The organism is Haemophilus parainfluenzae (genome assembly GCF_014931375.1).
GTDB lineage: Bacteria > Pseudomonadota > Gammaproteobacteria > Enterobacterales > Pasteurellaceae > Haemophilus_D.
Map to the genome: position 1 here is coordinate 1,533,185 of NZ_CP063117.1, position 115,343 is coordinate 1,648,527.

109 protein-coding genes, 2 tRNA genes and 1 pseudogene (1 of these 112 cut by a window edge) are annotated in these 115,343 nt (G+C 39.1%); 46 read left to right on the forward strand and 66 right to left on the reverse strand.

What is annotated here, in order from left to right; genetic code table 11:
• Positions 1-361 precede the first annotated feature (361 nt).
• The 11 genes from ftnA (INP95_RS07430) to metE all read left to right on the forward strand — a co-directional run bounded on the left by ftnA (INP95_RS07430) (position 362) and on the right by metE (position 9,151).
• Positions 362-847 carry a non-heme ferritin gene (gene ftnA / locus INP95_RS07430; protein WP_005699391.1) on the forward strand — a complete coding sequence of 162 codons (486 nt, stop codon included), beginning with the start codon at positions 362-364 and terminating at the stop codon, positions 845-847.
• Positions 848-867: 20 nt separating this feature from the next.
• Complete coding sequence (ftnA, locus tag INP95_RS07435; RefSeq protein ID WP_005698992.1) at positions 868-1,368, forward strand: non-heme ferritin; 501 nt, start codon at positions 868-870, stop codon at positions 1,366-1,368.
• A gap of 183 nt (positions 1,369-1,551) precedes the next feature.
• Positions 1,552-1,637, forward strand: a tRNA-Leu gene (locus tag INP95_RS07440).
• A 58-nt stretch (positions 1,638-1,695) separates the two neighbouring features.
• Entirely contained in the window at positions 1,696-2,625 is a 930-nt protein-coding gene (gene ttcA / locus INP95_RS07445) for a tRNA 2-thiocytidine(32) synthetase TtcA (RefSeq protein WP_197560442.1), read from the forward strand.
• 1 nt (position 2,626) lies between these two features.
• Positions 2,627-2,956 carry a TusE/DsrC/DsvC family sulfur relay protein gene (locus INP95_RS07450; RefSeq protein ID WP_070592098.1) on the forward strand — a complete coding sequence of 110 codons (330 nt, stop codon included), beginning with the start codon at positions 2,627-2,629 and terminating at the stop codon, positions 2,954-2,956.
• A gap of 106 nt (positions 2,957-3,062) precedes the next feature.
• On the forward strand, positions 3,063-4,049 hold the full coding sequence (locus tag INP95_RS07455; protein ID WP_197560443.1) for a FecCD family ABC transporter permease: 987 nt from the start codon (positions 3,063-3,065) through the stop codon (positions 4,047-4,049).
• Positions 4,049-4,837, forward strand: a complete 789-nt coding sequence (locus INP95_RS07460) for an ABC transporter ATP-binding protein (RefSeq protein ID WP_197560444.1) — start codon at positions 4,049-4,051, stop codon at positions 4,835-4,837. The genes INP95_RS07455 and INP95_RS07460 overlap by 1 nt, the downstream gene beginning before the upstream one ends.
• Positions 4,838-4,858: 21 nt before the next feature.
• Complete coding sequence (locus INP95_RS07465) at positions 4,859-5,893, forward strand: ABC transporter substrate-binding protein (protein ID WP_197560445.1); 1,035 nt, start codon at positions 4,859-4,861, stop codon at positions 5,891-5,893.
• A gap of 80 nt (positions 5,894-5,973) precedes the next feature.
• Positions 5,974-6,183 (forward strand): TOBE domain-containing protein, encoded by a 210-nt coding sequence (locus INP95_RS07470; RefSeq protein WP_005696093.1) that lies wholly within the window; start codon positions 5,974-5,976, stop codon positions 6,181-6,183.
• A 246-nt stretch (positions 6,184-6,429) separates the two neighbouring features.
• Entirely contained in the window at positions 6,430-6,690 is a 261-nt protein-coding gene (locus tag INP95_RS07475; protein WP_049365500.1) for a SemiSWEET family transporter, read from the forward strand.
• Positions 6,691-6,877: 187 nt separating this feature from the next.
• Entirely contained in the window at positions 6,878-9,151 is a 2,274-nt protein-coding gene (gene metE, locus INP95_RS07480) for a 5-methyltetrahydropteroyltriglutamate--homocysteine S-methyltransferase (RefSeq protein WP_197555620.1), read from the forward strand.
• A gap of 85 nt (positions 9,152-9,236) precedes the next feature.
• Here metE and cdd read toward each other — a convergent pair whose 3' ends face one another.
• The 7 genes from cdd to INP95_RS07515 all read right to left on the reverse strand — a co-directional run bounded on the left by cdd (position 9,237) and on the right by INP95_RS07515 (position 16,912).
• Entirely contained in the window at positions 9,237-10,112 is an 876-nt protein-coding gene (gene cdd, locus INP95_RS07485) for a cytidine deaminase (protein WP_070582416.1), read from the reverse strand.
• Positions 10,113-10,202: 90 nt separating this feature from the next.
• A complete protein-coding gene (locus tag INP95_RS07490; RefSeq protein ID WP_178411133.1) occupies positions 10,203-10,745 on the reverse strand; it encodes an RNA 2'-phosphotransferase in 543 nt (180 codons plus the stop codon).
• 1 nt (position 10,746) lies between these two features.
• Positions 10,747-11,133 (reverse strand): SMI1/KNR4 family protein, encoded by a 387-nt coding sequence (locus INP95_RS07495; RefSeq protein WP_197560446.1) that lies wholly within the window; start codon positions 11,131-11,133, stop codon positions 10,747-10,749.
• A 139-nt stretch (positions 11,134-11,272) separates the two neighbouring features.
• Positions 11,273-12,085, reverse strand: a complete 813-nt coding sequence (locus INP95_RS07500) for an ABC transporter ATP-binding protein (protein WP_005696082.1) — start codon at positions 12,083-12,085, stop codon at positions 11,273-11,275.
• A gap of 1 nt (position 12,086) precedes the next feature.
• Positions 12,087-14,063 (reverse strand): dipeptide/oligopeptide/nickel ABC transporter permease/ATP-binding protein, encoded by a 1,977-nt coding sequence (locus INP95_RS07505; protein WP_197560447.1) that lies wholly within the window; start codon positions 14,061-14,063, stop codon positions 12,087-12,089.
• A complete protein-coding gene (locus INP95_RS07510) occupies positions 14,063-15,016 on the reverse strand; it encodes an ABC transporter permease (RefSeq protein ID WP_014065363.1) in 954 nt (317 codons plus the stop codon). Before INP95_RS07510 ends, INP95_RS07505 begins: the two co-directional genes overlap by 1 nt.
• A gap of 297 nt (positions 15,017-15,313) precedes the next feature.
• Positions 15,314-16,912 carry an ABC transporter substrate-binding protein gene (locus INP95_RS07515; RefSeq protein WP_197560448.1) on the reverse strand — a complete coding sequence of 533 codons (1,599 nt, stop codon included), beginning with the start codon at positions 16,910-16,912 and terminating at the stop codon, positions 15,314-15,316.
• Positions 16,913-17,267: 355 nt separating this feature from the next.
• On the opposite strand from INP95_RS07515, the gene INP95_RS07520 reads away from it, so the two are divergent.
• Complete coding sequence (locus tag INP95_RS07520; RefSeq protein ID WP_014065361.1) at positions 17,268-17,750, forward strand: Dps family protein; 483 nt, start codon at positions 17,268-17,270, stop codon at positions 17,748-17,750.
• Between the two features lie 50 nt (positions 17,751-17,800).
• On the opposite strand, the gene INP95_RS07525 is transcribed toward INP95_RS07520, so the two are convergent.
• The 5 genes from INP95_RS07525 to recB form a co-directional block, all read right to left on the reverse strand.
• The gene (locus INP95_RS07525) at positions 17,801-18,262 is read right to left on the reverse strand and encodes a threonine/serine exporter family protein (protein WP_049363622.1); all 462 of its coding nucleotides are present in this window, start codon (positions 18,260-18,262) and stop codon (positions 17,801-17,803) included.
• Between the two features lie 3 nt (positions 18,263-18,265).
• On the reverse strand, positions 18,266-19,036 hold the full coding sequence (locus INP95_RS07530) for a threonine/serine exporter family protein (protein WP_193451846.1): 771 nt from the start codon (positions 19,034-19,036) through the stop codon (positions 18,266-18,268).
• A 128-nt stretch (positions 19,037-19,164) separates the two neighbouring features.
• Entirely contained in the window at positions 19,165-19,812 is a 648-nt protein-coding gene (gene grxB / locus INP95_RS07535) for a glutaredoxin 2 (RefSeq protein WP_197560449.1), read from the reverse strand.
• 3 nt (positions 19,813-19,815) lie between these two features.
• Entirely contained in the window at positions 19,816-21,750 is a 1,935-nt protein-coding gene (gene recD / locus INP95_RS07540) for an exodeoxyribonuclease V subunit alpha (RefSeq protein ID WP_197560450.1), read from the reverse strand.
• The gene (recB, locus tag INP95_RS07545; protein ID WP_197560451.1) at positions 21,750-25,403 is read right to left on the reverse strand and encodes an exodeoxyribonuclease V subunit beta; all 3,654 of its coding nucleotides are present in this window, start codon (positions 25,401-25,403) and stop codon (positions 21,750-21,752) included. The genes recD and recB overlap by 1 nt, the downstream gene beginning before the upstream one ends.
• A gap of 138 nt (positions 25,404-25,541) precedes the next feature.
• On the opposite strand from recB, the gene INP95_RS07550 reads away from it, so the two are divergent.
• The 5 genes and pseudogenes from INP95_RS07550 (at position 25,542) to INP95_RS07565 (ending at position 32,874) form a co-directional block, all read left to right on the forward strand.
• On the forward strand, positions 25,542-27,095 hold the full coding sequence (locus INP95_RS07550) for a type I restriction-modification system subunit M (protein WP_197560452.1): 1,554 nt from the start codon (positions 25,542-25,544) through the stop codon (positions 27,093-27,095).
• Positions 27,096-27,102: 7 nt separating this feature from the next.
• On the forward strand, positions 27,103-28,335 hold the full coding sequence (locus INP95_RS07555; RefSeq protein ID WP_197560453.1) for a restriction endonuclease subunit S: 1,233 nt from the start codon (positions 27,103-27,105) through the stop codon (positions 28,333-28,335).
• A 1-nt stretch (position 28,336) separates the two neighbouring features.
• Positions 28,337-29,473, forward strand: coding sequence for an AAA family ATPase (locus tag INP95_RS07560; RefSeq protein WP_197559435.1), 1,137 nt, complete (start codon positions 28,337-28,339; stop codon positions 29,471-29,473).
• A 4-nt stretch (positions 29,474-29,477) separates the two neighbouring features.
• Positions 29,478-29,716, forward strand: a pseudogene (locus INP95_RS09910) (virulence RhuM family protein); the annotation flags it as partial.
• 53 nt (positions 29,717-29,769) lie between these two features.
• A complete protein-coding gene (locus tag INP95_RS07565; protein WP_197560454.1) occupies positions 29,770-32,874 on the forward strand; it encodes a type I restriction endonuclease subunit R in 3,105 nt (1,034 codons plus the stop codon).
• 79 nt (positions 32,875-32,953) lie between these two features.
• Here the strand turns inward: INP95_RS07565 and INP95_RS07570 are convergent, their stop codons facing one another.
• Genes INP95_RS07570 through INP95_RS07580 form a run of 3 tightly spaced genes read right to left on the reverse strand, consistent with a single transcriptional unit; the run spans position 32,954 to position 35,651 of the window.
• On the reverse strand, positions 32,954-33,310 hold the full coding sequence (locus tag INP95_RS07570; RefSeq protein WP_005696059.1) for a DsrE/DsrF/TusD sulfur relay family protein: 357 nt from the start codon (positions 33,308-33,310) through the stop codon (positions 32,954-32,956).
• A gap of 59 nt (positions 33,311-33,369) precedes the next feature.
• A complete protein-coding gene (locus INP95_RS07575; protein WP_197560455.1) occupies positions 33,370-34,677 on the reverse strand; it encodes an NCS2 family permease in 1,308 nt (435 codons plus the stop codon).
• 20 nt (positions 34,678-34,697) lie between these two features.
• Positions 34,698-35,651 carry an oxidoreductase gene (locus INP95_RS07580; protein WP_197560456.1) on the reverse strand — a complete coding sequence of 318 codons (954 nt, stop codon included), beginning with the start codon at positions 35,649-35,651 and terminating at the stop codon, positions 34,698-34,700.
• A gap of 76 nt (positions 35,652-35,727) precedes the next feature.
• Here INP95_RS07580 and ybaK point away from each other — a divergent pair, with 76 nt between their 5' ends.
• Positions 35,728-36,207 (forward strand): Cys-tRNA(Pro) deacylase, encoded by a 480-nt coding sequence (gene ybaK / locus INP95_RS07585; protein WP_005696054.1) that lies wholly within the window; start codon positions 35,728-35,730, stop codon positions 36,205-36,207.
• A 59-nt stretch (positions 36,208-36,266) separates the two neighbouring features.
• Here the strand turns inward: ybaK and fabA are convergent, their stop codons facing one another.
• Together fabA and INP95_RS07595 are read right to left on the reverse strand one after the other, a co-directional pair.
• A complete protein-coding gene (fabA, locus tag INP95_RS07590; RefSeq protein ID WP_005698958.1) occupies positions 36,267-36,800 on the reverse strand; it encodes a bifunctional 3-hydroxydecanoyl-ACP dehydratase/trans-2-decenoyl-ACP isomerase in 534 nt (177 codons plus the stop codon).
• A gap of 168 nt (positions 36,801-36,968) precedes the next feature.
• The gene (locus INP95_RS07595; RefSeq protein WP_160222240.1) at positions 36,969-38,771 is read right to left on the reverse strand and encodes an AAA family ATPase; all 1,803 of its coding nucleotides are present in this window, start codon (positions 38,769-38,771) and stop codon (positions 36,969-36,971) included.
• Between the two features lie 102 nt (positions 38,772-38,873).
• Between INP95_RS07595 and matP the strand changes: the two genes are divergently transcribed.
• Positions 38,874-39,323, forward strand: a complete 450-nt coding sequence (matP, locus tag INP95_RS07600) for a macrodomain Ter protein MatP (RefSeq protein WP_005696051.1) — start codon at positions 38,874-38,876, stop codon at positions 39,321-39,323.
• 79 nt (positions 39,324-39,402) lie between these two features.
• Here the strand turns inward: matP and cspD are convergent, their stop codons facing one another.
• From cspD to INP95_RS07620, 5 genes are all read right to left on the reverse strand, one after another.
• Positions 39,403-39,612, reverse strand: coding sequence for a cold shock domain-containing protein CspD (gene cspD, locus INP95_RS07605; RefSeq protein WP_005696050.1), 210 nt, complete (start codon positions 39,610-39,612; stop codon positions 39,403-39,405).
• 147 nt (positions 39,613-39,759) lie between these two features.
• Complete coding sequence (locus tag INP95_RS07610; RefSeq protein WP_070592133.1) at positions 39,760-39,924, reverse strand: YoaH family protein; 165 nt, start codon at positions 39,922-39,924, stop codon at positions 39,760-39,762.
• 12 nt (positions 39,925-39,936) lie between these two features.
• The gene (truC, locus tag INP95_RS07615; protein ID WP_070592136.1) at positions 39,937-40,653 is read right to left on the reverse strand and encodes a tRNA pseudouridine(65) synthase TruC; all 717 of its coding nucleotides are present in this window, start codon (positions 40,651-40,653) and stop codon (positions 39,937-39,939) included.
• On the reverse strand, positions 40,654-40,974 hold the full coding sequence (locus INP95_RS09870; protein WP_005696046.1) for a YqcC family protein: 321 nt from the start codon (positions 40,972-40,974) through the stop codon (positions 40,654-40,656).
• A 70-nt stretch (positions 40,975-41,044) separates the two neighbouring features.
• Entirely contained in the window at positions 41,045-41,314 is a 270-nt protein-coding gene (locus INP95_RS07620) for an acylphosphatase (RefSeq protein WP_080351264.1), read from the reverse strand.
• 121 nt (positions 41,315-41,435) lie between these two features.
• Between INP95_RS07620 and INP95_RS07625 the strand changes: the two genes are divergently transcribed.
• The 10 genes from INP95_RS07625 (at position 41,436) to INP95_RS07670 (ending at position 52,485) form a co-directional block, all read left to right on the forward strand.
• A complete protein-coding gene (locus tag INP95_RS07625; protein ID WP_160222239.1) occupies positions 41,436-42,092 on the forward strand; it encodes a curli polymerization inhibitor CsgI-related protein in 657 nt (218 codons plus the stop codon).
• A gap of 98 nt (positions 42,093-42,190) precedes the next feature.
• Positions 42,191-44,344 (forward strand): YccS family putative transporter, encoded by a 2,154-nt coding sequence (gene yccS / locus INP95_RS07630; protein WP_070775372.1) that lies wholly within the window; start codon positions 42,191-42,193, stop codon positions 44,342-44,344.
• A 101-nt stretch (positions 44,345-44,445) separates the two neighbouring features.
• Positions 44,446-45,024 (forward strand): electron transport complex subunit RsxA, encoded by a 579-nt coding sequence (gene rsxA / locus INP95_RS07635; protein ID WP_032804147.1) that lies wholly within the window; start codon positions 44,446-44,448, stop codon positions 45,022-45,024.
• Between the two features lie 70 nt (positions 45,025-45,094).
• The gene (rsxB, locus tag INP95_RS07640; protein ID WP_049365523.1) at positions 45,095-45,679 is read left to right on the forward strand and encodes an electron transport complex subunit RsxB; all 585 of its coding nucleotides are present in this window, start codon (positions 45,095-45,097) and stop codon (positions 45,677-45,679) included.
• Position 45,680: 1 nt separating this feature from the next.
• Positions 45,681-47,990: an electron transport complex subunit RsxC gene (rsxC, locus tag INP95_RS07645; RefSeq protein WP_197560457.1), complete on the forward strand. Its 2,310-nt coding sequence runs from the start codon at positions 45,681-45,683 to the stop codon at positions 47,988-47,990.
• A gap of 36 nt (positions 47,991-48,026) precedes the next feature.
• A complete protein-coding gene (rsxD, locus tag INP95_RS07650; protein WP_070592144.1) occupies positions 48,027-49,109 on the forward strand; it encodes an electron transport complex subunit RsxD in 1,083 nt (360 codons plus the stop codon).
• Positions 49,109-49,735: an electron transport complex subunit RsxG gene (gene rsxG, locus INP95_RS07655; RefSeq protein ID WP_070592148.1), complete on the forward strand. Its 627-nt coding sequence runs from the start codon at positions 49,109-49,111 to the stop codon at positions 49,733-49,735. Before rsxD ends, rsxG begins: the two co-directional genes overlap by 1 nt.
• A 10-nt stretch (positions 49,736-49,745) precedes the next feature.
• Positions 49,746-50,456, forward strand: a complete 711-nt coding sequence (gene rsxE / locus INP95_RS07660) for an electron transport complex subunit E (RefSeq protein ID WP_005699035.1) — start codon at positions 49,746-49,748, stop codon at positions 50,454-50,456.
• A complete protein-coding gene (nth, locus tag INP95_RS07665; protein ID WP_005696036.1) occupies positions 50,453-51,088 on the forward strand; it encodes an endonuclease III in 636 nt (211 codons plus the stop codon). Before rsxE ends, nth begins: the two co-directional genes overlap by 4 nt.
• Positions 51,089-51,114: 26 nt before the next feature.
• Positions 51,115-52,485, forward strand: coding sequence for a sodium-dependent transporter (locus tag INP95_RS07670; RefSeq protein WP_197560458.1), 1,371 nt, complete (start codon positions 51,115-51,117; stop codon positions 52,483-52,485).
• A gap of 42 nt (positions 52,486-52,527) precedes the next feature.
• Here the strand turns inward: INP95_RS07670 and INP95_RS07675 are convergent, their stop codons facing one another.
• Genes INP95_RS07675 through INP95_RS07690 form a run of 4 tightly spaced genes read right to left on the reverse strand, consistent with a single transcriptional unit; the run spans position 52,528 to position 56,984 of the window.
• Positions 52,528-54,471, reverse strand: coding sequence for an ABC transporter ATP-binding protein (locus tag INP95_RS07675; protein WP_197560459.1), 1,944 nt, complete (start codon positions 54,469-54,471; stop codon positions 52,528-52,530).
• Between the two features lie 45 nt (positions 54,472-54,516).
• Positions 54,517-55,869, reverse strand: coding sequence for an anti-phage deoxyguanosine triphosphatase (locus tag INP95_RS07680; protein ID WP_197560460.1), 1,353 nt, complete (start codon positions 55,867-55,869; stop codon positions 54,517-54,519).
• Positions 55,866-56,558, reverse strand: a complete 693-nt coding sequence (locus tag INP95_RS07685; RefSeq protein WP_197560461.1) for a CidB/LrgB family autolysis modulator — start codon at positions 56,556-56,558, stop codon at positions 55,866-55,868. The genes INP95_RS07680 and INP95_RS07685 overlap by 4 nt, the downstream gene beginning before the upstream one ends.
• Positions 56,559-56,567: 9 nt before the next feature.
• On the reverse strand, positions 56,568-56,984 hold the full coding sequence (locus INP95_RS07690) for a CidA/LrgA family protein (protein ID WP_065243244.1): 417 nt from the start codon (positions 56,982-56,984) through the stop codon (positions 56,568-56,570).
• 112 nt (positions 56,985-57,096) lie between these two features.
• Between INP95_RS07690 and INP95_RS07695 the strand changes: the two genes are divergently transcribed.
• The 5 genes from INP95_RS07695 to queF are packed head-to-tail and all read left to right on the forward strand — an operon-like array spanning position 57,097 to position 60,824.
• On the forward strand, positions 57,097-57,612 hold the full coding sequence (locus INP95_RS07695) for a thermonuclease family protein (protein WP_005699019.1): 516 nt from the start codon (positions 57,097-57,099) through the stop codon (positions 57,610-57,612).
• Positions 57,602-58,804 carry a cysteine desulfurase gene (locus tag INP95_RS07700; RefSeq protein WP_070592163.1) on the forward strand — a complete coding sequence of 401 codons (1,203 nt, stop codon included), beginning with the start codon at positions 57,602-57,604 and terminating at the stop codon, positions 58,802-58,804. The genes INP95_RS07695 and INP95_RS07700 overlap by 11 nt, the downstream gene beginning before the upstream one ends.
• Positions 58,798-59,172: a SufE family protein gene (locus INP95_RS07705; RefSeq protein WP_070592165.1), complete on the forward strand. Its 375-nt coding sequence runs from the start codon at positions 58,798-58,800 to the stop codon at positions 59,170-59,172. Before INP95_RS07700 ends, INP95_RS07705 begins: the two co-directional genes overlap by 7 nt.
• A 2-nt stretch (positions 59,173-59,174) precedes the next feature.
• Positions 59,175-59,960, forward strand: a complete 786-nt coding sequence (locus INP95_RS07710; protein ID WP_070592168.1) for a Zn-ribbon-containing protein — start codon at positions 59,175-59,177, stop codon at positions 59,958-59,960.
• A 24-nt stretch (positions 59,961-59,984) separates the two neighbouring features.
• Entirely contained in the window at positions 59,985-60,824 is an 840-nt protein-coding gene (gene queF, locus INP95_RS07715; RefSeq protein WP_070592170.1) for an NADPH-dependent 7-cyano-7-deazaguanine reductase QueF, read from the forward strand.
• A 43-nt stretch (positions 60,825-60,867) separates the two neighbouring features.
• Here the strand turns inward: queF and tyrA are convergent, their stop codons facing one another.
• From tyrA to INP95_RS07755, 9 genes are all read right to left on the reverse strand, one after another.
• Entirely contained in the window at positions 60,868-61,992 is a 1,125-nt protein-coding gene (tyrA, locus tag INP95_RS07720) for a bifunctional chorismate mutase/prephenate dehydrogenase (RefSeq protein WP_070592173.1), read from the reverse strand.
• Positions 61,993-62,078: 86 nt separating this feature from the next.
• A complete protein-coding gene (gene truB, locus INP95_RS07725; protein WP_070592175.1) occupies positions 62,079-63,002 on the reverse strand; it encodes a tRNA pseudouridine(55) synthase TruB in 924 nt (307 codons plus the stop codon).
• A complete protein-coding gene (gene rbfA, locus INP95_RS07730; RefSeq protein ID WP_005699364.1) occupies positions 63,002-63,388 on the reverse strand; it encodes a 30S ribosome-binding factor RbfA in 387 nt (128 codons plus the stop codon). Before rbfA ends, truB begins: the two co-directional genes overlap by 1 nt.
• A 62-nt stretch (positions 63,389-63,450) precedes the next feature.
• Positions 63,451-65,970, reverse strand: a complete 2,520-nt coding sequence (gene infB, locus INP95_RS07735; protein ID WP_197560462.1) for a translation initiation factor IF-2 — start codon at positions 65,968-65,970, stop codon at positions 63,451-63,453.
• Between the two features lie 11 nt (positions 65,971-65,981).
• On the reverse strand, positions 65,982-67,469 hold the full coding sequence (nusA, locus tag INP95_RS07740; protein ID WP_197560463.1) for a transcription termination factor NusA: 1,488 nt from the start codon (positions 67,467-67,469) through the stop codon (positions 65,982-65,984).
• A gap of 15 nt (positions 67,470-67,484) precedes the next feature.
• Positions 67,485-67,940, reverse strand: coding sequence for a ribosome maturation factor RimP (rimP, locus tag INP95_RS07745; RefSeq protein WP_005696017.1), 456 nt, complete (start codon positions 67,938-67,940; stop codon positions 67,485-67,487).
• A 129-nt stretch (positions 67,941-68,069) separates the two neighbouring features.
• A tRNA-Met gene (locus tag INP95_RS07750) sits at positions 68,070-68,146 on the reverse strand.
• 114 nt (positions 68,147-68,260) lie between these two features.
• Positions 68,261-68,389: a hypothetical protein gene (locus tag INP95_RS09895; protein ID WP_005696016.1), complete on the reverse strand. Its 129-nt coding sequence runs from the start codon at positions 68,387-68,389 to the stop codon at positions 68,261-68,263.
• Positions 68,386-69,108 (reverse strand): BUD32 family EKC/KEOPS complex subunit, encoded by a 723-nt coding sequence (locus tag INP95_RS07755; protein ID WP_197560464.1) that lies wholly within the window; start codon positions 69,106-69,108, stop codon positions 68,386-68,388. Before INP95_RS07755 ends, INP95_RS09895 begins: the two co-directional genes overlap by 4 nt.
• Positions 69,109-69,196: 88 nt before the next feature.
• On the opposite strand from INP95_RS07755, the gene INP95_RS07760 reads away from it, so the two are divergent.
• Positions 69,197-69,757 carry a YceB family lipoprotein gene (locus tag INP95_RS07760; protein ID WP_197560465.1) on the forward strand — a complete coding sequence of 187 codons (561 nt, stop codon included), beginning with the start codon at positions 69,197-69,199 and terminating at the stop codon, positions 69,755-69,757.
• Positions 69,758-69,785: 28 nt separating this feature from the next.
• On the opposite strand, the gene qseC is transcribed toward INP95_RS07760, so the two are convergent.
• The 4 genes from qseC to INP95_RS07780 all read right to left on the reverse strand — a co-directional run bounded on the left by qseC (position 69,786) and on the right by INP95_RS07780 (position 73,072).
• A complete protein-coding gene (qseC, locus tag INP95_RS07765; protein WP_197560466.1) occupies positions 69,786-71,141 on the reverse strand; it encodes a quorum sensing histidine kinase QseC in 1,356 nt (451 codons plus the stop codon).
• The gene (locus INP95_RS07770; protein WP_014065314.1) at positions 71,131-71,799 is read right to left on the reverse strand and encodes a response regulator; all 669 of its coding nucleotides are present in this window, start codon (positions 71,797-71,799) and stop codon (positions 71,131-71,133) included. Before INP95_RS07770 ends, qseC begins: the two co-directional genes overlap by 11 nt.
• 70 nt (positions 71,800-71,869) lie before the next feature.
• Positions 71,870-72,238 carry a YgiW/YdeI family stress tolerance OB fold protein gene (locus INP95_RS07775; RefSeq protein WP_197561038.1) on the reverse strand — a complete coding sequence of 123 codons (369 nt, stop codon included), beginning with the start codon at positions 72,236-72,238 and terminating at the stop codon, positions 71,870-71,872.
• 147 nt (positions 72,239-72,385) lie between these two features.
• A complete protein-coding gene (locus tag INP95_RS07780; RefSeq protein WP_197560467.1) occupies positions 72,386-73,072 on the reverse strand; it encodes a hypothetical protein in 687 nt (228 codons plus the stop codon).
• A 106-nt stretch (positions 73,073-73,178) separates the two neighbouring features.
• On the opposite strand from INP95_RS07780, the gene yfaE reads away from it, so the two are divergent.
• Positions 73,179-73,427: a class I ribonucleotide reductase maintenance protein YfaE gene (gene yfaE / locus INP95_RS07785; RefSeq protein WP_049365833.1), complete on the forward strand. Its 249-nt coding sequence runs from the start codon at positions 73,179-73,181 to the stop codon at positions 73,425-73,427.
• Here the strand turns inward: yfaE and dapB are convergent.
• From dapB to glnS, 14 genes are all read right to left on the reverse strand, one after another.
• Entirely contained in the window at positions 73,422-74,234 is an 813-nt protein-coding gene (dapB, locus tag INP95_RS07790; protein ID WP_197560468.1) for a 4-hydroxy-tetrahydrodipicolinate reductase, read from the reverse strand. The genes yfaE and dapB overlap by 6 nt on opposite strands.
• A gap of 17 nt (positions 74,235-74,251) precedes the next feature.
• On the reverse strand, positions 74,252-74,878 hold the full coding sequence (locus tag INP95_RS07795) for a LysE family transporter (RefSeq protein ID WP_197560469.1): 627 nt from the start codon (positions 74,876-74,878) through the stop codon (positions 74,252-74,254).
• On the reverse strand, positions 74,872-75,366 hold the full coding sequence (locus tag INP95_RS07800; protein ID WP_420026388.1) for a phosphatidylglycerophosphatase A family protein: 495 nt from the start codon (positions 75,364-75,366) through the stop codon (positions 74,872-74,874). The genes INP95_RS07795 and INP95_RS07800 overlap by 7 nt, the downstream gene beginning before the upstream one ends.
• Complete coding sequence (gene thiL / locus INP95_RS07805; RefSeq protein ID WP_197560470.1) at positions 75,366-76,346, reverse strand: thiamine-phosphate kinase; 981 nt, start codon at positions 76,344-76,346, stop codon at positions 75,366-75,368. Before thiL ends, INP95_RS07800 begins: the two co-directional genes overlap by 1 nt.
• A gap of 57 nt (positions 76,347-76,403) precedes the next feature.
• Entirely contained in the window at positions 76,404-76,841 is a 438-nt protein-coding gene (gene nusB, locus INP95_RS07810) for a transcription antitermination factor NusB (RefSeq protein ID WP_049364133.1), read from the reverse strand.
• Positions 76,842-76,846: 5 nt separating this feature from the next.
• Positions 76,847-77,320, reverse strand: coding sequence for a 6,7-dimethyl-8-ribityllumazine synthase (ribH, locus tag INP95_RS07815; RefSeq protein WP_005695997.1), 474 nt, complete (start codon positions 77,318-77,320; stop codon positions 76,847-76,849).
• 105 nt (positions 77,321-77,425) lie between these two features.
• Positions 77,426-79,891: a glycogen/starch/alpha-glucan phosphorylase gene (locus INP95_RS07820; protein ID WP_197560471.1), complete on the reverse strand. Its 2,466-nt coding sequence runs from the start codon at positions 79,889-79,891 to the stop codon at positions 77,426-77,428.
• 114 nt (positions 79,892-80,005) lie between these two features.
• On the reverse strand, positions 80,006-81,445 hold the full coding sequence (gene glgA / locus INP95_RS07825) for a glycogen synthase GlgA (protein ID WP_197560472.1): 1,440 nt from the start codon (positions 81,443-81,445) through the stop codon (positions 80,006-80,008).
• 90 nt (positions 81,446-81,535) lie between these two features.
• Positions 81,536-82,834 (reverse strand): glucose-1-phosphate adenylyltransferase, encoded by a 1,299-nt coding sequence (gene glgC, locus INP95_RS07830; RefSeq protein ID WP_197555659.1) that lies wholly within the window; start codon positions 82,832-82,834, stop codon positions 81,536-81,538.
• Positions 82,824-84,842 (reverse strand): glycogen debranching protein GlgX, encoded by a 2,019-nt coding sequence (gene glgX, locus INP95_RS07835; RefSeq protein WP_197560473.1) that lies wholly within the window; start codon positions 84,840-84,842, stop codon positions 82,824-82,826. Before glgX ends, glgC begins: the two co-directional genes overlap by 11 nt.
• 17 nt (positions 84,843-84,859) lie before the next feature.
• On the reverse strand, positions 84,860-87,049 hold the full coding sequence (gene glgB / locus INP95_RS07840) for a 1,4-alpha-glucan branching protein GlgB (protein WP_197560474.1): 2,190 nt from the start codon (positions 87,047-87,049) through the stop codon (positions 84,860-84,862).
• Positions 87,050-87,060: 11 nt separating this feature from the next.
• The gene (locus INP95_RS07845; protein WP_232088513.1) at positions 87,061-87,474 is read right to left on the reverse strand and encodes a 4-alpha-glucanotransferase; all 414 of its coding nucleotides are present in this window, start codon (positions 87,472-87,474) and stop codon (positions 87,061-87,063) included.
• Between the two features lie 144 nt (positions 87,475-87,618).
• Positions 87,619-88,059, reverse strand: coding sequence for a YcgN family cysteine cluster protein (locus INP95_RS07850; protein ID WP_165816473.1), 441 nt, complete (start codon positions 88,057-88,059; stop codon positions 87,619-87,621).
• Between the two features lie 66 nt (positions 88,060-88,125).
• Entirely contained in the window at positions 88,126-89,799 is a 1,674-nt protein-coding gene (gene glnS, locus INP95_RS07855) for a glutamine--tRNA ligase (protein WP_197559471.1), read from the reverse strand.
• A gap of 223 nt (positions 89,800-90,022) precedes the next feature.
• Here glnS and INP95_RS07860 point away from each other — a divergent pair, with 223 nt between their 5' ends.
• The 4 genes from INP95_RS07860 (at position 90,023) to INP95_RS07875 (ending at position 95,288) form a co-directional block, all read left to right on the forward strand.
• A complete protein-coding gene (locus tag INP95_RS07860) occupies positions 90,023-91,204 on the forward strand; it encodes an efflux RND transporter periplasmic adaptor subunit (RefSeq protein ID WP_049372552.1) in 1,182 nt (393 codons plus the stop codon).
• 17 nt (positions 91,205-91,221) lie between these two features.
• Entirely contained in the window at positions 91,222-93,153 is a 1,932-nt protein-coding gene (locus INP95_RS07865; protein WP_049372551.1) for a MacB family efflux pump subunit, read from the forward strand.
• An 84-nt stretch (positions 93,154-93,237) separates the two neighbouring features.
• Positions 93,238-94,605, forward strand: coding sequence for a toxin/drug exporter TdeA (gene tdeA, locus INP95_RS07870; RefSeq protein WP_197560475.1), 1,368 nt, complete (start codon positions 93,238-93,240; stop codon positions 94,603-94,605).
• A gap of 53 nt (positions 94,606-94,658) precedes the next feature.
• Positions 94,659-95,288, forward strand: a complete 630-nt coding sequence (locus INP95_RS07875) for a histidine phosphatase family protein (protein WP_197560476.1) — start codon at positions 94,659-94,661, stop codon at positions 95,286-95,288.
• Between the two features lie 73 nt (positions 95,289-95,361).
• On the opposite strand, the gene apbC is transcribed toward INP95_RS07875, so the two are convergent.
• Positions 95,362-96,474: an iron-sulfur cluster carrier protein ApbC gene (gene apbC / locus INP95_RS07880; RefSeq protein ID WP_049372548.1), complete on the reverse strand. Its 1,113-nt coding sequence runs from the start codon at positions 96,472-96,474 to the stop codon at positions 95,362-95,364.
• Between the two features lie 161 nt (positions 96,475-96,635).
• Here apbC and metG point away from each other — a divergent pair, with 161 nt between their 5' ends.
• Together metG and tehB are read left to right on the forward strand one after the other, a co-directional pair.
• Positions 96,636-98,684, forward strand: a complete 2,049-nt coding sequence (metG, locus tag INP95_RS07885; protein WP_197560477.1) for a methionine--tRNA ligase — start codon at positions 96,636-96,638, stop codon at positions 98,682-98,684.
• Between the two features lie 104 nt (positions 98,685-98,788).
• Positions 98,789-99,649 carry an SAM-dependent methyltransferase TehB gene (tehB, locus tag INP95_RS07890; protein ID WP_197560478.1) on the forward strand — a complete coding sequence of 287 codons (861 nt, stop codon included), beginning with the start codon at positions 98,789-98,791 and terminating at the stop codon, positions 99,647-99,649.
• A gap of 70 nt (positions 99,650-99,719) precedes the next feature.
• On the opposite strand, the gene dapD is transcribed toward tehB, so the two are convergent.
• The 4 genes from dapD to INP95_RS07910 form a co-directional block, all read right to left on the reverse strand.
• Complete coding sequence (dapD, locus tag INP95_RS07895; protein ID WP_005695977.1) at positions 99,720-100,547, reverse strand: 2,3,4,5-tetrahydropyridine-2,6-dicarboxylate N-succinyltransferase; 828 nt, start codon at positions 100,545-100,547, stop codon at positions 99,720-99,722.
• A 151-nt stretch (positions 100,548-100,698) separates the two neighbouring features.
• Positions 100,699-101,163, reverse strand: a complete 465-nt coding sequence (locus INP95_RS07900) for an outer membrane lipoprotein (protein WP_049365852.1) — start codon at positions 101,161-101,163, stop codon at positions 100,699-100,701.
• A 23-nt stretch (positions 101,164-101,186) separates the two neighbouring features.
• Positions 101,187-101,486 (reverse strand): hypothetical protein, encoded by a 300-nt coding sequence (locus INP95_RS07905; protein ID WP_005695975.1) that lies wholly within the window; start codon positions 101,484-101,486, stop codon positions 101,187-101,189.
• 4 nt (positions 101,487-101,490) lie between these two features.
• Entirely contained in the window at positions 101,491-102,060 is a 570-nt protein-coding gene (locus INP95_RS07910; protein ID WP_197560479.1) for a VOC family protein, read from the reverse strand.
• An 88-nt stretch (positions 102,061-102,148) separates the two neighbouring features.
• On the opposite strand from INP95_RS07910, the gene argS reads away from it, so the two are divergent.
• Positions 102,149-103,882 (forward strand): arginine--tRNA ligase, encoded by a 1,734-nt coding sequence (argS, locus tag INP95_RS07915; RefSeq protein ID WP_197560480.1) that lies wholly within the window; start codon positions 102,149-102,151, stop codon positions 103,880-103,882.
• Between the two features lie 34 nt (positions 103,883-103,916).
• On the opposite strand, the gene smrB is transcribed toward argS, so the two are convergent.
• Positions 103,917-104,426 carry an endonuclease SmrB gene (smrB, locus tag INP95_RS07920; protein ID WP_005695969.1) on the reverse strand — a complete coding sequence of 170 codons (510 nt, stop codon included), beginning with the start codon at positions 104,424-104,426 and terminating at the stop codon, positions 103,917-103,919.
• Positions 104,427-104,510: 84 nt separating this feature from the next.
• Between smrB and prmB the strand changes: the two genes are divergently transcribed.
• Both prmB and INP95_RS07930 read left to right on the forward strand, forming a co-directional pair.
• Positions 104,511-105,455, forward strand: a complete 945-nt coding sequence (gene prmB, locus INP95_RS07925; RefSeq protein WP_102704076.1) for a 50S ribosomal protein L3 N(5)-glutamine methyltransferase — start codon at positions 104,511-104,513, stop codon at positions 105,453-105,455.
• A 97-nt stretch (positions 105,456-105,552) separates the two neighbouring features.
• Entirely contained in the window at positions 105,553-106,617 is a 1,065-nt protein-coding gene (locus INP95_RS07930) for an MFS transporter (protein WP_197560481.1), read from the forward strand.
• A gap of 55 nt (positions 106,618-106,672) precedes the next feature.
• Here INP95_RS07930 and cysB read toward each other — a convergent pair whose 3' ends face one another.
• From cysB to sucC, 5 genes are all read right to left on the reverse strand, one after another.
• A complete protein-coding gene (gene cysB, locus INP95_RS07935; protein WP_049364108.1) occupies positions 106,673-107,644 on the reverse strand; it encodes an HTH-type transcriptional regulator CysB in 972 nt (323 codons plus the stop codon).
• Positions 107,645-107,656: 12 nt separating this feature from the next.
• A complete protein-coding gene (gene rluB, locus INP95_RS07940; RefSeq protein ID WP_080970263.1) occupies positions 107,657-108,667 on the reverse strand; it encodes a 23S rRNA pseudouridine(2605) synthase RluB in 1,011 nt (336 codons plus the stop codon).
• Positions 108,668-108,706: 39 nt separating this feature from the next.
• The gene (locus INP95_RS07945; RefSeq protein WP_070592197.1) at positions 108,707-109,330 is read right to left on the reverse strand and encodes an L-threonylcarbamoyladenylate synthase; all 624 of its coding nucleotides are present in this window, start codon (positions 109,328-109,330) and stop codon (positions 108,707-108,709) included.
• A gap of 122 nt (positions 109,331-109,452) precedes the next feature.
• Positions 109,453-110,322, reverse strand: a complete 870-nt coding sequence (gene sucD / locus INP95_RS07950) for a succinate--CoA ligase subunit alpha (protein WP_197543410.1) — start codon at positions 110,320-110,322, stop codon at positions 109,453-109,455.
• A gap of 2 nt (positions 110,323-110,324) precedes the next feature.
• Positions 110,325-111,491, reverse strand: coding sequence for an ADP-forming succinate--CoA ligase subunit beta (sucC, locus tag INP95_RS07955; protein WP_111386224.1), 1,167 nt, complete (start codon positions 111,489-111,491; stop codon positions 110,325-110,327).
• A gap of 145 nt (positions 111,492-111,636) precedes the next feature.
• Between sucC and cytX the strand changes: the two genes are divergently transcribed.
• Positions 111,637-112,815 (forward strand): putative hydroxymethylpyrimidine transporter CytX, encoded by a 1,179-nt coding sequence (gene cytX, locus INP95_RS07960; RefSeq protein ID WP_197560482.1) that lies wholly within the window; start codon positions 111,637-111,639, stop codon positions 112,813-112,815.
• A 102-nt stretch (positions 112,816-112,917) separates the two neighbouring features.
• Here cytX and odhB read toward each other — a convergent pair whose 3' ends face one another.
• Together odhB and sucA are read right to left on the reverse strand one after the other, a co-directional pair.
• Positions 112,918-114,144, reverse strand: coding sequence for a 2-oxoglutarate dehydrogenase complex dihydrolipoyllysine-residue succinyltransferase (odhB, locus tag INP95_RS07965; protein ID WP_197560483.1), 1,227 nt, complete (start codon positions 114,142-114,144; stop codon positions 112,918-112,920).
• A 57-nt stretch (positions 114,145-114,201) separates the two neighbouring features.
• On the reverse strand, positions 114,202-115,343 hold the end of the coding sequence (sucA, locus tag INP95_RS07970; RefSeq protein WP_197560484.1) for a 2-oxoglutarate dehydrogenase E1 component. The gene runs 1,666 nt beyond the window's last position; only the last 1,142 of its 2,808 coding nucleotides appear in the window; its start codon lies beyond the right edge, outside the window; its stop codon occupies positions 114,202-114,204.

The following is a 115,343-nucleotide window of genomic DNA, read 5'->3' on the forward strand; positions in this document are numbered from 1 at the left end:
CTCAAAATAAGGTGATTTTAGGTTGTGGATATAAAAGAAATAAATGGATGTCTTTGCAATGGAATAATTAGAATTAGTATGAAATTTGTAGATAACGCTATGTGAATTCTGAATACAATTGCGTACATCAAATTCTGCAGATTTCATTATTCTTGATCTGATAATGAGAATTTATTTTACACATATCACCTAAATGAGAATAATTAACATTGATTTCTCTTTTGTTATTAGTGACTTATAGAAATAATTTTAAAAAAACACTTGACTATTCTCATTTGTGAGATTAGAATGCACACCGATGACAAGTTAAGCAGTCTTGTTTTTATTTTTAATCTCTACTTAATAAGGAAAGGAGTTGGTTATGCTTAATAAAGCAATCGCAGATAAGTTAAATGAACAAATCAATTTAGAGTTCTACTCTTCTAATGTTTATTTACAAATGAGTTCTTGGTGTAGCAAGCACGGTTATGAAGGTGCTGCCGCATTTTTACTTCGTCATGCTGATGAAGAATTAGAACACATGCAAAAATTATTCAAATATGTGAGTGAAACAAGTGGTATGCCACTTTTAGGTAAAATTGACGCACCTAAAAATGACTATAAATCACTTAAAGAAGTATTTGAAACTACACTTGAACATGAAAAACTCGTTACTTCTAAAATTAATGAATTAGTTGAAGTGACTTTTGCAAACAAAGACTATTCTACTTTTAACTTCTTACAATGGTACGTTGCAGAGCAACACGAAGAAGAAAAATTATTCAATAGCATTATTGATAAATTTAACTTGGTGGGTGAAGACGGTCGTTCGCTTTACTTTATCGATCGTGACTTAGCAACATTATAATTTTAAAAGGAGAATACAAAATGTTATCATCAAACGTAATCAAATTATTAAATGATCAAATGAACCTTGAGTTCTACTCTTCAAACCTTTACTTACAAATGAGCGCATGGTGCGAACAAAATGGTTTTGAAGGTGCAGCTAAATTCTTATCAGCTCACGCTGCAGAAGAAATGCAACACATGCGTAAATTATTCACTTATTTAAATGAAACTGGTGCATTAGCGGTAATCACTGCAATTGAAGCGCCTGCGCATGAATACAAATCATTAAAAGAAATCATTGAATTAACTTACAAACACGAAAAATTGATCACAAGTAAAATCAATGAATTAGTGGGTAAAACTTTTGAAGAAAAAGACTACTCTGCATTCAATTTCTTACAATGGTATGTTGCAGAACAACATGAAGAAGAAAAATTATTCAGCGGCATTTTAGACAAATTAAATCTTCTTGGCGAAGATGGCAAAGGCTTATTCTTAATCGATAAAGATTTAGGTAACCTTGCTGGTCAAACCGCTTAATTAGATAATCATAAAGCTTAGTAGAAATACTAAGCTTTTATTTTACTCATAAATTGTGACAACGTATCAAATTATTTTAAATCTTTGAATACAAGTTGATGAAATTTAAAACAACCACACGTTTTTAATGAAATTTTACTTGCAACGAAGTAAGATAAACGTATAATTCAGAACAACCCAAATGCCTGGGTGGCGAAATTGGTAGACGCAGCGGATTCAAAATCCGCCGGTGAATAACCGTGTCGGTTCGAGTCCGACCCTAGGCACCACAGAATTTATAAGCTCTGAAGTTATTCAGGGCTTTTTTATTAGCTAAAGTTAATCAATATGACAGAACAAAACCAAGATAAAAAACAGACTTATAATTTCAATAAACTACAAAAACGTCTTCGCCGTAATGTAGGCAATGCAATTACTGATTTTGGCATGATTGAAGAGGGTGATAAAGTGATGGTTTGTCTTTCTGGTGGTAAAGACAGCTATACACTGCTTGATATTTTGTTGAATTTACAACAAAGCGCTCCGATTAAATTCGATATCGTTGCTGTCAATTTAGACCAAAAGCAACCAGGTTTTCCCGAGCATGTTTTACCTGAATATCTGCAAAGTATTGGTGTGAATTATAAAATCGTTGAAGAAAATACTTATGGCATCGTAAAAGAGAAAATTCCAGAAGGCAAAACAACGTGCTCTCTCTGCTCTCGTCTACGTCGTGGTATTTTATACCGTACGGCAACTGAACTTGGCGCAACAAAAATTGCACTTGGACACCATCGTGATGATATGCTGGCTACCCTGTTTCTGAATATGTTCTACGGTGGAAAACTAAAATCGATGCCACCGAAATTAATTTCAGATGACGGTAAGCAAATCGTGATTCGTCCATTGGCTTATTGTAAAGAAAAAGATATTGAAAAATATGCAGTAGCCAAAGAATTCCCAATTATCCCTTGTAATTTATGTGGTTCTCAACCTAATTTACAACGTCAAGTCGTGAAAGAAATGCTGAATACTTGGGACCGTCAATATCCTGGACGTTTGGAAACCATGTTTAGTGCGATGCAAAACATTACGTTGTCACACTTATGTGACCCAAAACTCTTCGATTTCAAAGGCATTAAACATGGTCAATCACTTGATGGCATTGAAGGGGATACCGCATTTGATGAAGAACGTATCGAACCAATGAAATTTGATGATGAAGATGCGTCTGACTACGCCGATAACGAAATGATCAGCTTTAAAGAAGTGAATTAATATGATTACCGTACAAGGAAAACAAATCGAAACCGACGCCTTTGGCTATTTACTTAATATTGCTGATTGGAATGAGGATGTAGCAAAACACATTGCTCAGCTAGAAGATGTAGAACTGACTGAAGCTCACTGGGAAGTGATTTATTTTGTGCGTGATTTTTACCAAGAATATAACACCTCCCCTGCGATTAGAATGCTGGTAAAAGCAATGTCAGAAAAATTAGGTGCTGATAAAGGCAATAGCCGCTATTTACAACGACTTTTCCCTGACGGACCAGCTAAACAAGCAACCAAACTGGCGGGGCTGCCAAAACCAGCTAAATGCTTATAAAAAACGTAACCGCGCGATAAAGTGCGGTTATTTTTTTACCCAAATTTCGCTATATACAAAAAAATACAATCGCTATATACTTATAAAAACAACGGATTTTGAGTGTATGAACAAATTATCCCTTACCTTTCCCCTTTTACTTTGCTTGCTTATTGGGCTGATTTTATGCTCACTCTCTTGGGGGCGTTTTGCGATTCCAATTGAGAATGTTATACAAAGTCTTATTGGCAATAATGTCAATGATATGCAAAACAACATTATTTTTAATCTTCGATTACCCCGTGTGATTGCCTCTATTCTGGTCGGTGCATCCTTGGCGATTGCTGGTCTAGTATATCAAGGAATTTTCCGTAATCCGTTGGTTTCACCTGATATTTTAGGTGTGTCTAATGGCGCTTGTGTGGGGGCAGCATTAGCAATTTTAATCGGTTCGGGAATGCTGGGTATTCAAGCCTTTGCCTTTGTCGGTGGTTTGATTGCCGTCTTGCTTACCATGAATTTACCGCGTTTAATTCAACGCGACTCCACCATTGTTTTAGTCCTTTCTGGCATTATCGTTTCGGGCTTTATGATGGCGACACTAGGCTTGCTAAAGTATCTCGCCGATCCCGAAACCCAGCTGGCTGACATTGTGTATTGGCAACTCGGTAGCCTAACTAAATCCAACTACGACAACTTGCTCATTCTTTCTCCTATTATTTTGCTTACTACCCTTGGCTTATTTTTAATGCGTTGGCGTATAAATGTGCTTTCATTGGGGGATCGTGAGGCAAAATTAATTGGGGCAAATATTCGATTAGAACGAGGTTTAATGGTGGTTTGTGCCACATTGCTGACGGCATCATCGGTTTGTTTAAGTGGGACAATTGGTTGGCTTGGTTTAGTGATTCCGCATTTAGCGCGACTTTTTATCGGTGATAACAATGTCAAAAGCCTGCCGCTTGCTGGACTTATTGGGGCAATTTTCTTGCTCGTTATCGATACCCTCGCCCGTAATTTATACATTCAAGAAATTCCACTTGGCATTCTCACCGGCTTTATCGGTGCGCCATTCTTTGCTTGGGTTCTAATTAAACAAAAGGTGGTGGACTAATGCTGAAAATTGACAATCTCTATTATTGGCACAACGTCGAACATTCGCTACTCAATGGTATTGATCTAACCTTACAAAAAGGCGAATTGCTGACTATTCTTGGGGCAAATGGGCGTGGTAAATCCACGTTATTAAACTGTATCGCGGGGCTTTTGAAACCAAAGAGCGGTCAGATTTTGCTGGATAATTGCAAATTAAGCGAAATGAGCAGTAAGCAAATTGCTCAGAAAATTGCTTATGTCTCGCAACACAGCCCACAAACCTATCAATATCGCGTGCGTGATTATGTGGTACTCGGTCGTGCTGCGCATTTAGGTGTTTTTGATAAGCCAAGTGAAGCTGATTTTGCATTAGTTGATGAAGCCTTAAAGAAACTCGGCATCAGTCATTTTGCTGACAGAATTTATATGCAAATGAGTGGCGGTGAAAAGCAATTAGTCAATCTTGCACGTATTTTGGTGCAACAACCTCAACTGATTTTGTTTGATGAACCTACTTCGGCATTAGATTACGGTAATGTCTTTAAGACCTTAAGCCTAATCAAAGAGCTCTCATTGCAAGGCTTTACCATAATCATGACAACACATAATCCCGATCATCCCATGTTGTTACACAGTGCACTGCGCCACAGCCGCGTAAGTATCTTAAATGAGCATGGCAAGTTACAAACAGGTTTGGCACCGGAAATCATTACCGAAGCCAACTTGAAAGCACTTTATCAAACAGATTTGCGCCTGGTCGATGTACCTGCTCTGCAACGACAAATCTGTGCGATTACCCATTTATAACCCCACTAGAAGGACATTCATATGTTGAAAGACTCTCTGAAAAAAGGCTTAATTACGCTTTCCCTTGCAGCCTGCTTTGCCCTGCCGTTGCAAGCAAAAATCGTGACGGATGTTGAAGGTAATAAAATTGAATTACCAGATAACGTACAACGTGTTGCCGATCTTTGGCATGCGAATAACCAAATCGTATTGTTATTAGGCGGTGCGAATAAATTAGTTGGTACTACTACGACCATCGCCGCGAACCCTTGGTATAGCGCAGTATATCCAAATATTAAAAATGTACCGGTATTAACCAACGGTGAAACCATTCAAACGGAAGAACTGTTAAGTCATAAACCAGATGCGGTATTGCTCTCGAAAAAATCGATGTTAACTGAAGTGGAGCAAGCCGGCTTGAAAGGCGTGCGTGTAAGTTTCCAAGATTTTGATGGTTTGAAAAAAACCGTACGCATCACGGCTGAAGTGTTAGGTGATAAAGCCCCTGAAATCGCAGAAAACTATATCAAAGAATTAGAAGGCAATATTCAATTTGTGGAAAGTCGTCTTAAAGGCATCAAAGATGAACAACGCCCTACGGTGTTACATATCACTAAAGGTTCTGACTTATTGATGATTGACGGCGGAAAATCGATGATTGGTGAATGGATTAAATTAGCCGGCGGTAAAAGCGTGTTACCTGATGAAGCCAATATGGTGACCGTGACGGTAGAAAGTATTATTCAAGCGAATCCTGATGTCATTATTATCGGCAGCAGCGGTAATAAAGCACAAGCGGCTATTGAAAAAATCAAAGCTGACCCAGCATGGCAATCAATAAGTGCGGTCAAAAATAATCGTATTTATGCCAACCCAACCGGCACGTTCCCATGGGATCGCTATAGCGCAGAAGAAGCGTTACAAATTCTTTGGGCGGCTCAACTTTTTCATCCTGAGCAATTTAAAGATTTAAACATGGTGGAAAAAACACAAGCCTTCTATAAAAAGTATTATGGTTATGAGCTAAGTAAAGAAAATGCTGAGCAAATCTTAAAAGGTCTATCACCTCTTAAGTAGTATTTGCATTTCTAAAAATTGTCGTTATAATATGCGTTCTTTTTTGATCTTAACTTTAACTTAACATAAGGAAATGCTTTATGAAAATTAGCGCAAGAAATCAACTTAAAGGTACTGTAAAATCAATCGAAACCGGTTCTGTGAATGCAATCGTACACATTGATATCGGTAACGGTAACATCATTTCTTCTACCATCTCTATCGATGCAGTAAAAGAATTAGGTTTAGCAGTTGGTAAAGAAGCATATGCGATTATCAAAGCAACTTCTGTAATGGTTGGTGTTGAATAATCTCAACTAAACTGTTCAGAATTCTCTATAACCGCGCTTTAAAGTGCGGTTATTTTTTTGTCTTTTTTCTCCCAATTCTCTTCATACTCTCCTCAAAATTCATTTTATCCTTAACTAAAGAAATAACCTTTATGCAATTTCTTCATTTGTTGACTTTTGATTAAATACATTATAAAATATACATTTATTATCAATTTTTAGTTAATAATCTAATTTAGAATTATTTTGTTAAACTTAGGAGAGCAAATGACAAACCAACGTTTTATTACCATTTTAGGCTATGTCGCAACATTTACTTCAGTTTGTATGTATGTTTCTTACTTGCAACAAATTGGTCTAAATTTATCTGGTCAAAAAGGTGGCTGGTTACAGCCTTTTGCTACGACAATCAACTGTAGTTTATGGGTAGCTTATGGCTTGTTGAAAGAAAAACGCGATCTGCCTATTTCATTAGCAAATGCGCCTGGTGTCGTACTTGGCTTGATTACTTTCGTTACCGCCTTATAACACTATAAAACCTCATACAAAAAAGACCGCACTTTTTAGAAATTTTAAAGTGCGGTCTTTTTATTTATTAATTTAATTCATTTAAAAGCTGAAAATTATGAAGTTGTGTAATCTTATTTTCTGTTGCATTCTATAAACGAACAGACGTTTAGACGTCTAAACCCATAAAACAATAGAAGGATTAATTATGACAACATTTCATTTGGCTGGATTTCCGCGTGTAGGCGCAAAGCGTGAACTTAAATTTGCTCAAGAGCGTTACTGGCGTGGCGAAATTGCGGAAGCGGATTTATTAGATATTGCAAAAAGATTACGTAAACTTAACTGGCAACACCAAGCCAAGGCAAATGCCGATTTTGTTGCAGTGGCTGATTTCACGCTTTATGATCATATTTTAGATTTACAAGTGGCAACAGGTGCGATTCCTGCTCGCTTTGGTTTCGATAGCCAAAATTTAACACTCGATCAATATTTCCAATTAGCGCGTGGTAATAAAACCCAATTTGCGATTGAAATGACAAAATGGTTCGATACCAACTACCATTATCTCGTACCAGAATTCCATAAAGAGACACAATTTAAAGCAAACCCAGCACATTATGTAACACAAATTCGTGAAGCTAAAGCGCTTGGGTATCAAGTTAAACCAACAATCGTTGGACCACTCACCTTCCTTTGGTTAGGCAAAGAAAAAGGCACTGCATTTAATCGATTTGATTTATTAGCAAAACTCGTGCCGGTTTATGTTGAAATCTTAAATACGTTAGCTGCGGAAGGCGTAGAATACATTCAAATTGATGAACCCGCTCTCACCTTAGATTTACCGGCAGAATGGATTGCTGCTTATAAAGCGGTTTATGCCACTTTTGCAGAACAAGTGAAAGCGAAATTATTGCTTGCGACTTATTTCGGTTCTGTGGCAGAACACGCTGATTTGTTAAAAGCCTTACCTGTAGCAGGTTTACATATCGACTTAGTACGCGCACCAGAACAACTTGCTGCCTTTGTGGATTATGACAAAATCTTATCTGTAGGCATCATTGATGGCCGTAATATTTGGCGGGCAAACTTGAATCAAGTGTTAGATGTGGTTGAACCATTAAAAGCGAAATTAGGTGATCGTTTGTGGATTGCGCCAAGCTGCTCTCTCCTTCATACACCTTATGATTTAGAAGTTGAAACGCAACTCCAAGCAAATAAACCTGAACTCTATCAATGGTTGGCTTTCACGTTACAAAAAATTCAAGAATTACGTATTATTAAGACCGCACTAGAACAAGGTCGTGAAGCCGTTCAAGCCGAATTAGCTGCATCTCAAGCCGCTGCGGATGCACGTAAAAACTCGCGTGAAATTCACCGCACTTGCGTGGCAGAACGCTTAGCAAATCTACCGAAAAATGCCGACCAACGTAAATCGCCATTTGCGGAACGCATTAAATTACAAAATGCATGGTTAAATTTACCACTTCTGCCAACCACGAATATTGGTTCTTTCCCACAAACGACAGCCATTCGTCATGCTCGTGCAGCCTTCAAAAAAGGTGAACTCAGCTTATCTGATTATGAAGCTGCTATGAAAAAAGAAATTGAATTTGTTGTACGTGAGCAAGAAAAATTAGACTTAGATGTATTGGTACATGGCGAAGCAGAACGTAACGACATGGTGGAATATTTCGGCGAACTACTTGATGGTTTTGCTTTCACCAAATTCGGTTGGGTACAAAGTTATGGTTCACGTTGTGTAAAACCACCAGTGATTTATGGTGATGTCACTCGCCCAGAACCCATGACGGTACGTTGGTCACAATATGCTCAAAGCCTAACAAATAAAGTAATGAAAGGCATGCTGACAGGTCCGGTGACGATCTTACAATGGTCTTTCGTGCGTAACGATATTTCTCGTGAAATAGTCTGCAAACAAATTGCGGTAGCGCTTTCTGATGAAGTATTAGATTTAGAAAAAGCAGGTATCAAAGTGATTCAAATTGATGAGCCGGCTATTCGTGAAGGTTTACCGTTAAAACGTGCAGATTGGGATGCGTATTTGAAATGGGCAGGCGAAGCCTTCCGTTTAAGTTCAATGGGTTGCCAAGATGATACCCAAATTCATACGCACATGTGTTATTCCGAATTTAACGACATTCTACCGGCTATTGCAGCCTTAGATGCCGATGTCATTACTATCGAAACCTCGCGTTCTGACATGGAATTACTCACCGCATTTGGTGATTTCAAATACCCGAATGATATTGGTCCTGGCGTATATGACATTCATAGTCCACGCGTGCCTGCAGCAGAAGAAATTGAACATCTTCTTCGCAAAGCATTACAAGTGGTGCCGAAAGAACGTTTATGGGTAAACCCAGACTGTGGTTTGAAAACGCGCGGTTGGCCAGAAACGATTGCTGCACTAAAAGTGATGGTTGATGTCACGAAAAAATTACGTGCTGAATTAGCGTAAAATCAGTAAAAAGAAAGGCGAACATGAGAGATTATCTCTATTCGCCTTTTCTTTTAGTGCAAAAATAATTAATTTTTGACCGCACTTACAGGCTAATATATTCCATTTTCACCTTACAGAGGCTCTTCAATAACTGCTCTGCCATTTTGCGGTGACTTAAACGCAACGGTTTCTCTGCAAATACCACTCGCTCAATTTTGGATACATCCAATTGATTTAAGTAAGCAAAATTAATCGCTGTTTGCATCGCTGGTAAGCTTGGGTTAAATGCCGCATTTTCTGCATATCGACCACAAATCATTTCCCCATTTTTAAATAAAATGCCTACACCGTGAGGGCTTTTAGAATAAGGTGAATGTGCTCGGTTTGCGCCTAAAATTGCTTTATTTGCCACTTCATCTTCCGTCGTCAAAGTAAAACCTTGTTCTTCTTTGTTTAATAGAAGCAAATCAACGCCTAAATCTTTCGGGCCAAAGCTATCGGGTAAATATTGAGGAAGTGGATTATTTTGGCTGTGTGGCAAATGGATCTTCAAATCTTGCGCTTGATAAAGCTCATTCATAAATTGACGGCAGTGACCGCAAGGCGTGTAATTCACCACGATATCCGTGATGCGAGGTTCATTACGTAACCATGCATGGCTAATCGCACTTTGTTCAGCATGGATGGTTTGAGCCATGCTACTGCCCTGAAATTCTTGATTCGCCCCAAAGTAAAAATCACCACTTTCACCAATCGCAATCGCTCCAACATGAAATTCTGAAATGGGTGTATGGCTATAACAAGCTGCTACGGGCAAAAGTGCCAAACCTAATTGAACAGGCGTAAGCATAAATTCATTACAAATTGACCGCACTTTTTCTGCCGGTAAAAAACCTTTCCATTCTTGTTCTTCTAACGCAGAAAGAATCATATTTGAAAGCGGCGAATCGGCTAATGCTTGTTTAATTTTTTGTTGCATGTTAAATCTCCTTATTTTTATATGCCCATTTTACGATATTTGGAGAAACTCCACCGTAAAATGATCACATAATGCAAATATGCTTAATCATTAATTATCTTTTATAAACTCAGGCGAAATGTAATCAGATAACCAGACTTTTTCATTACCTATATAAAACTTAATGCCTTTAGATTGAGCTAATTCTGTATCAATTATCAGAAGAATTGTCTCTCCTTTTTTTCTATCCCCAACCAATTTTGCTGTCTCAACATCTTCAGATAAATGTACATATTGACGAGACATCGGCTTCAATCCATTTAATTTAATATTATCTAAATAATTTATACTTGTCCCATGGTATAAATACTTTGGTGGATAACCAATTTCTTTAGAAATTCTCATTGGAATTGAATGCCCGTAGAAAGCTCTTATTTTTCCATTTTTAATCTCATGTCTTTTCTTTTCCGATAAGTCGATCATTTTAACTAAATCGTCTTCGGTTAACATATTCCATTTTTCATCACTATTTCTCAATGATGAAATTAATTGTTCGACAGAAACCCAACCTTCAGAATCCAGTTCTAGTTCATATTCCCATGGGGCATGACGAAGCGCATAGGAAACTTCTTTACTTAAATTTAAATAGTCCATTTTAATACTCTTTTGCACTTTTGATTTCTTCCGCTAACCACTCATCAAAATCCTTACATTCATATTTATTATCTTTATTACCAAGATCATGAACATAAACTCTCGGGTTTCCAGAATAATCCGTCAATTTAAAACAAGCTGCCCAATCGCCATCTCTAGCAAATGCAATTAAATCAGCCACACCTGTAAGCTCTTCAATAGCCTTGCTATAAAGATAAACACTGTCCTCTATCTCTGAATTCTCATAATCAGGATCTTCAAACCACCAAGGAAAATATTCCAATTCATTTATCTTTTCCATATTACTGGATAAATCAATATAAGACTGAGGAAACTTAAAGTTTTCAGGTAATTGTTCTTTAGGATATAAATTAAATTTAGTTTGCATAATTACTCCACAATTACGATTCATCTGTAAAGATAAGTAATCTTTTATCTAAGTTTTCAAGTCTATGCAAGAAAAATCATAAAAAAATAACCGCACTTTGAAAGTGCGGTCATAAATTAAGATGTTTTATTTTATCTGTTTACAACAAGGACGGTGCAACACCAAGTAATTTTCGGGTGTAATCCACTGTTGGGTGGTTGAAAATATCTTCAGTGCTACCGGTCTCCAAAATTTGACCGCCGTACATTACGACAATGCGGTCAGATACTTGGCGTACGGTTTGGATATCGTGAGAGATAAACACCATGGCAAGATTGAGTTCTTTTTTCAAGTCTGCCAATAAGTTTAACACCTGAGCACGAACGGATACGTCTAGCGCAGAAGTCGGCTCATCCGCAACAATCAGTTTTGGATTCAGTGCTAGAGCACGTGCGATCGCCACACGTTGTTTTTGTCCACCCGATAAACGGGTTGGTTCAACTTGTGCCGCAGAACGTGGTAAACCTACGCGAGAAAGTAAGTCATACACACGTTTTTCCCGTTCATGAGGTTGTAATACATTGTGAATATCCATTGGGTCACGCAAAATATCCAACACTTTCATACGAGGATTCAATGCTGTTGCCGGATCTTGGAAAATGACCGACACTTGGCGACCGAATTGTTTTCTCGCTTCTGAGCTGCCATATTGCATTTGTAAACCGTTGAATTTCACTAAACCAGATGTCGGTTTAAGTAGCCCAATAATCACGTTGGCTAAGGTAGATTTTCCGCAGCCAGACTCTCCAACTAAACCAATGGTTTCCCCGGCTTTAATGCCAAGACTCACATTGTTTACTGCTGTGAATTTTTTACGTCCAAACAACGAACCGTCGCGAGAAGGAAATTGCACCACGATATTTTCTAAATCGATGATGTTTTGCTCTTTAATGACTTTAATACTACTGCTCATATTATGCTCCTTTCGCTTCCGTTACAGGCTCAGCTAAATGAGAAGCCCACAAGTGAGATGGCTCGCCTTCCACGGCGGTTAATATCAATTTTTGATCCGGATTTGCATCTGGTCGTAATGAACGACTTGCAAAACGGTCACCTACAGCAAAATCGTAAGGTGATGGGACGCTACCCGGAATTTGATATAAACGTTTCGCACGGACTTCGGTTGAAAGTACAGAACCCAATAAGCCACGAGTATATTCGTGAGTTGGATTAGCAAGTAATAAGGAAGTCGGCGCCATTTCCACCACTTGACCTGCATACATTACGGTAATGTGGTGAGCTAATTGTGCAACTAAGGCTAAATCGTGGCTGACAAATACCATCGCAAAACCCAGTTTTTCACGTAGTTCATTCAATAATTTCACCACTTCAGCTTGAACGGTTACGTCTAATGCGGTTGTTGGTTCATCGGCGATTAATAATTTCGGTTCACGAGTTAATGCCATTGCAATCACCACACGTTGACGTTGACCACCAGAAAGCTCATGCGGATAACGGTTCAACACTTTTTCAGGATCAAGGTGTACCCATTCCAACAGTTTTTCTGCGGTATGGTGGCTGCCACGTTTAATGAGCTGTGCCATTTGGTCTTTAATACGCATTGATGGGTTTAATGCACTTAAAGAGTCTTGGTAAATCATCGCAATTTCAGAACCACGCAATTCACTTAGATTGTTAGAGTTAAGCAAGCTATGTTGTTTACCACTGCGGTCGGTGAAAAGCACTTCTCCAGTGATTTTTGCTGTTTTTGGTAACAAGCCCATGATAGAGAACGCTGTAATAGATTTACCACAACCAGACTCACCTACTAATCCCATGGTTTCGCCTTCATTTACGGTGAAGCTGATGTTATCCACTAATGGAATTTCACCATAACGATTCGGGAAACGGATTGATAAATTTTTCACTTGTAAAATCGGTTTTGCATTTGGATTTAATTGCATACGATTCGTACGGGTGATTTCTTTTTCATGTAATTTGAGTAAGTAACGTTTTAATGCAAGACCTTCAGCAAGTGCTTCTTGTACGTCGGTAGAAAGACGTTCATCTGATTTGCCTTCTGGTTTTTTACCGCCTTTCAAGCGCGGGTTAACCAATGCATCGGTAAGACCTTCTGCCAAGATATTTAAGGCTAATACAGTTAAAAGAATCATGACACCCGCAAAGGTTGTCGCCCACCATGCACCGTTTAACACGATGTTACGACCTTCAGAAAGAATGTTACCCCATGAAGGATGTGGTGGTTGTACACCTGCGCCTAAGAAAGAAAGTGAGGCTTCAAACACAATAGCATCTGCCACCATTACGGTTGCGAAGACTAAAACCGGTGCGGCAGTATTGCGCACAACGTGTTTGAGAAGAATATAAGTACGGCTACCACCAATAACGCGTTCAGCACGCACATAGTCTTCATCCCATTGTGATACCACATTCGCACGAACCACACGAGCGAGTTGCGGAGTATAAACCACAGCAATGGTGATAATAATAACCGGTACAGAGTTACCAAAGGTTGCCAATAACACTGCTGCTAATGCGATACCTGGGAAGGCCATTAAAATATCCATTAAGCGCATGATAATTTCATTGCCCCATTTCTCGGATGTGGCTGCAGTTGCACCTAAAACACTACCGAAAATAATGGCACAAGCTACTGCACCTAAACCGATAAATAAGGACGTTTGGGCACCGTAAACAATACGAGAGAAAATATCACGACCAAGTCGATCAGTCCCAAACCAATATTCCGCACTTGGAGCACGCATACGTGCGATCACTTCTAATGGATCATGTGTTGCTACCCAAGGGGCAAACACTGCCACTAAAGCAACGAAAACTAAGAATAATAATGAAATTTTTGATGCGGTGGAAAGTGCTCGGAATCTCGCACCGCTTGCAGCTAATCGATCTGCTAAACCTTGACGAAACATTATAGACTCCGAATTTTAGGGTTAATTAATACATAGAGAATATCAACGATAATATTCACTAAAACGAAGGTAAAGGCGATAGTCAAAACCACACCTTGTACTAAGTGTAAGTCGTGGTTGACGATACCGTTAAAAATCAATTTACCCATGCCCGGTAAGTCAAAGATTTGTTCGATAACCACTGCACCACCAAGTAAGTAACCTACACGTAAACCTAATACTGTTACAGGCGTGATTAATGCATTGCGTAATACGTTGTGACGAATAACAGTTGCATAAGGAACACCGTTACCAATCGCGGTTCTCACATAGTCTTTATCCATTTCTTCTACCATGGTTGTACGCACCACACGAATTAATGACGCACATACTGGCACGGCAAGCGCAAGAGATGGCAAAATCATGGAATTGATATACCCCATCGGGCTTTCGCTGAATGGCACAAAACCACCAGAAGGCAACCAATCTAATTCCAAAGAGAACCATTGAATAAGTAAGATACCTAACCAGAATGATGGTGTTGCAACCGCTGCAACAGAGATTAAACGAATCACTTGGTCTACCCAGCTATCACGATAAAGCGCGGCAAGCACACCTAATGAGAAAGAGACTACTGCCGCAAACACCACACCAATTAGGGTAAGCTGTAAAGTGATTGGGAAAGATTTCGCTAGCATGCTACTGATTGGTAGTTCTGGTGGCATAGTCACACCAAAATCTAATACAAGTAAATTACCTAAGAAGCGAAAATATTGAACAAAGAGTGGATCATTTAAGCCGTGTGATTCGCGGTAAAGTTGTTTTGCCGCTTCACTAGCACTTTCGCCCAATGCCACCGTTGCAGGATCACCTGGTGTGAATTGAAGCACCACAAAAACGAGTGCTGTTACACCAAGAATCATTACCGGCAAGGCCATCAATCGGCGTAACAATAATCGAAGTATCATTTCCATCTGACTTCTCCTATTCTAGCTTGAGAAATTCGTTAGCTTCAAAAATGAAGCGAAACAATCAAATTCAAAAACAAAATGAATTACAGTAATCATAATGTTCAGCCTAAGCCCTGTCAATCCAAGTACATAGAGCAAAATTCAAATCTGTGATCGGCTTCACAAAGATTTTTTTGAAATGAAATTGAGAGAAAAAATGATTGAAAAATAGAGAGAAAAATGACCGCACTTTGGTATTAAAAAGAAAGAAAAAAGGCTGTTGATTGCTCAACAGCCCAAACATTAAATAAAAAAGTGCTTTTATTTACGGCCCACACCGAGGAAAGATAAACCGGTTGTTGCCAATGGTTGATAGCCTTCAAGGCTACTATCATCCCATGCAGAAGGAAGTTTACGATGAACAATCGGATAAAGTGGTACTTCAGCCGCAATGATATTAATCGCTTCTTCCCATGATTTTTTCGCTTCAGCGTGATCTTTTGCTCTCACAGCTGCATTGAGTAATTCAGTCACTTTCGCAAATTCAGGGGTGTTGCTCCAGCGGAAACGACGTTTCGGCCATACATCACCACGATACCACCAGCTTAAAAGCAAGTCTAAGTCATCACCGAACACTGATGGGTCACCTGGAGCGATTGCCACTTCATACACACCTGGATCCACGTTGTTGCTGTATAACGCACCTGATTGTAAGTGTTGTAAAGTCACTTTCACACCTGGAATCTTGTTCCAAGACTCTAAAATTAACGGTGCAGATTCTTTCACCCAGTCATGGTCGGTTGCGAGCAATTCAAATTTAAGCTCAGTCACACCAGCTTCTTTTAGTAATGCTGCTGCTTTTTCCGGATCATAAGGATATTGAGTTGATGCCTTAATATAATCTGGGTGAGTTGTTTGTAAGTATGATGTTGCAGCTTCTGCATTACCATCAAATACAATATCAACAAGTTTGTCAGTGTTTAAACCATAGTGTAACGCTTGACGTACTTTTGGATTGTTAAACGGAGCTTTCTCACAGTTAAACATTAAGAATAGCAAGCCAAAAGATTGAACGGATTGCACTTGTTGTTTTTTGTTTTTCAAGCGACTAATGTCTAAATAAGGCACACTTTCCATTGCTTGAGTACGTTTAGACTCTTGTGCAGTCACACGAGCTGCGGCATCAGAAAGTAATAACCAAGACATTTTTTCAACTTGTGCTGGATATTTACCATTGTAAGGTTCATACGCTTCAAAGACGATTTTGTCATCTTTCACAGCTGAAACAAATTTGAATGGGCCAGAACCAACTGGGTGTGCATCAAATGCAGATTGCCCTACTTTGTCGATCACGTGTTTCGGTACAATTTTCACGCAAGTTAAGCGGTTAGCAAATAAAGCAAATGGATATTTCAATTTAAATTCCACCACTTTATCATCCACAGCTTTCACACTTTCAATGAAATCAATAAACATCACGAATAAAGATTTATTGGCTGGATCCATAATACGATTGAAAGAATACACAACGTCTTCAGTGCTGACTGGTGCGCCATCATGGAAGGTTGCGCCTTCACGTAAAGTAATACGCCATGTTGTTTCATCAACTTGTTCTGGCTCTTTTCCTGCTAAAGCAAGATAAGGTTCACGAGTTGCAGGATGCAAATCCACCAAACCTTCAAAAATGTGCAAGTTTGCTGCATAAGGTGAAGCACCACTTGATGTCATTGGGTCAAAACCGGTAGAAAGCGGATAAGCAATCCCCGCTTCAATGGTTTTACCTTTAATTTCTGCAGCAAAGGCTTTTGGTGCAAATGTGCCTAATGTGCCACTAAATGCAAGACCTGCCCCCACGCCAGCCATAAGTTTCATAAAATGACGACGAGATTCATTAGTTTCAAAGGAAAAATGCTTTGTCATACTAAACTCCTGATGAGTAATAAAATCATATTTTTGGTTTTTAAACCTAGCCAAACATTTCATTCGAAAATGAAGTAAAGCAATCAAATCTTAGAACAAAATGATTTACATCAATCATAATCATCTTCGATTCATTCTGTCAAAAGGGAAATATTGAATGTGTGATCTACTTCACAGAGTTTTTTTCGTAATTTACGATAAAAGTTTTTAACTATATATAATTTATTATAAATAGATTTTAACTATTGAATCACTAGATAATATGAAATAGCTATCATAAAAAATGATGCTTATAATGACCGCACTTCCCAAGCAAGGGAACAACATTTTAATCAACAATAAAGAGGAAAATACTATGTCAAAAACATCAATCGGTTTAGATAAAAAAGCATCTGAAAAATTAGCAGCAAAATTAAACGAATTATTAGCAACCTATCAAGTCTTCTATACTAACGTGCGTGGTTACCACTGGAACATCAAAGGTGTAAACTTTTTTGAATTACACGCAAAATTTGAAGAAATCTACACAGATTTAGTAGAAAAAGTTGATGAGGTCGCAGAACGTATCTTAACGTTAGGTTACACACCGCATAACGGTTATTCACAATACTTCCAACACTCACGTATTAAAGAAGAGTTAGGGGTAAGTGATGCGCAATCTTGCTTAAAAGGCACATTAGAAGGATTAAAAGTATTACTTGAACAACAACGCGAAATCCTTGAATTAGCGGGTGAGTCTGATGATGAAGGTACAGCTTCTCAAATGAGCGATTACATCAAAGAACAAGAAAAACTTGTTTGGATGTTCCAAGCCGCCTGCCAAACTTGCCATGCTTAATTAAATATAGATTAAATGTGAAAGCCGACTGATGTCGGCTTTTTTATTATCTACACGACCGGTTTTTGTCGATAGAACAATAACCCTGGTAAAGCTAAGCCCAAAACAAGGGCACCCAAAATAAAGCTGGTGTTGATAAAAGAACTGATCATTTGCTCAAATAATTTATCGGAAAATCCATAATGATGAATTTGTACGATAGCAATCATCGCTTTATAAGCATGAACACCCGGAATCATTGGAATAATTGCCGCAACGGTAAAGACTTTTGGATGGGCTAAATAGCGATGAGATAAATGCACACCAATAAAACCAATCACACAAGTGGCAAAAAAAGTGGCAAAAACAATCGGGACTCCAAAGTGTAATAATAAAGTTCTCGTGACATGCCCAAGCGCGCCTAAAATAGCACAATACTTTAAGGCTTTAGGCGGAACATTAAATACTAAAGCAAATCCTACTGCTGGAATGGCGGCAAAAAGCATATCATCGAGTAAATTCAGTAAAAACATCTATTACCCCACCCAAGAAACAATATTTAAAAGATTTAATGCAAAGACGATGCCTAAACAAGCACCAAAAGTGAGAACCGTAGCGATGGTCCATCGTCCTATTCCCATATTGACATACCCTTTTAAAATATCCGCAAGTGAATTAATCAATGGGAATCCTGGAACGAGTAATAAAACGCTAGAAGCTAATGCGATATGAGGATCATTGCCTAAACTATATTTCAAACTCATACCGGAAATCAGTGAAGCGACAAAAGCGGTAATGGCAAAAACGATGAGTGGATTGTAATGACGTTTAGAAATTTCTTGTCGAACAAACATAGCAATGGCAGAGGCAATAAAGGTGATCGCACAAATTGTCATATCTCCGCCAGAAAGGTGAGCAAAAGAGGCACAAGATAAACCAATCATAAACACCACCAAATAACGGTTATATTTTAGTGGTTTTAACTTATCCAATTTCTTTTGTGCCATAGACAAATCATACAAGTGATGCTCTACGGCAACCACAATGTGCTGAACATCCGTAACGATTTGCATATTAATACCTTTATCGACATTCTTCCGCACAGTAGTAATACAATGTTGCTTAGAAAGTGTGGTCAATAAGACGGCATTTGCCGTCAAAGCACATTCCACGCTTTCAATGCCTAAAGCTACACCTAATCGCTGAGCCATTTGTACGACGACAGCACTTTCTGCGCCATGCTGTAACAATAACAAAGCGGTTTCCACACAAATACGGGTAACCGCTCGTTGGTATTCCTGATTCATATCTCTACGCTCTTATTAAAGTAAACGTTAGAGATTATAGATCGATGAATAAAAAATACTGAAAAAATGACCGCACCTATGATCCAAGTCAAAACTTCAGTATTTCAAAGCCTATGGTTCAACAGAAATTAAATGGCTTTATCAAAATATAGCGGCACATTGCTTAACTTAGCCATATTCGTGATATAAGCTAAAACTGCTGGTGGAAATTCGATTCCTTTCACACAAGTCAGATTTCGTAATACAGGGAAAACGATAATATCTTCAAGAGAAAGTTTTCCGTTTAAGGTATTTTCAGATTGAATTAATACCGCTAATTTCTCTAAATCGCCTTTTAAGCGAGTAAGATAGGTTTCAGTCTTCGCAATATTTTCAGCAAAATCCCCAATAAATTCTGTTTTCTTTTTAGTGAAATAATCGACTGCACTTTGGGTTTCAAATTCCGCTAAACCAATTTGTGTAAAGCGTGCAGTCGTAAGATGACCATAATAACTGCCAACTTCTTTTAACCATGCTTCAATTTCAGGACGAACGTGTTCAGATAAAATTTTTTCACCAAAATGTTCATCTACATAATGCACGATATCCAAACTTTCCGGCATCGCGGTACCATCCTCTTTGACAAGAATTGGCACTACTTTTTTGCCCACTAAACCGATTGGCGTTGCTTCATCATCATTCGCGAGCACTACAAGTTCTACCGGCAAATTTTTTAAACCGAAAATCATGCGAGCACGCACACAAAACGGGCAATGATCGTAAACATATAATTTCATTTTTTACTCCTCTTTTTCCTGTAATAATTTTCCTAATCCACTTTGTCGTTTTACGGTATTCCTGACCGCACTTTGCCAGATTTTTTCATTGGCAAATACGGAAAGCTGATTTTTCGCACGGGTGACACCGGTAAATACCAGCTCTCGTGAAAGCACTGGGTTGGGTTCTGTTGGTAACACCATGACGGTATGTTCAAACTCCGAACCTTGGGATTTATGAATCGTCATCATAAACGCAGGCTCGTGAGAGGGAATACGACTGGTTGATACTTCTCGATTGCCAAACCATACTTTGCCTTTAGCTAAACACAAGCCAATATCGCCGTTATACAGTTTAACATTATGATCGTTTTCGGTAATCATAATTGGCTTACCGATATACCAATCGTCTTCTTGACGGAACCAAAGCAATTTCTCAGCTCGTAATGCTAAAGCAATTTCACGATTTAATTCTTCCACACCTAATGCCGAAGCGCGAAGTGCGGTCAAAAATCTCACTGAATTAAAGCGATCTAAAATCGCTTCTGCATAAGTTTTCTCGTTGCCCTTTTCATCTATAAATTTTGCATTGAGATCTTTCTTCTGAGCAAAATAAGTTTGAAGTTGAGTTAAATAAAAACGGTAATTTTCAACCGCACTTTTCACCACTTGTCGAACAGATTCTTTAACGTCTTGCTCTTCATCAAAATGATGAAAATGCAACTCTTGTGGATATTCTGAAAAGGTTGTTACACTGCCCTCACCTTTTCCTTGTTGAATTTGCTCAGCAAGTTGTTTAATGCCCGAATCATCTCGGAAACGACGACTAAAGGTTAAATGACAAATGGCATCGCGTAACGGACTGTGTTCACCCTCAGTTGGGACGGTATAGCCTGTTGTTGCATGAATATAATCGGCTTGAGCAGGGCTATAATCTTGCGTTAAAAATTGTGCAATTTCCCCTAATACTGCCCCCGCTTCTACTGAAGCTAATTGAGCTTGGTCACCCAATAAAATCAAACGTGTTTCGGGTTTCAATGCTTGCACAAGTTTCGCCATCATCGGCAAATCAATCATTGAGGTTTCATCCACCACTAACACATCAATTTGCAGTGGATTATGTGCATGATATTTTACGCTATCGGTAAAAGGTCGAACATCTAGTAAACGATGCAACGTTTCTGCGGCTTTAGGAATGGATGCACGTAATTCATCTGAAATCGGCATTTGTGCTAAAGCGTTTTCGATGGATTCCGTTAAACGAGCCGCCGCTTTCCCCGTTGGCGCAACCAATTTAATATGAAGTTTGCCACCAAATAATTCCTGTAATACGCATAACAAGCGAGTGACTGTCGTGGTTTTCCCTGTTCCAGGGCCACCTGTAATCACAGAAAATGGACTTTTTACTGCCGTTGCGACGGCTACTTTTTGCCAATCAACTTGTGCTTGTTTTTGAGGAAAATAACGATCTAATAATGCCCGAATTTGTTGCGGTTCTACTGATAAAGTGCGGTCATTTTTCAAGGCATTTTTAATATATTGCGCAACACGAAATTCATCTTGCCAAGCTCGATAGAAATAAATCGCCCCAAATTGAAACGCGAGAGGTGCAATCTGATTTTCAGGATCTTGTGTAAAAGCAATATGCCCCGCTAAGGCTGATTGCCATTTTGATACAGGAAGCAAACCGATCTTTTCATTGATAAGCGACAAAAAATCCGTTTCAGTATTACGATAAGCTAAGCCGAATAAATTACGTTCTAAGAAACGATCTAACACACAACAAGTATTACCTTGCGTATAGCTCCAGTTACAAAGTGCGGCTAACAAAATCGCTAAATTTTGGACGGGCTCAGCATAGCCTTTATCTTTTTGTTTATCAGCAATTAATTGAGCAAAATAATAATCGCCTTGAGTAATCATACCTTGTTCTTGCAAGGATTTTAATAGGCTTAACATTAAAATAATTCCTCTAATTGTTGGATTAATTGCCAATCTGGTTTATCAAAAAAGATGCCTGATTGTGGCGAACAATTCATTCCACGTAAAAATGCATAGACCACACCACCAAAATCTCGGTTGTAATCGTAGTGAGGTAAACGTGTTTTTAAATAACGGTGTAATGCCACCACATACAACAAGTATTGCCAATCATAGTGATGCTCTGACATGGCTTTTTTCAATGCAGCTTGGTCGTAATCCTTTAATACCTCACCCAAGAAATTCGATTTGTAATCAAGCAAATAATATTTATCTTGATGACAGAAAACTAAGTCCATTGTGCCTCGCACCATGCCTTGAATATCCTCAAACTGTAACGGTTCTGATGGCAAATGATGCAAGGTTGCTAACGCTCGATTAAAACCTGCGACATCAAAATGGCTTGAAATATTGAGATAAAACGCCAACTCTTTTAAGCATTGTTTTTCGTTAATCTGAGCAAGGGTAAGATCATTATTTGGCAAAATTGGCGTACTGAGTATTTGTTCAAACCACTGTTGGACTGCAGCAAACTGCTCTTCCGCAAGATTCAAATCCTGACATAATTTTTCAATGTTTTCTTTCTCTGCCAATTGAGCAAAAGGCACCTTTTCAAAATAACGATGCAACACAGTACCGATTTGTGTTCCACGTGGGAAATCTAAAACCATTTCATCGTGATCATGAGCAAGTGCGGTCAGATTTTCAGTGATATTTTCTATTGAAATCGACGCATCATAATCTTTCGCATCATCAAAAATGAGCGATTTTTTTACCGCACTTTCATTCAAATAAACTTTGCGTTGATGGGTTTGTTCAATGCCACTAAAGCTCGTCACTCGCCAATCTTGTTCAATTTCACTTTGGAAAATTTCCGCACTTAAATTTTCTTGAGAAATATTTAAGGTAAGTGGTTCACTGGCTTGTAACACATCGGTTAATTCAATCGATACATCATTGGGTAAAAGCTGCTTAAATTTTTCCAATAATGGCTGCGTGTCCCAATTATTTGGCAAATCGAGTTTTCGACCAATTTCACCTTGCGTTAAAACATACAATAAAGCATTCCATTTTTTATCAAAGGCTTTCGGTAACACAAAGGCCATTTGATATTTTGCTCGGGTTAATGCCACATAAAGCAAACGCAATTCTTCCGCAAAAACTTCTTCTGTTAATTCATCCAAGTGTTGATCTTGCATATCCCACAAGGTTTTCTCTTCATCACTGTCGTAATATAAATTAAACAGTTTCTTCTGCTTGCCTGATTTTGTTGGGTCTTTTGCTTCATTACCTAAAAATGGCAACCAAACCAAATCATATTCCAACCCTTTAGATTTATGGATAGTCACAATCTTCACTAACTGGCGTTCGCTTTCTAAACGAATTTGAGCTTCTTGACGACCATTATCTTGAATTTGCTTTTCAAACCAGCGCAATAATGCCGCTTCACTTTCATTTAATGCGGCTGCTTGCTGTAAAATTTCAGCTAAATGTAATAAATCCGTCAGTTTTCGTTCGCCATCAGGCCGAGATAAGAGTTTTTCTGTGATATTTTCAGCTAAAAGTAAATGGTGCAACATCGGCAAGACGCCTTGGCGTTGCCAAATTTGTTGATACTCTGCAAATTTTTCTGCCCAACGTTGCCACTGAATTTCATCCTGGTGAATTTGGTGAATTTCAGCTGCATTTAAGCCGAAAAGTGCGGTCGCAATTGCATTTAAAATTGGGCGTTCCGTCACACTCAAACAGGCTTGCAAAATCAAGGCTAGTTCTTTTGCTGTGTTACTCTCAAAGACATTTCCCCTATCCGAAAGGTAAACCGAAGCGATACCGAGTGCTTGCAATTCTTTCTTCACGAGATCCGCTTCGGTATAACCACGCACCAAAACGGCAATATTTTCTGCTCGCAATGTTTGATTTTCTGCTTTGCTTTCATTCGGAAAAACAACCGGATTTTCAGCCGCACTTTTTAACCATTGCTGAATTGATGTTGCGCAAGCTTTCGCATAATCTTGCTGGGTGGATTTGTCTTTATCGTTAATGTAAAAACGGAAGGCTGGCTCAGGTTGATTATTCAACTGAAAAACAAGATTCTTCTTGGCTGCGCCGACATTTAAAAATTCAATATTTTTATAAATAAAGGGGGCATTTTTAAAATCAAATAATCGATTTACCCCTTCCACTAAAGGTTGGGATGAACGGTAATTTGTGCCTAAATTAAAACGTTCATTCGCTTCTTTTGCTGCTTTTAGATAAGTGAAAATATCGGCACCACGGAAACGATAAATCGCCTGTTTTGGATCCCCGATCATCATAAAGCCAACATTGCCAGACGCGGTTTCATTACGATAAATTTTAGAGAAAATTTGATACTGCAACGCATCCGTATCTTGGAATTCGTCAATCATGGCAAAAGGATATTGAAAACGAATTAATTCCGCTAACTGTTCTCCGCCCTCACCATGTAATGCCTCTTTCAATAAGCGTAATAAATCATCAAAGGATTTTTCAGGGTGATTTGCTTTGTATTCAAGAAGTTTCTTTTGAATACCTTGACGATAGTGATAAAGAATGATTTTTTTTAATAAATCACTTGGTTGAATTTCTTCAATTAAAGCTTCAATCTCTTCAAAGGCAGGATGTGTTATTCTCACCCCTTTTTTCTTAAAATCTGCTTTGACGGCGTTATCTAAAGCCGATTGCGTAAATTTTTTTACTAATGTTTCATTTAAGGTGATATCTGCTCTATTTTTTGCCCATGAGGTGACTTCATCCACAAAAGATAAAATTGTTTTACTTGAATATGTTTTACCATTTAAACAAGATTTCTCTTTTTTGACGACTTCTTCATCAAAAAGATCTCGGATTTTAACCGCACTTTCTAACCAAGTATATTTAATCTTTTCAATAGTTTCCGCATTTTTAGCGATATTTTTTTGCAAAAACTCTTTTAATGACAGTTCTAATAGTTCTGGTTTATCAAGTTGTACAGAAAAATCATTTCCAATATTTGAGCCTAAATCATTCAATACCTCTTCTGGCGACTTTAATTCTTTTGAGATAAATGCAGCCAAATGGAAAGGCAAATCATAAAAATGCTCTCGCCAAAATTCATTCGCAAATTGTTTGAGTAAATCAGACTGATCTTTGAGAAGTTTTAAATTGAAATGCACACCTGAATTAAAGGCATGTTGCATCAGCATTCGGCGACAAAAACCGTGAATGGTATAAATGGAGGCTAAATCTAAATTTTGTTCGGCTAGCTTTAAGCGACGAAGTGCGGTCGGAATATCCTCTAAATAAGGCAACAATTCCGCTAAAAATTGATGTTCCCCAGTAAAAATCGCCTTATCTTTTGTATCATAATATTCAGAAAAAACCGAAATTGCCGCTGTTAAACGTTCCCGAATTTTACGTTTTAAATCTTCCGTCGCCATTTCAGTAAAGGTTACCACTAAAATTTCTTCCACATTCAACGGACGAGAAAAATAATTCTCACCCGCCTGTAAAAGTAAACGAAGATAGATAGAACCAATGGTATAAGTTTTCCCAGTACCGGCAGAGGCTTCAATTAAATTGACTTGATTTAAGGGTAACGAAATGGCATTAAGTGCGGTTGATTTTTGGCTCATTTTTTATTTTTTTTGGAAACATTAGTATGTTCTTATTGTAGAGGAATTCCCACAGAAATTCATTTAGTTATTATTTATTTCCTGTATAATTTTGAACATTTATAACTTAATAATTACACAAAATATTCTGAGGATTTTATGGCAGCTGCAATTCAACAACGACAACGTGATGAACTTCATCGCCGCATTTGGCAAATCGCTAATGATGTGCGAGGTGCTGTTGACGGTTGGGATTTTAAACAATATGTTTTAGGTACGCTTTTCTATCGTTTTATCAGCGAAAACTTTGCCAACTATATTAAAGGTGGTGATGATAGCGTTGATTATTCTACTTTTAATGATAATGACCCTATTATTGCGGCAATCAAAGAAGACACCATCAAAGCAAAAGGCTATTTTATTTACCCAAGCCAGCTATTTAAAAATGTCGTGGCAACAGCCAATACTAATCCGAATTTAAATACAGATCTAAAAAGCATTTTTACAGATATCGAAAACTCCGCTACTGGTTACCCTTCCGAACAGGATATCAAAGGCTTATTTGCCGATTTTGATACCACCAGCAACCGTCTGGGCAATACCGTTGCCGATAAAAACAGCCGTCTAGCTGCTGTATTAAAAGGCGTTGCCGAGTTAGATTTTGGTGACTTTGAAGATAATCATATTGATTTATTCGGTGATGCTTACGAATTTTTAATTTCCAACTATGCCGCAAATGCCGGTAAATCAGGTGGCGAGTTCTTTACGCCACAATGTGTTTCCAAGCTGATTGCCCGACTGGCTTTATATGGACAAGACAAGGTCAATAAAATTTATGACCCTGCGGCCGGTTCCGGTTCTTTATTGTTGCAAGCGAAAAAACCATTTGATGAACACATCATCGAAGAAGGATTCTTCGGGCAGGAAATTAATCACACCACTTACAACCTCGCTCGTATGAATATGTTTTTACATAACATCAACTATGACAAGTTTGATATCGCCCTTGGCAACACCTTAATGAATCCGCAATTTGGTGAGGATAAACCCTTCGATGCTATCGTTTCTAACCCGCCTTACTCCGTGAAATGGATTGGCTCAGACGATCCGACGCTAATTAACGATGAACGCTTTGCCCCTGCCGGCGTGCTTGCACCAAAATCCAAAGCGGACTTTGCCTTTATTTTGCATGCGTTAAGTTATCTTTCAGCAAAAGGCCGCGCGGCGATTGTCTCCTTCCCCGGCATTTTTTATCGCGGCGGTGCGGAACAAAAAATTCGTCAATATTTGGTAGATAATAACTATGTGGAAACAGTGATCGCCTTAGCGCCAAATCTCTTTTTCGGCACCAGTATTGCGGTGAATATTTTGGTGCTTTCCAAACATAAACCCAATACTCAAACCCAATTTATCGATGCTAGCGGTTTATTTAAATCCGCCACCAATAACAATATTTTGGAAGAGGAACATATTGAGCAAATTCTTAAACTGTTTGCCGATAAAGAAGATGTACCACATTTAGCCAAATCCGTGTTCTTTGAAGACATCGTTAAAAATGACTACAACCTTGCGGTGAGTTCTTATGTAGAACAAAAAGACACCCGAGAAGTGATCGATATCGATAAACTCAACGCTGAAATTAAACAAACTGTTGCTAATATCGACCGCTTGCGTGTAGAAATTGACAAGATTGTGGCGGAGATTGAGGGATAAAAACACCATGAAAAACAACCGCACTTTTTTAGAAAAATTATTGAATGGGGCTGAGGTTGAGTGGAAAACTCTCGATGAAATATCTTCTATTTATGGTGGGCTAACAGGAAAAGGCAAAGCTGACTTTGAAAATGGAAATGCTCTTTATGTACCTTACAAAAATATTTTCAATAACATTGAAGTTGATTTTAATAATCTTGAAGCCGTAAATGTGTCTGATGATGAAAGACAATATACCATAAAATATGGAGATGTCTTGTTTACTGGTTCTTCGGAAACCGCTGAAGAAGCAGGTATGTCTTCTGCTGTTACAACAAAAACAGAACAAAAAATCTATTTAAATAGTTTTTCATTTGGATTGAGATTTAATGATGATGTAGAGTTGTTACCTGAATTTTCTAAATTTCTATTTAGAACACTCTCTATTCGCAAAGAGATTGTGAAATCAGCCAGTGGAGTAACAAGATTCAATATTTCTAAAGCAAGATTTAAGAAAATCAAAATCCCCATCCCCCCACTCTCCGTCCAAACCGAAATCGTTCGAATTTTGGACGCATTAACAGCGCTTACCAGCGAGCTTACCAGCGAGCTTACCAGCGAGCTTACACTACGCCGGAAGCAGTATGAATACTATAGAGAAAAATTACTTTCTCATAATGATTCAGAGAATTCATCACAACAAAAAGTGGATAAAGATAAACTTTTTAGTACTTCTAACATTCAATGGTTACATTTAAATGAAATATATAAGTTTCAATATGGTATTGGAAATAAAATACCAACCATTGGTGGTGAATATCCAGTTTATGGGAGTAATGGAATTGTAGGATCTCACTATGAATATAACAGTGAAGATGCTCCTGTTATTGGACATATTGGAGCTTATGCAGGAATAGTTAATTGGGCTGAAGGCAAACATTTCGTCACTTACAATGGTATCATTTGTAATAAAATTAATGATAATGTTAATTCTCGATATGCGTACTATCTTTTGCTCTCACAAAACTTTATTGATAAAGCAAACAAGGCATCACAACCATTTATTTCCTATGATATTTTAAATAAATGTATTGTTCCAGTCCCTCCAATCGGAGAACAACAACGTATCGTTTCAATTCTAGATAAATTTGAAACCCTCACAAACTCTATCACTGAAGGCTTGCCTTTGGCGATTGAGCAAAACCAAAAGCGGTATGAATATTACAGGGAATTATTATTGAATTTCCCAGGCAGAGAATAATATGACTAAAAGTTTAGACGAAATTGCAAAACAGTTAAGAGATTCTGGGAAAAAGGTTAATCTAATTTACGCCTTTAATGGAACTGGAAAAACCCGTTTATCAAAAGCCTTTAAAAATCTGATTGCCCCCCAAAAAAAGCATGATGGTGAAGATGAGACCACACAAAGAAAAATACTTTATTTCAATGCATTTACCGAAGATTTATTCTATTGGGATAATGATCTACTTAATGACATTGAACCAAAATTAAAGATTCAACCAAATTCTTTCATCAATTGGTTGATTAAAGATCAAGGGGATGAAGGTAAAGTAATTGGAAAATTTCATCATTATTGTGATGAAAAACTTATGCCTAAATTTGATATTGAAAATAATCAAATTACATTCAGTTTTGCGCGTGGAGATGATACGCCTGAAGAAAATATAAAACTATCGAAGGGGGAAGAAAGTAATTTTATTTGGAGTATTTTTCATACGTTAATTGAACAGGTTGTTGCTGAATTAAATATTTCAGAACCTAGTGAACGCACTACTAATGAATTTGATGAGCTTAAATATATTTTTATTGATGATCCAGTAAGTTCATTAGATGAAAATCATCTTATTCAATTAGCTGTTGATTTAGCGGAATTAGTCAAGGAAAGCTCCAATATTAGATTTGTTATCACAACACACAATCCTTTATTTTATAATGTTTTATACAATGAGCTGGGAGTAAAATCTGGGTTTGTTTTAAGAAAAAACGAAGACAACACATTTGAACTTGAAGAGAAAAAAGGAGATTCTAACAAGAGCTTTTCTTACCATCTTTTCTTGAAAAAATTACTTGAAACAGTTAATGCTAAAGATATTCAGAAGTACCATTTTATGCTGTTACGCAATTTATATGAAAAAACAGCCAATTTTCTTGGTTATTCAAGATGGTCAACACTATTGCCCAGTGATGCTAAGAAAAGTTACTACGATCGCATTATTAATTTTACTAGCCATTCTACATTATCAAATGAAATAATCGCTGAACCAACAGATGCCGAAAAGAAAATTGTTAAATATCTGCTTGAACATCTAATTAATAATTATGGTTTCTATATAGAAGAAAATATTAAAGAGCCACAAACTGATAATACAACAGAGTAAAAATATGAACGACTTAATCATCTATAACACCGATGATGTCAAATCTCACGTTGCTTTATTAGTTGTTGAAAATGAGGCTTGACTAGCTCAAAATCAGCTTGCCGAACTTTTTGACACCGCTGTACAAAATATCGCCTTACATATAAAAATATATTAGAAGACAATGAATTAGATGAAAATTCAGTTATCAAGGATTACTTGATAACTGCCAAATATAGTAAACAATGTCAAGTAAAAGATTTCAGATAGATACTGAAGATTTAGAAAATGCAAAAAATCATAATTAAGGAACATTCATGACTCAATACAAAAGCATCGCCGAATCCAACCATTTTATCGTTTTAGATCAATATAATAAGTTTGTGGAGGAACCCAATGCTGGTTATCAAACAGAAGCTAGCCTTGAGCGTGAGTTGATTCGTGATTTACGGGCACAAGGCTATGGGTATTTACAAGGTCTCAATAATCATGATGCATTGGTTAAAAATTTACGGGCACAATTACAACGCTTGAATAACGTAGTTTTCTCCGATGCGGAATGGCAACGTTTTTTAGAGGAATATTTAGATAAACCGAGCGATAGTCTGATTGAGAAAACCCGTAAAATTCATGATGATTATATTTATGATTTTGTGTTTGATAATGGACGCATTCAGAATATTTATCTTCTAGATAAGAAAAATCTTGCCAATAACACCCTGCAAGTCATCAATCAATTTGAACAAACCGGTAAATATGATAATCGTTATGATGTGACCATTTTGGTGAATGGCTTACCGCTTGTACATATTGAATTAAAAAAACGTGGCGTGGCTATTCGTGAAGCCTTTAATCAAATTCATCGTTACAGCAAAGAAAGCTTCAATAAAGAAAATTCTCTCTTCAAATATATTCAGATTTTTGTCATTTCTAATGGCACGGATACTCGCTATTTTGCCAACACTACCAAACGCGATAAGAACAGCTACGACTTCACAATGAATTGGGCAACGGCAAAAAATACTCTAATTAAAGATTTAAAGGATTTTACGAAGACATTCTTGGAAAAAACTACTCTGCTCAATGTGTTGGTAAATTACTGCGTGTTTGATGTTTCTGATACCCTATTGATTATGCGCCCATATCAAATAGCCGCCACCGAGCGTATTTTATGGAAAATAAAAAGTTTATATCTAGCTAACAATCAGAAAAATAAAGAAAATAAAGAAAATGGCGGCTACATTTGGCACACCACCGGATCCGGCAAAACGCTCACAAGCTTTAAAGCGGCACGCCTTGCAACAGAATTAGACTTTATTGAAAAAGTATTTTTCGTGGTAGATAGAAAGGATTTGGACTATCAAACCATGAAAGAATACCAGCGTTTTTCACCTGATAGTGTAAATGGTTCGGAAAGTACGGCTGGATTAAAACGCAATATCGAAAAAGACGACAATAAGATCATTGTCACCACCATCCAAAAACTCAATAATCTGATGAAATCGGAAAATGGATTAGCGATTTACGATAAACAGGTCGTGTTTATCTTTGATGAATGCCATCGTTCTCAATTTGGTGAAGTGCAAAAAAATCTAAAGAAAACATTTAAAAAATACTATCAATTTGGTTTTACCGGCACACCAATTTTTCTAACTAACGCGTTAGGTGCAGAAACAACAGAGAGTGTTTTTGGCGTTAAACTTCATTCTTACATTATTACCGATGCGATTCGTGATGAAAAAGTGCTGAAATTTAAAGTGGATTACAATGATGTTCGTCCACAATTTAAGAGTATTGAAACTGAAAAAAATCTTGAAAAACTGACCGCGCTTGAGAAAAAACAAGCCTTTTTACAACCTAAACGTATTGAGCAAATTGCCCAATATGTTTTAGATAATTTCAAGCAAAAGACCCATCGCTTTAATGCGGGTAACAATGGTTTTAATGCGATGTTTGCGGTAAGTAGCGTGGATGCAGCCAAAGCTTATTATCAAACGTTTAAACAGTTACAAAGTGCGGTCAAAAATCCACTTAAAATTGCAACAATCTTTTCGTTTGCCGCGAATGAAGAGCAAGATGCGATTGGCGATATTGTCGATGAAAGTTTTGAAGTGGAGGCGATGAATTCCTCTGCTAAGGAATTTTTAAAATCGGCTATTGATGATTACAACGGCTATTTTAAAACTAATTATGATGTAGACACTAAATCGTTCCAAAACTACTATCGAGATCTCGCCAAACGCGTCAAAAACAAAGAAGTGGATTTACTGATTGTCGTTGGAATGTTTTTAACCGGTTTTGATGCCCCAACCTTAAATACGTTATTTGTAGATAAAAACTTACGTTATCATGGTTTGATTCAAGCTTATTCTCGTACAAACCGTATTTACAACAGCACCAAAAGTTTTGGCAATATCGTCACTTTCCGTGATTTGGAACAAGATACCATTGATGCGATTACCCTTTTCGGTAAATCCAATACACGTAATATTGTATTAGAAAAAAGTTACCAAGAATATATGGAAGGCTTTACCGATGCAGGTGAAGCCCGTCGTGGGTATCTAGAGATTATTGCTGAGTTGCAAGAACGCTTCCCTGATCCAGATGTAATTCAAACGGACAAAGATAAGAAAGACTTTGTAAAATTATTTGGTGAATATTTGCGGGTTGAAAATATTCTGCAAAACTATGATGAGTTCGCTGCTTTACAAGCATTTCAATCACTCGATACCAGTGATGCAAAAGCCGTTGAAGCCTTTAAAGAAAAATATTATTTAACGGATGAAGCTTTTGCTGAAATGCAACCTATTGATATGCCAAGCGAACGTAGCATTCAGAATTACCGTTCAACTTACAACGATATTCGGGATTGGCTCCGTCGTCAAAAAGATGGCGAGGAAAAAGCAAAATCGACTATTGATTGGGACGATGTGGTGTTTGAAGTGGATTTATTAAAATCCCAAGAAATCAACCTAGATTACATCTTAGAATTGATTTTTGAACACAACAAAAAAATGAAAAATAAAACTGAGCTGATTGATGAAATTCGAACCACAATCCGAGCGAGCCTAGGTAATCGCGCCAAAGAAAGTTTAATCGTAGATTTTATCAATCAAACTGACTTAGATAGCATTGTCGATAAAGCCGGTATTATTGAGTCCTTCTTCCAATTTGCTCAAAAAGAGCAACAGAAAGAAGCTGACGAATTAATTAGCAGTGAAGGGCTGAATATTGATGCCGCGAAGCGTTATATTAACGTATCCTTAAAACGCGGATATGCTAGTGAACAAGGTACGGATTTAAATGATGCCCTACCGAAAATGAGTCCGCTTAATCCGCAATATCTCACGAAAAAACAAAGCATTTTTCAAAAGATCGTTGCCTTTGTTGAGAAGTTTGTTGGGATTGGTGGCGAGGTTTAAAAACTTAAACCGACCATATAGAATTAAAAAGGTGCAATCTATTGATTACACCTTTTTATTTTGTCAGTTTTATCAGAAATTAGAACGTTAAAACTTTATCCGCCCATAATGTCCATTCAGAAACATCATCTAAAGTACCAAGGGTCACGCCGTCAATTAATTTAGCATCTAATAAACCACGTGCTTTTACGCAGCTGGTACATAATTTAATTTCAGCACCTTGTGCCGCTAAAATATCGATAAGTTGTTGGATATTGAAACCTTCATTTGGGTTTTGCCCAGCAATACCGCATAAAATCGCATCAGAAAAGCAGAATAATTTAATATTCACATCCTTGCTGTGTTCTTCCTTCATATTGATGGCGAAACGAACAGCGTTGAACGTTTTTTCTCCGCTATATGTGGAATCATTGACAATAAAAAGAATATTTTGCATAAGCACTCCTTGTTACAATACTATAAAAATGAAGGCGTAATAATTATGCCTTTATGAAATCAGCCAACCCAAACGAACTTGGCTACAAACAGTAAAGACACTACCCACACAGGGGCATTGGCCTCGCGTATTCTACCTGTACATGCCTTCATAACGCAATAGCTAATAAAACCAAATGCGATACCTTCAGTTATAGAATAGGTAAATGGCATCATCGCAGCGGTGATAAAAGCAGGTGTTGCTTCAGTTAAATCATCCCAGTGTACACGAATAAGACTGGATGCCATTAAAATCCCCACATAAACTAAAGCTCCAGCTGTTGCATAAGCTGGTACGACACTAGCTAGTGGCGAGAAGAAAATAGTAAGTAAGAATAAAACACCAACTGTTACTGCTGTTAAACCTGTTCTACCACCGACTGAAACCCCTGCACCACTTTCGATATAAGTACTGATTGCGGATGTGCCAATATAAGAACCGACTACCGCACTCACGCTGTCCACATAAAGAGCTTGTTTCATTTTCGGGAAACGACCTTTTTCATCGCTGAAACCCGCTTTATCGGTTACACCTAATAAGGTGCCTGATGAGTCAAATAAGTTGACTAAAAGGAAGGAGAAAATAATGCCGAGTAATGCTGTATCTAAAGCTCCAGCAATATCGACTTTACCCACAACCGCGCCTAAACTTGGTGGCATAGAAACAATGCCGTGGAAAGTGACTTGATCATCAACTAAAAGCGCTAAACCAGTCACTACCGCGATAGAAATTAAAACACCAGAGAAAATATTACGTGCAGCTAAAACTACGATAATAAAGAAACCTAATACACCCAGCAGAATTTTCGGGTCATGCAAATTGCCTAATGCCACTAAGGTTGCAGGATTCGCTACAACCAATCCCATATTTTTAAAGCCAATTAAGGCAATAAAAAAGCCGATACCTGCACCAATTCCCACGCGCAATGAAAGCGGAATCGAAGCCATTAACCAATAACGGATTTGGAATAAGGTGAGAACAAATAAACCAATCGAGCCCCAGAAAATGGTGCCCATGCCCACTTCCCAAGAATAACCAAGCTTGCCAACTACCACATAGGCAAAAAACGCATTTAACCCCATAGCAGGTGCAAGAGCGATAGGTAAATTACTGAATAATCCCATCGCAATGGTGCCGAGTGCGGCAATTAAACAAGTGGTCACAAAAACAACTTGCTTATCCATTCCTGCATCACCTAATACGGATGGGTTTACAAACACGATGTATACCATGGTAAAGAAGGTGGTGATACCAGCGATAATTTCGGTTTTGGTCGTACTACCCTTTTCTTTAATGGAAAAAAGGCGTTCAAGTAAAGATTGTTGCATTGTCTTCCCCTTAACTTAAATTAATAACCTTGGTGATAAATCGACTCAAGTAATTTCACACCTAACAAGGCAATATTGAAACGTTGCTCATCAGCTACCGTCCAAAATTCGATACCATTTTCAACCGCACTTTGTTGGCTGATATGTAATTTCACGCTTTCTTCACCATTTTCGTTTTCACCGTTAATCACAGGTGTAATAAGGCTATCGTGTAATTCAACCAATTCGCTTTGTTGTGGCTGGTAATCAAATTCATAATCTGAAAGTGCGGTCACTTTTTGTGCCATTCCGTAGAAGACAGGCACTTGAATTTGATGGAAAATTACATTGTCTAACTGCGGGAAGATTTTTTGCAATTGCAGATTTAAATTAGCCGCTTGTTGTGGAAACACATCAAAGGCAAAACGAGTTTCACCTTCTTCTAATGGCATACCATTCAGTAAACGAGCGGTTTGTCCAGCAAGTTTATTCACGGTTTCACCATCTGTATAAGAAGCCGGTAAAAGTGACGTTGCAAAGACTTGAGTTAAATTTGTTTGTTGAACGATTGGTAATAGAGATAAAGCTAATTGACTCACTTGTGGATCGGGTAAACTCACAATGTTACGTTGTCTTAACTCAGTCAGATTTTCTTCATTGATTGTTGGGACAACAACAGGAACATCAGATAATGCAGAGCAAATCCCTTTTAAATCAATCACCACACAGCCACTTTCTGCGGCTTGAGCTAATAAGGGGGCTTGGTCAATTTGGCCTGCGAAGAAAAGATAATTAACGCTATCCCACTCAATCTCATCAGTGGCTAATTGAGCAACCGCTTTATTGCGAAAACGTACCGCTTGCTCTTCTTCAAAAGGATAAATTTCTACAATTGAAACCTTGCCTACATCTAGCTCACTTTGTTCAAGGGCTTCGGTAATTTTTTCACATAGATCAAATTCTGCTGCAATAGCAATATTTAGGCTTGCGTCCATTTTTCTCTCCGCTGTAAAATATTCTGAACCGATTCATTCTACAGAAAAAAGACGCATAAATACATAAGGAAATCAGATGACACCGGCAATTGATTTACTAAAGAAAAATAAAATTCCTTTTACTCTCCATACCTATGATCATGACCCTAACAATACGCATTTTGGCGATGAAGCCGCTGAAAAACTTGGGCTTGATCCGCACCAATCCTTTAAAACACTTTTAGTCGCTGAAAATGGTGATCAGAAAAAATTAGCGTGTTTTGTGCTTTCCACGGCAAATATGTTGAGTTTAAAGAAAGCGGCAAAATCCATTGGTGTAAAAAAAGTGGAAATGGCCGATAAAGATGCGGCACAAAAAAGCACGGGATATTTAGTTGGTGGCATTAGTCCATTAGGGCAAAAGAAACGTGTAAAAACAGTGATAAATTCGACCGCACTTGAGTTTGATACGATTTTTGTTTCAGGCGGTAAACGTGGATTAAGCGTCGAATTGGCCCCACAAGATTTGGCTAAATTACTAAATGCCGAATTTGTCGATATTATTGACGAAGAATAGAAAAAGAAAAGCCCGAGTAAATCGGGCTATCTTTTTTTATGATGTTGTGTTTATTTAAATTAGAAACTTGATGTATCTTGGAACAAGCCAACTTTTAAATCGGTTGCAGTGTAGATAACACGACCATCGACTTCCACTTCACCATCAGCCATTCCCATCACTAACTTGCGGTTAATTACGCGTTTCATATTGATGCGATATACCACTTTTTTCGCGGTTGGTAAGATTTGTCCGGTAAATTTCACTTCACCAACGCCTAATGCACGGCCTTTACCTTTACCACCTACCCAGCCAAGGAAGAAACCGACTAATTGCCACATCGCATCTAAGCCTAAGCAGCCAGGCATGACTGGGTCACCAATAAAGTGACAACCAAAAAACGGTAAATCTGGATGAATATCTAATTCCGCTTCAATATACCCTTTACCAAACGCACCGCCGTCTTCGGTCATTTTTACAATGCGATCCATCATCAACATCGTTGGTGCTGGAAGTTGCGGGCCTTCTTTACCAAATAATTCACCACGACCAGAAGCTAATAAATCTTCATAGGTGTAGCTACTTTTAATGTTTGGTGTACAGGTGTTTTCCATTTTTTATTTCCTTGTATATATAGTTTTGCTTGGTTACAACCAATAAGTAAGGATTCTATGAGGATTTATAAGAAATGTAAACAGCGAACACTTGTTAGCTCAACTTGTCGGATCAGTCAGTGAAATTAAGATAAAAGAAAAGCGAACACAAGGTTCGCTTTTAAGAAATTAAGATTTAAAGAAATCTAACCAGCTTTTTTTCGGCGTTTCCGAACGGAAAGCAATCCGATTTTGAATTAGACGCGCAATAGGCTCTTTACCCTTCGCATATTCTTCTTTCTCTTCCAATAAATCGCGGTCAAATAAGATTTTGGCTGTTTGATAAATATCCTCGACTTGATAAATAAAGAATTGCTCATTTTTCACCGCCTCAACCACTTCGTCAGATAAACTTAATTGCTGAATTGTTGTTGCAGGAATAATCACCCCTTGTTTACCCGTTAAACCACGACGTTGGCAAATAGTGAAAAAGCCTTCAATTTTATCATTCACTCCACCTACTGCGTGCACTAAACCAAATTGGTCAATGGTACCGGTAATCGCAATATTTTGCGGCAATGGCAAATCGGATAACGCGCTGACTAATACAGAGAAAATAGCTAGAGACGCACTGTCACCATCAATTTCTCCATAGGACTGTTCAAATACTAAAGAAGCAGAAAATGGTAACTGTGATGGCAACTCTAAGATACTCGCCAAGCACGCTTCAGAAATCATCATGCCTTTTCCGTGAAGGTTACCCGCTAATTCGTTTTTACGCTCCACATCCACGACTTCACCATCACCAAACTGCACTAAACAACTGATACGAGAAGGTTCACCAAAACAAACGGGGGTACCCGGATATTCAATCACAGATAAGCCATTAATCTGCCCAACAATTTCGCCGTTGGTTTCCACATAAATTTGCTCATTGAGAATATCCGCATAAGTGCGTTCACGTAAAAAACCGTGCTGTTCATTTTTTTGTTTAAAAGCTTGCTCAAAATCAACCGCACTTAAAGTTTGTTTTTGTGACAACGTCGCAGCGTTGAGTAACATTTCTGTTGTTTTTAACGGTGAAATGTTAATTAAAAAGCGATCTTCACTCTCACGCACCAGTAACTGATAGAGTTTATTTAATGCAGTTAAATCTAAATCGAGCTCATATTTTGAGGCTAATGCCAACACATAATTAGCCCAATTTTCTTGTGCTTTCGGTTGTGCAACAGAATAATAGCTTTCAATTTCCGCGTAATCAGCCAAGCTGTAAAGATCTTCTTCTAACTCACCTAAGGTCGCAATTTCAGTGCGGTTGCCTAAAATCACTACTTTTAAATTAAGTGGATAACTTGGAATATCACAAGGCAAGGTTTTAAATGGATGGGCTGAATACCAATCAAAAGTTTGCGTTTGTAAAATATGTTTTAAGCGTTGCCATAAATCAAATTGGCTTAGCATCGTTGCTGCACTTAAAATCAAAACGCCACCATTGGCTTGATGCACTAAACCTGGTGTAAGCAAAATATCTTGCGAACTAGGATGAACACGCACACTACCAAAAAGGGTAAATTGATCAGCGTGTAATGCCTTCAACACATCACCTTGTGCGGCAAAATTATCCGCAAGTGATTGAGCTGGCTCAGTATAAATACGAGGGAAAGAAAAAGAATCCCCCTGCTCAACTACATAATTCACCCCAAAAACTGACCGCTCTTTTGGCTGTTCTTGGCGAATAAGTTCAGTTAATAAATCGGCATATTCTGCTTGGTCATCGGCTTTTAAAATCAACAAAGAACGACGAGGTTGTTTTAAGAATAACGAAATCGCTTTTGTGGCATGTTTTTGTAATGACCAAAAATCAGCCTTTTCAGCTGAAAGTTCAGTAATCGATAATTCTGGTTGTAAGGCTTGCCAATTTAAGGCTTGTTCCGAAGATGTTGAAGTCACGACATATCTCGCTTTAATTAAATTAGCGGTATTATCGCACACTTCACCCTGAGTGAAAATCCGTTATAAAAATCTACTGGAAAAATTTATTTAAACAGCGTATATTTATGAGGTTACCACGTCACTAAAAAGTATAATAAAACGATGAAATATCAAAAATTAGAAAACCAAGAAGCAAACTGGAAATGGATTTATCTCATTCGCAAACATCGCGAAGGGGAAAAAATTACCCGTTACGAAGAAAAAAGCTTAGAAGAAAGTAAAGTTCAAGAATTAATAGAATGTCAGAATTATCCTGAAAAAATCGAGGAATGGATTAAAAATCACCTTTCTCTTGATTTACCTATTAAGCTTGATCAGGCTATTCGTGCAAGACGTAAACGCTTTTTTAATGCAGAAAAACAATCAACGAAGAAAAAATCTATTGATTTAGAATATGGCGTTTGGCTTCGTTTGTCTAAATATTCAAGAAAAATGAAAATGACACTTTCTGAAACCATCACTTATATGATTGATGAACGTGAAAGCAAAGCATTATATGAAAGCCAAATGACAGCAATGAAAGCCGGTTTGAAAAACTTGCTCAATAAATAAGATGAAAAAAGCCAAGGCCGAAACCTTGGCTTTTGATTATGCTAAATAGAGAAAATTTTGAAACGTTTTAGCGTTTCGCTTATTCCGCAATCGGAATTATTTTTGTGGCGTGAGATCCTTTGTCGCCGTGAATCACTTCAAATTGCACGCGTTGTCCCGCTTTCAATGAACGGTAACCATCCATTTCAATTGCTGAATAATGTGCAAAGATGTCTGTATCCACGCCTTCTGCAGAAATAAATCCAAATCCTTTTGCGTTATTAAACCATTTTACTACACCAATTTCCATAGTAGACCTCTATAGGCTTCGCCCTTAATACTTAAAAACAATAAGACTCATGCCTTATCACCTCAATTGGAAATATATTCAAACATTTTATTTTTTTATGCAACAAGGAAACTTTAAAAATGATACATTGATCACAAAAATTTTTATTTATTTACTGTCAGAAGCTTCTTTCTCACCTTTTTGATGAATTTCACGCAATGCTTTTGCCACAATTTGAATGGCTTCACCGCTGCTAATTCCTTGTGCCATTAATTCCTGAATTTGCTCTACTGCTTTTTGTTGCTCTTCGTGGGTTAAATTAATATCTAACATTATTTCTTCTCGTTAAATAGACCAATTAAATAATTCCATCACTTTCATCCATTGTTCATCTAAATTAGCTTTAATTTCTATTTTTATTGAATAAATAGGATGTTCAAAAATAAGTGTATCTGCGTGTAAAAATAAACGCTGACAGCCTGAATGTTCCGTCAATGCACGATTTTGATGTAAATCCCCATATTGTGTATCCCCTAAAATAGGATGAAAGATATGTTTCATGTGACGTCGTAACTGATGTTTTCTGCCTGTTTGAGGAATGAGCTTCACCAAGGAATATCTAGTGGTTTGATAACGCCCTACCGCATAAGGCATTTCCACAATGTTTAAGCCCTCATAATCTGTTACCGCCTCTTGAGGGGCTTTATCTTCTTGTGCAAACTTATCTGCAATCTTATCTAATTGGATTTTAAGGGGATAATCAATCTGTCCTTTGCCTTGCAAATACCCTCGTACAATCGCCAAATAAGATTTTTGCACCGTTTTCTGTTCAAATTGCTGACACATTAAATTTGCGATTTCACTATTTAAAGCAAACAGCAAAACACCTGAGGTGGGGCGATCTAATCGATGAATAGGAAAAACATGTTGCCCGATTTGATCGCGCAAGGTTTGCATCACAAATTGCGTTTCATGAGTATCAAGCCAGCTGCGATGTACCAACATACCTGCAGGCTTATTAACGGCGACAAGATATTCGTCTTGATATAAGATCTCTAACATTTATTGATTTTGTAATAAGGCTTCTAATTCACGTAACGGCGTTAATAATTCAACTAAAAAATCTTCTTCTGCTTCTTTAAACGCTTCCTCTAAATAAGGCGACACCGCAATTTTTGAAGGTAACTCAGCGCCACTTTCAAGTAAGGCAAACATTCTTGGAATAAAAATCCATTGCAACCATTCTTCTGGTGACATGGTATCAATAGCAAAAGGCTCTTCACTTAAAAAAGCATCTTGTGAAGGTGGAACCGCTTGCCATAAATCAAGTTTTTGCATAGCAAGTTGTAATTGTTGAAGATGAAGTTTTGTTTGATTACGCATGATTTCCCCTATTTATAAACAAGCGGCGTATTCTACGAGCATCAATTCACACTGTAAAGTGCGGTCAGTTTTAGCGATGAATAATCGAAAAGTCAGAATACCGTTTATCTTCAATATAATCGACTAAGACCCGTTCAACAGTTGCAGTTCTTGGCCCGACTTTTAACCAATCATAAAAGTATTGCAGTTGGTCATCATTGCCTTCCGCAATGATTTCGACACTTCCGTCTGTACAATTTCTTACCGTGCCTTTAATACCAATTTTCTCTGCTTCTTTCCACGTAAAATAACGAAACCCGACACCTTGTACTCGCCCATATACGACAAATCGTTTTGCCATAATTTGCTCCTTTGTTACAAAAACTTTTTAAAAATTAACCGCACTTTCCTATTCCCATTTTTTAAAATTTAGCATAGCATTACAACCATCTAATTTCATTCAAAAAATAAAAGGAGTAATTATGAAATTATGTAAGTTTGCTTTAGGTGTTGTTGCCCTTGCAGTCAGTGCGAGCAGCTTAGCCGGCATGGTCACCACCTCATCGAACCTTGAGTTTCTTGCTATCAATGGCCAAAAAGCCAGCAAATCCCTTCTAAAAGAAAAAAAATCATTCAATGCTGAAGCTGACCAAACACAACAGGTTGTGGTACGTTTAGGTGAGATCGTCGGTACCGGTTCTAGCCAAGGACTTTTTGAGTCTAACCCTGTTATTGTGACTTTCAAAGGTACGGCTGATGATGTTGTGGTATCTGCAGAAAAAATTCGTTCTCAAGAAGATGGCGAAAAATTTAATGCACAACCACAAATTACCGTTAAAACTAAATCAGGTAATGTGATTGATGCTAAAGTGGATACCTTAAAACAAGAAGGTTTATTCCCATCAGCGAATATTGTTAACGACCTTGCTGAGTATAATGCATCTAATGCACCAGCAGCGGTTTCAGCTTTAGCGGCACCGGCAGTAGGTATGATGCCTGCAGCATCAGGAAAAGCAACAAAAGGCAAAGTGGTTGTTCAAGGTGAAAACGTTGCAGAACAACAATTACAATACTGGTTCCAACAAGCAGATAAAGAAACTCAAACTCGTTTCTTAAACTGGGCAAAAAAACAAAAATAATCGTTTTTTTAACCGCACTTTGATAAAGAAGTGAGCCTCCCCGCTCACTTTTTTATCATCCATTTTTTAGTCATAAAATAATAAGCAAGGATATCAACATGAATCAATGGCTTAATGCAAAAGTAATCGCTTCAATACCTATTTTTATTGCAGTGAATATCGCAGCGTTTGGCGTCTGGTTTTTTGATATTTCTACGCAATCTATGCCCTTAATTTTAGGGATTATTGCAGGCGGTTTAGTGGATTTAGATAACCGTCTAACTGGGCGATTAAAAAATATTTTTTACACATTAATTGCCTTTTCTATTTCAACCTTTATCGTTCAACTCAATATTGGTAAACCCATTCAATACGTATTGCTGATGACCATCATCACCTTTTTATTTACGATGGTTGGCGCCGTGGGTGAACGTTATCGAACCATTGCGTTTGGTACGCTGGTGGTAGCCATTTATACCACTCTCACTTATACACCAGATAATTCTGCAAGCTGGTTTATTAATCCGGTGATGATTTTATTAGGTACTTTGCTTTACAGTATTGTGACCATCATCGTCTATCTCTTTTTCCCAAACCGTCCAGTACAAGAAAGCGTGGCAAAAGCGTTTTGTGCCTTAGGCAATTATCTAGATGCAAAATCAGAATTTTTTGATCCTGATGAGATTGATGAAATCGAGAAAAAACACCTTAATTTTGCGATGAAAAACACCAATGTGGTGGATGCCTTCAATCAAGCGAGAACAGCTCTTTTCTATCGTATTCGTGGGCAACATCGCCATGCTCGCACACAACGCATGATCCGCTATTATTTTGCTGCGCAAGACATTCATGAGCGTGCAAATTCGACACATTTTGATTATCGACAAATTGCAGAACAACTCAAAAATACAGATTTAATTTTCCGTATTCAGCGCTTGCTCGAATTACAAGCGCAAGCCTGTCACGATATTACGGCTTGCCTGCGTCAAAATACGCCTTATCACTATAATATTCGCGTAGAAAAAGCATTAATGGGGACAATTCAATCCCTTGAGCTTTATAGTAAAGAACATACCAATCAAAACAATGTGTTGCTTGCCCTTCAAACACTTATTGATAACCTGCAAAGCATTAACTGGCAGTTACGTCAGCTTGAGCAAGAAACTACTGAAAATGAGCAAACTGCACAGATCCATACCGAACAAATTACGGGCTTAAAAAATATTCTTTCTGTTATTGGAAGTAACTTCACTTTTGAGTCACCACTTTTCCGTCATGCTGTACGTTTGTCTATCGTGGTATTTTTGTGTTGCGCAATTGTTGAATTTTTCCAATTTAATTTGGGGTACTGGATTTTACTTACTGCAGTCTTTGTGTGTCAGCCAAACTATTCTGCAACCAAAGTACGATTACGCCAGCGTATTATTGGCACGATTTTAGGGGTAATTATTGGCTCCTTATTGCCATATCTCAACCCAACATTAGAGATGAAACTAGGCTTAATGGTGGTGACCAGTACGCTCTTTTTCTTCTTCCGAAGTAATAATTACAGTTTCTCCACGTTCTTTATTACCTTGCAAGTATTGATCAGTTTCGATGTAATGGGATTTGACACACAATCAGCGCTCTTTCCTCGCCTCATTGATACTGTATTAGGTTCAGCCATTGCATGGTTTGCCGTTTCTTATCTATGGCCGGATTGGAAATATCTGCAACTCGATAAAGTGAGCCGTCAAGCGATTCAAAGTGATGCACAATATTTCTTGCACATTATTAGCCAACTGCAATTTGGTAAAAGCGATAATTTAAAATACCGTATTGCACGCCGTAATGCCCATCAATATGCGGCAGCATTAAGTACCACACTTTCCAATATGAACAACGAACCGAAGAAATATCAGGCTTATTTGCAGGAAGGTTTTGACTTGTTAAAAATGAATTATTCCTTATTGAGCTATATTTCTGCTTTAGGGGCCTATCGCAATAAAATGGCGCAATTAGAACAAACTACCGAATTTTTGTCAGATTTTTATCCTGTTGCGAAAAAGGTTTTATATGCACTGGAAAATATTGAAAAGCTTCGTCCAGAAATCTTTGAAAAGCTCCAAAATAGTATTGAACAGAGCCTAAAAAAAATTCAATGGGATGAAACGCAAACTAAAAACAATGCGGTCTTTGCGTTACCATATCAGCAGCTTAATTTGATTTCTCAATTGCTACCGCAGCTATATCGCTATTTCCAACATAGTCAGAAAGAATCGATTACCAAATAAAAAACAAAGGAAAAACTGACCGCACTACCCCAAATTTTTTATTGTTCTCAGTGCGATAAATAGAGATAATACGCCACTTATGTAAAATAAATTTAGACGCAATGACACATTACATTCTACTCATTATCAGCACCGCATTAATCAATAACTTTGTTTTGGTCAAATTCTTAGGACTTTGTCCATTTATGGGCGTATCCAAAAAGATTGAAACGGCGATTGGTATGGGGCTTGCTACGACGTTCGTATTAACCGTAGCTTCATTGTGTTCTTATTTAGTCGATAATTATATTTTAATGCCACTAAATGCCACCTTCTTGCGCACATTAGTGTTCATTTTAGTAATTGCCGTCGTGGTTCAATTTACTGAAATGGTAATCAATAAAACGAGTCCATCACTTTATCGCTTACTAGGGATTTTCTTACCACTGATTACCACAAACTGTGCGGTACTCGGTGTGGCATTATTAAACGTCAATTTGGCACACAATTTAACCGAATCCGTTATTTATGGTTTTGGCGCCTCTTTAGGTTTTGCGCTGGTTTTAGTTTTATTTGCCGCATTGCGTGAACGCCTTGTTGCTGCAGATGTGCCTATTACATTTCGTGGCTCGTCTATCGCATTAATTACGGCCGGTTTGATGTCTCTCGCCTTTATGGGCTTCGCCGGATTAGTAAAATGATTTATCTCTTAATGTTTATTACTGTAACAGTGATTTTTCTCGGATTATTTTGGAATAACACTAAAAAATAATGTTTATCTTAATTTCAGTAACCGTTCTCGCTTTAATTTTTGGTGCGATTTTAGGTTTTGCTTCGATTAAATTAAAAGTCGAAGCAGATCCCATCGTCGAAAAAATTGATGCCATCTTACCGCAAAGCCAATGTGGGCAATGCGGCTATCCTGGCTGTAAGCCTTATGCTGAAGCGATTGCTAATGGTGACGTTATCACAAAATGCGTGCCAGGTGGTCGTCCAACAGTCGTAAAAATTGCCGAAATCATGGGCGTTGATGTACCTGCAATGGATGATGTCGCTGAACCTGAAGAAATGGTAGCCTTTATTGATGAAAATATGTGTATTGGCTGTACCAAATGCATTCAAGCCTGCCCTGTTGATGCCATTATTGGTACAAATAAAGCTATGCATACTATTATTCCTGATCTCTGTACTGGCTGTGAACTTTGCGTTGCACCTTGTCCGACAGATTGTATTTCCATGATTAAAGTGAAAAAAGATATTGATAATTGGAACTGGAAATTTGATCCTAAATTAGTCATTCCGGTTGTAAACACCACAGAAATCGAGAAAAAATTAGTGGTTGGGGAGTCGGAATAATATGGCTGATGTATTAACAAGATTTAAATCCGGCAAAATTTGGGATTTTAAAGGCGGTATTCATCCTCCTGAAATGAAATCTCAATCAAACCAATTCCCTATTAAGCAATCAGAACTTTCTCATGATTTTTATGTGCCGATTAAACAACATGCCGGCACAGCAGGAAATGTATTAGTTAAAGAGGGCGATTATGTGCTTAAAGGCCAACCTTTAACACAAGGTGATGGCTTAAGAACCTTGCCTGTTCACGCGCCAACTTCTGGTACCGTAAAGTTTATCGGAAAACATGTTGCGCCCCATCCTTCTGGTCTAACTGAGGATATGATTCATATTCAAGCGGATGGCTTGGATAAATGGCGTGAGCAATTTCCACTTGAAGAGTTTTTCACACAACCTGTCGAACAACTCATTGATCGTATTTATCAAGCAGGGGTTGCTGGCTTAGGTGGTGCGGTATTCCCGACTGCGGCCAAAATTCAATCGGCTGAAAAGAAAGTTAAACTCTTAATTATTAACGGTGCGGAATGCGAACCTTATATTACCTGTGATGACCGCTTAATGCGTGATTATACAGATGAAATAATCGAAGGGATTCGCATCTTACGTTATATCTTACGTCCTGAAAAAGTGGTGATTGCGGTTGAAGACAATAAACCCGAAGCAATTCAAGCTATTCAGCAATCACTACATGGTGCAAATGATATTGAATTGCGCGTTATTCCGACTAAATATCCATCTGGTGCAGCCAAACAGCTTATTTATTTGCTTACCGGCATGGAAGTGCCAAGTGGCGGACGTTCTTACGATATTGGCGTATTGATGCATAATGTCGGTACAGCTTTTGCGGTAAAAAGAGCGGTCATTAATGACGAGCCTTTAATTGAGCGTGTCGTTACACTGACTGGTGATAAAATTTCAGAGAAAGGTAACTACTGGGTTCGCTTGGGCACACCGGTTGATCACTTATTGGCGCAAGTTGGCTATCAATATGATGAGCGCTTCCCTGTTTTTGCCGGCGGACCAATGATGGGATTACAACTTTCTGATCTCAACGCACCCGTCACAAAATTAATAAACTGTTTATTAGCACCCGATCATTTTGAATATGGTGAACCCGAACCGGAACAATCTTGTATCCGCTGTTCAGCTTGTTCTGATGCTTGCCCTGTCAATTTAATGCCACAGCAACTTTATTGGTATGCTCGCAGTGAGGATCACCAAAAATCAGAAGAATATTGCTTAAAAGATTGTATTGAATGTGGCGTGTGTGCTTATGTTTGTCCAAGCCATATTCCGCTTATTCAATATTTCCGACAAGAAAAAGCCAAGATTTGGGAAATTAAAGAAAAAGCGAAAAAAGCAGAAGAAGCCAAAATCCGTTTTGAAGCAAAACAAGCTCGTATGGAACGTGAGGAGCAAGAACGTAAAGCACGTTCACAACGCGCAGCAGAAGCTCGCCGTGAAGAACTTGCAAAACAAAAAGGTGAAGACCCAGTTAAAGCGGCATTAGAACGCCTGAAAGCAAAACAAGCGGGTTTAGCAGCAAATAAAGAAACAAAAACTATCGTATCTGAGAAAGGCGAAATCTTACCAGATAACCATGAGCTCATGGAGCAACGTAAAGCCCGTCGCCTAGCTAAACAACAAGCGCAAGCAGATACAGGCACTGTGACAAATGCAACAACGTCACAAACCAATGAAAAAGATGCGAAGAAAGCAGCTGTTGCAGCTGCTCTCGCAAGAGCAAAAGCGAAAAAAGCGGCCGCTCAAGGTGAAACAGTTGCGACAAATGCAACTGAAAGCGTGGTAGAAAAAACAGATGAAAATCCAACCGCACTTGATCCGAAAAAAGCGGCAGTAGCTGCGGCCATTGCAAGAGCCAAAGCGAAGAAAGCTGCTACTCAAGGTGAAACAGTTGCAACAAATACAACTGAAAGTGCAGTAGAAAAAACAGATGAAAATCCAACCATACTTGATCCGAAAAAAGCGGCTATAGCTGCAGCCATTGCAAGAGCCAAAGCGAAGAAAGCTGCTGCTCAAGGTGAAACAGTTGCAACAAATACAACTGAAAGTGCAGTAGAAAAAACAGATGAAAATTCAAGCGTACTTGATCCGAAAAAAGCAGCAATAGCTGCAGCCATTGCGAGAGCTAAAGCCAAGAAAGCTGCCGCTCAAGGTGAAGCAGTTACAACAAATGAAACTGAAAGTGCGGTCGAAAAAACGGATGAAAATCCAACCGCACTTGATCCGAAAAAAGCCGCTATCGCAGCAGCCATAGCAAGAGCTAAAGCAAAAAAAAGCGGCGGCTGAAGCTGCCAAAGAAACAGAATAACGCAGGAAAAAATTATGTTTAAGAAAATGGTGAGTTCGCCTCATACCCATTCAGGCAAATTAACCGCCCGTATTATGTTATGGGTGATTGCAGCCATGTTGCCTGCTCTGCTCACACAAATTTATTATTTTGGAATGGGTGTTTTGGTGCAATCCGCCTTGGCTATTTCTTTCGCATTATTACTTGAGTTTATTGTGACCAAATTGCGCAATAAGGCAAATCTTGTCTATATTTCAGATTTTAGCGTGGTGCTTACTGCCTTAATTTTAGCGATGGCGATTCCGCCTTATGCACCTTATTGGGTGATTTTAATCGGTACGCTTTCTGCTGTTATTCTAGGCAAACACGTTTATGGCGGCTTGGGACAAAATCCTTTTAATCCGGCTATGGTGGGTTATGTGGTGCTATTGATTTCTTTCCCTCTACAAATGACAAGTTGGATGCCGCCTATTTCATTATTAAATGAACCCCCAACATTTGCGGATTCGCTTTCTTTAATTTTCACAGGCTTAACCACTGACGGTTTTAGCTTAAGCCAACTCGTCCATTCCATTGATGGAATTACACAAGCGACGCCATTAGACAGCGCAAAAATCTTCTATAACTTACATCAAGGCGATGAAAGCGTATTCCATGATTTTGTAAAATTGCCGATTTTATTACAAAACGGGACTGACTTTGCTGAAGGTTGGTGGCAGGTTAATCTGGCATTTATGCTTGGTGGGATTGTATTAATCTTAAAGAAAAAAATTCACTGGCAAGTTCCTGTTTCAATGCTCGTGACCTTTGTGACCTTAGCAACAATCACTGCGATGTCAGGCCATCATCATTTAAGTATGATAAGCCAACTCTTTAGCGGTGCCATGATGTTCGGCGCATTCTTTATTGCGACTGACCCTGTCACAGCTTCTATTACACCTCGTGGTAAGCTTGTATTTGGTACTTTGGTTGGACTATTGGTTTACCTTATTCGTTACTTTGGAAACTACCCTGACGGCGTGGCATTTGCGATTTTGTTAAGTAATATTTGTGTACCACTTATCGATCACTATACCCGCCCTCGTGTAGCTGGCCACTTTGCAAAAGGGAGAAAATAATGGGTATTTTAAAAGTCACCTCCCGTTTTGGTTTGTTATTAGGTTTTATTGCGCTTACATGTACCGCTGTTTCTGCAGGCATTTATATGCTGACAAAAGATAAAATTGATGAAGCCATGGCTGAACAACAAAAAGCGTTATTACTCCAAGTGATCCCTCAAGATTATTTTAATAATAACTTGCTTGAAAGCGTAGAAACACCTGAGCAAGATAAACTCAAAGGCATTCAAAAACTCTATTTTGCTATTAAAGATCATGTACCCACTGCCTATGCTTATGAAACAACAGCACCAGATGGTTATTCAGGGAATATCCGTTTATTAGTAGGAATCACACCAAAAGGTGAAGTTTTAGGTGTGCGTGTCATCGAACATCATGAAACCCCAGGATTGGGCGATAAAATCGAACTTCGCATATCTAATTGGATTTTAAGTTTTACGAACCAAGTTATCGTACCAGAAAGCCTAAAAGATTGGGCGGTCAAAAAAGATGGCGGTAAATTTGATCAATTTTCTGGCGCAACCATTACGCCACGCGCGATTGTAAATCAAGTAAAACGTTCTGCTCTCGTGATGCTTGAAAATGAGGCATTACTCAACGAGATGGCAAAAAAATACGCGCAATAGGATATTTATTATGACTGATTTAACCGAAAAAACGACCTCACTTGATGAGCAAAGTGCGGTTGAAAATTCAGAAGAAATAACGCAAACGCCTTCTATTTGGAAAGAAATCTTTATTCAAGGCGTATGGAAAAATAACTCAACCCTCGTGCAATTATTGGGGCTTTGTCCGCTCTTAGCTGTATCAAGTACTGCGACGAATGCATTGGGTTTGGGCCTTGCAACTATGTTGGTTTTAACCTGTACAAACACCGTTGTTTCGCTCTTTCGTAAACAAATCCCTCATGAAATCCGTATTCCGATTTATGTGATGATTATTGCCACCACCGTAACCGTGGTGCAATTATTGATGAATGCTTATACCTATACACTCTATCAAGCTCTTGGGATTTTTATTCCTTTAATCGTGACTAACTGTATCGTCATCGGTCGTGCCGAAGCCTTTGCCTCTAAAAATAGCGTAGCACATGCAGCCTGGGATGGTTTTTCGATGGGATTAGGTATGGCATTAAGTATCACCGTATTAGGTGCGCTACGTGAAATCCTAGGCCAAGGTACCCTTTTTGAAGGCATTGAAAACCTATTTGGTCAAGGCGCCAAATTCCTGACATTACATATTTATCACGCTGACAGCAGCTTTTTACTCTTTATTCTTCCGCCAGGTGCGTTTATTGGATTAGGCATTCTACTGGCGATTAAAAACCGAATTGATATGAAAAAATGAACCAAGCTAAACGAATTGAAATCCTCACTCGACTTCGGGAGCAAAACCCGCATCCAACCACGGAATTAGAGTATAATTCGCCTTTCGAATTACTCATCGCTGTGATTTTGTCAGCTCAAGCGACCGATAAAGGCGTGAATAAAGCGACAGCAAAATTATTCCCTGTGGCAAATACCCCACAAGCTATTTTAGATCTCGGCTTAGAGGGGTTAAAAGAATACATTAAAACCATCGGGCTTTATAACAGCAAAGCAGAAAATATCATTAAAACCTGCCGTGATTTAGTTGAAAAACACAACGGTGAAGTACCTGAAAGTCGTGAAGCCTTAGAAGCCCTTGCGGGAGTCGGCAGAAAAACGGCGAATGTAGTGTTAAATACCGCTTTCGGTCATCCAACTATTGCAGTGGATACGCATATTTTTCGCGTATGCAACCGCACAAACTTTGCCCCTGGCAAAGATGTGGTAAAAGTGGAAGAAAAACTACTCAAAGTTGTGCCAAAAGAATTTAAAGTGGATGTACATCACTGGCTGATTTTGCACGGGCGCTATACTTGTACCGCGCGCAAACCTCGATGTGGAGCTTGCATTATTGAAGATCTCTGTGAATACAAAGAAAAAACAGAATATTAAACGAATAAAATCAAACGGAATATATTATGACAACAAACAATCAATCTCGCCAAACATGGTCTAGCCGACTAACTTATGTGCTCACCGTTGCGGGTGCGACAGTTGGCTTTGGGGCAACGTGGCGCTTCCCTTATTTAGTGGGTGAAAATGGCGGCGGTGCCTACGTACTCCTCTTTTGTATCGCGATGATTGTCATTGGTATCCCGATGATTTTAGTAGAAAATGTTATCGGACGCCGTTTGCGTGTGAATTCCATTGATGCCTTTGGCGACAAAATCCAAGATAAAGGTAAAAACATCTCCAAATATTGGAAGATTCTTGGTTACATGGGGCTTCTTGGCTCATTTGGTATCATGGCTTATTACATGGTATTAGGTGGTTGGGTGATGTCTTATATCATCAGCCTGATGAATAATACCCTTGATATCAGTACCCCAATTACAAAAGAAGTGGCCAAAGATTTCTACGATTTACACATCAGCAACAGCCCATGGGAAATCATGCTCTACACCTTCCTGTTTGTGGCAGTGAATTACATTATTTTAGCGAAAGGTATCATCGGCGGGATTGAACGTTCCGTAAAATACTTAATGCCATTACTCTTCATTTTCCTCATCGGCATGGTGATTCGTAACCTTACCTTACCGGGTGCAATGGAGGGTGTGACTTTCTACTTAAAACCAGATTTCAGCAAAATTACACCTAAATTATTCATTTTCGTATTAGGCCAAGTGTTCTTCGCATTAAGCCTTGGTTTCGGTGTATTAATCACCCTCTCCAGCTATTTAAACAAGGAAGAAAACCTTATTCACACAGCCGTTATTACGGGTTTCACCAATACCATTATCGCTGTGTTATGTGGTTTTATGATCTTCCCATCATTATTCACATTCGGCATTGAACCTAACGCTGGCCCAACCTTGGTTTTCCAAAGTTTACCAATTGTATTCTCACATTTATGGGCAGGTAAATTCTTTGCTATCGTATTCTTCGGCTTATTGCTTATTGCCGCATTAACCACATCAATTACCATTTATGAAGTCATCATCACCGCATTGCAAGAAAAACTCAGAATGCGCCGTGGTAAAGCAATTTTTGTGACCTTAATGGGGATTTTCTTATTAGGTAATATACCCTCTATTCTAGGTGATAACCTTTGGAAAGATTTCACCATTTTCGGTAAAAGCATTTTCGATGCCTTCGATTTCGTCAGCGGCAATATTCTCTTTATGTTGACCGCACTTGGTTGTGCGATTTTCGTTGGTTTTGTGTTAAAAGACGATGCAAAAAAAGAACTATCACCAACACCAAATTCACGCTTCACCACAATTTGGTTTAACTATGTTAAGTTTGTGGTTCCAGTGATTATTTTGGTGATTTTTATCAGTAATATGTAATAAAAAAACCGAGCAATTTCGCTCGGTTTTTTTATCTATCCTCTATTTTGCTTCAGCTTGAGTTTTTTTCTCTTCAAGTTCTTCCCAACGGAGGAAAGCTGTTTCAAGTTCAGCTTCGGTGTCCGATAATTCCTTAAGCTTTGCATCTGTTACATCATGGGCTTGTTGGAAAAAGTGAGGGTCACCAATTTCAGCTTGAAGTGCAGTAATTTTCTCTTCCAATTCTTCCAACAATTGTGGTAGCTGTTCTAACTCACGTTGTTCTTTGTAAGAAAGTTTAACGGATTTTGGCTTTTGAGAAACAGCATCATTTTTGACCGCACTTTCCTGTACTTTTGGTGCTTCTCTTTTGGATTTTGGGGTCTCTTGCTCTGCTTTCATCGCAAAGTAATTGGCTTGTTGTCCTTTCGCATCAAAGAAACCGCCCACGTATTTATTCAATACGCCATCGCCTTCAAAGAAATAACACACAGTCGCGACATTATCAATAAACTGACGATCATGACTGACAATCAATAAGGTGCCTTGATAATCCGTGAGGATTTCTTCCAATAATTCTAAGGTTTCTACATCCAAGTCATTGGTTGGTTCATCGAGAATCAGCAAGTTATTCGGTTTCAGTAATAATTTAGCCAATAACAAACGGTTACGTTCACCACCTGAAAGCGCTTTGACGGGTGTCATCGCTCGTTTCGGTGGAAATAAGAAATCCTGCAAATAGCCCAACACATGACGTTTTACACCATTGACCTCAATATCCTGTTTGCCATCGGCAACGTTATCCATCACCGTTTTTTCCAGATCAAGATCAGCACGATATTGATCAAAATAAGCGATATCTAATTTTGTACCACAATGAATACGACCACTGGTTGGCTTGATTTCACCTAATAAAAGTTTAATAAAGGTGGTTTTTCCGCAACCATTTGGGCCAACCAATGCAATTTTATCGCCACGTAAAATGGTCGTACTGAAATCTTTGAGAAGTTGTTTGCCTTCAATTTCATAGCTCACATCTTCCATTTCAAACACGATTTTGCCAGAACGACTTGAGTTATCTAATTGTAACTTAGCAGTACCCATCACCTCACGACGCTGACGACGTTCTTCACGCATGGCTTTTAAAGCGCGCACACGGCCTTCATTACGCGTACGGCGAGCTTTAATACCTTGACGAATCCAAACCTCTTCTTGCGCTAAGCGCTTATCAAAAAGCTCATTCTGCAATGCTTCGACACGTAAGATTTCCTCTTTAGCGGTGAGGTATAAATCATAGTTACCTGGATAAAACACTAATTTCCCGCGGTCTAAATCGACAATACGAGTGGCCATTTTGCGGATAAAAGAACGGTCGTGGGAAATAAACACAATACTTCCGGTAAATTCCAATAAGAAGTTTTCTAACCATTCGATTGCATCCACATCTAAGTGATTGGTCGGTTCATCTAATAACAAGACATCGGGATTACACACCAACGCACGAGCAAGAGCGGCTTTACGCAACCAACCACCCGATAAATCCGCTAATTTAGTATCAGGATTTAACTCAAGCTTTTGTAGAACTTCATTGATTTTATTTTCAAATTGCCAACCATTGGCATGCTCTAATTTTGCTTGCACTTGCGCAAGTTGGTTAAGAATTTGCTCACTGTAATTTTGTGTCAACTCTTGTGAAATATGGTGATATTCCTTTAACAAATCCGCTAAATGCTCAATGCCTTCTGCCACATAATCAAACACATTCCCTTCAGCATGGCGAGGCGGGTCTTGTTCTAAACGTGAAACCACTAAATCTTTTTCATATTGCACTTTGCCGTCATCCATCGTGACTTGCTGTGCAATAATTTTTAATAACGTTGATTTACCTGCCCCGTTACGCCCCACCAAACATACGCGCTCATTGGGTTCAATATGCAGTTCAGCGTGATCAAGTAACGGATGATCACTAAAAGAAAGATAAGCGTTAGTTAAACTAATTAATGCCACAAAATTGTCCTATAAATTCAAAATATCAATAAAAATAACCGCACTTTAGAGCTGATGATAAACCTTTAAAGCATAGGCATCTGACATGCCTGCGATATAGTCACAAATAATACGTTTTTTGCCCTGTTCTGGCGCATTTTTCCAACGAGTAGCCGTATTCGTTGGCAATAAACGTTCTGGGTCAGACTCAAAAATCTGGAACATTTCCGTAAGAATGCGTTGGCCTTTATATTCAATACGTTGCGTTTCCACATGACGAATCACGTATTTCCATACAAACTTTTTGAACACATTTAATGCCGCAATCACATCTTGCGGTAGTTCTGCATTATAACGTAACAAAGGTTCATCAAAATTACCGGTGACTTTCCAACGCACATGAGTAATAAAGAAATTCACTAATGCACCAATGGCATTTTTACGCTCGAAATGATGGTTGGAGAATAATCGTTGGCTGACTTGCTCTATATTTTTTGCCAGCCAATCTGAAGGAATCGCTTTAAGTTCAGCCAATGCTTCTTGCCATTGATGTTGATTTACTACACCAGTCACAATCGCATCTTCTAAATCATGTACGCCATACGCAATATCGTCCGCCAATTCCATAATACTGCAATCTAAAGATTTAAATTGCGTTTTTAAAAACTCGCCAGGATTTGACCGCGCTTTTTGAAATGAGCCAAACAAAGTGCGGTCATTTTCAGAAAGGTTTTGCAATAGCCAGTTAAACATAGTGACGTCATCACGGAATAAGCCTTTTCCTGGTTTCCAATCGCTAATTTTGACATAACGCGGATCTGAGTTTTCAGCATGCGGCAACTGGGCATATTGCGGTGAAGATAAGTCTAAAATATTTGGATATTTCACCACGCCTAAAATAGCACGACGCGTTAAATTCATTCCAGCTGTTTCGGTATAAGGCTCAAGTTTAGTGATAATACGAAATGTCTGTGCATTACCTTCAAAGCCACCATGATTACACATCATATAATTGAGCGCGACCTCCCCTCCATGGCCAAACGGTGGATGGCCAATATCATGCGCAAAGCACAAACTTTCAATTAAATCATTGCTTGGTAATAAAGGTTTGAGTTGTTTCTGTAATTCACTTTTTTCAATATAAAGCTGGTCTGAAATAGCAACATAGCTTTCCGCAAATTTTAATTGGGAAACCAGACTGCTACCGATTTGTGCTACTTCAAGAGAATGAGTTAGGCGCGTACGATAAAAATCATTTTCGCCCACCGCGTGAATTTGTGTTTTTGCTTGTAAACAACGGAAAGCGGCGGAATGTAAAATCCGCCCGCGATCACGACGAAATGGTGGTCGGTGATCTTTTTCGCGAGGCGGATCAGGAAGGAAACGTTCAGTCCAAAAATCAGCTAATTGGGTTCTCATAAAAATAGACAAATAACATGGAATACTAAGGGCGCTAAAATGGAACTCATAATACCGCAAAGTACCAAAGAAATCGAACTATAACTCCCCGCTTTCGGATCAGCTTCCATACAACTTACTGTGCCTAATGCGTGAGAAACCGCACCAACAGATAAGCCAACCGCTTCTTGTTGTTTAATTCCGACTTTTTTCAAGATGAGATAACCAAAAACGGAGCCTTGTAAACCGGCAACAACCACACCTACCGCAGTCACGGCGGGAATACCGCCTAAATGCGAAGACACTTCCATCGCAATAGGGGTAGTAATCGATTTTGGTAATACTGTTGCTACCATTTCAGGACTTGCGCCTAAAATAATAGCAAAAATAGCCCCGGTAAACATTGAGAATATCGAAGCCAATGTGACGACTGAAAGGATAATTTTCCACTGTTTGGCAATTTGACGAAGTTGTTCATACAACGGTAACGCCAGTGCAACAATACTCAATCCTAATAAATTATTAATAGGCGCATTTCCTGCCATATAATTATCATAAGGGATACCTCCTACTTCTAAGATCAAAACGAGAATGGATACAGTAAGTACGAAAGTATTGAAAATCATGGACTTCCAACGTTTACTAATTTGTAATGCGAGCCAAAATCCGAAAATCGTTAAACCAGTATAAAGATAAATTGCATACTGCATAATAAAACCTTAGTCTGCCTGAAAATTACGTTTCTCTAATACTTTCTGACGTTTATGAGCAAAAGATTGCTTGTAAAACAAATAATTACCCCAAAATGCGATAATAAAGAGCGTCAGAAAAGTACTGAGAATATTTGGAATGAGTAAAATTTTCCATTGAGAAACAAGTAAATCATAATATTTGATAATACCTACACTCACTGGCACAAAAAGTACTGCCATATACCGAATTAACAAACTAGAACCCAAATAAATCCATTCTAAACGAATGATACGAGTGGTTAATCCAATAAAAAGTATTAACAATCCCCAGATGCTGCCAGGAATTCCAACAGGCACATACTGCGAAATCAAATTGCCGAGTAGCAATATAATGTATAAAATCACGAGCGAGCGAACAAGTTGAACGCCTTTTTGGAGTAACATATTTCCTCTTTCAACTTATTTAACAATAATTCAAATTTATTTTACGCTTTTTTTGTTAGAATTACCCTCTCTTTTTAGTTAAATATTGCGATATAGATCAAAGAAATTCCAAATGATTAAAAATGCTTTCTTATTTTTAGCCCTAATTTTGACCGCACTTTGGACGCAATTTTCAGTCGCTACTGAACGCCAAATGGCATGTTGGGTTGTAGGGGTCAGCGATGGCGACACCTTAACTTGCCTCTTACCCACTAAAAAACAACTCAAAGTGCGATTACAAGAAATTGATGCACCGGAAAAAGGCCAACCATTTGGAAAGAAAGCCAAACAATATCTTTCACAACTGGTTTTCAAACAAAATGTGACGTTGTCCGTTTCTGGTTACGATCGTTACCAACGTATTTTGGCAACGGTTTACCTGCAAGAACAAAACATCAACTTAGAAATGGTAAAAAACGGCATGGCGTGGGTTTATCCGCAATATGTTAAAAATCCACTCTACTTTCAGGCACAAGATTTTGCCCAACAACAAAAAATTGGCTTATGGCGAGATTCCAACCCTATTGCCCCTTATGAATGGCGAAAACAGAACAAAGCAGGCAAACATGGAGGTCAACATGGCTTTTGATTATCAATCATTTAAAAATGAATTTCCTTATTTTAAATCGTCAAATGCCGTGGTTTATTTGGATAATGCGGCAACAGCATTAAAACCTCAAGCACTAATTGATGCAACAAGTACTTTTTATCAATCGGCAGGCTCCGTGCATCGTAGTCAGTATGAAGCCGCACAAACAGCACAATATGAAAATGCCCGCCACTTAGTTAAAACCTTAATTAATGCAGAAGATGAAAAAGCGGTGATTTGGACTTCAGGAACGACGCATAGCATTAATTTAGTCGCTAACGGTTTACTCCCCTCTTTGCATACGGATGACGAGATTTTAATTAGCCAAGCAGACCATCATGCTAATTATGTTACGTGGCATGAGACAGCGAAAAAATGCGGGGCAAAAATTCAAGTGTTGCCTATTTTGGATAATTGGTTAATTGATGAAAATGCCTTAATTGCAGCCTTAAATGAGAAAACTAAATTAGTGGCGCTCAATTTTGTTTCCAACGTAACGGGAACGGAACAACATATCCAACATTTAATTCGAGTAATCCGTCAACATAGCAATGCGCTCATTTTAGTGGATGCCGCTCAGGCTATTAGCCATATACAAATTGATTTGCAGGCATTAGATGCGGATTTTATTGCCTTTTCGGCACACAAAATTTATGGACCAAACGGCATTGGTATATTAAGCGGAAAATTAAGCTCACTTTCTCTGCTACAACCGCTTTTTTACGGTGGAAAAATGATTGAGCGCGTATCCCATGAATGTATTACTTTTGCCGATTTGCCTTATCGATTAGAGGCGGGCACACCAAATATTGCGGGCGTGATTGGCTTTGGTGCAGTGCTAGATTGGCTCAAAAAATGGGATTTTCAGGCAGCCGAAGCTTATGCCGTTGCTCTTGCTGAGCAAAGTAAAGTGCGGTTAAAAAACTATCCAAATTGTCGTTTATTTAATTCACCGCAACCGAGTTCAGTAGTATGTTTTGTTTTTGATGGGATTGCGGCTTCGGATCTTGCTACCCTATTAAGTGAACAGAAAATTGCGTTGCGTGTGGGTGAACATTGTGCCCAACCTTACTTAGCCCGTCTTGGCGAGCGTACTACATTAAGACTTTCTTTTGCGCCTTATAACAGCCAACAAGATGTGGACGCTTTTTTTGCGGCATTAGATAAATCCTTAGAGTTATTAGCATGCTAGAAAACATTAAACAGGCAAAAAATTGGGAAGATCGCTACCGTTTTATTATTCAAGCGGGTAAGCATCTCCCTCAACCTTCTCCTGATGAATTGGCTCAAATGCAATCGATTCAAGGCTGTGAAGCGGGACTTTGGTTTATGCCCATTCCACAACATGACGATACGTTTCAATTTCAAGCTTACAGCGAAGCGCGCATTATGAATGGCTTGTTATGGTTGTTGTTACAAAACATCAACGGCCAAACCCGAAACCAATTACAACAATTTAATATTCGTCAATTTTTTGATGAGCTTGGTGTTGCCTCCCGCTTAAGTGAAACCCGCTTAAACGGTTTAAAACAAATTGAAGAAATCTTGCACAATCTGTAATTATGTATCTGATCGAACCCTTTTTTAAATTAACTGCCTTAGAAAATGACATCGGCCAACAAAGCCGTTTACTCAATGCAATCATCGACCAATGGCGTTATAACGGGCAAATTATCGGCCGTGAAATCCCGCTTTATTTAACGGAGGAAGACGATCAACAAGGTTTTGCAATGCGCGTTATTTGCCCTGAGCAAGATAGCCTTTTGCCCAAGAACAATAACCAAACTGTGAATCTGGCAATGGAAAATGCTGAAAAGTGCGGTCTAAATTTTCAAGGTTTTCAAATTATTGCCGATGATTTAAATGCTGACAGTACAGCTGAATGTAACCGACCTGCATGGCAGATGCTCTACACCACGCATTTACAATCTTGCTCGCCATTACATAGCGGGGATGATTTCTCCCCAATTCCGCTCTATAAACAGCTAAAAAATCAACCGCACTTAAGCCAAGATTTAATTAAATGGCAGGAAAATTGGCAGGCCTGCGATCAGTTGCAAATGAATGGTTCGGCTTTAGAAAAAGAAGCATTAAATGAAATCTTCGAGGTTAATAGCACGCTCAGCAAACATGGACGCTACCTTGCTGCTGAAATCGAAAAAGAAAACGGCATACCGACCTATTATTATTTATACCGTGTCGGTGGACATTCTTTAGAATCGGAACAACAACGCTGTTGCCCGCAATGTGGTGGCGATTGGACATTAGACGCACCACTATTTGATGTAATTTACTTTAAATGCGACCAATGTCGATTAGTCTCGAATGTGTCGTGGAATTTTTTATAACGCTTTCGTCATTCAGGAAAACAAATGAACTATCAAGATAAAAGCCTTCAATCTTTAAAACTCGGTCAAGCAACAGAATATGCTGCGAATTATGACCGCACTTTGTTACAACCCGTGCCTCGAAAACTCAATCGTGATGGCTTAGGCATAACTGAACAACAGCCATTTTCCGAAGGGGCGGATATTTGGACAGCCTACGAAATTTCTTGGTTAAATCCAAAAGGTTTGCCACAAGTAGCTATTGCCGATGTGGAAATTGATTATCGCAGTGAAAATTTAATTGAATCGAAAAGCTTTAAACTCTACTTAAATAGCTTTAACCAAAGTAAATTTGCTGATTTTGCTAGCGTAGAACACACTATGCGTGAAGATCTAAGTGCTTGTGCTCAAGGCGAGGTCAAAGTACGTTTGCATCCTTTATCCCATTATCAAGGACAAAGTATTGATACTTTACCGGGCGATTGCATTGATGATCAGGATATCGAAATCCACAGCTACGAATTTGATGCAGACATTTTGCAAGATTGTACGTCCAATAACGTGGTGGAAGAAACCTTAGTAAGCCATTTATTGAAATCTAACTGTCTTATCACCAGTCAGCCGGATTGGGGAACCGTGCAAATTCATTATGTGGGTAAGCAAATCGATCGCGAAAAACTTCTCCGCTACATAGTGTCTTTCCGTCAACATAATGAGTTTCACGAGCAGTGTGTCGAGCGTATTTTCTGTGACTTGATGCATTACGCCAAACCAGAAAAACTCACCGTCTATGCGCGTTATACGCGCCGTGGTGGATTGGACATTAATCCATTCCGTTCGAACTTTGAGGAAATTCCACAAAATTTACGTTTGGCAAGACAATAAGTAAAAAGAAAAAGTGCGGTGAAAATCAACCGCACTTTTTACTTTATACGTGACGTAAATCGTGAGCTTGTTGTAATAACTGACGACTTTCTTGCAAGAATTGATCAGAATATTCCCCAAACCATTCTCTCACTTGATGGAAAGCATCAATAAATCCTTGACGATCGCCTTTTTCAAAGAATTGTAACGCTTCTTCATAGGTTTGTTTCAAACTTTCAATCACATCTAAATTTTCTGGCTTATCCATAATAATATCTGCATAAAGTGCCGCATCTTGAGCAAATAGACGACCAATCATAGCTAATTCCAAACGATAAATCGGGGAAGATAGCGCCAATAAATTGCTTAAATTGACGGGCTGTTTAGAAAGATGCAGACCATTCGCAAAGGTAGAAAAGTGACGTAATGCTTGAATATACGTCATATTGTGATCATGCTCAGCTGCATCAATTTGGTAAATTTTTGCACCCCAGATTTGAATTTGCTCCAGTAACCATTCATAACACTCACTAAAGCGCCCATCACAACACACAACCACTTGTTTTGCCATGCTCGCAATATCAGGGCCAAACATTGGATGCAATCCAACTACCGCCCCTTTATGCACCTCTAACATTTTAGCTAATGGAGCACGTTTCACGGAGGTGAGATCCACCAGTAGCATATTTTCCGTTAAATAGGGTTTTAAACGTTCTATGGTTTCTAACGTGTGATCAATTGGCACGGAAACAATGACAACATCTGCATTCGTTAAAATGCGTTCTGCCACATCCCAATCATTCAGATCTAAAATAGAAATAGGATAACCAGAAGCGCGCAAATAGCGGGCAAGTAATTGCCCCATTTTTCCGTAACCGCCGACAATAACAATTTTGTTAATGGCTGGATTCAGGGTTTTAAAACCAAACTGATTTTCATTGGAATACGATTCACGCATGAAACGACGAAGCACATCTTCGATAAGTTGTGGAGAGATTCCCGCTTTCGCCGCCTCTTCTCGGCGCGCTTGTAGCATTGCTAATTCACGTTCTGGCGCATAAATTGGTAAACCTTTTTCATGCTTAACCTCTCCTACCTGGCTTACCAGTTCGAGGCGTTTAGCAAAAAGTTGAATCAGTTCACGATCGAGCGCATCAATTTCCTGACGTAAATGGTTAAGGACATCCATAATTCACCTGTAATATCTTATTTACATTGATTGCAATTAAAAGGTTACAGGTGAGATTACTGGAATTAAAACAGAAAGGCAAATGGTTAGAGAGATTGTGTAATCAAACGTTGCGGACGAATTACATTGTTATCATCGATAAGTGCCACGCCTAAAAAGATATTCTTGTCAGAAAACAACCGCACTTGACCACGCAATTTTGCTTCATTAGTAAATTTAACGCGCTGTCCAAAGCCTATACTTTTACTTTGCTCTGCGTTTAACTTTAATGCAGGTAATTTACTGACTGCTGTATCTGTCGGTAAAAGATGTTGATCAAGTTGTGCAAGATTGCCTTGCTCTGCAAGCGCCTGCAAAGCATCCCATGTCATCATCTTTTCTGTTGGATAATCCGCAACCGCAGTTCTACGTAACACTGTCACATGAGCGCCACAACCTAACACTTCACCTAAATCATCCACTAATGTTCGGATATAGGTTCCTTTCGAACAATGCACTTCTAAAGTTAGAAAAGGCGCTTGATACTCAATAAAGTTAAGCTCAAAAATCGTGATAGGACGTGCTTCACGTTCTACCGTAATGCCTGCGCGAGCATACTCATACAATGGTTTTCCATTGTGTTTTAACGCTGAAAACATGGTCGGCACTTGCAAAATATCACCACGGAATTGTTCAAGCGCGGTCAAAATTTGTGATGTTTCCACATTGACAGGACGCGTTTCGACCACTTGTCCTTCTGCATCTGAGGTATCCGTACGTTCACCTAATTTTGCTGTAACCACATAGCGTTTATCTGCATCTAATAAGAATTGCGAAAACTTTGTCGCTTCGCCTAAGCAAATAGGTAGCATACCGGTTGCTAATGGATCGAGCGCACCGGTATGCCCTGCTTTATTCGCTTGGAATACGCGTTTCACCTTTTGCATAATATCATTAGATGACATGCCTTGTGGCTTATCTAATAAAAATACGCCATCAATATCACGTCCACGCTTACGAGGTCTCGACATTAGTCATTTTCCTCAACGTGTTTTTTCTCGTCTTCACGTATCACGTTTGTCACCAAATTAGACATACGCATCCCTTCGACTAAGGATTGATCATAGAAGAAACGAATTTCCGGCACAATGCGTAAACGCATTGCTTTACCCACTAATGAACGAATGTAAGGTGCCGCTTTTTCTAACCCTTTCATGCCCTGTGCAATCGCTACTTCATCATGATCAAACAAAAATGTGACAAACACTTTTGCATAAGCTAAATCGCTTGATACTTCCACATCAGACACGGTTACCATGCCAATACGGGGATCTTTCACTTCACGTTGCAAAATGATGGCGATTTCTTTTTGTAATTCTTGTGCAACGCGATCGCTGCGTTTAAATTCTCTTGCCATAATATTTCTCTTATTAAAAAGCGGTCAAAAATACGTTGAATTTTGACCGCTCTTTTTATTGATTAGATTGAACGTTTAACTTCAACGACTTCAAACACCTCGATTTGGTCGCCGACTTTTACGTCATTGTAGTTTTTAACGCCGATACCACATTCCATACCATTACGGACTTCAGAAACGTCATCTTTAAAGCGACGGAGAGATTCCAATTCACCTTCAAAGATTACCACGTTATCACGTAATACGCGGATTGGATTGTTACGTTTTACTACACCTTCGGTCACCATACAACCGGCGATTGCACCAAATTTCGGATGTTTGAACACATCACGCACTTCAGCCAAGCCGATGATTTCTTGTTTGAATTCAGGTTGTAGCATACCGCTCATTGCCGCTTTCACATCATTTAATAGTTCATAAATGATGGAGTAATAACGAAGGTCAATATTTTCTGCTTCAATAATACGACGAGCAGAAGCATCTGCACGAACGTTAAAGCCGACCATAATCGCATTAGAAGCCGCTGCTAAGGTTGCATCAGTTTCAGAAATACCACCTACGCCTGAGCCCACTACTTTCACTTTCACTTCATCAGTAGAAAGATCTTGTAATGATTGAATAATCGCCTCCACAGAACCCTGTACGTCCGCTTTCACAATAACGTTAAGCTCTGCCACATCACCTTCCGTCATATTGCTAAACATATTTTCAAGTTTCGCTTTTTGCTGACGAGCGAGTTTCACTTCACGGAACTTACCTTGACGGTGTAATGCCACTTCACGTGCTTTTTTCTCATCACGTACGACTGTTGCTTCATCACCCGCTGCAGGTACACCAGAAAGACCCAACACCTCAACAGGAATAGATGGACCGGCTTCATCGATTTCTTTACCGTTTTCATCACGCATTGCACGAACGCGACCGTATTCAAAACCACAAAGTACGATATCGCCTTTACGTAAGGTACCAGATTGAACAAGAATGGTTGCAACTGGACCACGACCTTTATCAAGGTAAGACTCAATCACTACACCGCTTGCCATGCCGTCTTTTACAGCTGTTAATTCAAGTACTTCTGATTGAAGCAAGATGGCATCTAATAAGTCATCAACACCAGTACCTTTCTTCGCAGAAACAGGAACAAATTGCACATCACCACCAAATTTCTCAGAGATCACTTCGTGTTGAAGTAATTCTTGTTCTACACGATCTGGGTTTGCTTCTGGTTTATCAATTTTGTTCACCGCAACCACTAAAGGCGCACCCGCTGCTTTCGCGTGTTGAATCGCTTCAATGGTTTGAGGCATCACACCATCATCTGCAGCAACAACAAGAACGACGATATCCGTTGCTTTCGCACCACGTGCACGCATTGAGGTAAATGCGGCGTGTCCCGGCGTATCTAAGAAGGTGATCATTTTGCCGTCATCCATTTCTACGTGGTACGCACCGATGTGCTGAGTAATACCACCCGCCTCACCTGCTGCAACTTTCGCTTTACGAATATAGTCAAGCAATGAGGTTTTACCATGGTCAACGTGACCCATAATGGTTACAACTGGTGCACGAGTCACTTTTTCTGCGTTAACATCACGATCGCCTAATACTTCTTCTTCAAGTTCATTTTCATTACGAAGAATCACTTTGTGACCTAATTCTTCAGCCACTAACTGTGCTGTTTCTTGGTCAAGCACTTGGTTAATGGTCACCATTTCGCCCATCTTCATCATTGCTTTGATGATTTCAGTAGCTTTGGTTGCCATTTTGTTTGCTAATTCCGCAACGGTAATTGTTTCACCAATAACAACATCCTGTTTCACAACCTGAACAGGTTTTGTGAAGGCTTGTTGTAATGCTGCACCTTTCTTACCATTTTTACCTTTACCGAATTTACCGTCTTTTTGATTTTTACGGTTAGATTCGCGCTCATTTTTATTGCCGCCTTTCACGTCATCGCGTTCTTTTTTCGCTTTAGCGACTTTATTTTTGCCGCGACCGCGATTTTCATTACGGCGTTCTTCTTCGTCTTCCGCTTCTAAAGCATAACGAGAGCTTAAATTGTAATCAGTATAATCTTCTGATGCGCTTTCATTGCTTGACGTATCCGCTTCAGCATAACGTTTAGCATCTTCAGCAGCTTTACGAGCTTGCTCTTCTGCCTTTTGGCGAGCCAGCTCTTCCGCTTTGCGACGAAGTTCTGCTTCTTCCGCTTTACGTTTTTCTTTTTCTGGATCAACAGATTTAGATTTATTTTCAACCGCACTTTGTGCTGGTTTCGCTGCCTTTTCTGCTTCAAGCTTAGCTTTTTCGGCTTTCGCTTTTTCCTCTGCAGCTTTCTCAGCAGCTAAACGTGCTTTTTCTTCTGCCGCTTTCTTCTCTGCTTCTTGCTGTGCTTTTAATTTTTCTGCCTCAGCGGCTTTTCGCGCAGCATCTGTTGGCACAGTGCGTTTTTTACGAACTTCAACTTGTACCGCTTTTGCTTTACCGCCAGCTGTTGTACTGCTTACGGTTGTTTTTGTTCTGCGTTGAATACTTAGTTTTTTCGGTGCATTCGCATCCGCATTTTTTACATCTTCAGTCATTATTAAACTCCTTACTCTTCGCTAAACCAGCAAATATTACGCGCAGCCATAATAAAGTCAGCGGCTTGCTCTGCGGTTAATTCTTCGATATCAGCTAAATCATCTACACCTTGCTCTGCAAGCTCTTCAAGCGTAGTAATTTGTTTTTCAGCTAATTTAAAGGCAATGTGACGATTCATCCCCTCAAGATTTAATAAACGATCTTCAATATTCGCTTTTTTCAAGGCTTCTTCTTCAGCTGCAGCAGCTGCAGTAATCGCATCTTTTGCACGACCTTGTAACTCTTCGATAAGATCTTCATCTTCTAAACCATCAATTGCAGTCAGTTCGCTCACTGGAACGTAAGCCACTTCTTCTAATGAAGTAAAGCCTTCATCCACTAAGATTTGAGCAAACTCTTCATCAAGACCTAATTTATCCATGAATAAATTTAATACTTTGATATCTTCCGCTTGATGTTTTTCATTTAATTGTTCGGTAGTCATGACATTTAATGTCCAACCGGTTAATTGTGTCGCTAAACGTACATTTTGACCATTACGACCAATTGCTTGTGCTAAGTTGTCAGCATTAACCGCAATATCCATTGAGTGGTTATCTTCATCCACAATGATTGACGTTACATCAGCTGGTGCCATCGCGTTGATTACATATTGTGCTGGATTATCATCCCAAAGTACGATATCCACACGTTCGCCACCTAACTCATTGGTAATTGCTTGAACGCGTGCACCACGCATACCCACACATGCACCAACTGGGTCAATACGTTTATCATTGGATTTCACCGCAATTTTCGCACGAGAACCTGGATCACGAGCTGCACCACGGATTTCAAGCATTTCTTCGCCGATTTCTGGTACTTCAATACGGAATAACTCGATTAACATTTCAGGTTTCGCACGAGTCACAAATAGTTGTGCAGTTTTGCTTTCTGGATTCACTTTATAAAGCACACCACGAACACGATCGCCAGGACGGAAGTTTTCACGTGGAAGCATATCTTCACGCATAATTACGGCTTCAGCTTTATTGCCTAAATCTAAAATAATGCTTTCACGATTTACTTTTTTCACCGTCCCCGTAACAATTTTGCCTTCTTCAGAACGGAATTGCTCAACCACTTTTGCTCGCTCAGCTTCACGAATTTTAGTACTGATTACTTGGCGAGCAGTTTGCATCGCAATACGGTCAAATGCGATAGATTCGATTTGATCTTCGACATAATCACCGATTTGAATATTAGGGTCTTCAAATTGTGCCGCTTCTAATGTCATTTCTTTTGTTGGCACTTTAACTTCATCAACAACTAACCAGCGACGGAATGTATCAAACTCCCCTGTTTTGGTGTTGATAGACACACGAATATCGGTTTCATAGTCATATTTTTTCTTCGTTGAAAGCGCAATCGCACTCTCTAACGCCTCAAAAATCTTTTCACGTGGTAATAACTTCTCGTTAGATACTGCTTCAGCAGCTAACAAAATCTCTTTACTCATTTTCCTTTTTCTCCTTTAAAATTTTGCGATTACATTGGCTTTTTGAATGTTGCCAAAAATAAGAACTTGTTCCTGACCATCAACAATAAGTGTCAACATGTCATTTTCAATTTTTTCCAATTTACCTTGCCATTTACGACGATCTAAAACAGGAATACGTAAATGCACAGCGATATCCTCACCCACATAACGTTGGAATTGTTCAAGTGTAAATAATGGACGATCAAGACCGGGTGATGACACTTCTAGGTTATATTTATCCGCAATCGGATCTTCCACGTCTAAAATCGCGCTCACTTGACGACTTACATCAGCACAATCATCAACGCCTACGCCACCTTCTTTATCAATGAATAAACGCACGGTCATAAAACGACCTGCACGTTGGCATTCAATCCCCCAAAGTTCGCAGCCTAAGTCTTCTACTGCACCTTGAAGCATCTCTTGCAATTTTTGTTCTAATGTTGCCAATTTTTGCTCCTAATCTTAAAATTCAGACATAAAAAAAGGGTTAGGTTCGTCAATGAACCTAAGCCCAGTTTCTAAATTTCTCGTACAAAAAAACCCCAAACTTGGGGTTCTTTTTACTGAACTTGTTATTGGTTGCGGGGGCCGGATTTGAACCGACGGCCTTCGGGTTATGAGCCCGACGAGCTACCAAGCTGCTCCACCCCGCGTCCGAAATATGGGGTGTATTATAGTGATCTAAATCAAAAGATCAAGTAATTTCTGCTAATTTTCTTGAAAACATAAGATTTTTTGACCGCACTTTGCTTTATCTAAAGCGAGAATTAGAATCCAAAGCCAGTGCCTAGACCAACACCAACGCCTACACCGTTGCTACCGCCGCCAGCACCTACACCAACAGAACAAGCACTCACTAAAGCACTTAATACAGCCACTAAAAATAATTTTTTCATAGATTTTCCTTTGTTAAATGTTCAAATAACCGATAAACGGCCAATAGATCCGTTCGTGCAATCGGTTTGAACGGAAGTAAAAGATAATAAAGCCAACGAAATCTTCTCACATAAGACAACATATCAGTCCAATAAGTTGTCGGGCAATGAGATTTATAATAATCAAATAATTCATCAAGCTTTTCATTATCTAAGCCTTTCACACGACATAAACTGTCTAAAAATGCCAGCATATCACGTGTAATCAACCAGTGTTCATTATGGCTTTTTGAATGGGATTCAAAGTCCATAAAACTAATTTTACCATCTTTCCATGCGATATCTCGTATAGCTGGACGACCGTGAATAATGCCTTGTTGATGAAGATTAATCAATATTTCTATCGCTGAATGCAAAATATGTGATTTTTCTGCCCAAGACAATGTTTCATCATTCAGCCAGATGTTTAATGTTGGCCCTGCATCTTCCAATACTAAATAATCATCACCGAAACCGCATAATTTAGGTACTGGTGCACCAATATTATTTAAATGCTGTAGTATTTCACACTCTTCTTTAAAATGTTGTTTTGGATATGGTTTTAATAATAACCATATCCCTTTTAATTGCTCAGGCTGTTTTAACCAATAATGTTTTCCTAAATATTCAAAGCGGAAAACGCGTTCTCCACGATGTTCTTCAAGAAGCTTTTGCACATGGTCTTTAAGTGACAAAGTCATAATCTCTACTTAAATTTTTATTGTGTATTGAAAAGATAAGCGATACATTCTACAAAATTTTTATTCTTTTTCAATCAAGGAGAAAAATATGCATTTTTTGAAAAAATTGCTTACCGTGCTGATATTAGGTTTCTGCACGCTGTCTGTACAAGCTTCCCCTTTTAGCATCAGCGAGCAACAAATTAACCAATATTTAAGTGAAAAAGGCACGATTAATGACAAACTCGGTATTCCACGATTATTTTCAGTGGATTATGCGCTGAAAGATTTAGTAACTCAAATCGGGCAAACTGAAAGTAATCGTGTTGAAATGAGTGGTTTGGCTGATACGCTTATTCGTTTATCCGGTAAAACCTATCCGGCTAAATTGCATTTAACCTTTGATGCCGTTCCAGAATATAACCCACAGGAAGGTGCGCTCTATTTAAAAAATCTGCGAATTTTACGCTGGTCTGGCGAACCTAATAGTGTGATGGAGCAACTCCAAGATGTTATGCCGCTATTAAGTGATGGTGTGGCAGCACTATTAAGTCGGATGCCAGTTTACACCTTGGATGAAAGTGACATGAAACAAATGCTGATTAAGAAATTCGCCAAAGAAATTAAAGTTGAGAAAGGTCGATTGGAATTAATTGGTGGAATGTTTTAACAAAAAGGGCGTATTAAACGCCCTTTTTTTATAACTCAATGATAGCTCGCAAACCTTGAATTTGCCCGTTATCTTCAATATTGTCTAATCGGAAACGATAGTGATGCAATTCTGCTATTCTTGCCACAATAGACAATCCAAGCCCACTTCCCTTTTCATTTTGTCCTGCAGGACGATAAAAACGCTGCCCTAATTTCGCTAATTCTTCTGGCGCAACACCACTGCCATTATCTTCAATAAAAATTTTACGTGGCTGTAAAATCACACGAACCAGAGTGCCTTGAGGACAATATTTTATGGCATTATCTAATAAGTTTCGTAGCATTTGTGCAAGTAATAATGGCTGCCCTTGCTTAACGGCAGGATCTCCCTGATGCTCAAACTGTAATTCGATTTGGCGTTGTTGTGCACTAAAATATAAATCACCAATAAGCGAAGTGATAATTTCCGACCAATGAATATCAGCAAGGTTATCTAATTCTTTGAGATTCTCTAAGCGGGAAAGCGTAAGAAGCTGTTCGATTAATTGAGTTGCCCGATCGATACCTTGGGTTAAATGCGCTAAAGCCGTTTCACGTGTTTGTGCATCATCGCCAGCTAACTGTGCGACTTCTGTTTGAATACGCAATGCCGCTAATGGACTACGTAATTCATGTGCTGCATCAGAAACAAAACGGCGCTCCCGTTCTAGCTGCTCACTGGTACGTGTGAAAAATTGATTTAAGTTTTGGACTAACGGTAGAATCTCTGTTGGTACATTATCGGTTTCTAATAACGATACATCTCCAGGGCGACGAGCTTGTACGTTTCGACTCAATCGATTAATTGGTTTTAATGCACGATAAATCACAATAAACGCAACCAATAATAGTATTGGTAATCCAGCAAACCAAATCCCTGTTTGGCTGAAGACCATTTTATTGACCAACTCTTCGCGGTATTCCAATTCTTGTCCCACCGCAATGACAAGTTCACCTTTACCGACAGGTTGCCAATAAATCAGCCATTCATCGTCATCATCTAAAATATGTTCTTTGCTAAAACCCGTCTTATTTTTAAAAATAAATTTGTCGCCATTATCACCATCGGTTAATACTCTTTCGCCTTTGTTAGAAAATATAGCAAAGGCTAGAGCATCATTATCGTAATGACGTTTCTGTGGTTTAAATCCACCACGTGGAAAATTCGCATTTTCTTCCAACAATACATTTTTTAAATCAGAGGTTGCCAAACGCTCAGCAAAAAGTACTTGTTGTGCATTAAACACGTCTTTAGCTTCTTTTTTTACGACTGTCCATGCAACAGCTGTGGCTATGCACCACACACAAAGTGCGGTCAAACTTAAACCGATTAAGAGGCGAAAACTTAGTCGTTTATTTTTCATTAACTTGTCCTAAAGCATAGCCTACGCCATGTACAGTACGAATAAATTGTTTACCCAGTTTTTGACGTAAATTATAAATATGTACGTCCAATGCACCACTACTTAATTCTTCATCCCAATTTGACAGTTTTTCTTCAATGGTCGCACGAGAAAGTACTCGCTCTTTATTCAGCATAAAAAGCTCGAGTAATTTATACTCACGCCCGGTTAATGTAATTTCATCCTCATTCAACCAAGCCTTACGTTGAGCAGGATCGAGTTTGACATTGCCATGCTCAATCTGCGGTTTGACTTGCCCATAACGACGACGAATTAATGCTTGTAATCGCACCACCACTTCAGCCAAGGCAAAGGGTTTACAAAGATAATCATCCGCACCTTGTTGAATGCCTTTAATCCGTTCATCCAATGTATCACGCGCAGTTAAGATCAACACTGGCACATCTTGATTATTTGAACGCCATTGTTTTAACACATCCAAACCATCTAGTTTAGGCAGGGTTAAATCCAATACCACCGCATCATAAGGCGCGCCGATTAAGGCGTTTAATCCACTTTGCCCATCGGTAAACCAATCTACAATAAAGCCTGATTTTGTTAAACCAATTTGCAGACCATTGCCGATGAGAGGATCGTCTTCTACTAATAAAACTCGCATAATATTGACCGCACTTTTACTTTTCTCAAAACAAAATGGCGGGCTTTGCCCACCACTTCAAATTATATGATTATTGCGCTTTTTCAACGCTAATTACTTCAAGCTCTGGTTTTTCAAACATTTCATTGTCTAGTTTACCGTAAACGCGGATTTTATCCTGAGGTCCCACATTTAATCCATTCCAAACGCGGTTTTTAATTTCCAATTTGATTTGGTCTGTACCATCGGTAAAAAGATATTTATCACCTTTAATTTGTTGAGTGATATTACCGACTAAGGTAATCATAGAATTATCTTTCGCAGATAATGCTTGTTGAACAGTAAGTTGTTGACCTTGGTCACCACCATGGAAGCCACCTTGTGCAGTGTTACCATTAAAACCAGCAAATGCTGCTGAAGTAGATAAAGCTAAAAGGGTTGCTAAAGCAAATTTTTTCATCATGTTCTCCTAAATAGAATTAAGCATAAATTAATCATGTTTCAAAGCGAAGGATTATCCTCATTGCCGCCTTGTTGATGCTTATTAAACACAACAAATCTTAATGAAATCTTAAGTAACCTTAAGATTTTTAAATTTTTTTTAAAATCACCAACAAAATCGCTCATTCACCAAGTTATCTTGGCGTTCTTTTTCCCATTTCGCTTTATTTTCAGGATTAGCAAAATAGCGGTCTTGCTCAACTAAACGTGCATCAAGTTTTGCCTCTGCTTCTTTTAATGCCAGTTTTCTATCTGGATGCTTACTTGGTAATTGAGGTAAAAACACTGCTTGATACGGATGTTTTTTAGCCCAGTCAATCGCATCTTGCGCCGCTTTGTGTTGCTTATTCAAATCACAGAACGCATACGGATTAACATGCTGTCCCACTAATTGCCCAAATCCCGTGTTATTCGATACCGTCAATTTATCTAAATCCAACACATATAACGCGGTGATTAAACGGTTTTGCCCACGATAAAACCATTTTACCGCTTCATCACGCAAGCCAAAATCATAAGCACGAGCAGAAAGTGCAAACATTGTCATTGGGGAAACAAAATCCACTTTTTTCTCAATAATATTGACCGCACTTTCAAAATCTTTTTGTGTATTTTTCAGTAATAACGCATCAATATCTTTGTTCACATTAATCTGTTCAAGTCGTCCATCTCTGGCATCGTAATAAGGCTTTACATACATATCAATATGCTTAACCGGCTCTTTTGAAATTGAGCTACAAGCTGTTAATAAAAGTGCGGTTGAAATTAACGTTAATTTTAGAAAGGTTTGCATGTTCTTTCCTTATGATGAATATTAGCTCGCTATATTACAACAAAAGAGCCGTGAGTTTTACTTCTCTTTCTTCTATAATGAGCAAAATTTTGTTTTATTTTGTTTCATGAAAATCCATCTTATTCAGCGCCAAATCACCTTAGATTTCGATAACCAAACTTCCCTGCTTAATTTTTTAGAACAACATCAAATTCACCATGAATATCAATGTCGTTCAGGTTATTGTGGTTCTTGCCGCGTGAAGATCAAAAAAGGCAAGGTATCTTACGCCGAAGCGCCCCTTGCCTTTATTCAACCCGATGAGATTTTGCTGTGTTGTTGTCGGGTGGAAAGTGATTTAGAAATAGAATTATAAATTATTCAAATCCAACACATCTGTCATATCAAACAATCCGTGAGATTGTTTTTCTAACCATTTACCTGCACGTACTGCACCATTGGCAAAGGTCATACGGCTTGATGCTTTGTGAGCAATTTCAACGCGCTCTCCAATATCCGCAAACCAGACACTATGTTCCCCCACAACATCTGAAGCACGAATGGTAGAGAAACCAATTTCATCACGTTTGCGTTCGCCTGTAATGCCTTCGCGACAAAATACGCCATGTGTTTTCAAATCACGCCCAAGAGTTTTCGCAATGTGTTCCCCCATAGAAAGTGCGGTACCAGATGGTGCATCCACTTTGTGACGATGGTGTGCTTCAATGATTTCGATATCGCAATAATCACCCATCACTTTGGCAGCTTTTTCTAATAGTTTAAACACCAAATTAACGCCTACGCTAAAGTTTGAGGCAAATACAATGGCGATTTTTTCCGATGCAGCTTGAATTGCGGCTTTACCTGCGTCATCAAAACCTGTGGTACCAATTACCATCTTTTTGTTATTAGCGACACAAAATGCGATATGCTCAAGCGTGCCTTCTGGACGCGTGAAATCAATCAGCAAATCAAAGTTGTCTTTTTCTGCATTTAAATCATCTGATACTTTGACACCTAATGCACCAATACCCGCAAGCTCGCCAGCATCTGCACAGACTAAAGAGGAACCTTTACGTTCAAAAGCAGCACCTAACTCTGCCCCTTCTGCATTATGTACGGCTTGAATTAATTGACGCCCCATTCTTCCACCGGCACCGGCGATCGCAATTTTTAATGTCATGTTTTGTCCTTTTTTAATCAAATTAAAGCGTGTTGAACGCCACTATAAATTAAATAGATTCCGAAGAAAATAAAAATCAGCCCTGCTGCGTTATCAATATAGCGACTATATTGGCTATAAAACTGTTTTGCAACAGAACGTGAGAAAAGCACCGAAATGATGTAGAAATATAAAAAAGTTTCTACGGTAATCACGGCTAGCGCAGTCAAAATCTGTGATGTTTCGGTAATATTCACTAAAACCAATGACATCACACTGCTGAAGTAAATCACAACTTTAGCATTAGATAAATTGACCAATAAACCTTTCATAATGCTCATTAAAGTCGATTGATTTGATGTATTTGCATTCTGCTTTTCATCAAAGACTGCATTGGTTCTTACTTTTGCCATTTTAATGCCGAGATAAACTAAATACGATCCACCAAGCATCATCACTATGCCTTGAATAATTGGCATGGTGGCAAAAATAATAGCGAGTCCTAAAACAGCAGCCGTAGCCCAAATTAATACACCAATGGTAATCCCAATCACGCCACCAATAGCTTCTCGACGGGAACTCATGGCAGAAATTCGGCTAACATAGAAAAAATCTGGACCTGGCGAAAGTAAACCAACAAGATGAATAATCATCAAATTTAGCATGGTAAGCCTACAATACGTAATATCACGATCACGATAACCGCATAAACTGCCGCTAAAACGTCATCCACCATAATCCCAAAACCACTTTCCAATTTTTGGTCAAAATAACGGATGGGATAAGGTTTTAAAATATCGAAGAAACGAAACAATACAAAGGCAATCACAATCCAAGGAAACGACAAAGTTGGAATCGCGGCTAACACAATAAATACCCCAACAAATTCATCCCAAACAATGGAGCCATGATCATGAACGCCCATATCATCTGCGGTTTTTTGGCATAAATAACAGCCAAGCGCAAAGCAAAGTGCGGTCAAAATTAGAAAGATTTTTAGTCCAACACAGGCTAATAATGCGGAGCTTAAAATCGTTCCAGCTAAACTTCCCCATGTACCCGGTGCTGGACGAATGAGTCCTGAACCGAAACCTAATGCCAGTAAATGAACTGGATTTTTTAAGCTAACTCTATCAAGTGGTGAACTATTCATTATTTATCCTTAAAATGATCGAAACCAGACGGCGCTTGATAATTCATTACACGTCCATCTTTTAAAAAAGTAAACTGATTGTTATTTTGCGGAACAATTTTTCCGATACAAGTGCAAGGTATATTCAACGATTGGGATAACTTTTCAATCTCGGCCTTTTTGTTTGCAGGAACTGTAAAGCAAAGTTCATAATCTTCCCCGCCACTTAATGCAAACGCTTCTGTTTTTTCTAAGCTATATGTTTTTTTGAGTGATGTGGATAAAGGCAAGAAGGATAAATCAATCTCCGCAGAACATTGGCTTCTCGTTAAAATATGTCCTAAATCAGCGACAAGACCATCTGAAATATCAATACATGAATGCGCTACATCCATTAAGGCTTGACCTAATTCAACGCGTGGCATTGGGTGAAAATGACGTTTTACTAAAAATTCAGTATCAAAATCGACCGCACTTTTACCCTGTAAGATCCAATTTAAACCCGCCGCGCTATCACCTAACGTGCCCGATACATAAATTAAATCTCCAACCTTCGCGTTATGTCGGAATAAAGCCTTTCCTTTTGGTACGAAACCTTGTGCCGTAATGGTTACAGAAAGTGGGCCTTTCGTTGTATCGCCACCAATTAACATCACATCAAATTGATTTAATGTATCAAACAGACTTTGACTAAATTGACTTAGCCAGTTTTCATCAATTTCAGGTAATGTCAGTGCAAGCGAAATCCAAGCAGGTTTCGCTCCCATGGCAGCTAAATCACTTAGATTTGTCGCGATAGCTTTATAGGCTAAATCTTGGGGAGAAATAGAAGATAAAAAATGCGTACCCTCGACCATTGTATCGGTGGTAATCGCAAGCTGATAGCCTTCTGGAATATGAGTGAGCGCACAATCATCCCCGATACTGAAATCGACAAAGTGTTGATTGCCTTTTTGTATTGAGAAATATTGCCCTATAAGATCAAATTCACCTGTACTCATTTTATCTGCACACCAAAAAACAAAGGGCAGACATTTGTCTACCCTACATTTGAATAATTATTTGCGACCTAATGCAGGAGCGACTTTATCCAATACACCGTTAATGTATTTATGGCTTTCATCTGCTCCAAACACTTTCGCCACTTCAATTGCCTCGTTAATCGCCACTTTATACGGTACATCTGGCTCAAATTGAAGTTCATAAACCGCTAAACGTAAAATCGCTTTTTCAATCGGATCTAATTCATCCAACGTGCGATCTAAATAATGACTCATTGAAAAATCAACGGCTTCTACATTCGCAACGGTTTGACGGAAAAGGCGGCTAAAATAAGGTTTATCCACACCTTTTAAATCTTGATCCACAACGAAAGTAAGTTCCACTTGTTCTGGTGCATTACCTGAGAGCGCCCAAGAATATAATGCTTGAACTGCACATTCTCTCGCTCTACGACGTGGCGATACTTTTTTTACAGGTTCTTTTTTCTCTGTCATTGGAATTATGCCGCATCAATTTGTTGTAAAAGATTCACCATTTCAAGTGCAGTTAATGCTGCTTCTGCACCTTTATTACCCGCTTTAGTACCTGCACGCTCGATAGCTTGTTCAATGTTTTCAGTTGTTAAAACACCGAATGCTACTGGGATTTCAGCTTGCATTGCCACTTGACCTAAACCGCTGCTTGCTTCGCCAGCCACATATTCAAAGTGAGCGGTACCACCACGGATTACCGTACCTAATGCTACAATCGCATCAAATTTTTTGCTTTCAGCTAAACGACGTGCTACTAATGGAAGTTCATACGCACCTGGTGCACGAACGATTGTGATATTCTCATCTTTCACTTGGCCGATACGTTTTAATGCATCTACCGCACCTTCTAATAAACTTTCATTAATAAAACTGTTAAAACGGGCAATCACCACTGCGATTTTAGCATTTGGTGCAGCTACCGCACCTTCTAAAACTTTCATACTTTTTCCTAATCTGAATGAACAATAAATTTGACGGTGGATTTTAGCATAAAAAGAAACCCTGTGGAAATAATCCGACAGGGTTTTCTATGAGTGGACAAGAACTTACTTCTCGAGTTTTAACGGTTCAATTTTCCAGATATTTTTCGCATATTCAAGAATCGTACGGTCTGATGAGAAGAAGCCCATATTCACCATATTTTGAATAGTACTTGCTATCCATGCATCACGATCTTGATATTTTTTATCTACCGCTTTTTGCGCTTCCACATAACTGCGGAAATCAGCAAAGGATTGATAATAATCGTGGTATTGTAAACCTTGAATGAGAGAATGATAACGGTTCGGTTCTTCCGGTGAGAAATCACCACGAATGATTTGGTCAATGACTTCACGTAACTGCTCGTCATTTTGATAATAATCAAACGGACGATAACCTTCGCGACGTAATGCTTCAACTTGTTCAACCGTATTACCAAAGATAAAGATATGATCCTTACCAACGTTATCTAAAATCTCAACGTTCGCACCATCAAGCGTACCCAATGTTAACGCACCATTTAAGGCAAACTTCATGTTACTGGTACCTGATGCTTCTGTTCCTGCAAGAGAGATCTGCTCAGAAATATCTGCTGCTGGAATGATTAATTGTGCAAGACTTACGCTGTAGTTCGGAATAAAGACAACTTTTAAACGACCTTTTAAGCGCTCATCGTTATTGATGACATTCGCGACATCGTTAATTAAACGAATGGTTTGTTTTGCCGCATAGTAAGCCGAAGCCGCTTTACCCGCTAAAATAAATACGCGTGGCTGCCAATCTTTTTCTGGTTCTGCCAACATTTCGTTGTAACGAGCAATAATGTGTAACACATTAAGCATTTGACGTTTGTATTCGTGAATACGTTTTACTTGAACATCAAATAATGCGTGTGGATCTAAATCGATATCAAGGGTTTTCTTCACATATTGTGCTAATTTCACTTTGTTATCATATTTGATATCTGCGACAGCACGCTTAAATTCACCTTTATCTGCAAACGCTTTAAGTTTTTCAATTTGGCTTAAATCGCAACGCCACTCAGAACCAATATATTGATCAAATAAAGCCGCTAATTTCGGGTTTGCTACGGCAAGCCAACGACGCGGTGTCACGCCATTCGTCACGTTGGTGAAGCGTTCTGGGTAGATACGAGCAAAATCAGCAAAGGTTGATGTCACCATAAGATCTGAGTGAATCGCCGCAACACCGTTCACTTTATGTGAGCCGACAACAGACAACCAGCCCATGCGCACTTTACGTTGATATCCTTCTTCGATCAGAGAAACGCGACGGATAAAGTCCATATCAGTCGTGACATAAGTTTTCACATACTCTAGGAAATGATCATTAATTTCAAAAATCATTTGTAAATGACGCGGTAAGATTTTCGCCATCATTTCTACCGGCCAGGTTTCTAATGCTTCTGACATTAAAGTATGGCAAGTATAAGAGAAGATACGACGAGTCACATCCCAAGCGTTTTGCCATGAATAACCGTGTAAATCGATTAAAATACGCATTAACTCAGGAATCGCTAATGTTGGGTGGGTATCGTTCAAGTGGATCGCAACTTTATCTGCTAAGTTATCTAACGTGCCATGTGTTCTGAAATGACGACGAAGAATATCTTGTAAAGACGCTGATACCAAGAAGTACTCTTGACGTAAACGCAATTCACGACCATTCCAGGTAGAATCATCTGGATAAAGTACGCGAGAAAGGTTTTGGTTAGCTGAACGGGTTGCTACCGCCGCTAAGTGATCACCACGGTTAAACTCCGCTAAATCAAACACCTCACCACCATGAGCAGACCATAAACGCAACGTTGATGCTGAATCATTTTTATAGCCAGGAATCATTTGGTCGTATGCAAGTGCGGTCACTTTTTCAGCTGGATTCCAAATACATTTTTTGCCTTCAAAATAAATATGACCACCAAAATCAATACTGAAACGTTTTGATGGACGCATAAATTCCCAAGGTGCACCTTTTTCTAACCAATCATCAGGGCGCTCAACCTGTTGGCCATTTTCAATTTTTTGACGGAACATACCGTATTCATAACGAATACCGTAACCCATTGCTGGAATCGCTAACGTTGCAAGTGAGTCCATAAAACAAGCAGCAAGACGACCTAAACCACCATTACCTAAACCAGGATCCACTTCTTTTTCAATAATCTCTTCTAAATCAACATTTAATTCAGCCAAGGCTTTTTGTGCCACATCATAAATGCCTTCTGCAATCATCGCATTAGAAAGTGTACGGCCGATTAAGAATTCCATGGAAAGGTAATAAACACGGCGAGTTTCTTCTGCACGAGATTGACGAGCGGTGGTAATCCAGCCTTCAGTCACTAAATCACGCACTGCATGAAGCGTCGCATTTAGCCAGTCGCGTTGACTCGCCTCTTTTGGTGAACGACCAATTAAGAAAATTAATTTATAAACAATTGCTTTTTTCACGCCTTCAACATCAAGACTTGGTCGATTGTAGAGAAATGGCGAATCAAAATTGTCCATGATCATAGAAAATAAAACCTCAATAAAAAAATCGCGCAAATTTTAAGCTTTTTTACGAAAAAAACAACAAAAATCCCCCTTCAAAGGCGATTATTTTGAAGAGGGAGTCAATCCATTGAATTATTGGTTTAAAATGCTTAAATAAAGCTGCTCATATTGAGCGGCGGCATTTTTCCAACTAAAGTCCTGTGCCATGGCGTTATTACGAACCATTGCCCAAACACGTTGTTTTTGCCACAACGCAAAGGCGTGTTGGATAGCACTTCGTAAATCATCTGCTTCAGCTTTTTGGAATACAAAGCCTGTTGCAGTACGCTCTTTAATGGTTTCGCTTGTACTGTTTGTCACTGTATCCGCTAATCCCCCAGTCGCTCGAACAAGCGGCAATGTGCCATATTGCAAGCCATATAATTGGGTTAATCCACAAGGTTCAAAACGGCTTGGAACTAAAATGACATCACCGCCCGCAACCATTAAATGTGAAAGTGCTTCATCATAGCCAATTTTTACTGCAATATGTTCTGGGTAACGTTGTGCTAATTGGCAAATTCCCTCTTCTAAATGTTTAGCACCGGAACCAAGAATCGCTAATTGACCACCTTGTTTAACAATTTCATCCGCTGTGGCAATCAGTAAATCCACACCTTTTTGTTCTGTTAAGCGAGTTACCATCACAAATAAGAGTGCATCAGGTTGTTGTGGTAAATTAAAATAAGCTTGTAAATCAGCTTTATTTTTCTTCTTGCCTGCGATGGATTTTAATTTGTAGTGATGCTGAATATATGCATCACAGCTTGGATGCCAAATTTCTTGATCCACGCCATTTAAAATCCCCACCAACTTACCGGCTCCACGTAAGCCTGTTAACAAGCCTTGCAAGCCATAAGCAAAGTCTGGTGTAGTAATTTCTTTTGCATAAGTAGGACTCACTGCTGTGACCATATCAGAATAATAGAGACCTGCTTTTAAATACGAAATTTGGCCAAATAATTCTAAACCATCAACATGGAACATGCCTTCTGGCAATCCAATTTCATGTAAATGGCGATGAGCAAATTGTCCTTGATAAGCCAAGTTATGAATTGTAAATACTGATTTTGCAGGGCGACCTTTATTAAAGAGATAAGCAGCGGCTAAGCCCGCATGCCAATCATGAGCATGAACCACTTCTGCTCGCCACCAACTGTCTAAGCCTGTCGCAAGTTCTGCGCCCACCCAGCCTAATAAAGCAAAACGCTTATAGTTATCAGCATAATCATTGTAATCGGTATCATGATAAGGATTTCCTTCTCGCCAATAGAGATGTGGCGCATCAATCAGATAAATCCCCACGCCATTGTATTCGCCATAACGTAACACAACATGACCTGCAAAATTATCAAATTCTGTGACGACATGCGTGTTCTCAATGCCCGCAGAGATTTTTGGATAAGCCGGCAACAAAATACGTGTATCAATACCAATTTCTTTTTGTGCAAAAGGTAACGCCCCTAAAACATCGGCAAGTCCACCGGTTTTGAGCAAGGGATATAGCTCCGAGCAAACATGTAAAACTCTCATAATTTTCCTTTTATACTTAAAATTGTGCTGTCATTGATAACAGCACAATCTTTTTAGTTCATTAAAAATACTGTCAAAATTGACCGCACTTTAATCCAAATGTTCTTCATTAGTGACTTCTTCGCCTTGCAATTTTTTCAACATTGCTGATGTAACAAGTACAACCTTGCCGGTAGAACTTACACGGAAACGTTTACTATCTAGGGCTTTATCCACACCAATTTCCATACCATCTGGAATAATACAATGGCGATCAATAATACAGTCTTTCAATGTACAATTTTTACCAATTTGTACTTGTGGTAACACCACACAGTGATCAACAGAAGATCCTTCATCAATTTTGATTCTATCAAACAACACAGAATTACTAATAGATGCATCGGTAATCACACAGCCACCACCGATAAGCGAGTTATCTACCGGTTTGACATTCGCTTTTTTATAGAAGAATTTAGACGGATAAGCCTGTACTGGATTACCACGAATTGGCCAGCTTTGATCGTAAATATCTAATTGTGGATTTTCTGAAACCAAATCGATATTAGATTGCCAGAAGCTATCAAGCGTACCCACATCACGCCAGTAAATCTCACCTTCAGTATTTCTGCCCATGCAAGAACGGCTGAATGGATGTGCATAAAGCACGCCTTCTTCCAAGCATTTTGGCAAGACATCTTTACCAAAGTCATGAGATGTGCAAGGTGTATTCACTTCTCTATCAAGCATTTTATAGAGATACTCTGCATCAAAGACATAAATCCCCATTGATGCTAATGAAATGTCTGGTTTACCAACCATCGCTGGTGGATCTTTTGGTTTCTCAACGAAGGCTTTAACTTTAAGATTTTCGTTTACTGCCATCACACCAAATTCACTCGCTTCAGAACGTGGTACTTCAATACAACCTACTGTACATTTTGCTCCACTTCTCACGTGATCCATCAACATGACACTGTAATCTTGTTTATAAATATGGTCACCTGCAAGAATCAAAATGTATTTTGGACGATAGTGATTACGGATAATCGCCATATTTTGATATACCGCATCCGCTGTACCACGGTACCATGTAGAATCATCAATTTGTTGACGAGCAGGTAACATATCAACGAATTCACCACGCTCTTGTGGTAAGAATGACCAACCTGTCTGTAAGTGGCGTAATAAAGAGTGAGCGGCATACTGGGTTACGACGCCAATACGATTCAAGCCTGAGTTTATACAGTTGGAAAGCGCAAAATCAATAATGCGACGATTACCGCCAAAATATAACGCAGGCTTAGCACGTTTATCGGTTAATTCATGTAAACGGGAACCACGACCACCAGCCAAAATAAGCACTAAAGTATCTTTAACTAATTCATATTTATTAAGATCACTTTTCATAACAAACTCCATAGTTTTCATCATCCATATGTTCCAACACTTCAAATGCTATACCGCTCACATCACATTGTTGAATCATGCTATTTTCAGTTTCGGCAATCTTTTTCCATTTCCCCTTTGGCAAATAAAAAGATTGCGGTTCAGTTTTTGCATTAATTAAGAAAAGATATTTGCCGTCCAACATGACTTGTAGGGCTTTGCTTTCCCGATTATGCCAATCGTCTAGGGTCATAGGGTTTCCCCCTGTATTCAACCACTCGACATTTTCATCCGACCACCAAGCATCCTGTTGCAAACTTTGAATTTTTTTTCGTAATGCAATGGTTTGCTTGGTGAAGTCAAATAAGGTTTGGTTAAAATCATTCCACTTTAACCACGTAATTTCGTTATCTTGGCAATAGGCATTGTTATTGCCATATTGGCTGTTACCAAACTCATCTCCAGCAAGTAGCATCGGCACACCATTTGATAATAATAGCGAGCCTAATAGACCTTTTTCCGATAAAACACGGCGTTTTTCGACCGCACTTTGCCATTCATCAGTTAAATCGAGTTGAGAACCTTCTATACCATGATTGTAGCTATAATTTTCATTTCGTCCGTCACGGTTCTCTTCGCCGTTAGCGTCATTGTGTTTATGGTTATAGCTCACTAAATCTCGTAATGTAAAACCATCATGGGCAGTAATAAAATTCAAGCTACCATGTGGTAATCGTCCTTCTCGTTTAAAAATATCGCTCGAGCCAGCAAAACGTTCTGCAAAAGCACCCACTTCACCACTTTGCCATAACCAAAAACGACACATATCATCGCGGAAACGATCATTCCATTGAGAAAAATAGGCTGGGAAATAACCAACTTGGTAACCGTAATGCCCTATATCCCAAGGCTCTGCGATTAATTTAATTTGTTGTAGAACGTTATCCTGTTCCATTTCTGCAAACAATTGTGCATCCGGATTGAAATCAGGTGTTTCACGACCAAGCACAGTGGCCAAATCAAAACGGAAACCATCCACATGACATTCTGTTACCCAGTAACGTAAACAATCTAATACCCATTTGCGAATGACGTCGTTAGCAAGATTGAGCATATTGCCGCACCCCGTCCAGTTGAGGTAATCACCATGCTCGTTTTGCCAGTAATAGGTTTTATCATCAATACCTCGCTGACAAAATGTTGGGAATGTTTTTTCGGATTCAGCCGTGTGGTTAAACACCACATCCAAAATCACTTCTATGCCTGCTTGATGCAAGGCTTTGACCATGCTCTTAAACTCATTTAAAGGCTGTTTTTGATCAGCGGCATAACTTGGTTCTAAAGCAAACATGGCTAATGGGTTATAGCCCCAATAATTACGTAATCCTTTTTCTTGCAAATGTGGTTCATCAATGAAGAAATTCACTGGAAGCAATTCAAGGCTGGTAATACCCAATGATTTAAAATACGCAATATTTTCAGGATGTGCTAACGCCGCATAAGTACCCCGAATATTTTCTGGAATACGGGAATTTAATTGGCTAAATCCTTTAACATTCAGTTCATACACAATGGTTTGAGCCCAAGGGATAGACGGCTTACAATCCCCTGACCAATCAAAACTCTCATCCACAATGCGACCTTTAGGTGCAACCGCTGCATTATCCCGTCCGTCATTTAACAAGAAAATGGAACGGGCTTCTGATGAACTTAAATCTGGTTTATGGCTTACTGCTTTCGCATAAGGATCAAGCATTAACTTTTGCGGATTAGCTAAAGTGCGGTCATTTTTACCAGTGATTCTGAACGCATACTCATCATTCAGCTCGACGCCCTCGATTGCCACATACCAAATATCATCGGTTCTGCTCATGGCAAAACGGCTTTCTTTGCCATCACGGAACAAACAAAGTTCAACAGCATCCGCCGCACTAGAAAACAGCGCAAAATTCGAAATTTTCAGGCCGTTTTCCAGCGTTTGTGAATATCCCATTGGGGAAGGTTTGCCATTGTTATAAATACTAAACATTGTGTTTTTCGCTATTGTTATGCTTTATATTTTAAATAGATCGTTGCGAGTGGCGGAATGGTCACGCTAATCGAATTATCACGTCCGTGACTTGCAATTTCTTCGCTTTCTACCAAGCCGAAATTACCTACGTTTGAACCTTGATAATACATTGAGTCAGTATTCAAAATTTCTTCGTATTCACCCGCTACATTTACACCGATACGGTAGCCTTCGCGTGGCACCGGAGTGAAGTTACTGATCACGATAATGCGTTCACCATCACTGCTTTTACGTTCAAAAGCAAAGACTGAATTCTCCGCATCATCTACCACTAACCAATCAAAGCCTTCCGGTTCACCATCTAACTCAAAGAGCGGTGCATTTTTTTGATAAATTCCATTCAAATCTTTGACTAATTGCAATACACCTTTATGCCATAGGCCACCATGGTTTTCGTCAAGCAAGAACCAATCCAAACTTTCTTCATAATTCCATTCGCGACCTTGAGCAAATTCATTGCCCATGAATAATAATTTCTTGCCTGGATAGCCCCACATATAACCGTAGTAAGCACGCAAGTTAGCGAATTTTTGCCATGCATCGCCCGGCATTTTGCCAAGTAACGAACATTTGCCATGTACAACTTCATCGTGAGAAAGTGGCAATACAAAGTTTTCGCTGTATTGATAAATCATCCCGAAGGTCATTTTGTCGTGATGATAACGACGATAAACTGGATCGAGTTTCATATAACTTAGGGTGTCATTCATCCAGCCCATGTTCCATTTAAAATTAAATCCAAGACCACCGTTTTCTGTTGGATGGGTTACGCCACCAAAAGAAGTGGACTCTTCCGCAATCGAAATAGCACCGGACACCTCAGAATGGATTTTCCAGTTGGTATGTTTTAAGAATTCAATGGCTTCTAAGTTTTCACGACCGCCATATTGATTCGGAATCCATTCGCCTTCAGCACGGCTGTAATCGCGGTAAATCATTGATGCGACCGCATCTACACGGATACCATCTACACCAAATCGTTCAAGCCAATACAATGCATTACTGGATAAGAAGTTTCTCACTTCATTACGACCATAGTTATAAATTAAGGTATTCCAGTCTTGATGATAGCCTTCACGTGGGTCAGCATGTTCATATAAGGCTGTACCATCAAATGCCACTAAACCGTGTGTATCACTAGGGAAATGCCCCGGTACCCAGTCTAAAATCACATTAATACCTGCTTTGTGCGCTTTTTCGACTAAGCGTTTAAAGCCTTCTGGTGTACCAAAACGGCTAGTTGGTGAATACAGCCCTATCGGTTGGTAGCCCCAAGAACCATCAAATGGAAATTCGGAGAGCGGTAAAAACTCAATATGGGTAAAGCCCATATGTTTTACATAAGGAATAAGCTCATCGGCAATTTGGTCGTAATCTAGCCAGAAATTATTTTCTAAATTACGGCGCCATGATCCCAAATGTACTTCATAAATCGAAATAGGTTGATTACGTTGGTTCGCTTTACGACGTTGCTCCGTCATTTCGACTACATCCGGCAACATACTGATTTCTGATGCAGTATCTGGGCGCAATTCCGATCTGAAAGCATAAGGGTCAGCTTTTAAACGAAGGTTGCCGTTGCAATCAATCAATTCAAATTTATAGCGTTGCCCAAGGCTAGCTTTTGGTAAGAATAACTCCCACACACCACTTGCCGGATGGAAACGCATTGGATGACGGCGACCATCCCAATAGTTGAAATCACCAACCAACGAAACACGTTTAGCATTTGGCGCCCATACCCGGAAATTTACGCCCGGTACACTGTCACATTCAGTAAAATGAGCACCTAATACTTCATAAGGACGCAATAACGAACCTTCCGCCAATAGCCATTGATCCAAGTCATTCATCATCGGATGGAAACGGTACGGATCTTCAATAATTTGAGCTTCTACGCCCCAATACACTTTTAATTGGTAGGTAAAGAAATGGTGAATATCCGGCACAATAGTAGCAAAAAATCCGCGGTCATCCTGTTTTTCTAGTTCGACAACCATGGATTGACTTTCTTTGTCAATCACTTCGACTTTATCTGCATCGGGTAATAAAGCACGAATCTCAATACCATTGTGAGTTTCATGCATGCCTAATACAGCAAAAGGATCGGCATGTTTGCCATCAAAAAATGAATTAATTACTGATTGAGCGACTAATTTCGTCATGACATACTCCTTTATGCTTTGCAAGCTTGATTATTTACAACCGATTGTATTTTCTCGTTTGTTGAGCGGCAAAAAGCATTAAACGATAATAGATAAAAGGCAAAGCAGGCAATGGATGAAAGTGCGGTTGAATATGGAATTGTTTTTTCAAACTGAATTTGGTTTTGCTCGTCGAGCAATTGATAACGCAAAGAAGCATCAGGAGGAGAAGAAAACTCGATTAAATCATCATGAATGGGTTCATTTTCAAAGGCACATATGACATGTTGGAACGGCTGATTTTGTCCAATATTCGGCGGAAATTGCAACTGCTCGATAAAATAATCAATACTGGTTGGCGATGCATCAATCAAATGCCCATCAATATCATAATGGGAAAACGAAATGCCAAGTTTTTCAGCAGATTGTTTAAGTGATAAGGACATTTGCATACAATGAATGATACATCTATATAATACTTAATAAGTATTATAAGTAAGCACAATTGAAATACAATTGCCAATCTTGCAAATTGTGACCTAAATCAAAAAACAAAGTTTAAAGAGGATAAAAAGACAACAAAATTTGAATTATTCAGTTTCAATGACAAATTCAAACCAATCAATGACATCTTCTTCATGCACGCCATCTGGAATTAAAATGCCTGCATTTTTCACTGAATTAGGATCGCCACTGATTAAGGGATGCCATTCTGGCAAAGGTTTTCCCTCATACAATAAGCGATAAGCACAGGTATTCGGCAACCATCCAAAATCAGGCAAATTATTTTTGGTTAATTTGGTGCAATCACTTTCGATTTTAAAACGCTCAGGATAATTACGACACTTCCCTGTTTCCACATCTAAGAGATTGCAAGCAATGCGTGTGTAATAAAGTTTTTCACGCTTGCCTCGCCCTTGAATGTATTTTCGATAACAGCATTTTCCGCAGCCATCACATAAAGCTTCCCATTCGGGTTCCGTCATTTCAAGGAGCGATTTTTTTTGCCAAAAATGAGATTCAAATTGCATAGTGAAACAAATAAAAAAGTGCGGTCAAAATTTACGTGATTTTTGACCGCACTTTGTTGTTTAGAATTAGAAGCCTTCTTTTAGGCTTACCGTTAAGTTAAACACTAAGTGCTCTGGACGGCTGTCTTTGTTATCCGCACAGAAATAACCTTCGCGTTCAAATTGGTAACCTTTTTCTGGTTCTGCATTTGCAAGGCTTTGTTCTACAAAACCGTGTTTCACCACTAAAGAGGTTGGATTTAACACGCTTTCGATTTCTTCTGCTGCACCTGGGTTTGGTACGGTGAAAAGACGATCGTATAAACGGAACTCCGCTGGGTGATTATGCACTGCAGATACCCAGTGAATTACCCCTTTCACTTTGCGACCATCCGCTGGATTTTTACCTAAAGTTTCAGGATCGTAAGTACAGAAGATCGTGGTGATTTCACCATTTGCATCTTTTTCTACACGTTCAGCTTTAATCACATAAGCGTTACGCAAACGCACTTCTTTACCTAATACTAAACGTTTATATTGTTTATTTGCTTCTTCACGGAAGTCTGCGCGATCAATATAAAGCTCTTTCGTAAACGGTAATTGACGCTCACCTAATTCAGGACGATTCGGGTGATTTGGCGCCGTTAAGGTTTCTTCGCCTTCAAAGTTTTCAATCACTACACGAACAGGATCAATCACCGCCATTGCGCGTGGTGCGTTTTCGTTTAAATCTTCACGAATGCAAGCTTCAAGTGCAGAATACTCTACGACGTTATCTTGTTTAGTCACACCGATACGACGGCAGAACTCACGTAATGAAGCCGGTGTATAACCGCGACGACGTAAACCTGAAATCGTTGGCATACGCGGATCGTTCCAACCATCCACAATGCCATCATTCACTAATTTCAATAATTTACGTTTAGATGTTAATGTGCCTTCTAAATTTAAACGAGAGAATTCATATTGATGCGGCAATGGACGTTCAATACTAATATTTTCCAGCACCCAGTCATATAAACGACGGTTGTCTTGGAATTCTAATGTACATAGAGAGTGTGTAATACGCTCAATCGCATCAGAGATACAGTGAGTGAAGTCGTACATTGGGTAAATACACCATTTGTCACCGGTTTGGTGATGGCTCGCAAATTTAATACGATAAAGCACGGGATCACGCATGACCATAAATGGTGAAGCCATGTCGATTTTTGCACGAAGACTTAATGTACCTTCAGCAAATTCGCCATTTTTCATTCTTTCAAATAACGCTAAGTTTTCTTCGACACTACGATCACGATATGGACTGTTTTTACCAGGCTCAGTTAATGTACCGCGATACTCACGCATTTCATCTGGAGAAAGTTCATCCACATACGCTAAACCTTTTTCGATTAACTCAATGGCATAGCCATAAAGTTCATCGAAATAATCAGACGCATAACGCGGTTCGCCTTCCCATTTAAAGCCTAACCATTCTACATCGGCTTTAATGGAATCCACATATTCCACGTCTTCTTTCACCGGATTGGTATCGTCAAAACGTAGGTTACATAAACCGTTATATTCTTTTGCTAACCCAAAGTTTAAGCAAATCGATTTTGCGTGGCCAATATGCAAATAGCCATTTGGCTCAGGCGGGAAACGAGTATGAACACTTTTGTGTTTACCCGAAGCTAAATCTTCATCAATAATTTGAGTAATGAAATTGTGTGTGCGGGTATTTTCCGCATTTTCTAGAGTGTGTTCTGTATTGCTCATAAATTTCTCAATAAATTGAAAATAATTTCTCCATTCTATACGAAAAGTCTGGCGTTGTGAATTTGATCCCAAAACTAACCGCACTTTCATTAAATTAATACTGAATTTTTGAGGATTTTTAGGTCTAACTTGAAGATTTTTCGTGCAAACTGAAAAGTTTGCCTTTAGAATACACCTTCACTGAACAAACGTTCATTTTTTTATTTGGGATGACAAAGTCTTTATGAAAAAACGCTTTTTTATTTTACTTGGATTACTCATTGCTGCTGGCGCAGCTTATTATTTTTTCTCAAGCAATAGCAAGCAAGAAACCACCTATCTGACTGAATCGGTTACACGTGGCAATGTGGAAAAAACAGTTGTTGCCTCTGGTTCGGTTGAAAGCGTAAATGAAGTTGATGTTGGTGCCCAAGCTTCGGGTAAAATTACCAAACTCTATGTCAAATTAGGACAAGAAATCAAAAAAGGCGAAATGATCGCAGATATTGATTCTACAACCCAAATTAATACCTTAAATACCAAAAAGGCGGCATTGGTTAGCTATCAAGCGCAATTAAAAGCGAAGCGAACCGCTTATGATGTAGCCCTTTCAAGCTATAACCGCTTATCAAAACTTTATACACAAAAAGCGACATCTTTAGATAGTCTGAATACAGCTAAAAGCACCCTTGATAATGCGAAAGCGGAAATGGAAGCCATTGAAGCCAATATCAAACAAGCTGAAATTGAAGTGAATACCGCAGAAACCAATGTGGGTTATACAAAAATTACCGCACCAATGGATGGTACCGTCATTTCTGTGCCCGTTTCTGAAGGTCAAACTGTTAATGCCAACCAAACGACGCCAACAATTGTGACCATTGCCGATTTAAGCAAAATGAAAATTAAACCTGAAATTTCAGAAGGCGACATTACCAAAGTTAAAGCAGGCCAAGAAGTCAGCTTTACTATTTTATCTGATAGCCAAACCGTGTATCACTCTGTCATTGATTCTGTTGATCCTGCCAATACCACGACAAGTGATAGCTCTTCAACATCATCTTCGACAAGTTCAAGTAGCAGCTCCACAACCAGTGCGATTTACTATTATGCCAATGTACTGATTGATAATCCTGATCGAACTTTACGCATCGGAATGACGACAGAAAACAACATCAAAATTGCCAATGCCAAAGACGTGTTATTGGTTTCCAATATGGCTATTCAAAAACGTGATGGCAAAAGCTTTGTCAATGTATTGAATGACAAAAATCAGCCTGAACAGCGTGAAGTTGAAACCGGTGTACAAAATGATTTCCAAAGTGAAATCAAATCCGGCTTAAACGAAGGTGAAAAAGTTATCGTGTCACAAGTGGCTAATGGTGAAAAAGTTGGCTCTATGCCTCGTGGTCCAAGAATGTTCTAAAAGTGCGGTAGAAATTAATGAATATTATTGAAATTAAGGATCTCAACCGTTACTTCGGTGAAGGTGAAAATCGCGTTCATATTTTGAAGAATGTCTCTTTAAATATTGAAAAAGGCGATTTTGTAGCGATTATTGGGCAGTCAGGTTCCGGCAAATCGACCTTGATGAATATCATCGGATGCTTGGATACAGCAACCAGTGGTTCTTACAAAATCAATGGCAAAGAAACTATTGAATTAAGCAAAGATCAGCTGTCAGATTTACGTAGCCAAAAATTCGGCTTTATTTTCCAACGCTATAACTTATTGTCGAGTTTAACTGCCGCTGAAAACGTCGCCTTGCCTGCTATTTATGCAGGAATGTCGCAAGAAAAACGTCTTTCTCGTGCAAAACAACTTTTAGAAAAATTAGGTTTAGGTGATAAATGGCAAAATAAACCAAGCCAGCTTTCCGGTGGTCAGCAACAACGTGTGAGTATTGCACGTGCATTGATGAATGGTGGCGAAATTATTTTAGCCGATGAACCCACTGGCGCATTGGATTCGCAAAGTGGTCAAAATGTAATGGAAATTCTGCGTCAATTACACGCAGAGGGACACACCATTATTATGGTAACCCACGACCGAGAAATTGCGGCCAGTGCGAATCGTGTGATTGAAATTAAAGACGGTGAAATCATTGGCGATACGCAAAAAGAAACAGTAAAAAGTGCGGTCGAAAATCCAACCAAATCTAAACCGCACTTTGGGTTTAGCAAAGATCAATTTGTAGAAGCCTTTCGTATGTCTGTGAGTGCTATTATTGCCCACAAAATGCGTTCTCTTTTAACCATGCTCGGGATTATCATCGGGATTACGTCTGTGGTTTCTGTCGTGGCATTGGGAAATGGTTCACAGCAAAAAATCTTAGAAAATATTCGAGGAATTGGGACGAGCACCATAACGATTTTTAATGGTACAGGCTTTGGTGATCGTCGTGCTGAACAAATGCAGAATCTCACAATTAATGATGCAACTGCCTTAAATCAACAAAGTTATGTACAAAGTGTCACGCCGAATAGCTCATCAAGTGGCACATTAATTTATGGCAACCAAACTTTCTCCTCGACCAGTTTAAAAGGTGTAGGAGAACAATATTTTGATGTAGATGGCTTAAAACTAAAATCCGGTAATTTATTTTCGGCTCAAGATGTCGCTGATAACAACCAAGTAGCCTTAATCGATGAAAGTGCGAAAAAGTCGATTTTCCCAGATGAAAATCCCATCGGCAAAATTGTGATGTTTAATAAACGTCCATTACGTATTATTGGCGTAGTATCTGATAAACAAATGGGCGGGGCAAGTAGTTCACTTAATCTCTATGCGCCTTACACTACTGTGATGAATCGTATTTCGGGCAGCAAAAAAATTGGCTCGATTACCGTTAAAGTAGATGATTCCGTGAATACTACAGTCGCTGAAAAAGGGATTACTGAATTGCTTACCATGCGTCATGGTAAAAAAGATTTCTTCATCATGAATAGCGATACCATCAAACAAACTATTGAAAGCACAACGGGCACGATGAAATTGCTCATTTCCTCTATCGCCTTTATTTCATTAATCGTTGGTGGGATTGGTGTGATGAATATTATGTTGGTTTCCGTGACAGAGCGAACCAAAGAAATTGGTGTGCGAATGGCTATTGGGGCAAGACAATTCAATATTCTGCAACAATTTTTGATTGAAGCAGTGCTAATTTGTTTAATTGGCGGCGTGACGGGTATTCTGCTTTCGGGTTTAATCGGTCTACTATTTAACGTATTTATGACTGACTTTACGATGGCATTCTCTACCGGCTCAATTGTTGCAGCGGTGGTCTTCTCTACCCTTATTGGTGTGATCTTCGGCTATATGCCGGCAAAACGTGCAGCACAATTAGATCCAATTACAGCTCTTGCTCGAGAATAAAGAAATTTTGTAAAACACAAAAGAGCGGTTAAAATTCTTACTAATTTTTGACCGCACTTTAATTAAAAAGAAAGGAAAAAATCCATGTTAAAAATGAAAAAATTAACCTTAGCAATCGCGATGGCAACGGCTCTAGCAGGTTGTGCTAACATCGGCGATTCTTATAAAGCGAGCCAGCAGGATTACCAAAATTATGCGGAAATCACCAAACAATTTAATGTAAAAGAAAACTGGTGGGCGCTTTACAATGATTCACAATTAAATCGTGTGGTAGAACAAGCATTAGTCAACAACAAAGATTTAGCCAAAGCTTCTGTTGCCGTAAACCGTGCTCTATATAATGCAAACCTTGCAGGCGCAAATTTAATTCCGGCATTTAGTGGTTCAACCCAATCTTCCGCAAGTAAAAATATGAAAACCGGTGGCAGCTCAGCAGTAAGCCATCAAGGTGCATTAAATGTGAGTTATACGTTAGACTTATGGCAACGCTTAGCGGATACGGCTGATGCGGCAGAATGGTCACACAAAGCAACGGCTGAAGATTTAGAAGCAACCAAACTTTCACTCATCAACTCTGTTGTGACAACGTATTATCAAATTGCTTATTTAAATGACGCTATCAGCACAACTGAGGAAACCATTAAATACTACAACGACATTAGCAGCATTATGCAACGTCGTTTATCTCAAGGCGTGGCTGACAGCGCAAGTGTAGATCAAGCACAACAAGCGGTATTGAACGCACGTAACAACTTGATCAACTATCAAACACAACGTAAAACAGCGGAACAAACTTTACGTAACTTACTAAACTTAAAACCGGAAGAAGCATTAAATATCAACTTCCCACACATTCTTAATGTGAAAAATGTGGGCGTAAATTTAAATGTGCCTGTTTCTGTCATTGCGAATCGTCCTGATGTGAAAGGCTATCAATATCGCTTAAGCAGTGCATTCAAAAATGCGAAAGCAACCGAAAAAGGTTGGTTCCCAGAAGTGACTTTAGGCGGCAGCTTAACATCAAGTGGTACTAAAGTCGGTAACGCATTGCACAATCCAGTTGGTACAGGGTTAATCGGTATTAGCCTACCATTCCTCAACTGGAATACGGTGAAATGGAACGTGAAAATCTCTGAAGCCGATTATGAAACCGCACGTTTAAACTACGAGCAAAGCATCACTAAAGCCTTAAACGATGTAGATACTAACTACTTCGCCTATACACAAGCGCAAAGTGCCTTTGCTAACTTGCAAAAAACACACAGCTATAATCAACGTATCACCAAATACTATCGTGATCGTTACAATGCTGGTGTATCTGAATTACGTGAATGGCTCGCCGCGGCAAACACAGAGAAAAGCTCTCAACTTTCTATCTTGAATGCGAAATACAACATCATTCAAGCAGAAAATGCCGTATATAGTTCAATGGCAGGTTATTACTCCCGTTAAAATCATGATTAAGGAAGTTTCGGCTTCCTTAATCTTTTTTATGGACATGAAAAATGAAAAAACAACTGACTTTTTATTTCATCCGCCACGGTAAAACTGTTTGGAATACGGAAGGTTTAATGCAAGGTCATGGCGATTCCCCTTTGACTGAAGAAGGCGTTAATGGTGCGAAAAAAACAGGTTTTGCACTTAATAATATTCCTTTTGTCGCAGCCTACTCTAGCGTATTAAAACGTACCATCGCGACAGCCTCTCATATTATTGGTGAACGAGATATTCCCCTTTTCCATCACCAAGGTTTAAACGAACAATATTTTGGTTCTTGGGAAGGTCAACTTGTTGATACCTTAAGAGAACATCCAGAATTCCAGCAACTTATTAAAGATCCTGCCAATTACAAAGCTCAAGTAAATGGTGGAGAAACATTCGAACAGCTGGGCGAGCGAGCCATGAAAGCATTGCACGACATTATTAAGATCCACAATCAAGGCAATATTCTCATTGTGTCGCATGGCCATACTCTACGTTTATTGCTTGCCTTATTAAACGGTGCTACGTGGCAAAATCACCGCGATGAAGATAAATCAGTATCTCTCATTAACACCTCAATTAGTGTTGTGCATTATGACGATGAGAACGGTTTTTGCGTTGAGAAAATAAATGATGCGGATCATTTAAAATAAGCAAATTTACCTAAAAAAATAACCGCACTTTGGATGACCTAAAGTGCGGTTAATTTTTATGATGTTTTTGTGATTATTTCACTTCGCGGAATAAAATCTCGCTTGGAATCACAGACCCTTGCCAGTAAAGCTCAGTTGATACTTTCTCCGCTAAATCTAAGAAAGATTTCGCAATTTCACTGTCTGGTGCGGCAACTACAGTTGGTTTACCCGCATCCAAATCTTGACGAACTTGGATATTCAACGGTAACTGACCTAATACTTTCACATTATATTTTTGTGCCATTTTTTCTGCACCACCGGTACCAAAAATCGCTTCGTGATGACCACAATTACTACAAATATGCATAGACATATTTTCCACAATACCTAACACTGGCACAGATACACGTTCAAACATCGACACGCCTTTCACCGCATCTAATAACGCAATATCTTGTGGCGTCGTCACTACTACAGCCCCCGTTACAGGGATTTGTTGTGAAAGGGTTAATTGGATATCACCTGTACCCGGTGGCATATCGATCACTAAGTAATCTAAGCTATCCCATAAGGTTTCATTTAAAAGTTGGCTTAATGCACTACTTGCCATTGGACCTCGCCAAATGGTTGCATTATCTTCATCCATTAAGAAACCGATTGAGTTGGCAGATAAACCATACGCTTTAATTGGGGTGATATGTTGGTTATCTGGTGAAGTTGGGCGTTGATGCGGCGCACCTAACATATGCGGAATAGATGGGCCGTAAATATCTGCATCTAAGATCCCCACACGAGCACCCTGAGCTTGTAAAGCAAGTGCAAGATTCACCGAAACGGACGATTTCCCTACCCCACCTTTGCCTGAAGTCACCGCGATGATGTTCTTCACACCTTTTACAGCTGGTTGATTATTTGCACGTTTTAACGTTGCGATTTGATAATTCACCACCCATTTGATTTCTTTGCTATCTGTTGCTTTTAATAAAGCATCAGAAAGCTGCTGTTTCACTTGCTCCACGCCAGTGTTCCATGCAAAAGGCAATTGTAATTCAATACGTAATACGTCACCGCCTTTTTCAACTTTCTTCAAAGTCTTTAATTCGATTAAGTCTTTTTGTAAGGTTGGGTGTTGAAATTGTTGGAAAAGTTGCAGAACCTGAGATTGTTGTTCTGCCGTTAAATTTTCAGAAAAAGCAGTTGCCATAATATTCCTTTAATAGTAGTAGGTAGTAGAGTAAATTTGTCAGGGATATTCTACCCCTTTTACACCTCAAATGTTAAGCTAAAAGTATAACTAAACTAGAAAAAATCACACCAATCGGGTAACATACTCACAATTTTTGCAAAAAGAATAAGAGAAAAATAATGACAACTCAACCTCGTAAAATTTTAGTAACTTGTGCATTACCTTATGCAAATGGTGCCATTCATTTAGGCCATATGTTAGAACATATTCAAGCGGATATTTGGGTGCGTTTCCAACGTATGCGTGGCAACAAAATTCATTTTGTCTGTGCTGATGACGCACACGGCACACCAATCATGCTTAATGCTGATAAATTAGGCATTACACCAGAAGAATTAATCGCAAAAGCAAAAGCTGATCACGTACGTGATTTTGCAGGCTTTAATATCAGTTTTGATAACTATCACTCTACTCACAGTGCAGAAAATAAACAAATCACCGCTGATATTTACAATAAATTAAAAGCTAAAGGCTTCATTAAAACGAAAGTGATTTCTCAGTTATTCGATCCTGAAAAGAATATGTTCTTACCGGATCGTTTCGTTAAAGGGACTTGTCCAAAATGTAAAGCTGAAGATCAATATGGTGATAACTGCGAAGTTTGTGCTTCGACTTATAGCCCTATGGATTTAATTAATCCGCGTTCTGCTGTATCAGGTGCAACACCAATCATTAAAGAATCTGAACACTTCTTCTTTGACTTACCTGCTTTTGAAAGGATGTTAAAAGAATGGACTCGCTCTGGCTCACTTCAACCGGAAATTGCAAACAAAATGCAAGAATGGTTTGAAAGTGGTTTGCAACAATGGGATATCTCTCGTGATGCCCCTTATTTTGGTTTTGAAATTCCAGGTGCAAAAGATAAATTCTTCTATGTTTGGCTAGATGCCCCAATCGGCTACATGGCTTCATTCAAAAATCTCTGCGATCGTGAAGGCATTGATTTTAATGAATTCTGGGGAGAAAACAGCGATGCAGAACTTTATCACTTTATTGGTAAAGATATCGTGTATTTCCACAGTCTATTCTGGCCGGCGATGTTAGAAGGTAGCGAATTCCGCAAACCAACCAATGTGTTTGCTCACGGTTATGTCACCGTAGATGGCGCCAAAATGTCAAAATCACGCGGTACATTTATCCAAGCCAGCACCTATTTAAATCACATTGATCCAGAATGTTTGCGTTACTACTACGCAGCGAAATTAAACGATCGTATCGAAGATCTTGATTTCAATTTGGAAGATTTCGTTCAACGTGTAAACACTGATATCGTGAATAAATTAGTCAATTTAGCGTCTCGTAATGCGGGCTTTATCACAAAACGTTTTGAAGGCAAATTAGCAGATAAACTAGAAGATGAAGCGCTTTTCAATGAATTCACTGCACAAGCTGAACAAATCGCTACTTATTATGAAAGCCGCGAATATAACAAAGCAATTCGTGAAATCATGGCATTAACCGATAAAGCCAATAAATATATCGATGAAAAAGCCCCTTGGATCATTGCGAAAGAAGAAGGCAAAGAGGCTGAATTACAAGCAGTTTGCTCAATGGGTATCGAGCTTTTCCGCGTATTAATGTCTTACTTAAAACCGGTTCTTCCAAAACTGGCTGAACGTGCAGAAGCGTTTTTACAAACAGAATTAACTTGGAATAATATTGCACAGCCTTTATTAGGCCATCAACTTACTCCATTTAAAGCCCTTTTCTCGCGTTTAGAGAAAAAACAAATTGATGCTGTTGTAGAAGAAACCAAGGCTCTTTTCGCTGAAGCAAACAAAGCGACAGAAAAAACAGTGGCAAAAGCGACCGCACTTTCAAATGTTGAACCAATAGCTGACACTATTACCATTGATGATTTTGCTAAAATCGATATGCGTGTGGCAAAAGTGTTAAAATGTGAAGCGGTACCTGAATCAAACAAACTCTTACGTTTTGAATTAGATTTAGGTGACCATACTCGCCAAGTGTTCTCAGGCATTAAAGCCGCTTATAACAAACCTGAAGAATTAGAAGGTCGTTTTGTTATTGTGGTTGCAAACCTTGCTCCACGTAAAATGAAATTTGGTGTATCAGAAGGAATGATTCTTTCTGCTGGTACTGGCGGAAGTGATTTATTCTTACTTTCAGCGGATAGCGGTGTTACTGCTGGTATGCAAGTAAAATAATTTAATATTTAGGCGACTTCGGTCGCCTTTTTTATTGCCAAATAGAACCAAATACCCTACCATATCAATCAGCTATTTATCACGCAAATTAAAAGGAATTCATTATGACAAACGAACTTATCTGCTATAAACAAATGCCGGTTTGGACAAAAGATAAACTACCTAAAATGTTCCAAGAAAAACACAATACAAAAGTGGGAACATGGGGCAAACTCACAGTGTTAAAAGGTAAACTTAAGTTTTATGAGCTAACCGAAGATGGTGATGTTATTGCTGAACATATTTTTACCCCAGAAAGCAACATTCCGTTCGTCGAACCACAAGCCTGGCATCGAGTTGAAGCACTTTCTGATGACTTAGAATGTACGCTTGGTTTCTATTGTAAAAAAGAAGACTACTTCAGCAAAAAATATAATATGACTGCAACGCATGGTGATGTGGTTGATGCGGCTAAAATTATCAAGCCTTGTAAAGTGTTAGATTTAGGCTGCGGACAAGGTAGAAACTCCCTTTATTTAAGTTTAAAAGGTTATGATGTGACTTCTTGGGATCACAACGAAAACAGCATTGCCTTCTTAAACGAAACTAAAGACAAAGAAAACTTGAATATTAAGACCGCTGTTTATGATATTAACACCGCCAATATTCAAGAAAACTACGACTTCATTTTATCAACCGTGGTATTTATGTTCTTAAACCGTGAGCGAATTCCTGCCATTATTAAGAATATGCAAGAACACACCAACCCAGGTGGTTATAACTTAATTGTAGCAGCGATGTCTACACCTGAGGTGCCTTGTCCATTAGCGTTCTCATTTACTTTCTCTGAAGGTGAATTAAAAGAATACTACAAAGATTGGGAATTCTTAGAATACAACGAAAATATGGGCGAGTTACACAAAACCGATGAAAACGGCAATCGCATTAAATTAAAATTTGCGACGATGTTAGCAAGAAAAAAATAATTCGCTAATTTAGAAAAGAAAATGACCGCGCTTTGTCTATCAAGTGCGGTCATTTTTTATGGTATTTTAATTACTCTTCAATAGAGCGTAATAATTCGTTGATACCTACTTTACCTAAAGTTTTTGCATCAACTTTTTTCACGATCACTGCACAGTATAAGCTGTATTTACCACATTTTGATGGAAGACTACCAGAAACCACTACAGAACCAGCAGGAACGCGACCATAGAACACTTCACCTGTTTCACGATCATAGATTTTAGTTGATTGACCGATGAATACGCCCATAGAGATCACACAACCATCTTCCACAATCACGCCTTCAACTACTTCAGAACGCGCACCGATAAAACAGTTATCACCGATAATGGTTGGGTTCGCTTGTAATGGCTCTAATACACCACCGATACCCACACCACCAGATAAGTGAACATTTTTACCAATTTGTGCACATGAACCAACAGTTGCCCATGTATCAACCATGGTACCTTCACCCACGTATGCACCGATATTGACATAAGATGGCATTAATACACAGTTTTTAGAAATGTATGCCCCTTTACGTACGGTTGCAGAAGGTACGACACGGAAACCTTCTTGAGCAAAACGCTCTTCGGTATAGTCAGCAAATTTCAATGCCACTTTGTCGTAGTATTTAGTTTCAGCGCCATCAATGATTTGGTTATCATTGATACGGAAAGATAATAATACCGCTTTTTTCAACCATTGATGAGTAACCCATTCGCCATCAATCTTTTCTGCAACACGGTATTTACCGCTATCTAATCCTTCGATCACTTCTTCGATTGCTGCACGAGTTTGTGCATCAACTGTTTTAGGGGTAATTTCCGCACGTTTTTCAAATGCAGCTTCAATAACTTGTTGTAAATTTGACATTTTGCTTCCTATTGTTGATGTGAAATAACGGTTGATAGTTTTATCATATTTTTGACTTTCAAGCAAAAAACAACCGCACTTTCTTTTGATTTAAAACATAAAAAAAAGCGAACCTTATTATGGCTCGCTTCTTTCTATTTTTTCGTTTAAGTTAGTTGATAACAGAAACATTTAATGATGAACCGCCAACGATTCTTACGCGACGACCTGCTTTAAAGCTAGGATCCGCTTTTTGAACCACAACGATCTCTTCTCTATTATCTTTTCTGATAACAAGTTCTGCGCCATTAACTTGGCTCATTTTCTCTTCAGCTTTGCTACCAATAATCGCCCCACCAATTGCACCTACTGCAGTTGCAATTGCTTGTCCAGTACCACCACCAATTGTACTGCCAGCGATACCACCTAAAGCACCACCACCAACTGTACCAATTACACCTGGATTATCCGCTTGGATTTTAACAGGACGAACAGAAACAATAGTACCATAGCTAATTGAACGCGCTTCTTTTGCTTGTCCAGCTTCATACACATCACCGCTAAAAATATCAGTGTTTGCACAACCGGTTAAGCCGATAGACATCATAAGTGCTAATGCTACTGTTACTTTTTTCATAAAACTAACCTTCTAAAAATGAATTAGATTGGGTTTCTTGGAGACCAAGTAGAAACGTTTTTCACGCCTTGACCGTTGTCAGATACTTTCACACAAGCACCAGTTACTAAAGTTGAATCGTATTTGTGAACGATAACTTCTGTTTCACCTTCTTGTTTGTATGAGCAGTCGTTTTTACGAACGGTTAATTTTACATCATCACCTTGGAATTCGGTGAAGATAACTTGACCTTTATAAGCGCTTTCATCTTTTTGTGATTGAGATGAACAAGCTGATAAACCTAAACTTAATAAGACAGTTAATGCTAAGGTAATTTTTTTCATTACACTAAACCTCGAGTATTTTCTTTATTGTATAAGGATGAACCTTTATGCAAACGTGATTTTCTGTTTTATCAACAAAACTCACTGCAATGGATGGATTGGGCAATTGCTCCCCTTCCACCTTAGGTTCGCTCACCTTCATGGTTAATTGAGTTAGTTCCTTCCATAAAAATGTATTGCAAATTCGATTAACCCAATCCTCAACAGATTCATGAGATAAAAACGGCATTACAATTTCAATATGTTCCCAAGTTTCTTGGGGATATTGTTTATTTTTAGGAAACGGTAATTCAATAACATCGACAGGCTGACCAATGAAATCAACTGGCTCATCTAATTCAATCAAATAGATAGGACGCCCATTGACGATATTATCGCTTAAAATTCTACCGCACTTTAATAACTCTGTCAGCCAATTTTTTGCTTTTTCTTCAGTATTTGCTCTTAAAGCTAAATGATCAATTTGATAATCCGCTAAATTCACATTCATGACGGCAGCTAATTGCTGAATTTTTTCCTGAAATAAAGGCAACTTTTGATAAAGTGCGGTCGATTTTTCCATTAAATTTGACATTTTCTCCTGCTCTTACTTTGAGAAATCTATAAACAACGGTATCATAGCCGATTATTTTCATTATTCAATTTCAAGATTAGGAAAAACCGTGAATATTCAATCTATTTTATCCGATAAAATTAAACAAGCGATGATTGCTGCTGGCGCAGATGAACAATGTGATGCGCTTATTCGCCAATCAGGTAAACCACAATTTGGCGACTACCAAGCAAACGGCATCATGGCTGCTGCTAAAAAACTAGGTTTAAATCCACGTGAATTTGCACAAAAAGTATTAGATCATGCTGATCTTTCTGATGTCGCTGAAAAAACTGAAATTGCTGGTCCAGGTTTTATTAATATTTTCTTAAATTCTACTTGGTTAGCGAATAACGTTTCTGCTGCATTAAAAGATCAAAATCTTGGTGTCAGCTCAAATGAAAAACAAACTATCGTGATTGATTATTCTTCACCAAACGTGGCGAAAGAAATGCACGTAGGTCACTTGCGTTCTACCATCATAGGTGATGCTGTTGTTCGTACCCTTGAATTTTTAGGTCACAATGTTATTCGTGCGAATCACGTGGGTGACTGGGGTACACAATTTGGTATGCTCATTGCTTATCTTGAAAAAATGGAAAATGAACACGCAAGCGAAATGGAACTTCAAGATCTTGAAGCATTCTATCGCGAAGCGAAAAAACATTATGATGAAGATGAAGCTTTCGCTAAAAAAGCCCGTAACTATGTAGTGAAATTGCAAGGTGGAGATGAATATTGCCGCACAATGTGGAAAAAATTAGTCGATATCACTATGCAACAAAACCAACGTAACTACGATCGTTTGAATGTCACATTGACTGAAAAAGATGTGATGGGTGAAAGCCTTTATAACCCGATGTTACCTGCTATCGTTGAAGATCTGAAAAAACAAGGTTTAGCGGTTGAAGATGAAGGTGCATTGGTTGTTTATCTTGATGAATTCAAAAACAAAGAAGGCGAACCGATGGGGGTAATCGTTCAGAAGAAAGATGGCGGTTTCCTTTATACCACTACCGATATCGCGGCGGCTAAATATCGTTATGAAACCTTAAAAGCAGATCGTGCATTAGTGTTCTCTGATACACGTCAAAGCCAACACATGCAACAAGCGTGGTTAATTACGCGTAAAGCCGGTTATGTACCAGACAGTTTCTCACTTGAACATAAAAACTTCGGTATGATGTTAGGTAAAGATGGTAAACCATTCAAAACTCGTACTGGCGGTACCGTAAAATTAGCAGATTTATTAGATGAAGCGATTGAACGTGCAACTGTATTAATCAACGAGAAAAACACCAATTTATCTGATGATGAAAAAACAGCGGTTATTGAAGCGGTGGGTATTGGCTCGGTGAAATATGCGGATCTTTCTAAAAACCGCACCACTGACTATGTATTCGATTGGGACAACATGCTCAGTTTTGAAGGTAATACCGCGCCTTATATGCAATATGCTTATACACGTATTCGTTCAATCTTCAATAAAGCAGACGTGAATCCAACCGCTCTTGCAGAAGCTAAGATTCAGCTTTCTGATGAAAAAGAACGTGCATTAGCCATCAAATTGCTTCAATTTGAGGAAGCGGTTCAAACTGTGGGCAAAGAAGGGACACCGCATGTGCTCTGTGCTTATTTATATGAGTTGGCAGGAGTGTTCTCCTCATTCTATGAACACTGCCCAATCTTAAATGCTGAAGACGAAAGCGTAAAATTGAGCCGTTTAAAACTCGCTTCTCTTACAGAGAAAACTTTAAAACAAGGTTTAGCGTTATTAGGCATTAAGACAATCGAAAAAATGTAAAAAAAGTGCGGTCAATTTCGACCGCACTTTTTCTTTATACATCCACTAAAATGAGTATCGCAGCTTCTCCGCCCCATTCTTTGGGAGCTTGGTGTAACGCTCGGACTTTCGGGTGCTGAACTAACCAACGTGGAATTTGTTTTTTCAACGTAAACGTGCCGTAACCGGTCATGATGCTCGCGCAATAAACATGCTCATCCTCACAAGCTAACAACAGCGCGGCCAATTCCATTTTGGCTTGTTCACGGGTTAAACCATGTAAATCCAAAAATAATTCGGGTGAAAAATCACCACGACGAAGTTGTTTCAATAAATGACTATCTTCCCCTTCGCGTAAATATTTGATGACACCATCATGTTCATTTAGCAAGGGTTCATATTCATCGGAAAAATAGAAAAGCGTATCTTCTTTTTCTCGAATATCACGTAAATGGGATTTTTTTTGACCGCTCTTTTGACGAGGTGCCACAAAGGTATCTTGCTTGATGGGTTTAATCCCTTTTGTTTCCGCCCGAAAAAGATCGAAATCATCTGGTTCTGTCATTATTTTTCTCAATTTGTTATTTTGCTTAATGATAGCACATCTATTCTATGGTATAACTAGCCAAATTTTTTATTGAGGCACAAAATGGAAACCTTACACAATCAAGAACTTGTTGCGACAATTTTAGAAGATAATGTGGCAAGTGAATTAACAACTATTCAAGATTTTTTACGCTGGACATACAGCACATTTAACCGTTCTGATATTTACTACGGGCAAGGCCATGACAATGCGTGGGATGAAAGTCTTCAATTAGTCCTTGCGGGGCTTCAATTACCGCTCGATTTACCGCAAGATTTATTTGGTAGCAAACTTACTCATTCTGAAAAAGAGACTTTAGTACAATTAGTTTTAAGTCGTATTGAACAACGTGTGCCAGTAGCTTATTTAACGAATAGTGCGTGGTTCTGCGGATTAGAATTCTATGTGGATGAGCGTACAATTATTCCTCGCTCGCCAATTAGTGCATTAATCCAAGATAAATTTGCTCCGCTTTTAAAATCTGAACCAAAACGTATTTTAGATCTTTGTACTGGTAGTGGTTGTATCGCAATCGCGACTGCTGAAGCCTTTCCTGAAGCGGAAGTAGATGCGGTCGATCTTTCTGTGGATGCATTAAATGTGGCAGAAATCAATATTGCGCGCCATCAGTTAGAACATCGTGTTTTCCCGATTCAATCAGATTTATTTCAAAATCTCTTCGGTCAACAATATGATTTAATCGTCACCAATCCACCTTATGTGGATGAGGAAGACTTGGCAGATATGCCTGAAGAATTCCATTATGAGCCTGAATTAGCCTTAGGTTCCGGTGTTGATGGTTTAGAAATTACAAAACAAATTTTAAAACAAGCGCCAGATTATTTAACACCAAATGGCATGCTCGTTTGTGAAGTGGGTAACAGCATGGTGAGCCTTATCGAGCAATACCCAGATGTGCCATTTGAATGGGTTGAACTAAAAAATGGTGGCCTGGGTGTATTTGCCATTAGCCGCGAAGATTTAGTGAAATATCACGATTCTTTTTAATCGCAAGTGCGGTTAAAAATCGTCGTAAATTTTGACCGCACTTAACAAATTGCTGGCGCGCGTTCTTAACGCGTGCTTTTCTTTTTTAAATAAAACAATGAATTTACAAAAACTTTTACTGACTCGTCGTTTCTTTTCTACCCTTGCATTCTTTTCCATGCAAACGGTATTTTTTATCTATTTACAAGGCAAAGGATTAAGTAACAGTGAAATAGCCTTTTCACTCTCGTTGCTTTTCTTCTGCAACCAAGCATTAGCCATTTTAGCCGGTATTTGGGGTGACCGTTTTGGACTGGCTAAAATGATGTTGCTCGGGTGCTTTTTAGATGTGATTGCCTATATTTTCTTTCTCTCTGCCGACAATTACATTCTACTTTTAATTGCCACTATCTGTTTTGGCTTAGGCAGCTGTTTGTTTGGTACCAATGCGAAAGCCTGCCTATTGGTGCTCGCGGGTGAAGAATACAAAGAGAAAACTCGATTACAGGGAAAATATTTAAAAGTCTCCTCTATGTCGTCTATGTTTGCGCCTTTGTTAGTGATTCCATTTATCAAATATAATCTCATTGAATGGTTGATTTGGGTCTGCTTTGCGATGGAAGCGGTTCTCTTTGCCCTAATGGTTAAACCGTTTTATCAAATCCAAACTTTGCAAACCTTAGTGAAATTTCGCTTTGCCCAAATAAAAGAAATCATCACCAAAGAATTTTTATTGGTGCATTTGATGTTGTTTATTCCTCTTTCCATTTCAACCTCATTCTTTGTAATCTTCCCGTTTCTTTTTGATAACAAATTAGGCATGCCGGAACACTCCCCCATTGCACTTTTTGTGAATGGTTTACTGACCATGTCATTACAAAGTTATTTTTCTCGAAAAATTAATTTAACGATTAAACAAACCCTATGGGTGGCACCAATCTTGACCATTGGCATTATCTTACCTTGGTTTATTACGTTGAAATATATTTCTGTAGTTTCTGCTTATATTTACTTGGTCATCTTCACGGTGATTGAAGTCTATGCCTTAACAGCAATGGCAAATTTATTAGTAAAATTTGATAACGGTACCAATCGCGGCTTTATCTTTGGCTCATCACGATTATTGCTTTCCATTGCAACAGTTATCGTCATGAACTTAGTGCCACATTTATTTTTATTGTAAAAAAAGAGCGGTCAGAATTCGGATTAAATTCTGACCGCCCTTTTATTTTGCTATTTTACTTCACATCTAATTCGACATTATCAAACAATTTCTTCACCGCGCTGTTATCACGCAATTTCTCAGCCTTTTCAACCATTGGTCGGGTTAAGTGTGGAGAGAAAAATTCAATAAAGTCATACATATAGTTGCGTAAGAAAGTGCTGTGTTTAAACGCAATTTGCGTCATACTCGCACGGAACAAATGCCCAGCATCAATCGCCACTAAATCCTTATCTGCTGGTGTATGAGCCATAGAGGCCATAATGCCCACACCTAATCCTAAACGCACATAAGTTTTAATCACGTCAGCATCCGTTGCGGTAAACACAATATTCGGCAGAATCCCCGCGCGGTTAAACGCATAATCCAAATCGGACACACCAGTAAAACCGAAGGTATAAGTGACTAACGGATATTTACCTAACTCCTCAACAGTAAGATTTTTCACTTTTGCTAAAGGATGGTCAGGTTTAACAATCACCGAACGATTCCACAAATAGCAAGGCAGTTGAATCAAATCATCAAAAAGATACGGCGCTTCTGTTGTGATCGCTAAATCTACTTCACCTGAAATCAATGCATCATGGATTTGCGTCGGTGAACCTTGATGAATATGTAAACTCACATCCGGATATTGTTTAGAGAAACGCTCCACCACAGCCGGCAACATATAACGCGCTTGTGTATTAGTTGTCGCAATACGTAACACACCATGATTCGGGCAAGTATATTCATTGGCCACTGATTTAATGCTTTGGGCTTTCACTAAAAGCTCACGAGCAATAGCGACGATCTTTTTACCCGCTGGCGTAATAGATTTAATGTGTTTACCATTACGCTCAAAAATCTCTAAACCTAATTCATCTTCTAACAAGCGAACCTGTTTACTGATACCAGGTTGAGAGGTATAAAGCGCATTCGCGGCTTCAGTCACATTTAAATTTTGGTTTACAATCTCAACAATGTAGCGGAGTTGCTGCATTTTCATCGCGAATACCACCTATTTTTTATAGCGTTTACTTAACTCAGTATAACGTTTTACTGCTTTACGAATTTGACCTGATTTTGGTCGACGACGAGGTTTCGTCACATCTAATTTAGTTTCTGTTTCAGGTGGCAAGCCCACTAATTCACGTAAATAGTTGACGTTTTCCAAATCCATTTCTTCCCAGCCACCTCGCGGTAAACCTTTCATCAGCTTAATGTTACCGTAACGAATACGAATCAAGCGGCTCACTTGAATGCCTTGTGATTCCCACAGACGGCGCACTTCACGGTTACGCCCCTCCATTAAAGTCACATCGTACCATTGGTTAATCCCTACACCACCTGCAAATTTGATTTCTTTGAAATTGGCTGGGCCATCTTCCAACTGCACACCTTTACGTAAACGCGCTAACATGGCGTCGTCCACTTGACCAAATACACGCACAGAATACTCACGTTCAACTTCTCGGCTTGGGTGCATTAAACGATTCGCTAATTCGCCATCTGTCGTGAAAAGTAATAAGCCTGAAGTATTAATATCCAAACGGCCGACAGCAATCCATCTTGCACCATTTAAGCGTGGTAAACGATCGAATACAGTTGGACGACCTTCGGGATCACTACGCGTACAAAGTTCGCCTTCTGGTTTGTAATACATTAATACACGGCATACTTCTTTTTGTGCTTGTTGAAGATTAATGATACGACCATCAATACGCACTTTTACACCGGAATGTACATCGATACGATCGCCAAGGGTCGCCATTTTGCCATCGACACTCACTCGATTTTCAGCAATCATTGCTTCAATTTCACGACGAGAGCCTTGTCCTGCACGTGCAAGCACTTTCTGTAATTTTTCACCTTCTACAGTAGATTGACGAGATGGCTTAGCTACCTTAGCTTTAGGAGTTGATTTGATGTCAGAATTGACCGCACTTTTACGATCTTTACGCTCAAAGTGCGGTTGTTTTCCCGCTTGTTTTTCACGTTCTTGTCTGACTGGTTTTTGAATAGGTTTCATTTGTTTTCCTTTGTCGCTTTCCCAAGCGTCTAAAATAAGTTAAATGAAAGGATCGGTACTACCACTTCCTTCACGTAAAATGACTGGCGATTCTTCCGTTAAATCTACCACCGTTGTTGGCTCTTGACCTAAATAGCCACCATGAATAATTAAATCCACTTGACGTTCTAAGCATTCGCGAATCTCTTCGGGATCGGAATAAGTCATATGTTCATTATCAGGCAACATCAGTGAACAAGATAAAATCGGTTCACCTAATGCCTTCAATAAATCTAAGGCTATTTGATTATCCGGTACACGCAAGCCTATGGTTTTGCGTTTTGACGTCATTAAGCGACGAGGAAGCTCTTTCGTCGCCGTCAAAATAAAGGTATAACGCCCCGGTGTATTGTTTTTAATTAAGCGATAAGCCACATTACTGACCGTTGCATAGGTTGAAAGCTCGGATAAATCGCTACATACTAACGTAAAATTATGCCCGTCTGGCAATTTACGAATCGCTACGATACGATCCATCGCATGTTTATCGCCGATCATACAACCCAAGGCATAGCCCGAATCTGTCGGATACACAATGACGCCACCTTGACGCAAAATTTCTACCGCTTGATTAATCAAACGCGCTTGCGGATTTTCAGGGTGGATATAGAAAAATTGGCTCATAATTTTGTCCTTAAAAAACTGATGAGATTATACACCGATTTAGAGGCAGGTTATAAGAATTTGTTATAAAAAACGACCGCACTTTGAAAACGAATCCAAAGTGCGGTCAATTTTTTAAATTTTTATTTCAACAATTCACGGAGGGCTGAACCGATTTCAGCGAGACTTCTCACTGTCTTCACACCCGCCGCTTCAAGTGCAGCAATTTTATCTGCCGCTGTTCCTTTTCCACCGCTGATAATCGCTCCTGCATGTCCCATACGCTTGCCTTTTGGCGCCGTTACACCAGCGATATAAGCCACCACGGGTTTCGTTACATGAGATTTAATGAACAATGCCGCCTCTTCTTCTGCAGAGCCACCGATTTCACCAATCATCACGATGGCTTCAGTTTCAGGATCTTCTTGGAAGCGTTTAAGAATATCAATGAAGTTAGATCCTGGAATAGGATCGCCGCCGATCCCTACGCAAGTGGATTGACCGAAACCTTCATCTGTTGTTTGTTTTACCGCTTCATAAGTCAAAGTACCTGAACGAGAAACAATGCCTACTCTGCCTTTTTTATGGATATTACCCGGCATAATACCAATCTTACACTCATCCGGTGTAATCACACCTGGACAATTAGGGCCGATCATCACGACACCCGTTTCATTTAATTTTTGTTTTACCAACAGCATATCCAATGTTGGAATGCCTTCTGTAATACAGACTACCAACTGAATACCTGCATCAATAGCTTCTAAAATGGCATCTTTGCAAAATGGTGCGGGCACATAAATCATGGTTGCCGTAGCCCCTGTAGCTTGCACCGCTTCACGCACTGTATTAAATACTGGCAAGCCTAAGTGAGTTGTTCCGCCTTTATTCGGTGAAACACCACCCACTAATTTTGTACCATAAGCCAATGCCTGTTCGCTGTGAAATGTCCCTTGCGCACCAGTGAAACCTTGGCAAATTACTTTTGTCTCTTTATTAATTAAAATCGCCATGATTATTCTCCTTTTGCCGCTTTCACTGCCGCTTGTGCTGCTTCTTGTAAACTATGTGCTGCAATTAAATTTACACCACTTTCGGCTAAAATTGCTCTGCCTTGTGGGGCATTGGTTCCTTCTAATCGAACCACAACAGGCACTTTTACACCGACTTCTTGAATCGCTGCTACGACACCTTCAGCAATAAGATCACAGCGTACAATTCCACCAAAAATATTCACTAATACAGATTTCACATTTTTATCGGTGAGAATAATCTTAAAGGCTTCAGCCACACGTTCTTTCGTTGCACCACCACCAACATCAAGGAAGTTTGCAGGGTTACCACCATATAATTTCACAATATCCATGGTACCCATAGCAAGTCCTGCGCCATTGACCATACAGCCAATATCACCTTCCAAAGCAACATAGTTAAGCTGATATTTTTCTGCTTCTGCTTCACGTGCATCACTTTGACTTAAATCGCGTAAGGCTAATAAATCAGGATGTCGATAAAGTGAGTTATCATCAATGCCCACTTTCGCATCTACGCAAATTAAATTGCCTTCTTTCGTCACCACGAGCGGATTCACTTCAACTAAAGAAAAATCTTTTTCGATAAAAAGCTGAGCGAGTTTTACAAAAATCTCGGCAAATTGTTTATTTTGTTCACCACTTAAACCGAGCTTAAAGGCTAATTCACGACCTTGATATGGCATTCCCCCCACGAGAGGATCAATGGTCACTTTATGAATTAATTCAGGCGTTTCTCTTGCCACATCCTCAATGCTCATCCCCCCTGCTGAAGAAGCCATAAAAACCACTTTCTGCGAAGCACGATCAATCACTGCACCAAGGTAAAGTTCTTTCTCAATCTGGCAGGTTTCTTCAATATAAATGCTATTAACGGGTTGGCCTTTTTTATCAGTTTGGAAGGTGACTAAATGTTGACCAAGCCATTTATCGGCAAAAGCACGCGCTTCTTCTGCATTATGCACGAGCTTCACACCACCAGCCTTTCCACGTCCACCTGCGTGAACTTGACATTTCGCTATCCAAACATCACCATTCAGCTGAAAGAGTGCCATTTCAGCTTCATCTGCCGTTTGGCACACGACACCCTCACTCACTGGCAGAGCATATTGCTTAAAAAGCTGCTTAGCTTGGTACTCATGTAAATTCATATTTCCTTCCTATTTTTGATATTGTTTAGCGAAACAGACAAAAATTTGACCGCACTTTGTTTTAGCTCAAATTCGGGGCTTGCTCTTTCTATATTGAGTTATATACTGAGCCAGAACAGTCACAATCCATGTTAAGGATAACAACATGCAAACGAAAAAATCAAGCAATCTTGCGATTGCGCTCATTTGGTTTACTGCTGCTATTTCAATGGCAGAAATTCTCACCGGTACTTGGTTTGCACCACTAGGATGGCAACAAGGTTTAATCGCCATCGTCGTTGGACACTTTATTGGTGGTTCGATGTTTTTCTGTGCTGGTTACATCGGCGCAAAAACCCAAAAAAGTGCTATGCAAACGGTACAAATTTCATTTGGTGAAAAAGGCTCTGCGCTTTTCTCTTTACTTAATGCCATGCAATTAATGGGATGGACTGCAGTCATGATTTATATGGGCGCTGACGTCATTTCCATCTTAAATCAAACACCTGATGCTTCACTCTTCCCATTTCTTACACTTGGTTTAGGCATACTCATCATACTTTGGCTACTACTCGGCTTTACTAAATTAGGTATCTTTAAAAGCATTTCACTTGTCACCATGTTTTTACTGATGTTGTGGCTTAGTATTCAAGTCGCCAATAAACCATTCATTGCCATGGATGTAGCACAAAATATTAAATTTGGTACGGCAGTTGAAATTGCTGCCGTCATGCCGCTTTCTTGGTTACCGGTAGTATCTGACCATACGAAGAATAGCGAAACACCATTTAAAACGACCGCACTTTCAACGCTGACTTATACCGCGACTAGCTGCTGGATGTATGCTCTTGGTTTAGGTGCAGCATTAGTGACCGGTAAATCTGAAATCTCACAAATTCTTTCGCTTGCTGGTGTCAGTGTTATTGGTGTATTAATTGTCATCGCCTCTACCATGATTAACACTGCTCTTCCCGCCTATTCCACCGGCATGAGTTTAAACAATATTTTCCCTCAATTAAAAGTCACGCCAATCTCCGTACTTACCGTGATTGTGGGCATTATATTAGCCTCAACCTTACCAGTGACAGAATACGAACATTTCTTGTTCTTTATTGGCTCTGTATTCGCGCCAATGATCGCCGTGCTTATCGCTGATTTCTTTGTACTTAAACAGCATGATGTGAGAAAATCAGTTGATGGTGTTGGACTCGGCGTTTGGTTTGTCGGCTTCGTGCTCTATCGTTTTCTTATGGCAAAAGGTTGGGAAAGTGATTTAGGTCTGACTTTCCCTGTTATCATCATTACCTTTATCTTAGCAATCTTAGTACGCAAAATAACTAAATAAAGATTGGATTTTAACTATAGAAAGGCGGGCATTGTTCCCGCCCTTTTAATTACTTCGATATAAAAAAGGCTTTTCCCCTCAGAAGAGAAAAAGCCTATATGCTTAAATTTCTAATAATAAGCGAGTTGGATCTTCTAGTAAGTCTCTAATCGCTACTAAGAAGCCGACGGATTCACGACCATCAATTAAACGGTGGTCATAAGATAGGGCTAAATACATCATTGGGCGAATCACCACTTGACCATCTACCGCAACCGGACGTTCTTTGATGGCATGCATGCCTAAAATTGCACTTTGCGGTGGGTTGATAATTGGTGTAGACATTAAAGAACCAAATACGCCGCCATTAGTAATGGTGAAGTTACCACCAGTTAAATCCTCAACCGTTAATTTACCATCACGGCCTTTTTCTGCGAGTGATTTAATTTGTTTCTCAATATCTGCCATGCTGAGTTTGTCGCAGTTGCGTAATACTGGTGTCACTAAACCACGCGGGGTTGAAACGGCAATGCTAATATCAAAATAGTTGTGATACACAATGTCATCACCATCAATTGAAGCATTCACTTCGGGATAACGTTTTAATGCTTCAACCACAGCCTTAATGTAGAAAGACATAAAGCCTAAACGTACACCATGTTGTTTTTCAAATTTCTCGCCGTATGTTTTACGTAATTTCATAATCGGCTGCATATCCACTTCATTGAATGTCGTGAGCATTGCGGTGGTATTTTTTGCTTCCAATAAACGCTCAGCAATACGTTTACGTAAACGGGTCATTGGTACACGTTTTTCTGAACGAGAGCTATATGCCACAGTGCTAATCGTATTTTGCTCTGTAGCCACATCTTGTTTCGCTTTCTGTGCATCACGTTTTGCCACTTCGCGTGCAATATCTTCACGAGTAATACGACCACCTACACCAGAACCTTGAATTTTCTCGGCATCTAAATCGTGTTCAGCTAATAAACGACGAATAGCTGGACCTTGATCAGCTGAATTATTGTGACTATTTTCAATGGCTGCTCTTTGACGATCAGCAGGCGTTGGTTCATTGTCTTTCACTGTTTCAGTTGAAATATCGCCAGCCTGTTGAGTAGAAAGTTTACCTAAAAGCTGTTTACTTACTACGGTTGCACCTTCTTCTTGAAGAATTTCAGTCACTACGCCATCGCTTAAGGCTGGTACTTCAAGTACCACTTTATCTGTTTCAATTTCTACTAATACTTCGTCACGTTTTACCGTCTCACCAACTTTTTTATGCCATGTTGCAACAGTTGCATCCGCAACGGATTCCGGTAAATCTGGAACAAGAATTTCGATTGTCATTTTATTTTCCTTCAAATTATTCTTTTTTTAAAAATTACTGAAATTTCGACCGCACTTTTACAGTGTCAGCGCGTCTTCTACCAATTGTTTTTGCTGTTTGGTGTGTAAAGACATGTAACCTACCGCAGGTGAAGCTGAGGCAGGACGACCTGCATATTTTAACTTCACATGCTCTGGAAGCGAGCTGTCAAAGTTATGCTTACTACAATACCAAGCACCTTGGTTTAATGGCTCTTCTTGACACCATACATAATCCGTCACATGAGCATAAGGTTCTAATGCTTTCTTCACATCTTCATGTGGATATGGGTAAAGCTGCTCAATACGAATAATCGCCACATCGGTTTGGTTATTCGCACGACGTTGTTCCAAGAGATCGTAATACACTTTACCAGAGCATAGGACTACGCGTTTAACTTGTTTCGGATCGATGTTATCAATTTCACCAATGACTGTTTGGAATGTGCCATTTACTAATTCATCTAAACTTGACACGGCAAGTGGATGACGTAATAAAGATTTTGGTGAAATACCAATTAATGGACGACGCATTTTACGGATCGATTGACGACGTAGCATGTGGTAAACCTGTGCTGGTGTAGATGGAATACACACTTGCATATTCTGTTCTGCACAAAGTTGTAAATAACGTTCTAAACGAGCTGATGAGTGCTCTGGACCTTGGCCTTCATAACCATGTGGTAATAACATCACCAAGCCACACATTCTGCCCCATTTTTGTTCGCCTGAACTGATAAATTGGTCAATCACGATTTGTGCACCGTTTGCAAAGTCACCAAATTGCGCTTCCCAAATGGTTAATGTTTTTGGATCTGTTGTCGCATAACCATATTCAAAAGCTAATACGGCTTCTTCGGATAATACAGAATCCCACACCTCAAAACGACCTTGGTTGGCATGTAAATGTGTTAATGGCACATAACCTGTCCCGTCATTTTGGTTATGCACAACCGCATGACGATGGAAGAACGTACCACGTCCCGCATCTTCACCCGATAAACGAACATTAGCACCTTCATCTAATAAGGTTGCGTATGCCATAGTTTCCGCCATACCCCAATCGAACAATTTCTCGCCTTTTGCCATTTCACGGCGATCAGCATAGATTTTTTCGACACGAGGATGAGCTCGCAAGGTTTCTGGATATTCACTGACACGCTCCGCTAAAGTTTGGAAAC

Bases quoted from the DNA above. Each gene is read 5' to 3' on its own strand.
- ftnA (WP_005699391.1), top strand. From the start codon at position 362: ATGCTTAATAAAGCAATCGCAGATAAGTTAAATGAACAAATCAATTTA.
- ftnA (WP_005698992.1), top strand. From the start codon at position 868: ATGTTATCATCAAACGTAATCAAATTATTAAATGATCAAATGAACCTT.
- ttcA (WP_197560442.1), top strand. From the start codon at position 1,696: ATGACAGAACAAAACCAAGATAAAAAACAGACTTATAATTTCAATAAA.
- INP95_RS07450 (WP_070592098.1), top strand. From the start codon at position 2,627: ATGATTACCGTACAAGGAAAACAAATCGAAACCGACGCCTTTGGCTAT.
- INP95_RS07455 (WP_197560443.1), top strand. From the start codon at position 3,063: ATGAACAAATTATCCCTTACCTTTCCCCTTTTACTTTGCTTGCTTATT.
- INP95_RS07460 (WP_197560444.1), top strand. From the start codon at position 4,049: ATGCTGAAAATTGACAATCTCTATTATTGGCACAACGTCGAACATTCG.
- INP95_RS07465 (WP_197560445.1), top strand. From the start codon at position 4,859: ATGTTGAAAGACTCTCTGAAAAAAGGCTTAATTACGCTTTCCCTTGCA.
- INP95_RS07470 (WP_005696093.1), top strand. From the start codon at position 5,974: ATGAAAATTAGCGCAAGAAATCAACTTAAAGGTACTGTAAAATCAATC.
- INP95_RS07475 (WP_049365500.1), top strand. From the start codon at position 6,430: ATGACAAACCAACGTTTTATTACCATTTTAGGCTATGTCGCAACATTT.
- metE (WP_197555620.1), top strand. From the start codon at position 6,878: ATGACAACATTTCATTTGGCTGGATTTCCGCGTGTAGGCGCAAAGCGT.
- cdd (WP_070582416.1), bottom strand. From the start codon at position 10,112: ATGCAACAAAAAATTAAACAAGCATTAGCCGATTCGCCGCTTTCAAAT.
- INP95_RS07490 (WP_178411133.1), bottom strand. From the start codon at position 10,745: ATGGACTATTTAAATTTAAGTAAAGAAGTTTCCTATGCGCTTCGTCAT.
- INP95_RS07495 (WP_197560446.1), bottom strand. From the start codon at position 11,133: ATGCAAACTAAATTTAATTTATATCCTAAAGAACAATTACCTGAAAAC.
- INP95_RS07500 (WP_005696082.1), bottom strand. From the start codon at position 12,085: ATGAGCAGTAGTATTAAAGTCATTAAAGAGCAAAACATCATCGATTTA.
- INP95_RS07505 (WP_197560447.1), bottom strand. From the start codon at position 14,063: ATGTTTCGTCAAGGTTTAGCAGATCGATTAGCTGCAAGCGGTGCGAGA.
- INP95_RS07510 (WP_014065363.1), bottom strand. From the start codon at position 15,016: ATGGAAATGATACTTCGATTATTGTTACGCCGATTGATGGCCTTGCCG.
- INP95_RS07515 (WP_197560448.1), bottom strand. From the start codon at position 16,912: ATGACAAAGCATTTTTCCTTTGAAACTAATGAATCTCGTCGTCATTTT.
- INP95_RS07520 (WP_014065361.1), top strand. From the start codon at position 17,268: ATGTCAAAAACATCAATCGGTTTAGATAAAAAAGCATCTGAAAAATTA.
- INP95_RS07525 (WP_049363622.1), bottom strand. From the start codon at position 18,262: ATGTTTTTACTGAATTTACTCGATGATATGCTTTTTGCCGCCATTCCA.
- INP95_RS07530 (WP_193451846.1), bottom strand. From the start codon at position 19,036: ATGAATCAGGAATACCAACGAGCGGTTACCCGTATTTGTGTGGAAACC.
- grxB (WP_197560449.1), bottom strand. From the start codon at position 19,812: ATGAAATTATATGTTTACGATCATTGCCCGTTTTGTGTGCGTGCTCGC.
- recD (WP_197560450.1), bottom strand. From the start codon at position 21,750: ATGTTAAGCCTATTAAAATCCTTGCAAGAACAAGGTATGATTACTCAA.
- recB (WP_197560451.1), bottom strand. From the start codon at position 25,403: ATGAGCCAAAAATCAACCGCACTTAATGCCATTTCGTTACCCTTAAAT.
- INP95_RS07550 (WP_197560452.1), top strand. From the start codon at position 25,542: ATGGCAGCTGCAATTCAACAACGACAACGTGATGAACTTCATCGCCGC.
- INP95_RS07555 (WP_197560453.1), top strand. From the start codon at position 27,103: ATGAAAAACAACCGCACTTTTTTAGAAAAATTATTGAATGGGGCTGAG.
- INP95_RS07560 (WP_197559435.1), top strand. From the start codon at position 28,337: ATGACTAAAAGTTTAGACGAAATTGCAAAACAGTTAAGAGATTCTGGG.
- INP95_RS07565 (WP_197560454.1), top strand. From the start codon at position 29,770: ATGACTCAATACAAAAGCATCGCCGAATCCAACCATTTTATCGTTTTA.
- INP95_RS07570 (WP_005696059.1), bottom strand. From the start codon at position 33,310: ATGCAAAATATTCTTTTTATTGTCAATGATTCCACATATAGCGGAGAA.
- INP95_RS07575 (WP_197560455.1), bottom strand. From the start codon at position 34,677: ATGCAACAATCTTTACTTGAACGCCTTTTTTCCATTAAAGAAAAGGGT.
- INP95_RS07580 (WP_197560456.1), bottom strand. From the start codon at position 35,651: ATGGACGCAAGCCTAAATATTGCTATTGCAGCAGAATTTGATCTATGT.
- ybaK (WP_005696054.1), top strand. From the start codon at position 35,728: ATGACACCGGCAATTGATTTACTAAAGAAAAATAAAATTCCTTTTACT.
- fabA (WP_005698958.1), bottom strand. From the start codon at position 36,800: ATGGAAAACACCTGTACACCAAACATTAAAAGTAGCTACACCTATGAA.
- matP (WP_005696051.1), top strand. From the start codon at position 38,874: ATGAAATATCAAAAATTAGAAAACCAAGAAGCAAACTGGAAATGGATT.
- cspD (WP_005696050.1), bottom strand. From the start codon at position 39,612: ATGGAAATTGGTGTAGTAAAATGGTTTAATAACGCAAAAGGATTTGGA.
- INP95_RS07610 (WP_070592133.1), bottom strand. From the start codon at position 39,924: ATGTTAGATATTAATTTAACCCACGAAGAGCAACAAAAAGCAGTAGAG.
- truC (WP_070592136.1), bottom strand. From the start codon at position 40,653: ATGTTAGAGATCTTATATCAAGACGAATATCTTGTCGCCGTTAATAAG.
- INP95_RS09870 (WP_005696046.1), bottom strand. From the start codon at position 40,974: ATGCGTAATCAAACAAAACTTCATCTTCAACAATTACAACTTGCTATG.
- INP95_RS07620 (WP_080351264.1), bottom strand. From the start codon at position 41,314: ATGGCAAAACGATTTGTCGTATATGGGCGAGTACAAGGTGTCGGGTTT.
- INP95_RS07625 (WP_160222239.1), top strand. From the start codon at position 41,436: ATGAAATTATGTAAGTTTGCTTTAGGTGTTGTTGCCCTTGCAGTCAGT.
- yccS (WP_070775372.1), top strand. From the start codon at position 42,191: ATGAATCAATGGCTTAATGCAAAAGTAATCGCTTCAATACCTATTTTT.
- rsxA (WP_032804147.1), top strand. From the start codon at position 44,446: ATGACACATTACATTCTACTCATTATCAGCACCGCATTAATCAATAAC.
- rsxB (WP_049365523.1), top strand. From the start codon at position 45,095: ATGTTTATCTTAATTTCAGTAACCGTTCTCGCTTTAATTTTTGGTGCG.
- rsxC (WP_197560457.1), top strand. From the start codon at position 45,681: ATGGCTGATGTATTAACAAGATTTAAATCCGGCAAAATTTGGGATTTT.
- rsxD (WP_070592144.1), top strand. From the start codon at position 48,027: ATGTTTAAGAAAATGGTGAGTTCGCCTCATACCCATTCAGGCAAATTA.
- rsxG (WP_070592148.1), top strand. From the start codon at position 49,109: ATGGGTATTTTAAAAGTCACCTCCCGTTTTGGTTTGTTATTAGGTTTT.
- rsxE (WP_005699035.1), top strand. From the start codon at position 49,746: ATGACTGATTTAACCGAAAAAACGACCTCACTTGATGAGCAAAGTGCG.
- nth (WP_005696036.1), top strand. From the start codon at position 50,453: ATGAACCAAGCTAAACGAATTGAAATCCTCACTCGACTTCGGGAGCAA.
- INP95_RS07670 (WP_197560458.1), top strand. From the start codon at position 51,115: ATGACAACAAACAATCAATCTCGCCAAACATGGTCTAGCCGACTAACT.
- INP95_RS07680 (WP_197560460.1), bottom strand. From the start codon at position 55,869: ATGAGAACCCAATTAGCTGATTTTTGGACTGAACGTTTCCTTCCTGAT.
- INP95_RS07685 (WP_197560461.1), bottom strand. From the start codon at position 56,558: ATGCAGTATGCAATTTATCTTTATACTGGTTTAACGATTTTCGGATTT.
- INP95_RS07690 (WP_065243244.1), bottom strand. From the start codon at position 56,984: ATGTTACTCCAAAAAGGCGTTCAACTTGTTCGCTCGCTCGTGATTTTA.
- INP95_RS07695 (WP_005699019.1), top strand. From the start codon at position 57,097: ATGATTAAAAATGCTTTCTTATTTTTAGCCCTAATTTTGACCGCACTT.
- INP95_RS07700 (WP_070592163.1), top strand. From the start codon at position 57,602: ATGGCTTTTGATTATCAATCATTTAAAAATGAATTTCCTTATTTTAAA.
- INP95_RS07705 (WP_070592165.1), top strand. From the start codon at position 58,798: ATGCTAGAAAACATTAAACAGGCAAAAAATTGGGAAGATCGCTACCGT.
- INP95_RS07710 (WP_070592168.1), top strand. From the start codon at position 59,175: ATGTATCTGATCGAACCCTTTTTTAAATTAACTGCCTTAGAAAATGAC.
- queF (WP_070592170.1), top strand. From the start codon at position 59,985: ATGAACTATCAAGATAAAAGCCTTCAATCTTTAAAACTCGGTCAAGCA.
- tyrA (WP_070592173.1), bottom strand. From the start codon at position 61,992: ATGGATGTCCTTAACCATTTACGTCAGGAAATTGATGCGCTCGATCGT.
- truB (WP_070592175.1), bottom strand. From the start codon at position 63,002: ATGTCGAGACCTCGTAAGCGTGGACGTGATATTGATGGCGTATTTTTA.
- rbfA (WP_005699364.1), bottom strand. From the start codon at position 63,388: ATGGCAAGAGAATTTAAACGCAGCGATCGCGTTGCACAAGAATTACAA.
- infB (WP_197560462.1), bottom strand. From the start codon at position 65,970: ATGACTGAAGATGTAAAAAATGCGGATGCGAATGCACCGAAAAAACTA.
- nusA (WP_197560463.1), bottom strand. From the start codon at position 67,469: ATGAGTAAAGAGATTTTGTTAGCTGCTGAAGCAGTATCTAACGAGAAG.
- INP95_RS09895 (WP_005696016.1), bottom strand. From the start codon at position 68,389: ATGAAAAAATTATTTTTAGTGGCTGTATTAAGTGCTTTAGTGAGTGCT.
- INP95_RS07755 (WP_197560464.1), bottom strand. From the start codon at position 69,108: ATGACTTTGTCACTTAAAGACCATGTGCAAAAGCTTCTTGAAGAACAT.
- INP95_RS07760 (WP_197560465.1), top strand. From the start codon at position 69,197: ATGCATTTTTTGAAAAAATTGCTTACCGTGCTGATATTAGGTTTCTGC.
- qseC (WP_197560466.1), bottom strand. From the start codon at position 71,141: ATGAAAAATAAACGACTAAGTTTTCGCCTCTTAATCGGTTTAAGTTTG.
- INP95_RS07770 (WP_014065314.1), bottom strand. From the start codon at position 71,799: ATGCGAGTTTTATTAGTAGAAGACGATCCTCTCATCGGCAATGGTCTG.
- INP95_RS07775 (WP_197561038.1), bottom strand. From the start codon at position 72,238: ATGAAAAAATTTGCTTTAGCAACCCTTTTAGCTTTATCTACTTCAGCA.
- INP95_RS07780 (WP_197560467.1), bottom strand. From the start codon at position 73,072: ATGCAAACCTTTCTAAAATTAACGTTAATTTCAACCGCACTTTTATTA.
- yfaE (WP_049365833.1), top strand. From the start codon at position 73,179: ATGAAAATCCATCTTATTCAGCGCCAAATCACCTTAGATTTCGATAAC.
- dapB (WP_197560468.1), bottom strand. From the start codon at position 74,234: ATGACATTAAAAATTGCGATCGCCGGTGCCGGTGGAAGAATGGGGCGT.
- INP95_RS07795 (WP_197560469.1), bottom strand. From the start codon at position 74,878: ATGCTAAATTTGATGATTATTCATCTTGTTGGTTTACTTTCGCCAGGT.
- INP95_RS07800 (WP_420026388.1), bottom strand. From the start codon at position 75,366: ATGAATAGTTCACCACTTGATAGAGTTAGCTTAAAAAATCCAGTTCAT.
- thiL (WP_197560470.1), bottom strand. From the start codon at position 76,346: ATGAGTACAGGTGAATTTGATCTTATAGGGCAATATTTCTCAATACAA.
- nusB (WP_049364133.1), bottom strand. From the start codon at position 76,841: ATGACAGAGAAAAAAGAACCTGTAAAAAAAGTATCGCCACGTCGTAGA.
- ribH (WP_005695997.1), bottom strand. From the start codon at position 77,320: ATGAAAGTTTTAGAAGGTGCGGTAGCTGCACCAAATGCTAAAATCGCA.
- INP95_RS07820 (WP_197560471.1), bottom strand. From the start codon at position 79,891: ATGATCATGGACAATTTTGATTCGCCATTTCTCTACAATCGACCAAGT.
- glgA (WP_197560472.1), bottom strand. From the start codon at position 81,445: ATGAGAGTTTTACATGTTTGCTCGGAGCTATATCCCTTGCTCAAAACC.
- glgC (WP_197555659.1), bottom strand. From the start codon at position 82,834: ATGAAAAGTGATCTTAATAAATATGAATTAGTTAAAGATACTTTAGTG.
- glgX (WP_197560473.1), bottom strand. From the start codon at position 84,842: ATGTTTAGTATTTATAACAATGGCAAACCTTCCCCAATGGGATATTCA.
- glgB (WP_197560474.1), bottom strand. From the start codon at position 87,049: ATGACGAAATTAGTCGCTCAATCAGTAATTAATTCATTTTTTGATGGC.
- INP95_RS07845 (WP_232088513.1), bottom strand. From the start codon at position 87,474: ATGTCCTTATCACTTAAACAATCTGCTGAAAAACTTGGCATTTCGTTT.
- INP95_RS07850 (WP_165816473.1), bottom strand. From the start codon at position 88,059: ATGCAATTTGAATCTCATTTTTGGCAAAAAAAATCGCTCCTTGAAATG.
- glnS (WP_197559471.1), bottom strand. From the start codon at position 89,799: ATGAGCAATACAGAACACACTCTAGAAAATGCGGAAAATACCCGCACA.
- INP95_RS07860 (WP_049372552.1), top strand. From the start codon at position 90,023: ATGAAAAAACGCTTTTTTATTTTACTTGGATTACTCATTGCTGCTGGC.
- INP95_RS07865 (WP_049372551.1), top strand. From the start codon at position 91,222: ATGAATATTATTGAAATTAAGGATCTCAACCGTTACTTCGGTGAAGGT.
- tdeA (WP_197560475.1), top strand. From the start codon at position 93,238: ATGTTAAAAATGAAAAAATTAACCTTAGCAATCGCGATGGCAACGGCT.
- INP95_RS07875 (WP_197560476.1), top strand. From the start codon at position 94,659: ATGAAAAAACAACTGACTTTTTATTTCATCCGCCACGGTAAAACTGTT.
- apbC (WP_049372548.1), bottom strand. From the start codon at position 96,474: ATGGCAACTGCTTTTTCTGAAAATTTAACGGCAGAACAACAATCTCAG.
- metG (WP_197560477.1), top strand. From the start codon at position 96,636: ATGACAACTCAACCTCGTAAAATTTTAGTAACTTGTGCATTACCTTAT.
- tehB (WP_197560478.1), top strand. From the start codon at position 98,789: ATGACAAACGAACTTATCTGCTATAAACAAATGCCGGTTTGGACAAAA.
- dapD (WP_005695977.1), bottom strand. From the start codon at position 100,547: ATGTCAAATTTACAACAAGTTATTGAAGCTGCATTTGAAAAACGTGCG.
- INP95_RS07900 (WP_049365852.1), bottom strand. From the start codon at position 101,163: ATGAAAAAAGTAACAGTAGCATTAGCACTTATGATGTCTATCGGCTTA.
- INP95_RS07905 (WP_005695975.1), bottom strand. From the start codon at position 101,486: ATGAAAAAAATTACCTTAGCATTAACTGTCTTATTAAGTTTAGGTTTA.
- INP95_RS07910 (WP_197560479.1), bottom strand. From the start codon at position 102,060: ATGTCAAATTTAATGGAAAAATCGACCGCACTTTATCAAAAGTTGCCT.
- smrB (WP_005695969.1), bottom strand. From the start codon at position 104,426: ATGACAGAACCAGATGATTTCGATCTTTTTCGGGCGGAAACAAAAGGG.
- prmB (WP_102704076.1), top strand. From the start codon at position 104,511: ATGGAAACCTTACACAATCAAGAACTTGTTGCGACAATTTTAGAAGAT.
- INP95_RS07930 (WP_197560481.1), top strand. From the start codon at position 105,553: ATGAATTTACAAAAACTTTTACTGACTCGTCGTTTCTTTTCTACCCTT.
- cysB (WP_049364108.1), bottom strand. From the start codon at position 107,644: ATGAAAATGCAGCAACTCCGCTACATTGTTGAGATTGTAAACCAAAAT.
- rluB (WP_080970263.1), bottom strand. From the start codon at position 108,667: ATGAAACCTATTCAAAAACCAGTCAGACAAGAACGTGAAAAACAAGCG.
- INP95_RS07945 (WP_070592197.1), bottom strand. From the start codon at position 109,330: ATGAGCCAATTTTTCTATATCCACCCTGAAAATCCGCAAGCGCGTTTG.
- sucD (WP_197543410.1), bottom strand. From the start codon at position 110,322: ATGGCGATTTTAATTAATAAAGAGACAAAAGTAATTTGCCAAGGTTTC.
- sucC (WP_111386224.1), bottom strand. From the start codon at position 111,491: ATGAATTTACATGAGTACCAAGCTAAGCAGCTTTTTAAGCAATATGCT.
- cytX (WP_197560482.1), top strand. From the start codon at position 111,637: ATGCAAACGAAAAAATCAAGCAATCTTGCGATTGCGCTCATTTGGTTT.
- odhB (WP_197560483.1), bottom strand. From the start codon at position 114,144: ATGACAATCGAAATTCTTGTTCCAGATTTACCGGAATCCGTTGCGGAT.